Below are 115,343 nucleotides of genomic sequence, written 5' to 3'. Positions count from 1 at the left end.
CTTCGATCTTGATCTGCAACGACTCGAACTCATCCGGCGCATCATCCAGCTCACCCAGTTCTTTCTGGATCGCTTTCATCTGCTCGTTGAGGTAATACTCGCGCTGGCTTTTTTCCATCTGCTTTTTGACACGGCCACGGATGCGTTTTTCCACCTGCAGCAAATCAATTTCAGATTCCATCATCGCCATCAGGAACTCAAGGCGTTCCGTCACATCGACAATTTCCAGCACTTTTTGTTTATCTGCCAATTTCAATGGCATGTGTGCCGCAATGGTATCGGCCAAACGGGCCGCTTCATCAATACCATTGAGGGACGTCAGTACTTCTGGCGGGATCTTTTTGTTCAGCTTAATAAAGCCTTCAAATTGATTGATTGCCGTGCGTACCAGCACTTCCTGCTCACGCTCGTCCATTTCCTCGGTCACAAGGAACTCGGCTTCCGCGCTGAAGAAGTCGTCATCACGTAAATTGTCCACTTTTGCACGCTGCTGGCCTTCAACCAGCACTTTTACTGTGCCATCAGGCAGTTTCAGCAATTGCAGGATTGTGGCGACAGTACCGACATCGTACAAATCGTGGATAGAAGGTTCGTCGGTCGCGGCTTCTTTCTGCGCCACCAACAAAATTTGTTTGTTGTCATCCATCGCCGCTTCAAGGCAGCGAATTGACTTATCCCGGCCTACGAACAATGGAATAACCATGTGCGGGTAGACCACCACATCTCGCAGTGGTAGAACGGGGATCTCAAGGCGTTCCGAACGCTCCAGGTTCATATTATTCTCTCTTCCGTTCAATCTCTTTACTGAGTATATGGGGGCAAGCGCTAAAGATTCAACGGGATAACTGACAGAAAATAAAAAAGGAGGCATAAGCCTCCTTTTTTTTGCGCATTTTGAGTAAAAATTACTCAGCACCCGCCGCTTGGTTTTCTGTATTGGCATAAATCAGTAGTGGCTCAGACTCGCCTTTAATCACTGATTCATCAATCACAACCTTGCTAACACCTTCAGCAGAAGGCAGTTCATACATGGTATCAAGCAGTACCGCTTCCACGATAGAACGTAGACCACGGGCACCCGTTTTACGATCCATTGCTTTGCGAGCAATCGCCACAAGCGCATCGTCACGGAACTCAAGCTCGACATTTTCAAGCTCAAGCAATGCCGCATATTGCTTGGTCAATGCATTCTTCGGTTCGCGAAGGATCTGAACAAGGGCATCCTCGTCCAATTCATTCAGGATAGCTGTCACAGGCAAACGACCAATGAATTCAGGGATCAAGCCATACTTGACCAAGTCTTCCGGTTCTACCTGTTCGAACAAAGCACTTAACGTGCGAGATTCGTCTTTAGAACGCACATCTGCGCCAAAGCCAATCCCTGTTCCTGTCGCAACACGCTGATCCACGACTTTATCCAGACCGGCAAATGCACCGCCACAGATAAAGAGGATCTTCGATGTATCAACCTGCAAGAATTCTTGCTGTGGATGCTTACGGCCACCTTGTGGTGGTACCGATGCCACGGTCCCTTCAATCAGTTTCAGCAAGGCTTGCTGAACACCTTCACCTGACACGTCACGCGTGATAGATGGGTTATCTGATTTACGTGAGATCTTGTCGATTTCATCAATGTATACAATACCGCGCTCGGCTTTGGCGACATCGTAATCACATTTCTGCAATAGCTTCTGGATGATGTTTTCAACGTCTTCACCCACGTAACCCGCTTCTGTCAGCGTGGTTGCGTCAGCCATCGTGAAAGGAACATCAAGCATACGTGCTAGTGTTTCAGCCAGCAGTGTTTTACCACTACCTGTTGGGCCGATAAGCAGGATATTACTCTTGCCCAGTTCAACCCCTTCGCTGTTGGTGTCGCCGTTACGAAGGCGCTTGTAGTGGTTATATACCGCTACCGCTAGCACTTTCTTCGCATGGCTTTGACCAATGACGTATTCATCCAGGTTTTTACGAATTTGCTGTGGTGTCGGAAGGTCGCTACCATCACGCTTAGGCATTACTTCTTTGATTTCTTCACGAATGATGTCGTTGCACAGATCAACACATTCATCGCAAATATACACAGAAGGGCCAGCAATCAGCTTGCGAACTTCGTGCTGACTTTTACCGCAGAAAGAGCAGTACAGCAGTTTTCCACTACCACTCTCTTTTCGCTTATCTGTCATTCGCTAACCTCTTTTCGGGTTTTACCCCATCATTGCCTTGTTTTGAGTGTATAACAACTCAGGTTGTTTTGCTCCGTGCTTCGCCGGTTGCCAAGCACGGCCACAACAGTCTTAGCTATTACGCTGACTCAAAACCGCATCAACCAAACCGTATTCTACGGCCTGATCTGCAGACATAAAGTTATCACGATCAGTATCACGTTCAACCACTTCAAGTGGCTGACCGGTATGCTCGGCAAGTAGGCCGTTCAGACGTTGTTTGATCGTTAGGATTTCTTGTGCATGGATTTGAATATCCGATGCTTGGCCTTGGAAGCCGCCTAATGGCTGGTGAATCATCACGCGAGAGTTCGGTAGGCAGTAACGCTTACCTTTCGCGCCACCGGCAAGCAAGAAGGCACCCATTGAACAGGCTTGACCCATACATACGGTGCTCACGTTTGGCTTGATGTACTGCATGGTGTCATAAATTGACATACCCGCTGTAACAGAACCGCCCGGAGAGTTGATGTAAAGGAAGATGTCCTTGTCAGGGTTTTCTGATTCAAGGAACAATAGCTGCGCAACGACTAAGTTGGCCATATGATCTTCAACCTGACCGGTCAGAAAGATCACACGCTCTTTTAGTAGTCGGGAATAGATGTCGTAAGAACGTTCACCACGCGAAGTCTGCTCGACCACCATAGGAACCAGCGCATCTAAGATTGGCGACATGGCATTTCTTTCTTGGTAGCTCATAACGTTATTTCCCTAAAATAAATGGCCCGAATGAAATTACTCTCACACGGACCATTGTTAGCAGAAGATTTGAAGTAAAGTCAAATCTTTGCTGTATTTTCAGTCAATTAAGCAGCTGGCTGGTTCATTAGCTCGTTGAAGCTAACTTCTTTCTCAGTTACCTGAGCTTTTGCCAACAGTGCGTCAATCGCTTGCTCTTCAAGAGCAACGTTGCGCATGTTGTTCATCATCTGCTCGTTCTTCTCGTAGTAAGCAACAACTTCTGTTGGATCTTCGTATGCAGAAGCCATTTCAGCGATGATTGCTTTTACGCGCTCTTCGTCAGCTTTTAGCTCTTCAGACTTGATCACTTCACCAAGAAGTAGGCCAACAACTACGCGACGCTTAGCCTGCTCTTCGAACAGTTCACGTGGTAGTTCAGGTGCGTTTGCAGCATCACCGCCGAAGCGCTGAGTTGCTTGCTGACGTAGAACATTGATTTCTTGCTCGATAAGCGCAGCAGGAACAGCGATGTCGTTCTGCTCAACCAAGCCGTTTAGGACTTGATCTTTGATACGGCCTTTAACCGCTTGCTTAAGCTCACGTTCCATGTTCTTACGTACTTCAGCTTTTAGCGATTCAACAGAACCGTCTTCAATGCCGAACTTAGCAACGAACTCTTCAGTTAGCTCAGGTAGCTCTTGCGCTTCAACTTTGTGTAGTTTGATAGCGAAAGATGCTGCTTTACCTTTTAGGTTTTCAGCGTGGTATTCTTCAGGGAAAGTCACTTCTACAGTGAACTCTTCGCCTGCTTTCTTACCTACAACACCGTCTTCGAAACCAGGGATCATACGACCTTGGCCCATTGCTAGTGCGAAACCTTCAGCTTTACCGCCTTCGAACTCTTCGCCGTCGATAGAGCCAGTGAAGTCGATAGTTACACGGCTGTCTGCAACAGCAGCTGCATCTACTTCAGCCCACGTCGCTTGCTGCTTACGTAGTGTATCTAGCATGCCGTCAACGTCTGCGTCGTTAACTGCTACTGCTGGTTTCTCAACAGCAATTTTGTCTAGGTTAGCTAGCTCGATTTCAGGGAACACTTCAAAAGATGCTTTGAAAACAAGATCTTTACCTTCAGCGATTTCTACTGGAGTGAAAGTAGGTGCGCCTGCTGGGTTGATCTTTTCTTTTACGATTGCTTCGATGTAGTGACGCTGCATCACTTCACCAAGGATGTCTTGACGTACAGATGCGCCAAACATACGAGCAACCATTTTAATTGGTGCTTTACCTGGACGGAAACCATCGAAACGACGATTTTTAGCAATTTTCTTCAGTTCAGCGGCTACAGCGTTTTCGATGTTTGCAGCTGGTACTGTGATAGTCAGATGGCGTTCTAGACCTTCAGTGGTTTCAACGGTAACTTGCATTATATTTAACCTCAAAACTTACTCAGTGTTCTCTGAGTGATGTTGCCGATCAGCGATACTGACGGTGGCATCCTTTCGTGTTATGGCAGGCTACCACGCCTAAACCATAACGCCTTAATTCTGATAATTTCTGTCATTCTCGGCAATGTTGCCGGGCAGTCAGAAATTAAAACGCGGTATTATAACGGTCATCAGCCTTGCCGTCGAGACAGACTGGCCGCACCGCAATCAAACCTTTCACACAAGATAGGGGCAAAAATTCCATTTACAAGTGTAAAGATTAAAAAATTCGCGTCCTTTTACGATTTTTTGACCCTGAGCTTAATTATTCGCTGTATTTAACCGCCGATTGTTGCTTTTTACCTCACCCGACAAACACGTAAAATGATAAAAAAGGGAAAGAAAAAGCAGCGCGGAGGAGAGAGCGAAAAATGCCGTTAGGCAAATAGCAGATACAAAAAAGCCAGCGAAAACGCTGGCTTTTTTGTTGAATATGGCGCGCCCTGCAGGATTCGAACCTGCGACCACATACTTAGAAGGTACGTGCTCTATCCAACTGAGCTAAGGGCGCATAACGGTTAACGTTACGGTGTCGAATTATACGTCCCTAAACCCTGCCGTCAACGCCTTTTACACGATTTTCCGTGCATTTAGCGCTAAGCGTTCAAACATGCAACAATATGAAGAGGAAGAAAGCATAAGAACGAGTATTGAGGGGCGAGTATCGAGAAAAAGCAGGAACGAGGGACGAGAAAAAGCAAGTTTTGGATCCTGTGGTCCTGTGGTTCTTATATGGACTCCTAGAGAAAATCAACAAACAGCATGAAAGCAGGAATTGATACGCGCTTATATACGGGCTACTTTGAGGAGCGACCTCGTCCTACTATGTATTCGCACCAACAAGCTTATTCTATGGGGCGGTATAACTTACCATGAACCACAACGAGCTTTTGTTGGTCGGTCTGACCTGTTTCACATCGTAATTTGTTGATTACTCATATTCATAAAGCCAAACAAACAGGCTTATATTCTGAGTCATGTTTTAGTAGTGCGTACGCGGTACGCACTGTTTTGTTAGCTAACGCTATAGCTGCAATTTTCTTACCTCGACGCTCGATTAAGGATTTCAGCCAAGCTTCTTTTTGAGTTCGTGGTTGGATATGAACCACCTTACACACTACGGCAAGCGCACCTTGAAAAAGGATACTACGGAGTCGCTTGTCTGCATTACGTTTAGAGATCCGCCCTAAGCGCTCTTTCTCACCCGAACTATACTGCTTGGGGGTTAAACCGATACTGGCTGCTGCATCTTTGCCATTAACAAAATTTTCGCCTTTACCCAAGCGGATAGCTAATCCAAGCGCCCCAATTGGGCCGACGCCCTCTAACGCCATCAACTTTTGACAAGGAGCATGAGCTGCTACCAAAGCTTCCAATTGCACATTTAAACTATCTACATACTCAAGCTGCACTAATAATCTTTGCCAGGCCTGAAATAATGTCTCTCTGAAACTATGAGGTAAGCCGTTCTCGGCATCTTCTAAAATCAAAGGTAGGCTACGTTTTAACGCTGATAGACCTTGAGGAAAAATGATACCGAACTCACTGAGTAACCCCCTTAGTTGGTTACTTAATTCAACTTGTTGAGCAATCGCTAACTCACGCACTCGAGATATAGATTGTAGGCCTTGCTCCTCTTCAGATAACACCCTCACACTATGAATGTGTAATTGCGTAGCCGCTACGGCTATTGCAAGCGCATCATTTCGATCTGTTTTCTGCTTATGTTGGAATGGCTTAACAGCCCTAGCACTCATCATCTTTACTGAATGCCCGGCCGACTTTGCAAGTCTTGACCAATAATGCGCGCTGGCGCACGCTTCCATTGCGACCAGCGAAGGCTTTTCTTTCCATATCAATTCAATGAGCTTTTGTCTGGACAACTTTCGGTTGTATAGCACGTTGCCTAACGGGCCAACTTTGCAAACTTGAAAAACATTTTTTGCCAAATCGATGGCAAGCACATTATGGTTACTCATGTATGGGCTCCTCTTTGGCTAATTCTTGCTTGAATTAATACCGTACTCCCCTTGGTGGGAAGGAGTCCATACATCTGTGGTTCTGCAGACAGAATTCCTCCCCTACATGAAAAAAGCAAGCGCTCTCACACTTGCTTTCCATAGGACCTCAGTGCCAAGGGCCGCTCTTACTCGAATTTCGTCCCTTTACACTCGAACCCCGTCCCTGCCCTTCCATAGGACCGCTCTTCTCAAGCCGCTTTTACTCGTTACTCGGCGCGCAGCATCACTCGTCACTCGCCCCTGCTCTATTTCCATAGGACCGCTTTTCTTTCTGCTTTTACTCAAGACCCGTCCCTAGAAACTCGCCCCTGAGTTTTACAAACCACAATTAGCAAACGTTTGCATGTGGCGTTCATCACTTTTTTTTGCGACAATAGATTACAAATAATCAACATCCGTTCGTAAAGCCGCTGCAGACGGTGACGTTCACGTAACACACCTCGCCTATTACGTCTCCCAAAGCGTTATTGCTGAAGACGCGACAGATAGGGTTCCGTTCATTCATCATAGAAAGGAAGACCATGACTGCTCAAATAATTGATGGAAAACTTATCTCTCAAACGGTGCGCCAAGAAGTGACTGCACGGGTGAAAGCGCGGGTAGAGGCGGGACTTCGCGCCCCAGGGTTAGCCGTGGTGTTAGTCGGACATGATCCCGCATCGCAAATCTATGTCGGCAGTAAACGCAAAGCCTGTGAAGAAGTTGGCTTCCTCTCTAAGTCTTTTGATTTACCGGCAACCGCAACAGAAACCGAACTGCTCGCCTTGATTGATGAACTCAATCAGGATGCCACCATCGACGGTATCTTGGTACAGCTTCCCCTTCCAGCGGGTATTGATACCACCAAGGTACTGGAACGGATTGATCCAGAAAAAGACGTGGATGGTTTTCACCCTTACAATGTCGGCCGTCTGTGCCAGCGCATTCCAAAATTACGCTCCTGCACCCCCAAGGGTATCATGACATTGATGGAACGCTACAATGTACCTGTTCGTGGCAAGCATGCTGTGATCGTCGGCGCATCGAACATTGTCGGCCGTCCCATGACGATGGAACTCTTACTGGCTGGCGCGACCACCACGACGTGTCATCGCTTTACGCATGACTTAGAAAGTCATGTTCGACAAGCCGATATCGTGGTCGTTGCCGTGGGTAAACCGAACTTTATTCCTGGCGCGTGGATCAAACCGGGCGCCACCATTATTGATGTCGGTATTAATCGTCTTGATAGTGGCAAGTTAGTGGGCGATGTTGAATACGATGTGGCATGCCAAAAAGCCGCCTACATTACCCCTGTACCCGGTGGCGTAGGCCCGATGACCGTGGCATCACTGATCGAAAACACCCTACTCGCTTGCGAGCAGTATCACTCAGGTAGCTAGGTTCGAGGTTCGAGGTTCGAGGTTCGAGGTTCGAGGTTCGAGTAAGGTTGGATCAAAAAAGCGAAAGGGCTAGACCTCTCGCTTTTTTTATTTTTGCTTTTCCGCGTTATCGTTTATCCAGCACGAACACGCTTACTTTTTTAACGTCTCTTTCAAGAACGCCGTGAAAGCATCACCGAATTCAGGGTGACGCATGCCGTACTCGACAAACGCTTGCATGTAGCCCAGTTTACTGCCGCAGTCGTGACTTTTTCCCGACATGTGGAATGCATTCACTTGTTGCTCTTTCATCAGCATGTCGATGGCATCGGTCAGCTGAATCTCATCACCGGCCCCCATTGGGGTACGCGCCAATAAGGCCCAAATATCCGCAGGCAGAACATAACGTCCCACAATCGCCAAATTAGATGGGGCATCTTCACGAGCCGGCTTTTCAACCACTTTCGTCATCGCTGCTGAACCGCCAGGCAACAAGCTTTCGCCGCCGATATCCGCAACACCGTAGTTCGACACCTCAGCCATTGGCACGGGTTCAACCATCACTTGGCTGATCTGAGTCTCATTAAATGCCGCGACCATCGCAGCCATGTTCTCACGGCGTAAATCACTGGCAACATCGTCCAAAATTACATCCGGCAGCACAACGGCAAACGGTTCATCACCCACCAAAGGATGTGCACACAAAATCGCATGCCCCAAGCCTTTCGCTTGGCCTTGACGCACGTGCATGATCGTCACATCTTTCGGGCAGATCTTCTGCACTTCATCCAACAGCTGGCGCTTAACACGACGCTCCAGCGTGGCTTCCAATTCAAAAGAGGTATCAAAGTGATTCTCAATGGAGTTCTTTGATGAGTGTGTCACCAACACAATCTCTTTAATACCGGCTGCGACACATTCATTCACCACATATTGAATCAATGGCTTATCAACAATCGGCAACATTTCTTTAGGAATGGCTTTCGTCGCTGGCAGCATACGCGTGCCAAGACCGGCAACAGGGATCACTGCTTTGCGCACAGGAGATGTAATAGACATTATGCGTTCCATTTATAAATTATCAGGCTAACTATACCAAATTCAGCGAATTATACCCATGTTCCTTCGATACTGCACAGGTAGCAACATAATACAGAGACCGGCGATCCTCATCCCACTTACTTCATGAGGTCTTCATTTTGCACACTCACTTTCACCGGTTTGCCCAATAAGTTAATCAGCATAAAGGAGCGTTTCTCGCCATCTGGTTCTTGATAAATCGCCTCAATCCCTTTGAATTGCCCTTGCGTCAACTGCAAAGTTTCACCTGGCTGAGGTAAATCCGACAGCTTTGCTTGCTGCTCTTCGGAATCTTCATTCATCATTAACCCATAGATCAATTCAGGCCCTACCGTTTGTGGGCGCGCCCCTTGACGAATAAAGTCCGCGACACCGCGAGTTGAGCGGACAGTGGTATAGCTGATCGCTTCCGGATCAAAGTACACAAACATATAGCCAGGAAAAAGCGGTTCAAACACTTGTGTACGCTTGCCCCGCACAATTTTCTCAATCGTGACCTGCGGGTAGTAGCATTCAACACCTTGACGGTCCAGATTGATCACTGCGCGCTCTTGCTCACTGCGCTTACAATAGAGTAAATACCAATCTTTCATCACCGCCTCGCCTGTTTATCAATTATCTCACTGTAATTATACAGAAAAACAAATCAGATGTTGCCGTGCAAATCGACTAATTAATCACTAAATGATTGTTATTCATAATACCGGTAACACTTCCCCTGCACTTCCTTTCTGCTCGCAGAGATGTAACAAGTATGACAAATCGCCACCAGCAGATGATAGCACCACATAAATACACCAAATCAGTATTTACATTCAAAAAAAGGCGAATTTAAAATATTAGACCGAGGTATCAGTAAGTAAAACTGACATTTCACTTTTGCACGCTTATTGAACAATGGCTTATTGTTCAACGACTTGCATTGTTCCTTTTTTGTTTCGGAAATGTAGCGATTTGCAGTTTAATAATTTGTCCTTTATAAAAGAGCCCACACAAGCAAACACAATACCTATTAAATACAGAGAATAATTATGAGCAATCTAAAAAGTGGTACTTTATTAGGCCACCCGAAAGGTTTGTTCTTACTGTTTGGAACCGAACTGTGGGAACGCTTCTCTTACTATGCGATGCGCGCGATTCTTGTTTTATACCTCACGGATAAAACGATTAACGGCGGCCTTGGCTGGACAACGCAAGACGCATTGAACCTTTACGGCATCTACACTGGACTTGTTTATATTACCCCTCTTATTGGTGGTTGGATTGCTGATAACTTCTTAGGTCAACGCCGCTCGATCATCATTGGTGGTATTTTGATGGCGCTGGGTCAGTTCACCCTTGCATTACCACACAGCATGATTGACCCGCACGCCGTGACAGCCTTCTATGGTGGTCTGGCACTATTGATCATCGGTAACGGCCTCTTTAAACCAAACATTTCAACCATGGTGGGTGATTTGTATCACGAAGGTGATCACCGCCGTGACGGTGCCTTTACCATTTTCTATATGGGCATCAATCTGGGTTCACTATTGGCCGGTATCATTGCGGGTACAGCGTCTGCAGTATACGGTTGGAAAGCCGGTTTCCTGACTGCTGGTATTGGTATGCTGATCAGCCTGGTTACGCAGCTTATCTACGCTGAGCGCCTATTGGGTGATATCGGTAAAGTCCCTGCGGCGAAACGCGCAGCAGCGATGAACGCATCAGGTAAACAAGAGCCACTGACAAAAATTGAGCGCGATCGCCTGAAAGTGATCATGCTAATGGGTCTATTCGTGGTGATTTTCTGGGCGGGCTTTGAACAAGCGGGCGGCCTAATGAATATTTACTCACAACAGTACACTGACCGTATGCTAGGTAGCTTTGAAGTGCCTGCGGCATGGTTCCAGTCACTGAACCCGTTCTTTGTGATCACCATGGCACCGCTGATTGCTGCGCTTTGGGTGAAAATGGGGCCGAAAGAACCGAATTCACCGGTGAAATTTGCCATGGGTCTTTTCTTCCTTGCCGCAGGCTTCCTGTGCATGGTGGGTGCAACCTTGCAGCAAGGTGGTGATATCACCGTGAAAACCTCGATGATGTGGTTGGTCGGTGCATACTTCTTCCACACACTGGGTGAGCTTTGCTTGTCACCGATCGGTCTATCATTGGTAACGAAACTGGCACCACTACGCCTTGCGTCATTGATGATGGGTGCGTGGTTCGGCTTCAACGCTATCGCTAACTACGTTGCGGGCATCATTGGTGCGCACGTAGGTGAGTCTGGCCCAATGGCTATCTTCGGCGGCATCGCGATTGCAGCAACCCTGTCTGGTCTTATCCTGCTATTGTGTGCTAACAAACTGGTTAGCTGGATGCACGGCGCTGAAGGCAAAGTTGCGAAGAAAGAAGACATCAACGCGCAACCTGTTGAAGCGTAATGAGACATTCGGCATGAATGACAAAACGGAGAGCCTCGGCTCTCCGTTTTTGTATCTATATCAAGGTACGAGTGTCGAGTCTTAAGGGACGAGGAAAAGCGGGAAAAACAGGGGCTATTGACTAGGGACGGGGCACGCTGCGCTTCGAGAAGCGACTAAGAGCAAAAAGCAAAAAAGGGTCCTGTGGTCGAGTTTCAGATCCCTTTATGGATGCAAGCGCTTTCGCTCCTGCTTTTTCCATAGAGCCTCAGGGCCATAGGATCGCTCTTCTCAACCCGCTCTCACACCCGTTTAAACGTCAAACTGAAACTGGCGGCACCGATTTCGCACAGCGATAAACGGCCACCCGATGACGATAACGACAATTTCACGCTCTCATTACGGCTGGCATTGTCACCCAGCCACGCTTGGCTGTTAATGCGTTGAGTGCCATCGCTGGTTTGCAGCCGTGCTGGCAACCCCGCCGACGTAATGGTGACACTGCGATCGGTCGCATCAAACACCCCAAACACCGCGCGTAACGATGTCGCATAACCGGAATGACGCATCCCTTTCTCAATCACCCGAATTAAGCCCGATAAGCTGTGCTGCTCGGCCATTCGTGTGCGCAGGTAGTCATTGAAAAAAGCCCGGATAAGTAACGTGGTCGCGGTGCCATTGTCACCGCCGGAAGCGGAGTCCACCATATAAAACGCCAATCGGCCATTCATCTGCCACGTGTAATCCAGCAGCACAGGCGAGACATCCGCCGACTGCAGTACACAATAACTGAGTTGCCAATTCCCCAAGTGTGATTCGGTTGGCGGCATCAGCCCCATTAACAATTCACGCGCGGCCTCTGGATTGGCTTTTAATTCTTCAATGTGCCATTCCAGCTCTTCATCGATCACCGTCTCGTCATCCACACTGATCCACTGGCTGGAAAAGTCCCCCTGACTTGCCACACAATCTTGGCTTTTAAGCACCGATAACAGCGCCGATTTCAGTACCATGATGTTATCAAGGGGTTTGATCAAAAAATCTTTCACCCCATGACGCAGCGCATTAGCCACATCGCCCATATTACCGGTACCGGAAATCACGATGATAGGGATCATCGGGTACTGCACAGACACCTCTTCGACGAATTCCATCCCGGTGAGGATCGGCATAGCAAGATCACACAGCAACACATCCGGGATCCCATCCCGCAGCGCTTGTAACCCTTGCAGGCCGTCTTCCGCTTCACGCACATGGCAACCCTGGCTGTTTAAAAAGCCAGTTAACATGGTTCTGAATACGGGATCATCTTCAACAATCAAGATGTCTTTATTTTCAAGCAAACCGGACTCCCTTGCCCTTTTACCGCTCAGCATACGCACGCTGTGTATGCTGACGTTGATATTTCATGGTTGATGTATTGATGGTTGGATTACAGGCGTCTTGCCCGCAAATCGTTTACTAACGTATCAAAAGCATAGGCGGGAATCGCTGACACGTCAGGCAATATGCGACAGGAAAGCAGAATTAATTGAATTTTGTTAAGGTGCTCAAAAATTAATAATTTCAAACACTAAGGCAAGCGATGATAAAAGAAGGTGACGATATCTTGATTTATAGCAAAACTTTTCATGATAACGACATCTTTTGACACATTTTGTTATACAATTCTCAATTATAAGTTTTCAGCGATGTAGAGTTATGAAGCTTGACGATTTGAACTTGTTCCGCATGGTTGTGGAAAATGGAAGCTATACAGCAGCTTCCCGCAAAACCCAAGTGCCCGTGGCCACCCTCACTCGACGGATCCAAGCACTCGAAGAGTGTCTGAACATCCGCCTGTTGAACCGTCATGCCAGAAAGTTGTCACTGACAGAAGCCGGCCAAAAATTCTATGATGACTGTAGCCCGTTACTCCAACGTTTGGTCGATACCGCCGAACACATCAGTGAAGAGTGCAAAGGCGCGGCAGGGAAACTAAAAATTGCGGCACCGTCTAACCTGACGAAAGTCATGCTGCAACCCCTGTTGAATACCTTCATGCAACAGCATCCTGCGATTAACATCGAGCTATCGATGAGTAACGATCCTGAGTTACTGGATCCAACAGATTGGGATATCATTTTCCGTATTGGGCCACAGCGCGATTCCACGCTAATTGCACGAAAAATCAATGCGGTAAAAGATATTTTGGTCGTTAGCCCTGAGTATTTGAAACACAATCCAGAGCCAAAACACGCGCAAGATCTTCACCATCATCCGCTCCTCAAAGGCAAGCCGCTGTTACGTTGGCGCCTGACGGATGACAATGGTGAAACGATCACGGTCAGCGACCGTGGCCGCTTTGAAGCCAATGAACTCAATGTGGTACGCAAGGCATGCATGGCGGGATTAGGGGTCACCTTGATGCCCGATGTGATGCTCAAAGATTATATTCAGTCAGGCAAATTAGTGCGCATCATGGAAAACTGGTCGTCCAATGAACGTGATGTCTACTTGATGTATAACCACCGTGACTACCAGCCAGAAAAGTTACGTCTGTTCATCGAATTTGCGAGTGATTACTTCAAACTGTAATGACTCCGCGTTCGCGTTCTTTTCCATTCATCGTGCACATCCCGTGTGTTGCGCGATGGATGGTTAACGGCTTCCTGCAACACTTTCGCCGGTTTATTGATTTTAGCCGCGCCCTTTTTATTTTTACGATCCCCCCTCACACGCCACCCAAACGGCCACATTCACTCCCTTTAGACAACAGCCAACCGCACTTCCACTGAAAAACCGTGTCACACAGAGGGTTATGTCATCCAGCGCTTCGCACCTCACCTTGCGAACCCTATCAACCCCGACTACACGTTAATAGGAAGACCCTATTGAGGATAACCTATGATTTTGGGACATCTATTCGGGCTTTATGCCCATCCAAAACAAGAGTGGCGTACCATTGACAAGGAACACGAAGGCATACAAAGCAGTTTGAGCCACATTGTATTGATCGCTCTCTTTCCACCGGCCTTTGCTTTCCTCTCCAGTGTGTTAATTGGCTGGCGAATTGGTGTCGGTGAACCTATTTTTCTCACCGCGTCCAGCGCCTTTACCATGTCCATCGCGATGTACATCGCTTTGATCGGCGGCGTCTTTGCCTTGGCGTACCTCACCTATTGGATGAGTCATACCTTCGGCTCCAGTCCCACCTACACACAAGCGCTAGAACTCGCAGCATACACCGCCACTCCGTTATTTATGGCAAGCATGGCCGCACTTTACCCGCAAGTGTGGTTTTTAATGTTAGTGGGGTTAGTAGGCGTGGCCTACTCGGTCTACCTGCTGTACACCGGTGTGCCCATTTTGATGCACATACCGGAAGAGCGCGGCTTCATTTATGCCAGTTCTATCGTGACGGGGGGCTTGGTGTTACTTGTGGCGATCATTGCTGGCTCTGTGATTTTGTGGAACCTCGGTGTGGGGCCTGTCTTTATTCATTAGCCGCATTCGTTAGCCCCGTACACATAAGCCAACAACGTCTCTCATCAATACGAGATAATAAAAAAACGGGGAAATAAAAAAGCGAGAGCACAGGCTCTCGCTTTTTAATGACAACACATTACGCAAAGGGGGACATTGCGTAGCGGTTACATGCCTTCGTTATGCAGTTCAAGATTGGCAAGATCTTGTTGGATTTCACGCTGCGTTTTTGAGTCTTCACTGCGCAATGATTCCAGGTAGTCCAAATAATCTTGATCGATATCGGCCGTGACGTACGTGCCGCTGAATACCGAGGTTTCAAACTGCTGAATATCCGGGTTGCCTTCTGCAACGGCGGTAACCAAGTCTGGCAGGTCTTGGAAAATCAGACCGTCAGCACCGATCATATTGCAGATTTCATCCACTTCACGACCGTGTGCAATCAACTCATTGGCTGATGGCATATCAATGCCGTACACGTTCGGGAAGCGTACTTCCGGCGCTGCAGAGGCCAAATACACTTTGCGCGCACCGGCTTCACGTGCCATTTCAATAATCTGCTCTGAGGTGGTACCACGTACAATGGAGTCGTCCACCAGCAAAACACTCTTGTCTTTAAACTCAGAACGAATCGCATTCAGCTTACGGCGTACCGATTTACGGCGCATTTGCTGACCCGGCATGATAAAGGTACGGCCAACATAGCGGTTTTTCACAAACCCTTGGCGGTACGGTTTATCCAATGTACGGGCAATTTCTAATGCACTGTCGCACGAGGTTTCAGGGATCGGGATCACCACGTCGATATCCAAATCGCCCCACTCACGCTTGATTTTTTCACCCAGCTTTTGTCCCATGCACACACGTGCCGCGTAAACTGACACTTTATCGATAAACGAATCCGGACGGGCAAAGTAGACAAATTCAAACAAGCACGGGTTCAAGGCGGGATTATCGGCACACTGCTGGGTAAACAACTGGCCATCAAACGTCACGTAGATCGCTTCACCCGGCGCCACGTCGCGCATGAAATCAAAGCCAACCGCATCCAACGCAACAGACTCTGAAGCCACCATGTATTCGGTTTGCCCGTCCACTTCGCGCTTGCCTAAACACAGCGGACGGATCCCTTTCGGATCGCGGAAGGCAATCATACCGTGACCAATCACCATCGCCACCACTGCGTAGGCACCCGACACCATACGGTGTACTTCTGCTACCGCATGGAAGATTTCTTCCGGCATGATCGGATAGGTTTTGGCATGATCTAATTGATTGGCGAGGACATTAAGCAGGAGTTCAGAATCGGAGGTGGTATTAACATGACGGCGGGCTTTTTCAAACAATGTCTCTTTGATGGCTTCCGCATTGGTCAAGTTACCGTTGTGTGCCAATGAAATCCCATACGGTGAGTTCACATAGAACGGCTGGGCTTCTGAGGCACTGGAGCTGCCCGCAGTAGGGTAACGCACATGACCTATCCCCACATTTCCTTGCAGACGCTGCATGTGCTTCGCTTCAAACACATCCCGCACCAACCCATTGGCCTTACGCAGACGGAAACGATTGCTTTCTAAGGTAACAATACCCGCTGCATCTTGGCCGCGGTGCTGCAACACGGTCAATGCATCATAGATAGACTGGTTCACCGGGGTTGAACCCACGATTCCGACAATACCACACATGTCCTAAATCCTCGTCACGCTTTAATAGTCGCTAATTAAAAGTCAGCGAGTGTCAGACTAAGCCCGATCCTCGCTGTCAACGCTTTCCATGGCGCCAAACGCCGGTGGTATCACCGTGCCGTGCAGCGCCTTTACTACAACCGCTCGCTACTACAATGCGCGCGGTAAAAAGCTTGATGTGTCTTTTAGGTATGTGAAAAACCATTCAATCACAACGCCAAACTGTGGGATCAATTCTGATTTTTTCCACCAGTCAGACTGAGATAACCCAGTAAATGCGTCCATGAAGAACAGTAACGCAGCGACAATTAAGACACCACGCACGCCACCAAACACCACGCCCAGTACTCTGTCTGTGCCTGACAAACCGGTTTTTTGCACCAATTGGCCAATCACATAGTTCACCACTGCCCCGACAATCAATGTCGCAATAAACAGCGCGGCAATCGCACTGCCATTTCGCAGCATTTCATCCTGAATGTTCGCGAAGTGGGCTGCCAGTTGGGTATAAAAATTACTGGCGATAAAAAAGGCTGCAAACCAAATCACGAGAGACAAGGCTTCTTTCACAAATCCCCTGATCAAACTGACCAGTGCCGAGAAGCCAATTACGCCTAAAATTACGTAATCAATCCAGATCATCATTTATTGTATTCGTCTTGTTGGTGCGTATTCTAACAGAAAAAATGAGAACGCAAACGTTTACCTAAGGGTTTAGTGGATTAAATCTGACCAATCGGCCTTTTAATCCGGTGATTTTTTGTAATTCTTTCAGTTTTGCTGTGAGCGTGTCTTTGGATACATCCGGACCCACCACCACTCTTGCCAACTCTCCTTCTTTAGGCTGTTTAGGGAACACATGGGCCTGATACCCTTTCTCTCGCAGGCTCGCCACTAACTGATGGGCATTGTCCGCATTGCGAAATACCCCCAGTTGCACGACCCAGCCGCTGTCTTTATTACCGGCTTTCGGCGGTGCAACGGGCTGAGGGGCCACAGCAACCACCTGATCAGCCGCAGATTGGGTGTCGAATGAAGCACCATCATTCGGCACAAACGCACTCGCATCGGTGGCCTCGTGATCAATCACGACGGTCACTGGCTCTGGCGGTAAATCCACCTCAGCAAACTCCGGTGCAGGAATGCGTTCGTATTCCACCTCGTCGGCCGATTCTGACTCAAGCGGGATGCTGGCGAACTGCTCTTGATAATGTTGCTTTTGACCATCAAACAAATCGGGGAGAAAAATCACCCCAATGGCGACCAAAATAATGGTCCCGACCAAGCGACTCTGAAATTTACTCGCCACAATCACTCCTATAGGTTGTTTTTAATTGCTTTTTCACTAATTGCTTTCAATGTGACTGGTAATCTGTCCCACAGTGTAGAAGGAGCCAAATACAATTACCATATCCTCAGGCTCGGCCTGTGTCAGCGCTGTGTCATATGCGTCTGTTGGGGTGGCAAAACCGGCAATCTCGCCGCCTGTGTGGGGGCGAATATGCGCAATAATGTCTTCGGCCTGTGCCGCACGCGGGCCGGTCAACGACGCGGGGTACCACGCATCAACGATAGAATGCATTTCTGCAACCGTCGAGGCGATATCTTTATCGTGTAGCATGGCCACTACCGCATGAATACGCTGCTTCTGCTCACGCTGCTTGATTTGCGCCAATTGACGGGCAAAGTATTCAGCTGAATGGGGATTATGAGCGACGTCCATGATCACGAGCGGCGCGGTAGAAACCACTTGCATGCGTCCCGGTAACGCGGCTTTCGCCAACCCGTTCGCAATGTGTTCATCGGTGATATCCAAATCCGCCACGGCCAGCGCCATCAGCGCGGTGGCGGCATTCGGTAACGGCAAAGAAGGCAACGGCAGGTTTTCAAGCTTGAACGCCCCACTCACCCACTGCCAATGGTCACCGTCAACCTGATAGTCAAACTGGTAACCCACTTGATAAAATTCCGCACCGATGTCATCAGCATGGGCAGGCACGCTCGCTGGTGGCTGTGGCTGACCACAGATAGCCGGCTTGCCCGCACGGAAGATACCGGCTTTCTCATACCCAATCACATTGATGTCATCACCCAACCAATCGACATGGTCGACCGCCAGACTGGTGATCACCGACACGTCATGGTCGACAATGTTGGTCGCGTCTAACCGTCCGCCCAAACCGACCTCTAACACCACCACATCGACCTGATGGTGCTTGAACAACTGCAGTGCCGCTAACGTACCAAACTCAAACAAACTCAGGCTGATCGCACCACGCTGCTGCTCAATGGCATCAAACGCCATACTATGGTCACTGTCAGGCAGTTCTTGGCCATTGACGCGCACACGCTCGTTGTATCGAACCAGATGCGGAGAACTGTACACACCCACTTTGTAGCCTGCTTCCAGCAAAATCGCTTCCAGCATGGCACAAGTAGAGCCTTTACCGTTGGTACCCGCGACGGTAATGACACGGTCTGCCGGCTTAGTCAGCCCCGCCAGGGTGGCGACAGCCTGCACACGGTCAAGCCCTAAATCAATCGCGCTGGTGTGTAATTGTTCAAGATAGGAAAGCCACGAGGCCAAAGGGGAATGTGCTTGAGGTACTGTCAATCCGGACATGAGTTATCATTTTTTCAGTTATGCAATATAGCGTCTAATTTAACACTGAACGGCACGAACCCAAACCGCCTTGCACGAATAAAGCGGAACAAAACCCAAAAACGACAAACGGGACCGAAGTCCCGTTTGTATTTTGTTTACGACTGTGGCTGCACGTCAGCGCTTGTGGCCATGTTTAGCCGCTAGACGTGCTTAACAGGTTACGCGCTCGTATTAGTCTTCGGCTTTCGTGATATCGACCTTCGGCGTCTCAACGTTCGCCGCTGGCCCATCGACTGACACCACCATCGGCGATGTCGCATGGGTCATTTTCGCCACCAAGCCGCCGATGCGCTGACGCATTTCACGACGGTCAACAATCATATCGATAGCACCGTGCTCAAGCAAAAACTCACTGCGCTGGAAGCCTTCAGGCAACTTCTCTCGCACCGTTTGCTCAATCACGCGCTGACCGGCAAAACCGATCAAGGCTTTTGGCTCGCCAATGTTGATATCGCCTAGCATCGCCAAACTCGCCGATACACCGCCCATGGTTGGATCAGTCAGTACCGAGATAAATGGCAGACCTTTCGCCGATAAACGCTCAAGCGCGGCACTGGTTTTCGCCATTTGCATCAGCGACATCAGGGCTTCTTGCATGCGGGCACCGCCACTGGCAGAGAAACACACTAACGCACAGTTGTTTTCAATCGCCGCATCCACCGCGTGCACAAATTTGGCGCCGACAACCGAGCCCATTGAACCGCCCATGAAGGAGAACTCAAAGGCACACGCAACCAGTGGCTGCTCCAGCAATGTGCCTTGCAGTACCACCAATGCGTCTTTTTCACCGCTGGCTTTTTGCGCCGCAGACAGACGATCTTTGTACTTTTTGGAATCACGGAACTTCAGCTTATCTTGTGGCTCCAAGTCCGCCGCCAACTCAACCTGACCTTCGGCATCCAAGAATGTTTCCAAACGGCGACGCGCTTTCATGCGCATATGGTGGTCACATTTCGGGCAAACTTCCAGGTTACGTTCTAGATCGGCGTGATAAAGCACTTGTTCGCATGACGTACACTTGGTCCATACCCCTTCAGGGATTGACGCCTTGCGGGAGGAGACAATATTGCTTTTTGTAAGGATCTTTTCCAGCCAGCTCATGAATGACCTTTTCTGTTTTCACTCCCTGCTGCGCCGACTCGCAACGGCGATACTCGGGCTCTAGCAGCAGAGAATTACAAATTCATTAATTTTTCGAGATGGAATTAAAGCACAAACTTGCCAGTCTGTGGATAAAAAACTGGTACTATGAGTTGTTATAGACCCAATTTAAGGGGAATCCCATCCCCTTCTGCTTAAACCGACTCAAACAGCGGTTTCAACGTGAGTCAGTTCGCTTTTTCTGGCAGAAACGTAATCCGTCAATATTTAATCCGGCAAAAATAGCGGCCCCAATGGCGCACGCGGCAAGCCAAAGGTTGCAGGATAATCCACATCCACCAAGTATAGCCCTTCCGCCTTGGCTGTTGCGCCCGCTAAACTGCGGTTTTTTTGCGCGAGCAACCACTGAATCCATTCTGGCTTTTCTTCCCCACGCCCTACATTGATCAGACTACCGGTAATATTGCGCACCATGTGGTGAACAAACGCATTGGCTTTAATATCAATGATCACGAAGTTACCTTGGCGCGATACATTCACGTGCATCATGTTACGCCATGGGCTGAGCGACTGACAATGCGCCGCACGGAACGAGGTGAAATCCTGCTCGCCTAACAAGTACTGGGCAGCTTCATGCATCGCTTTTTCATCTAATTCACCGTGGTAATGGCTCACACCATTGCCAAGGATCGCCGGACGAAGTGCATGATTATAAATGATATAACGGTAACGGCGGGCGGTTGCACTGAAACGCGCATGGAAGTCCTCACTCACCTCACTCGCCCAACGCACGGCGATATCTTTCGGCAAATTCGCATTGGCGCCCATGGTCCACGCCACCATTTTACGGCTCATATTGGTGTCAAAATGCACCACCTGCCCCGTGCCATGCACGCCAGCGTCGGTACGCCCGGCACACTGGACTTCAACCGGATGAGCGGCAATTTTACTCAGCGCTTTTTCTAAACGTTCTTGCACGCTATCCGCGTGGCTTTGGCGCTGCCAACCGGAGTATTTGGTACCGTCGTACTCAATACCTAACGCTATTCGCATAATTCACTTCGTTTTTACTGGAGGCCAAAGGCCAAGGGTCAAAGGATGACGGATTATAGGGGATACAGGGGCGAGATTAAAGGGACGCGGAAAAGCGGAAGAGCAGAGCCCTATGATCCTGTGGTTCTAGGTTCTAGGTTCTAGGTTCTAGGTTCTAGGTTCTAGGTTCTAGGTTCTAGGTTCTAGGTTCTAGGTTGATATAACCCCAATAAAAAAGCAAGCGCTCTCACGCTTGCTCTTCCGCTCTTACTCGTACCTTTAAACTCGATACTCGCCCCTGCTCGACTTACACCTTCATCTTGCCCAGCAGTGCATTGGCTTCTTGCTGTAGGCTGGCATCGGCTTGCAACGCAATTTCTTCCAGCAGATCGCGGGCACCTTCGCTATCATTCATTTCTAAATAGGCTTTGGCCAAATCCAGCTTGCTGGCGAACTCCCCTTGACTGTCGACATCGTACGCATCAATACCGGCAAGCACATCCGGGAATTCATCCAACCCCACTTCCAGGTTCAGTGGCGCTTCATCCATGTCACCTGCGGGTACCTCATCCAACTCTTTCATCAAGGCTTCGATGCTGATGTAAGACGGTGCCGCGGCCGATGCCTGTTTATCATCGTTCAACAGAACCGATTCAGAGTTATTCCCCCATTGTTCATCGGCAAGTTCAGGATCAAATTCAGTGACATCTGCGGTTTGCATGTCCGGTTGCGTCGTCCAGTCTTCTCCTTCCAACACCGGCTCTGCGTTAGCAGTTGACCAAATGGCATCCTCTTCCGCCGTTAAGGGCGTTTCAGCATGTTCTGCCGTTGATTCGAATAATGCGTCTTGTTCTAACGCGTCCCGCTCAAGGGGATCGACAGCCGAGGTTGCTACAGCCGATTGAGGAGCCTCATGGGGATCATCCATTGCAACACTTGATGACGCAAGCACCTCCGGTTCACTCAGCAAGGCTGCCATGTCTAACCCAGCGGTTTCCATGCTGTCACGTTCTGCTTCCGTACTGTTTGCGAATACCGATGCTGATTCCGGTGCGGATACTGGCGCTTGAGCGGGCATCGCGAATTCTGCGGCGCTATCTGGTTCTGCCGCTAATTCAGGGGCAACCGTCTGCGCAAGACCTTGCTCCAATTCATATTGTTCTAATTCATGCTGCTCATCAAAAGACGCTTGCAGGGCGTCATCTTCCCCAAACTCCGGCAAGGTGTCGGCATCATAGGTTTCAAACGCCACCTGTGGTTGACCATGCAACGCAAACGGTGAAGTGACTGGCTCAGCGATGCCGTCAACACGAGGTGCAGCATCATCGGCGTGGTCTGCGATCGTGTCGATCGCCTCTTCTGGTTTGGCTTCGGCTTCGGCTTCGGCTTCGGCTTCGGCTTCGGCTTCGGCTTCGGCTTCGGCTTCGGCAAAGTCTAGTGCGCTATCATCCGAAACAGGGGCTATCGTTGATGGCAAATCGGCCGCTTCAGCGGCTTGCTGCAACTGACGAACGATGTTGTCAAAGACTGCTTGCTCTTCGTCCGCACTGACCGTCATCGCTGGCGCATCATCCAAGACGACATCCGCGGCATTCATCACCGCTTCTTCGTCGAACTCAGGGTAATCACTGAGATCCAACGGCGAATTGACATCCAAGCTTTCCAGCAACTGCTCCACGGTCATGCCGACAGACGGATCCATTGCGGCGGCATCTTCTTCGGTGAAAGAAGACGCCAGCATGGCTTCCAACTCTGCCTGCTCGTCATCCATGACAGGCTCCTGATGTTCGGACTCATCAGATGCTTGTGGCGTATCCGTCACTTGTAGCGCTTCAGTCGCAAGTGGCGCTTCATGTTCATCAAGCCGTTGTGCCGTTTCAGGCTCAACGTCAGCGACCGGGGGCATCTCCGCCATCTCAGTCACGTCCGAGCTGTCAGCACTGATCACCTCTTCAGGCACTTCGGCCGCTTCAACGCTCACGGCAGTATCATCAGGCTGCGGTGCAGGTTGTTCAATGACAGGCTCAGAGGCAGGCTCAGAGGCAGGCTCATTCGCTAAGGCGACATTCGATAAAACCTCATCCGCTAAGATCTCATCCAACACGATCTCATTTGTCGCGTCCTTCGCCACCTCATTGGCAACGTCATCGACAACAGGCTCAAATTCGGGATCATCCCGCTCCATCGACGGCCAATCCAACGCTGACACATCGTCGTCTTCATCCTCAATGTCAGCCACCAGCTCATCCAATAACGCCGTGCTGTTTTCGCTCAGAGCAATGTCGGACGACGGAAAATCATCGTCTTCGTCCAAATCCCCCAGCAATTCATCCAGCAACGCGGTACTGTCTTCTTCCAGCGTAATGTCTGACGTCAACATGTCGTCGTCTTCATCCATCAGCTCATCAAGCAGTGAGGTACTGTTTGCCGAGAACAAGTCATCAATGTCATCCTGTGACGAGAACGAGAACATGTCTGCGTCCGCCAAGGCTTGATCGATTGCCGCTTGTTGGGCGAGATCATCATTGGCTCGCGCCTCGGTCTCTGCTGCCGTTTCTGCCTGCGAATGGGTATTGCTCAGCTCATCATCGGCAACAAAGCTGTCAAACAGCGAGTCCAGATCATCTTGATTGATCAGCATCTCCTGATCCGGCGTGACCTCAGGCCGACGTTCCGATGGCGGTGGCGCATCCTGTTCATCATCCAGCGCGCCCAAGTCCATCACATCGCTATCAAACGACAGGTCAAAGCTGTCTTCATCGTCTTCCACTTGCAGCGATTTTTCCCACATCGCGGCTAACGCTTCATCGGAACTCAGATCGGCTTTTTGCTCAATCTCATCCAATGCGCGCTCCATGTCTTCCAGACCAATGGCTTGCTCATCCCCTTTCACGGAAATGCTGCTTGGCCCAAAGCCATTCTCCATCTCAAACAATTCGTCATCGATCGTGGCTTTATCGTCAGTGTCTTCGGCGAACAACGGATCATCGTCGCCAAACAGTTCATCCAAGTCGTCGTCCCCGCCTAAGGCCAGGTTCGGCACCACTTCGTCATCCACTGGCGGCGGCATCATCGCCGGATCATCAGCCTTCGGCCCTTCAAGGGCTTCCAGTGATTCTTCCTCTTCTTTCTTGCGACCCCACAAAAAGTACGCCAACGCACCGGCTAGCAAGCCACCGGGGATCAGTGCCATCGCGGCCAATGCCCACGGGTTATCAATCAAGCGATCAAACAAGGTCGCTTCCGGCGCGGTCGGTTTGGCTTCTTGCAGGACCCTTTGCTGTTCAATGAAATCTTTGATCTGCGCGCGCAGTTGCTCATCGTCGCTGATTTGGTTTTTCAACGCGGCCACTTCGTGCTGCATTTCAGCCAAACGCACACGCAGTAAATGGTTACTTTCCAGCAGTTTGGTCATCTGCTCGTCTGAAGCATCCAACTGATCTTGCAGCGCGTGCGGTTTTGCCGGGATCAACGCACGCACGCTTTCTGCTGGCGTAGGATCGGCTGTCGCGGCAGCCGTTACGGCGGATTTTACTGCAGGAGCAGGCTTGTCTACGTTAGCGGCCGACTTTGGTGCAGCTGGCTTCGGGGTAACAGGTGCTGTTATAGCGGCTGGCGTTGCCGCGACTTTCGGCGTAGGTGCAGGCACCGCTTTGGGCGCGGGTGGCGCTTTCTTGGCAATCGCACCACGCCCTTTATCGGCTTCCAGACGTTGCTTCACCGCGTTAACGTTTTCACGCTGGATCTGTGACAGTGTCGGGATCGTCAGAATGCTCCCCGGCACCAAACTATGAATATTGTTCTGCTCAAAGGCTTGTGGGTTCTGACGGAAAATCGCGCCAATCACCTGATAAATAGAGATCTGATCATTCGGGCGGTAGCGAGACGCTATCGACCACAAGGTTTCCTGATGGGTCGTTGGCCCATAACGGTTGGTACTGTTATACGACTGCGCAGACGAAGAGGCTGTATTAGGGGAAGGCGCAGGCAGTTCATCTGGCGTCGGCCCCATGATGCGTATGGTATTAGCGTGTGCCGGCAAGGCAAGGGCCGAGGAAATCAGTACCGGTAATAAAAGGCGTTTCATCATCTTGGAATGGTCAGACACTGCCTACAGTCCTCTTTGGCAGGAAAAAAGCGATCAATGCATCGCGCAAATTCGCGCACACCGTGTGCAGCGATTTTCTATCGCGCATCATACTAGAATAATAGATATCGGCCTATTGCCAATGATCTTGAGTGTGTATTGAGGAAGCGCGCATGGGCTGCCTCTTTACGGGCAGGCAGATAAACAAACAGGGAAAGCGCAGCTTTCCCTGTTTGTTTATCTATCATGCGTAAAAACGCTGATCTTATAGGTATTCAGCGATCAGTGTTTCGGCAATCTGCACGCTGTTCGTCGCGGCGCCTTTACGGACGTTATCCGCCACCACCCACATGTTAATCCCGCATGGGTGGCTGATGTCTTCACGAATACGCGCAACCATGACGTGATCTTTACCGGTCGCGTCACCCACTTGCGTTGGGTACTCACTGCCGTGGAACACTTCGATGCCTTCGGCATTTTCCAGCAGGCTGATCGCTTCTTCAATGTTCACCGGCTGACACGTTTCAACGTGTACCGCTTCCGCGTGGCCGTAGAATACAGGGACACGTACACACGTTGGGTTCACACGGATATTGTCGTCACCCAAAATTTTCTGGGTTTCCCACACCATTTTCATTTCTTCTTTGGTGTAGCCGTTATCCATGAATGCATCGATGTGTGGCAAACAGTTGAATGCAATTTGCTTGTCGTACACGCTGGTTTCAGCCGACAAGCCATTCAGCAATTTCACTGTTTGACCCGCTAATTCGTCGACGCCTTCTTTGCCTGAACCCGATACGGACTGGTATGTGCAGACGTTGATACGCTCAATGCCGTATGCATCATGGATAGGCTTTAAGGCCACCATCATTTGAATGGTCGAACAATTCGGGTTCGCGATGATGTTACGGTTACGGAAGTCAGCCAACGCGTGTGGATTCACTTCTGGCACGACAAGCGGTACATCGTGATCATAGCGGAAACGTGATGTGTTATCGATCACGATAACGCCCTGATCGGCCGCAATCGGCGCCCAACGATCAGAGGCTTCTGCACCGGCAGAGAAAATAGCAAGCTGTACCTGATCCCAGTCGAATTCTTCAACATTGGTCACACGCACACTTTTGCCTTTAAAGCGCACGACTTTGCCCGCACTGCGCTCAGACGCAAGCAAATAAAGATTGCGAACAGGAAAATTGCGACTCTCAAGCACTTCTACGATGGCTTCGCCAACGACGCCGGTTGCGCCAAGTACGGCAATATCAAATTCCTGGCTCATGGCCTTTCCTCTACTGTAAAACCTAATTTAGCCAGCGACTCTACCCCAAAATGGGCCTCGCCCGCTACCGTAATCGCACTATATTCACGTCGATCCCAGTAATTTTTCCGCATCCGATCGAACGCAGTGGCCATTTCCACGCTACCTTCTGCTGTTTGCCCCATTTCACGGCGGAATACACCGTCATCACGGCGCACATCGTAGACCAATTGGGTCAGGCTAAAGAGGGTCGCTTCATCCCACGACTGACTCAAGGTCACGTGCGGGATCGGCGCAATCGGCAACAAACTCGCGGCTTCCACCGTATTGTCGACCGCCAGAAACTCACAGAAACGGTTGTAGACCATGGTGGTGCCACGCGCTTTGCCTTCCAGGCCGTAACCGGCCACATGTGGTGTGGCAAATGCCAATAATGGCAACAGGGCTAAATCCACCTGCGGCTCTTGTTCAAACACATCCAGTACGGCGGTCAGGTGCGGTCTTGCACTGGCATCACTGGTTTGTTGCAGCTGACTCGCCTGCAGCGACGCGTTTAAGGCGACTTTCAAGGCTTGATTATCGACCACGGGACCACGGGCGGCGTTGATCAAAATGGCGCCTGACTGCATCTTGCCCAAGAAGGCAGTATCCACCAAATGGTGTGTCGGATAATCGCCATCCCGGGTGATCGGCGTGTGCAGGGTGATCACATCGCACTGCTGTTGGATATCCTCAATGGAATGAAAAGTACGTGTATCCCCTTGGGCTTGTTTGATCGGGTCATTCAGCAAATAGCGGATCCCTAGCGCATCCAGACATTGCGCCAAGTAACTGCCCACGTTACCTGCGCCAATGATGCCGACGGTTTTATCAAACAATGAAAAGCCTTGCTGCTGACCGAGTACCATCAGGCTGCTGAGCACATATTCGGCGACACCGACTTTGTTACAGCCCGGTGCGGCGGTAAAGGTGATGCCTTTTGCTGCCAGCAACGCCTCATCGACATGATCCTGCCCTGCCGTGGCGGTACCGACAAATTTCAGCGCATTGGCTTTGCTGAGCAGATCAGCGTTCACCTTGGTCACCGAGCGGATCATCAGGGCATCAATATCCACCAAATCGTCGGCGGTTAAAGTACGGCCGGGCTTGCTGATTACGTCGCCTAATTGGCTAAACAGCGCTTCGGCATACGGCATATTCTCGTCTATGAGGATTTTCATCACTGGGTCCTAAAGTCATTACGTGATTCACGTGAGTTTCGCGATGGAGAAATTGTAAGAGTAAAGGGACGCGTTGGCGAGTTCCGAGTAAAAGATGAAGAAGTAGAAAGAGCATTTAGGGACTAGGAACGAGGAAAAGCGGGGCGAGGAAGAGCATGAGGGACTAGGAGCAAGGAAAAGCAGGAACGAGTACCTAGGGACTGGTCACGCTTCGCTCCGAGTGAGATCAAAATCAAAAGCATCTGTGGTTCTGTCAGAAGAATTTCAGACCGTTCTATAAATGCAAACGCTTTTGTTCTTACTCGTCCCTTTAGACTCGAAACTCGCCCCTTCCTAAACCAAAAAAGCCCGGTAGCATCTCGCTACCGGGCGTGTTCCAGGCAATCAAACAGTCACCGCGATCACAGATCTATCCAGCAAAAGAAAATACTATGATAGCGATGCCTGTCGCGTCTGTTTTGGCGCTGACTGGCGCTCATCCCACTCATCCAGTCTCCGCAAAAAGGCCGTGAATGGTTGAACGCCGTCAGTGCCAACACCTGGAGAATGAATAAAGGGTCGAGATAGCGAGGGACTAGGGACGAGAAAATCTCGTCTGGTCACTGATTGATGCAGTGCTTTCGCTCTTACTCGTTACTCGTCCCTCGTACCTATAAACTCGCCCCTGCGCTTGCGCGCTTATCCTTCGTATTTCTTGATAACCAGTGTGGCGTTGGTGCCGCCGAAGCCGAAGCTGTTTGACATCACGGTCTTCAGTTCTACTTCGCGCGTTTCCGTCACGATGTCCAGACCTTCAGCTGCAGGGTCGAGGTTATCAATGTTGATACTTGGGGCGACAAAGCCGTTATCTAGCATCAGCGTTGAGTAAATCGCTTCGTGTACGCCCGCCGCGCCCAGTGCGTGACCGGTCATGGCTTTGGTCGCAGAAATGGCAGGGCTGTTTTCGCCGAACAATGCCTGAATCGCGCCTAGCTCTTTCACATCGCCGACTGGCGTTGATGTGCCGTGGGTGTTGATGTAATCGATCGGCGCATCCAAATCTTGCATCGCCATCTTCATACAACGTACCGCGCCTTCGCCTGATGGGGCGACCATGTCGTAGCCGTCAGACGTCGCGCCGTAACCGACGATTTCGCCGTAGATTTTTGCACCACGTGCAAGCGCGTGTTCTAGCTCTTCAACCACCAGCATGCCGCCACCGCCTGAGATCACAAAGCCGTCACGGTCTGCATCATAGGTGCGTGATGCTTTTGTTGGATCGTCGTTGTACTTGGTCGACAACGCGCCCATCGCATCAAACATCATGGTCAGTGACCAATCCAATTCTTCACCGCCACCGGCAAACACCACATCTTGTTTGCCCAACTGGATCAATTCCAGAGCGTGACCGATACAGTGTGCAGAGGTCGCACATGCTGAACTCATGGTGTAGTTCACACCACGGATTTTAAACGGGGTCGCCAAACATGCTGATACCGTCGATGACATGGTACGCGGTACCATGTAAGGACCCACACGCTTCACGCCTTTTTCACGCAAAATATCGACAGCCGCCACTTGGTTATAAGACGACGCGCCACCCGAACCCGCCACCAGGCCAGTACGGTCATTAGAGACTTGTTCTTCGGTCAGGCCCGCATCCGCGATAGCCTGCTCCATAGATAAATATGCAAATGCGGCGGCATCACCCATGAAACGCATTTTTTTACGATCAATATGCTCAGAGGGGGTCATTTTCAAATCACCCCAAACATTGCTACGCAGTTTCATTTCTGCGAACTGTTCAGAGTAAGAAATACCGGATTTACCCGTTTTCAATGACGCCAGCACTTCTTTAACGTTGTTACCAATGCTGGATACAATACCCATGCCTGTGATTACGGCTCGTTTCATGATGAATTCCTACTGTCATTTAACGGTGATGATAATAACGGGTTTGTCTGTCAAAAGTGGTCAGCTTTCCTTTTGATCGGGTACAATCGCCCTTAATTTCACTAAAATTGTGCATTATTACTACGCAGCGCACAGTGTCTGTCCGCCTGCATAGCCCAGTAATGCTGAAGATGTGACCCGTTAGGGTTGCCCCTGTTGATCTACCCACTTATGAGGTTGCTCCCTTGCCTGATTCCGACACACACCCTGATATGCCCTCTTCTGTCTCTCGCATTGCCCATGCGGTTTTAGACTGGAATGAGGCAGGTACACCCGTCTCAAACGATTTCGACGACGTGTATTTTTCAAATGCAAACGGCCTGGAAGAAACCCGCTACGTCTTTTTACACCAAAACCACCTACCCACCCGTTGGGAGACGTTTGATCGCCGCCGCTTTGTGATTGCCGAAACCGGCTTTGGCACCGGCCTGAACTTTCTCGCCGTGTGGCAATGGTTCAAGGCGTTCCGTGCCGCCAATCCGGATGCAACAACCAAAGAGCTGCATTTCATCAGCTTTGAGAAGTTTCCGGTCACCAAAGACGACTTGATCAAAGCGCATCAGTCATGGCCCGATCTGGCGGACGTGGCGGAACAGCTGCACGCCCACTACCCACCTGCCGTGGCGGATTGCCACCGCTTGGTGCTGGAAGATGGCATGATCACACTGGATTTATGGTTCGGTGATATTAAAGACTGCATGCCACAAGTATGGACCGATGCGCACGGCATTGTGGATGCGTGGTTCCTTGACGGCTTTGCCCCGAGCAAAAACCCAGAGATGTGGAGCCAGACCCTGTTTGATGGCATGGCGAAACTGGCCCGTACCGATTGTACCGTAGCCACCTTTACCGCCGCCGGTTTTGTCCGTCGCGGCCTGATTGACGCAGGCTTTAGCATGCAAAAAGTCAAAGGGTTTGGTACCAAGCGTGAAATGCTGGCTGGCCACATTGCCGATCGTCAGTACGGCAGCAATGTGAAACCGTGGTACACCCGCCGCGCGGCTTCTCACACTGAGTCAGTGGCGATTATTGGCGGGGGTGTCGGCTCGGCAACCACCGCACTGGCACTCGCACGCCGTGGTATTCACACGACGTTGTACTGTGCCGATGCCTTGCCTGCCGAAGGTGCATCAGGCAACCGTCAAGGTGCGGTGTACCCGCTACTGAATGGTGCCAACGATGCCTTGTCGCGTTTCTTTGCGCCTGCCTTTGTATTTGCCCGTCAGTTTGTCGACCAAGCCGCCGCCAACAATGAAAAAGCAGGCACTAGCTTTGATTATGACTGGTGTGGCGTCACGCAATTGGCATGGGATGAGAACGCGGCGAAGAAACTCGGCAATATGCTCGACGGCGGTTTCCCTGAGGCGTTGATCCGCAGCTTAGATGTGGCTGAAACCGCTGCCGTTACCGGCGTTGAAACGGGCTTTCACAGCGTGAACTACCCACTGGGTGGCTGGTTGTGCCCACAAGCGCTGACCCGAGCCTTACTCGAACAAGCCCAAGCGACCGGTTATTTAACCGTGCGTACTGAGTGCGAAATTGTACAGTTGGCACAAAGCACATCGCCAGATCTGTCTCTGTCTCAGGAGCCGCAATGGCAATTAACGGATCAGCACGGTCAGCAAACCACACATGGCACGGTTGTCGTGGCCAACGGTCACCGTTTTGCTGAGCTGACACAGACTCAAGCCATTCCCGCTTACTCGGTGCGTGGCCAAGTCAGCCACATTCCGACCAATGCGGCGTTAAATGAGCTTAACACCGTACTGTGTTACGACGGCTACCTGACCCCGGTAAACGCTGCAGGTGACAGCCATTGTATTGGTGCCAGCTACCGCCGTGGCAGTACAGATTTGACCTTCAGCAGTGAAGAGCATGCGGATAACCAGCAACGCCTGATCAACTGTCTACCTGAGAGTGAATGGCCCACCACGCTGGACTTTTCCGCCAATAACGCCCGTGTCGGCGTACGCTGTGCCAGCCGTGATCACCTACCGTTTGTCGGTGATGTGTGTGACTTCGATGCCCTGCTTGCGCAATACGCCGATTTAAAAGATAACCAAGACAGCGCCCAACCGGTACCGGTTTACCCTAACCTGTATGCGATGATTGCCTTGGGGTCTCGCGGCCTGAGTTCCGCCCCGTTATTGGGTGAAGTGTTAGCCTCGCAGATCTGCGGCGATCCGTTACCGTTGCCAAACAGTGTATTGGAAGCCTTGCATCCGGGACGGATGTGGGTGAGAAAGTTGGTGAAAGGGAAGAAGATCTAAAACGCGGAGCGTTGTTAGGGACGAGGAAAAGCAGGTACGAGTCTAAAGGGACTAGGGACGCGTAGGAGCGGTGAAAAGCAGGTACAAGTACCTAGGGACGGGTCATGCTTCGCGCCGAGTGAGAGCAAAAGGGTCCTGTGGTCCTGCTTTTTCCATAGGGCCCTAGGACCGCTCTAAAACCCGCTTTTGCTTTTCCGCTCTTACTAGGGACTAGCCCCTCGACACTCGCCCCTGCTCTTCCGCTCTTTTTCTCACACCCACTTTATGCCATGTGTCTGGATATGTTCGTGTAACTTATCATTTTTGATTTTGTGCATAAGCAAAAGATCCACCTTGAACGGGATCGTTGTTAGCTCTATTTGTGTCAAGAGATCGGCAATGTCCGTTAAGCTGAGTAATTCCCCGCTCACCACAAGATCGATATCAGAATGCGGTTTGTACGTCCCCAGCGCTCGCGACCCAAATAGCCATACGGACTCTACACGTGGGTGTTGCGTTAAAATCGCAACGAGTTGCTGCTGATGCCGTAACTTCAAGCCATTTTTTTGTGGACTATCCACTTGTTGAACATCACTCATCTTTTAGGCTTTTCTCAACCAAGTATTGTGTAATTGCGGTGATCACTGGTTCAAATTCACTGATAATTAACGCCTGTGCTTCCAACACATTTTCTTCATCATAGGTATGCGTCAACAAATTACGCTTACCTAATGCATCAAGCAAGACTTCACATTGTTCAGGGGATACATGTGTCGCCTCTAACGCCGTTCTGATCACACTGCGCGGAGACGCGGCATCGTACCCTTCAAACTCAAGTAAATCTTTTAATGTCTTCCAGGTTAATTCAAAAGAGAATTCGAAGGTTTGAATCAACCCTGCAAGTTCTAATTCATTGTAGGATTCTTGAGCACACGCTTTCGTTAATCGTGAATGTGCTTTTTGCAGGTTTTGTAGTCGTTGTTTCCAACGCAGCGGATTGAGTGACATCGGTATGCTCTGTAATAAAGAAGGTGAAGGAAGAATAACACATCATCATTTTTCTTCCGCTTCATCCCCTCTCTTTTTCTCAGCGCGAAGCATGATCTGATCCCTTCCCCTTTCCATAGGACCAAGGACCGATCTTGCTTTTCCGCTCTTACTAGGGACTCTCCCCTACTCCACCGCTGCGGTCACCGGTGGCGCGGGATCATCACCGCCGCCGCTATCCGACACGGCAACACCAATCACAACTGCGGCCACCCCGACAGCGAGTACCGTGGCCGTAATGCCACCCGCGGATGCCGCTAAGGCGCTATCAATGCCAGCGGCAGTGCCCGTCTGCTCCGTTGCTGCTTTTGCGGTTGTCGCCGTGCTATTAGCAGCAGAGGCATTGGTTGAGGTTGATGTGGTTTTTGTACTGCTTTGTGCGGTAGATGTTGCGCTTTGATTCGCTTGACGGGTAACTGGCTCTGACGCACAGGCAGACAGACTCATTCCCAGCAAGGCTAGTGCCATCACGGATTGTTTCATCATCACTCCCCAAAACATACGGCAATATCTTTATTGATATAAGTGTAAGTATAGAGAGGGCTGATATTTTCGAGGGAGAATGTCGGAGAAAAAGTACGGGAAAATGAAAGGCAAGCCCCCATAGCAGCGACGACGATAAATCGCCACTGCGTATGGGAAGGTTGCAGCGCTTAACCAAACACGTGAAGTAACGCAGCATTCACCGCGGCTTTATCAAAGCTTCGCGCGGCTAAGTCCTGCTGACGCGCATCAGGATCAAACCCAAAATCCTCAAGCCATTCATAGTCCACATCGCTTAACGCCGCTTTTTTCAGCAAGCGGTAAAGGCGGTTCCACTGGTCAATGCCGCCACAATCCTCTTCAGGACACACGCCACGTCCGGCACTGACACTCGGGATATCGACATCATTGGCCATCACTTTTTCCAGCGTAATGCTATGACACCAATCATCACCAAAATCATAACGGTACAGCAGTGAGTCACCGGCTTGCTTCAACAATGCGCCCAACGGTATATCGCCATCATCGTCCAAAAACCGCTGAGAAGCCGTTTCAAACAGATACGCATGCGCATCATCCCACCCCATGCTGATTTGCAATGCCACGTGGAAGACATACAAAGGGATCGTATTGCTCACTTTGATCCGGCGCCACACCGCAGGCTTCGCGTCTAGCAGCGCCACCTTCAAGACCAATCCTGTCTCTTCCTGGCCAGCATCCAATTCCATCACCATCACATCATGGTAATCCTCAATGCAGATTTCGGCTAAATCTTCAAACAACGGAAATCGCTTACGATTTAGCGCCGGATCGGTAAGCGCCTGCGCCAATTGCCAATAGGCCTCTGCCGTCTGTCTATCCGAGGAAACCGGGTTATCTGAACCGTACTGTTCAAGCAGTGCGAGAAACGCAAAACGCTCAATAAACGTCGCTTTATGCGCATAGTAATAGGTTTTCATCAGTGATTTCACCGTGACAGAGGCAGAAATAGACTCAAACGGCGGTCGCCAAGAAAACATCAGATCATTACCGATGAAACGGCTCATTTTCCGCGCATTCTCCACCGCCTTATCGCTAATATCGACTTGATAGTGCGCGATGTGATCCGCCAGTGAAAACGGTTGGGGGGTGGTCCACGCCGTCGGTAGCAGGGACAAAAAGTACAGCATATGCAAATCGATATTGTCTTCTTTTTGCTTGGCCAACAACCATGGCAATACCTCGGCCAACCAATCACTGTTGGTTGTGATCAAGGTCATCGGTGTATCCGGCACGTCCTGCATCGTGTCGACAATTGACGCAAAGAAATCGTCCTCACAGCCGAGATTCAACATGGTATCTCGCAGGCCACGCTCAAGATCCAATAAACCTGCAAAGACCCCGTTCTGGCCGTTATACCGAAAACGGATCATCACCGAGGCACACCCAATACCATCCACATGCGTCGCTTTCACCTGTTCAATGGTGGCCACCTCACCGGATGCAGCATGTTTCATGGCATACTTCTGCCAGCGTTTATAATGGCCCTGCAATTCAGGATGACGGGCAAAACGGCGTAATACATGCAACAACTGTCGCTGACTAAGGTGACACCATGATTTGTGCGTCATCCCATCCAGTGCCTCAGCGGCACACAGCGCAACGGGCTTTTCGTGGTAATAGGTCAGCAAAAGCAGCGCATCGACACTCCAGGTGAAGTGTGTGATCGCACTAAAGAGCAGTGACATGGGATCTCGCGGCATGAGGGCATAACCGGCTTCAAAAAAGTCGATAAATTCAATACCCGACTGGATCTCTTCTTGCTTAATGTCATCAAGCAGTTGACTGATCAATGCTTCTGGCGACAGCATCACGTTACCTTCGGTATGCGTATGCTCCGCTTGTTCAGCATAGATCGCATCCATATCCACCCCAGAGGTATCAAACTGCGCCTGCTTTAACATGGTCAGCACCTCGAAAGCGCGCTTCGGGTTCAATATCCCTTGGTTTGCCGCCTCGTTGACGATCATGGCGATGACCGCTTCAAGCTCCGCCTTCGTCCCGTCTGGCGCACGACTCACCGTCAGCGCCAACTCAGACGTTGCCACCTCCACCCAATCCAGACACGCAGGCATCACCGCATCAGCCAACTCATCCGGTAGCGACAAGACGGTGTAATACAGCATAAACACCGACTCTGGCTGTGCAAACCACGCCACCTGTTCAGTCGACAGTTTGCGTGGTTCAGGTTGGCGGGCGTAATCAACAAGGGCTTGCAGTAATCGTTCTGGTGATAGCACAGGGAAATTCCTTTTAAAAACAGAGGGGATATAGCCAACTTCCGAAGATAACGCTTAACATACCAACAAGGCCCTTGCGAGCCAAGTCGTGAGTATCGTTAGGGCGAAGTACGCTGTCTTCTTCACGACACATCAAGGACAACGCTCACAGGCAAAACACGATCACGGCGTTAAAAACCGACTGACAACATACTCACTGTCATAACATGGCAGCATAATATGCTACAGTTCCATTGGGGATGCTCCTTTGTAAGGCATCACACACCAACATTGTCTCCTGCTGGGTACAGCGCTATGCTTTAACCAGACTTGATAATTAGAGGCTGCTATGCCAGAAATAAACCAGAACGAACCGGAATGGTTTGCACGCTAGCCTTTGACTCATTACCCATGCAATTGACGCCACTTTTCTAGCTGAGATGGTCTTAGGCCGTATCGTGCCAATACACCCTCGTGAATTCGCCTGAGCTCTTCTAATGCAAGGGCGATAATGTTTTGTTTATCCGTTTCTTGTTCATCACTCATACACGATTCAATGATATCAAGAGGTTGAGATCCAGGCGTCAGTATGACTTGTTTAACTATCATCTTTATCTTCGCTCGATATTGCAAGCGTTGTTGATCGGGTTTCACTAACTCTTGTTTCACGGCTAAGTATTCTTTTGTCGAGCGCTCGTACGCCCATAAATACAGATCACGAAGAAGCTCTATTCTATTCATCTCATAGACACCAAGCACCGCTTTACTGTAGGCTTCTTCGGGTACATCTAAGAACGTAAGAGGACATACGTTGGTTTTAAGCAAAGGGATATTTGCAGCCAAACGAGAGGTACGTTTATTAATATCAGCAAAGGGTTGCAAATAAGGTAAATGCACCATGATAAAAAATGACTGCTCAAAGGGATCGATGATTTGATTCGCTTTATTCAGTATTGATTCCAGTTGGATAGAGAGCACCTCTTCGGATGACATTGGCTTATACACGCTGCCTCCTATCTCTACCACATGACTACGTACTCGCCCTTCATCAAACGGATTGGCTAATAAGTTTTCTGATAGCGCACTGTGCAAATTTAATATTGTGAAACGATTAAACGCAACGGAATCGACATTATCAATCAGTAATTCAATCGCAGATTTATGATTTAAAATCATTTGCGTCTCGATGATATCTTTTCCTTGTGCAAACTGACCATGCTCAATTAATTCTACTGTGTCTAATCGACTATAAGTATTGCCTTCAAGGTGGCTTGATGCCCAAGATAAATCGATTAATAAACGATTGTAGATATCTCTTCCATACGTACCCGCGGGTTGTGTTGCATAGATGGTTTTTCCCATGCGGTGTAGCTGGCGACGAATAGGCTCAGAAAGATAGTGAGTTTTATTGGGAATGTAGTCATCTAAAAAATCACGCGAATAACCAACAGGATCACGCTCAAAAGTAGGCTTACTTAGATAAGTAAGAATGTCATGGCTATCAGGAGAAAGTGGGATCGACTTAGGAAAACCATCATGCTCGCGATGGCTTGAAAGCGTGACCTCTGCTTTATTAATAAGTGCAATGTATTTACGTGAACGACCGTCGCCAATGGCTGCTATCTGTTTGTCTTCAATAAGTTTATTAAGCCAGCGCTGAAGCGTACGCCGAATTAAGTCGGGATGAGCCATAATAAGGTCTGAAACAGACACCGGGTGACATTGTTGTTCGATATAGCGTTGGATTTCAAACCTATTCATGACAGATACCCTTTTAACTGTGACACTTCTCTGAATAAAAGTGTCACAATTATGGCGTGTTTATCCTTTTGTGACAATAAAAGTGTCGCAGTAAGCGTTTTTTGCCTAGTACGCCCTCTTCGTAAACTCTCACCCCTCCCTGAAAGTACATTAACAATCAAATAATTAAGCCAACATCACCCAAGCCTATGAGATAGAAAACGGCCTTAACATGGTGATTTGAGACAGATCTGCGCGGCTGACGGTGAGACGAACACCCCATACTTACAGCGCCTTAAATTTTTCCACCATATCCTTATCAATCTCCTTGATGAGATTAGATGACAAGCCAAGCTGTTTGGCCTCATGACTAAACGAGCGTGTTATTTCAAATATTTCCTCAGCCATAACCATGATCGCTTTCTTTGAAGATAACCCCGACTGAGCCGCTAACTGGTCGAGTGCATTCTTTGGCGTTCGGCCATTACCACCAAATGCCGTCATATGCTCTTTGTAAGGGTTAGGGCTGTAAACAATGTCGTAGAAAGGCGACAGCGTCCAGTTATCTGTGTCACTGGCAAGGAAACTGAAGTTCTTACTGTGATCATCTTGGTTTACAGTTAGGTAATTAAATATGCAGCGCTTAATGAGCTTCTGAGACTCAGTGACACTGCACATGATGCGCGTAGCTTTAACTAAATCCACATAATCCAAAGAAGGCTCTCGAAACGGTGCATCTAACAACCCACACGCAGAAATCATATGGATTCGACCGCCTTGCTCGGTGCTATCAAATCGTTCCTGCTCTAGCCAAAATCGACCATTTCCCGCATCGATTAAAGCAAAGTTAGGCACCTCAATGCCGACATTACGGGCCATCTGCATGTAGCAATATTCGACTAATGATTCAGCGTGCTTCAAGTCAAACTTTTCAGATGTCAACTTTACGATAAGCTTTGTTCCTAGTGTGTCATCTAATGTTGAATATTGCCCATTCGATAACCGTGTAACGTTCATTTTGGGCCTAGCACCACCCGATCCCCCCGTCTTCATCAAGTGCTCAAGCAAAGCAGACTCGGTGCCTTCAAACTCTTCAATCGCAGCTCGGCCAAGGGTAATGATATCAATCGACGCCTTGGACTCATCAAGTAACTCTAATTCAGGCTCATAGCTCAACGCCCCCATACACCTGTCACCCAAGTAAGCCAGACGCTCTAGGGCAGTAATTTCCTTAGGGTTATGACCGTTCTGTCTAAATACACGATCCATGAGATAAAGGCCCCAACCATCGGGGAGACTGTCTCCAAAAACCCCATGAATGCCGTAATGCGGCCCTCTAGGTGCAACTTGCAGACTTGTATCAGCCTTTAAATTGAACGGTGCCAAAGAGGTTGAATGAGCGCCTAAATAAGCCTCATCAAATTGAAAGAAGCTTTGCTTACTATTTTCAACGAGCTTGCCAACAAGTACTTTTTCACCTGTGCTCAGCGTTCGTTTTACAGTTAGGGCTGATTTAAGCACGTCGAAGCACATCCTCTATTGAGGTAAATTCAGGCTCAGACGACGTTGTCAGCGCTTTCACTTTTTTCAAGTCACCGACGGTCTCATAAAGCATGAGAAACTGACGCAATGAGATGTTGCCAGATGACTCAAACTTTCGGATCGTTGCGTAAGGCACGCCAGAGAGATCGGCCATCTTATGAACACTGAGTTTATCTTTTTTACGCGCAGATTTAATAAACTCTTTGAGTTCCATCTGCAAATCATAAGCGGTATAGAGAGATAACATGCACGCCTCTTAAATTGCTACTATGGTATCGATTATAGCGCAAAAAGTAGATTTTTCGCTATTATTGTAGCAAATTTAAAAAACGAGATAATGCCCCCCTACGTTCAACACAACATTTAGCACGGCCTGATAGTACTCTCTATTAGTACATCCCCCACAAAACGCTGATAAACCATTTAACATCAAACCATTAAACCCATCACGCCCGCCCCCATGAGACATGAAATCGCCTTGAAAGGGTAATTTGAGACGGTTTATCTTGTCCGCATGATCGCGTCTGTCGATACCCTGGTGCAGCTCGACGTTGGGTGCGTAAAAACCAATGAAACACCCATAACGCACTCTCCGAGTCATCGCACAAAAATAAAAAGCGACTCTATCCCATCAAAACTAAAAACCTTACACATCAATACCCAAAAGACATATAAGAAAAAAAGTTCGCCTTTTCGCACCAAAAAACCGTTAATCCCTAGAGACAGCGCTCAAAAATAAAACAAAAACCCCGATCGGGTTTCATTTGTACAAAATCAGCCGTCACAATACCCGTGGTTACTTATTGTTCACCCTGTCAATGATTTATGCCGTTCAGAGACGTACAGCGCCAAGCCACACGGTGGCTTTCGTGCTTTCACCAACGGCACATTACTACCAATATCACGAGGTTATGTGGGAAAAAATAGCGCGATACAGACTTATCAGCGAGGCAAAAATGCCGGTGGCGTCGCGCCCGATGTGGATGCGACCCTCACCACCCTCGCCATTTTGTTTCGTCGGTATCGCCGAAAGCGGTCCCGCTCCCCGCACGTGCTTGACACCCATTCTGATGTCGAGTTACTGGTGATGCTCTATTTATGGCTGACCCAGCAACTCTCGACACTGACTACCCTGGAGGATATTCCTGATCTGAAAAAAATCGCCGGCAGTCAGCCATGCCAACTTCATTGCCTGCGAAGCATGCGTGATGGCGGGGTGTCATGGGTGGAATATGCCCTTGCCTACCCGACCAGCACGGGCACGGTGTATTTGTGGCAACCGATCCCCGTGCTGTTCAATGGCCTTTTCCAGCCGTTTATGGCCAACATCAGCTACGACACCCCGTGGCTTAGCCGCAAACAAAAGCAGGCCTTACTGCAAACCCTGCAAAAGAAATGGAAAACGCCTCAGGCATTTTCTGTTTGGCCACGGGTACGTAAAGATAAGCTGTTCCAGTATTTCACCACCATGATCCAGGTTGATCCGGTCTTGTCCACGACGGCCAAATCGGTCCTGCTCACCACGCGTCAATTGCATCACCACAGTGCGGCGGCCTATCAACGCGAGAACAGTGATCAACTTCGATTTAAAATTTTTCATGCCCATAATGCGTATCTGGAACGATTAGCCCGTGCGGCACGCGCGCATAAATGGCATCACTATTTTGACTGCACCATCAATGGCAAAGCCATCGCGCTCGTACAGGCTCCGGCAACGTTGCCCCCTTATTTAGCCGAGCAAGGTACGATCCCGCAGTTTTATATCGATACCCGCAACGGTAACCGGCAAAAGCAGATAGACAATCCGCTGTGGATTGGTAGCGCGCGCCACCTCCGAATCGAGGATGTCAGTGTGTTTTTCCATCGCCTTCAAGAGGCGAACAACAACAATGCCCCCGGCAAGCGATGCTCACTGGCAGCCCTCAAAACCGACTACAACTTGCGTACCTATCAATTGGCACTGCTTTGTATTGTTTTGACGGGAATACGGCCGACGCATGCGATTTCGCTGGAAAAGCGGCGCTGCTTTGGGGGCAATACCACCGTGCGCGACAAAGGGCGATTTCGCCCGCTGTGGCTGTGTGACTATCTGCAACAAAAAATCACCGACTATCAAACTGTGCAGCAGCGACTGCTTGCGCGCCTCCCCGTGCCGGTGGAGAGTCCGATGCTGTGGTATCTGATCGATGATAACCATCAGGTAGAGCACCTAACGGCCAAAACGCTCCGCCACTTTATGCGGGCATATTGGCCAGAAGATGCGGCAATGGCCGTCCCGTATCAACTGCGCCATTTTTTTGCGCAATGCGCTTTATCCAGCACACAACCTCAATTGGCGACGCATCACATTGACCGCTTAATGGGGCATTCTCAGTATGGCGAGCACTTGGGCAGTGATCACCTTTTTCCGACTTGTCTATCAAGGATCCGGACGCATCTGAATCAATTACCGATCTACCTCCATTTAAGATAGGGACACCATGACCGCCGCTGAGCAACCCATTAATGAAAAAAAGATCGTTGAGTATTTCGCTCATCAAGGGGGTACCTGTGCCCGTCCAGACGCGATCCTGTGGGTTTTGCAGCATTGGCCTGAACTGGAGAGCGGCGAGCGTACCGTGACACCGACGATGCTCAGTACACTCTATGCCCTGATTGCGAGTGTGCCAACCGGGAAACAGCGCCTCTACCGTCAGGCGCTCAATGATGTGCTGCTTTATTTAGCACAGACGTGCCAATGGTCGTTACCCGACAGTAAGACCGCGCTGCTTCACGATAATGACTTACTCTGGTTTGAACGTATCACGGAGCAGGCGCAATTTGCTGAGCAGTTGATGCAGCATTACGATCACGCGAAAGCCCATTTCTTACGCCACCGCCCAGCCCTTGAGCCCGCTTGGGTGGCGCTGGTGATTGCGCTGGAAGTCGGGCCGGTCTCACTCCACTATCTGGCGGCGATCCTCAATGATCCCCAGAGTATCGACACGGCGCAATTTGGCCTCACGATAAAAGTAACACACCTTGGCCAGCTGTCATCACAGCAAGAAACGCCCGCCTTTACCCGCTATGGCCTCAGCCCTTTTGCCTATCGGGTACTGTCCGCGTATTACCGCCTGCACGCGCCCGCTCTCTCTGTAAAAGGGTTAGTGAAGCAACTGAATCAATGGATCGCTACTCATTGTCACGAGCCCGCTTCCCGCTCAGTCTTGTCCCCCACCTCGCTGTCAGCACGCTCGGCGCCACAATGGCACCATGCCTTTCAGATATTGTGGCACTATCGTGACGATCTGCCCCCGACGCTGCTGAAAGACATGGCGAACCCTAGCCGGCATGTGGGGTTTGATAGCCATGCACCCAGCTCTGCCTATACCCGCCGCGCGCTTGCGCATCTTTACGATCAGGACTGGGATAAGGCGTGGTTTGAGGGATTAACCTCGTCAACCAAACGCTTTGACTGGCCCCATCTTGAACTGTTACGTCAGTATGCGCGGCAAGGGCGTCGCGGCTGTGACAGCGACACCTGTAACAGCTACGCCCCGCCACGCTGGGAAGCGAGTAACGTTCTGCCCGTGCTCTTTTATCACTACACCGACGATCTGATCCGCTATGGCGGGGTCAAAAAAGCGCTCTTGTCGGCGTCATCCATCCGCAAATACACCGGTATTTATGAAAAACTCACGGCGATGCCGCTGCGTTATGCCGATGCCATCGACCCCTCTGCGTTAATGGCGTGGGCGCATCGCGCGTATGACGCTTTAGAGAGCGACACCCATCGCTTGATGCTGCTTTATTTTTTCCGCTCGCTACGTCATCACCCGCTGACGGATCATTTTGACTTAAGTGCGTTTTCGCCGCCAACGCTGCCGATCCAGGTGGATGCGTTTCGGATCTCGGTGAGCGAACTGCATGATGTGATCCATGCCTTGCTCACACAACCGGGGGCCACCCCATTTCAATCGCTATTCTCGTGCCTAGGGGCCATGCTAGGGTATTTTGCGATGTTACGCAGAGGGGAGATTCTCCGTCTGCGGCTTAAAGATATTTATTGTCACCCGGATCACAAACAACGGTTTCGCCTCACTCTGACCTCCACCGCCGAAGGGGACACAAAAAACCGGCGGACACGCATTGTCTATACCGTGATCCCGGAAGAGCTGGCGCATTTACTGCGCATTTCCCTACACATTAAGGCGTCTTGCCCTGCCGATACCCCGTTGATCGGGTATGAGGGCGAGACGATGAGCTCACGTCAGCTGCATTATCTGTTGCCGGTCACACGCGCATTAAAAGCGCTTCTCGGTCCAGCCGTGCGTATGCATCACCTTCGCCACAGCGGCGCGCATTTACTGTATCTACAAGGCATGGCGTTACTGTATCCCGTACAGCCGACCGCCCTGAATGCCGATCCTCATACCCAGCGCCTCTTAACGTCAACGGTCTGTCAGCAGCGATTTGATTATTGGCTGGAAGGGCGTGATTTTACGCAGATGAATGACAACCTGATCTTTGATGTGATGGGCAAACAATTAGGGCATGCTCACTATGCCACCACGCGGCTCAGTTACTTACATGGGGTTGAATGGCTACGACCTATCATTCAGCCCGACTGCAAACCCTATAGCCACAGTCAATTACGCTATGTCTTGGGGCTGTCACCCACCTCCAACGATATCTCGCGCCAGCTCAGCCGGTTAAGTGCCGATTATGCCAATCGTCCACTCGCGCAGAAGAAAGGCTCCCCGGTCATGCTCTCAGAGCAGGTGCTAAGCCGCGCCGTGCTCAAACACCCGCAACCCGCACCCACGAACATGGCCGCTTATGACGAGATACAAACCGCATACGACGAGCTATGGCAGCAACAGTTTCTCAAACAACATCATTTTCTAGGCCAGCGCACGCTCGATATGCTAAAGAAAAGCCATCTTAACTTCAGTGAACTCAGTGCCCTGTGGCAGCACGCCGGCCGCCATGCGCATGCACCGTTAACGAAGCCACAGCAAACTGCGCTCAACACGTTGAAAGCATCAATGACCGCCCTTTGTCACACACCACAGGCCATCACGATCGAACTTGCGTGCAACCAAAAAAATGCCACAGCATTTACCACATTAATCAGACAACCCCAATGGCAATGGCTCGCTATCCACTTTGTGTTGATCTGTACCCGAAAGATCAATGCCAGCCGTCAGTTGGCCATTGCACAGCAAGGCTTTGCCCGTCGCGGCGAGGCCGTCACACAGAAAAAGATTGCGACCGGTCAATCTCGGCTCGCCATCACCTTATCGCCTAACATCGCGGCAGACGCTTCATTGATGCCGCTGCTACTGCGTTATCTCCAACTCGATAGCTTGCCTGAGCAGGTATACACACCATCCGAGGATTGCCTATGACCCATGAACTGATATTGACGGCTAAAGATCGCGCTAAAATGACCTCGCTGATCGACAGCATTCACCTGCAAAAAGTCGACCATGATATTAGCGTTTTTATTGACACCAAGGGCAAAAAACTCACGTTTGTCGGCGGCAAAGACGAGGCGCTTCAAAGCATCACCTTGTCGATTAATACCCAAGGCACACTCAAAAGTGGCCAATGGTCACTCAATGGATCGTATTTCAAAGACATGATGAATGATTGCAAGGCCGATCCCTCTCCCCTCATTATTGCGCTCGACTATAGCCAGTCTCCCGTTCACCCCCGCGCCAAAATTACCTTATCCAACGATACCTTACGAGCGTGCCAGACAGGGCCTGTACGTGAGGCGCATGTCGCCTACCTTGATGCCCAAAAGAAAAACATCACCAAGAGTGTGCTCGTTAGCACGCTGCAAAACATGATGAGAGAGGTCAAAAAACATGTCCCCTTTGACATGATCGACATTGATCATAACGCGCGTTTGGTACGCATTCAACGTAACCAACATATTCAAGAATTAGCATTGCCTGAATCCTCCGATATTTCCTTCTCAATGACGCTCACTTCAGAGGCGGCAGAGGGACTGATCGATATGTGCGCGCACACTGATAGCGATACGGTTAACATCACGCGACATAATGACAGGATCACCTTCTCGACGCCGACCCAAACGATCACGTATCCACTGGCCGGTCTCGCAGAGTTTTATCAACAAGCCGCTATCCAGTATGAGTGTGAAGCCACGCTGATTGTCACTATCTATGAGATGAAAGGAGAACTAAAAACCTACCACCAGCGATACCCAGAGATCAAACAAGCGAACACCAGCCACCTGCTCATTGAGCAAAATGCCATCATGGTCGCCAACATTGTTCCGCCGTTTGGGTTTCTCAAACACATTCACGTGATTGACATTGATATCAATATCAACCAACCACTGCTCTATCGCGTGGATCTGCGTGAAATCCTCAAAGTGAAAATTCCGTCGATCACGGAGGCCAAGCAGATGAAGCTACAAATATTGAAAACCCCCGATGGCAAACGCGTACTCGGTTTTTTCAATGAACGCCATTCTCGTAACCCCTATGCCACGGTCCCAATTGAACGGGATATGGCGTCGTTACCTGCCGTCATGAAGCTAAAAGCGGAATTCCAAGACAATGAAACGAGCGTCTCTCGCTTGGAGCCACAAGGCGATTTGTTCGGATTTGGGGATATCTAATCAGGCATGGCGTCGCCACACGCGCAGATGTGAGAGTGAGTGGTAGCAATGGGGCAACAACGTCTAAGTAACAACGTACTGAACAAAAAATACAGGGGAATAAATACTGGACAAATAAACAGGATGGCTTACAGTAGTGACATGCACAAAATATGAGCAGAACCTTCTATAGGGTTTTATCCATGATGTTGTGTATGAACATGATGTTGTATACGAAGAAAATAAGGCAGTTGAGACGAAGTGGCGGCAACCACTTCGCCTCGTACCGGCTGCGACTAGTTAAACCGAACCCAGCCGATGGCTCGATTTTAGCGAATTCCATCGGGTAGGGACAGATCTATTTGATGGAGGCCAAAATGGCTCAGATCCGCGTGCGCCCTAATGGGCGGATCCAGTTTGATTTGCACATATATGGGCAGCGTTTTCGTGAAGGCACGAAGACCATGGCCACCCCGAAGAACCTCGCCAATGCCAAATCACAACTGAAAAAAATGAATGCCGAGATTGATTTAGGCACTTTTCAATACCGTGATTATTTTCCGCACAGCAAGAAAGTCGCGCAGTTTGAAACACTCCAACGCGCCAAGCACCCAGATCGCCTATCTCCCTTTTTTGACCATTTCGCCAATGACTGGTTTGAGCGCCAACGCCCCAAGTGGAAAACCAGTTATCAACAAACCGTGCGCAACAATCTCGACCGGTATTTGATCCCGACCTTTGGTAACACGCTGGTGGCAGACATCACGCTATCGCACGTTGAACACGAGCGCCATGCGCTGATGGCGCTTGAGAAAACAGACGGCGAACGCAAACTGTCTAACCGACGCATTAACAATATTTTCTGGCCACTGGTGGCCATTCTTAGCCTCGCGGCCGAAGAGTGCCAATTTACTTACCCACTGCGTCGTTATAAAGCCCTGAAAGAAGAAAAGGCCGATTCTCACCCAATGACGGTCGCTGAGGTGCAGCAGTTTTTACACGCGGTGCCCGCGCAATGGCGTGATTACTTTATTTTACGGTTTTGGACCGGAATGCGTAGCTGTGAAGTGCATGGCTTGTATTGGGAGCATATTGATTTTGCCCATCGACTGATTCGTGTCCGGCAAAACTATGTCAATGGTGAGATTGGTGATGTGAAAACGCCGAAGTCACGGCGTGATTTGAAGATGTGTGGCACCCTCTATGAGGCATTGCAGCGCATTGCGGCCAACAGAGACAATAACAATAACCTCAACCACGACTCACCGTTTGTGTTTACCCTTGATAATGGTCGCCCCATTGATACCCACTATGTCAGCCGAAAACTGTGGTACCCGACATTAAAAAAAGCGGGGTTAAAACGACGCCGTCCTTATGAGACCCGCCACACTGCGGCAGTACTGCACATCGCTGCTCATGAGAACCCGCTCTATATTTCACACATGCTTGGTCATAGTGATACGCGCTTACTGTTCGAAGTCTATGCGCCGTATGTGGCCAATGCGTCTCGCCGTGATGGCAGTGCTTTTGATGCACTCATGAAACAAGAGGGATGTGCTTAGAAAGCCCGATGGTTTAACCGCTATTGATAATTTCAGCTCAGAAACAAAAAGTGCCGTACCCGAAGTTACAGCACTTTTCATTCAGCTACCGCTTAACCTGTTGACACTGACTATGACTTATTTATCCGTACCAGACTCAGAGACTTGCTCATCAAAACGTGGGGCTTTATTACTGCCCACTAACTTATGAATCAACGTGGTAATACGCCAGATATGGCTAATCACAAAGAAATACACGCCAAATACCGCCAAGAAGCTGATGAACATGACGGATTCACGCACGCCGTGCATATCCGCCCAAATACCGATGGCTGCCATGGCTGCTGCCATGGTACAAATCACCACCAATGACATCGCTGATGACAAGCCGATACGCTGACAAATGTGGTGCAAGTGTTCGCGATCCGGCTTAAACGGTGAGTGACCTTTACGGATACGGCGGATCATAATGGTTGCCATGTCCATTAACGGGATCGCAATCAACCACAATGCCGTCACCGGTTTGAACGCGTACACACCCGGCTCTTGCGTACCACGGATCAACATCCATACCGCCGCAAAGCCAATCAACACGCTGCCCGCATCACCCATGAAAACTTTAAAGCGTCGTCCTAATGGAATGCCTAAGTTCAACATGATGTACGGGACCATGGCGGTGACAATCAACAAGCAAACTGCGGCCAAGTATTCATTGCCGTTGGTGTAAAATACCCAGCCCATGGCACCAAAGGTCACGGATGCCAAACCACCCAGCAAGCCATCAATGCCATCGACCATGTTAAAGGCATTGATCGCCCCTATTACGCCCAATACGGTGACGATACCACTGGCGAGCGGTGACAAGGTGATGGTTTCACTGCCCATTAAGAAGCCAAGGTTATGCAGGCTGTGACCGCCAAGGTGGATCATGGCCAGTGAAATACCCGCTTGCACCAACAAACGGAACTTGAAGCTGATATCGTAGTAATCATCAATGGCGCCGATGACGACTAAAATAAAGGCACAGCCTAAGAACAGGAGTAAATTAGGCGTAACAGGTAAGAACAATAAAAAACCAATACACACCGTGGTGAAAATGGAGATCCCGCCCACTAAGGGGATGACCCCTTGGTGGAGTTTACGGGCATTGGGTTTATCGACCAGGCCAATACGTTTTGCCACTTTGCGGAACACAAAGAGACTACAAAACGATAAAAGAAAAACAAAAATAAACGCGGTAGTTGTCATAGTAATGTCTTATATGCTGAGGAATTGATTGCATCATTAAACGTAACGTTGAAATAAAAACCGACAGCAGGCTGATTTTAAATCATGAGGAATGTTAACTGACGAGCTTTAAACTTTTATCTGCGTCCATCACAGATTGTAAATAAAGTGAAAAATCCGAGCCGAGTGTTTCATGGCGCAAGCCATATTCCACAAAGGCTTTGAGATAACCCAACTTGTCACCACAATCGTGCGACTTGCCACTCATGTGAAACGCTTCAACGGTTTCGTCTGCCATTAACATATCAATGGCATCGGTCAATTGGATTTCATCGCCCGCCCCCGGTGGGGTAATCGCGAGTTTGTCCCAAATATTGGCAGACAGCACGTAACGCCCCACAACAGCAAGGTTAGAAGGAGCCTCTTCCACTGCCGGCTTTTCTACCATCCGTGTCATACCAGATGAGTCGCCCGGTGCAAGTTCTGCCCCACCACAATCGACCACGCCATATTTTGACACTTCGCTCATAGGCACGGGTTCAACCATGATTTGGCTTGCACCGGTGGATTCAAAGCGTTGCAGCATCGCCGCTAGGTTTTCAGTGCGCTGGTTGGCGGTGTATTCGTCCAAAATCACATCAGGCAATACAACGGCAAATGGCGCATCACCCACAAGTGGCTTGGCACACAATACTGCATGGCCTAACCCTTTGGCATGACCTTGGCGCACATGCATGATAGTGACATCTTTCGGGCAGATAGACTGTACTTCCTCAAGCAGCTGGCGTTTCACACGCTTTTCAAGCGTCGCTTCAAGCTCGTAAGAAGTATCGAAATGATTTTCAATCGCATTTTTAGACGAGTGGGTAACCAACACGATTTCTTTAATGCCCGCCGCCACACATTCATTAACGATATATTGAATAAGCGGTTTATCAACGATGGGTAGCATTTCTTTGGGAATTGCTTTCGTTGCTGGAAGCATGCGCGTGCCTAGGCCTGCAACAGGAATGACTGCTTTTGAAATTCTTTCCATATCGAAACTTAACCTTAAAAAATTAATAATATTTGTAGAGTGGGATTAGGGGCATTTATAATTGGTTAACAAAAATGGCATTCAACTAAATGATATATTCAATTAAGCATTTTCGGACTATAATGTAGTCTAAACATTAAATACTTGTGATCACGACCGCGTTTAAATTAACTTCATCTAAATATGTGCACAAGAACATATCAATGTATATAATTTAAACTATCCAACATTAAACCTGAATGCCGCATGAAAAAAAAATAAACATTCAAACAAAATACTGGAACGTGATTTGTCTAGAAAACACTTGTTAATGGAGATATAAATAATAGATAGTAAAAGATGTGGTCATATATGGCGTTTCATTATTCATTAAACTAGCTGTTATTGTTAATATCTGTATAAACTTACCCAGTGACTTTATTGAGATTAAAAATCGAACAGTAACGATTAAAGTAACAGTTATTACATTCTATTCACTTTTTAGTTAAGCTTGTTGTATAACAGGTAAAACAACAAATATAGTAATATACATCAAACTATGACAATTAAAGGTTATGTCCACAAAAAACACAACACAGAGCATTACAGATGATTAAAAATTTGAGGTAAATATAATGTTCACTTCAACAATAGCTGTTTTTAATAAAAGTAGAGACGTACAACCCCATCGACTACCAAAAATCGACTGTTTATCAACACATCTCCAGTCACAATTAATGAACTAATATCAAGATCCCCCCACAAAAAAAAAGAATCAAGACAAAGACAGCTGTTAAATTTACGACATAACACAATTAAATAAAGACATAGTAAATAGAAATCTAATTATGTTTAATCACTCTAGCAGGATTTCCCGCAACAACAACATTATTCTCTATATTTTTAGTCACAACAGAACCGGAACCAATGACAACATTATCCCCAATTATAATGCCAGGAAGTATAATGGAGTTTACGCCTATAAAACAGTTTTTACCAATTTTTGTGTTGCACATAATTTGTCTAGAAGAATCATGCGTAAGTATTATAACTCCTGATGTTATGTAAGTACCCTTATCGATATACACTCCTTGGGGGTTTACTTTATCAAGCTTACAACTCAATGAGAGTATGGCTGTTTCATGTATATTCATCCCCCAAATTTTCACGAGAAAAAATCGTCTAAGAGATGTTACAAACCTTTGAACAGAAAGAAATTGAGTTAAGTTCACAATTACCCATCCCAAATTGTTAATTTCATGAATCAATGAAATAAATTCAATTGACGTATTATTATTTATCTGTAGTGTGTTTTATAATCGTAGTTTTACCCCCACACGATATCAAACAATTCTGTTAATAATAAGCCACCTTTCATGTTCAAATGACTTCCATCTTCATAAATTGCCTCACCATCTAGCTCAGATACATAACCGCTTCCATTGTCAAAAATTGGTAATGGGTCCAAAATAACAACATTACATTGATTCTCAAGAGTTCTTAAAATTGAATCATTAAAATTGTTACGCTCGTTATAAGCATTGTAACTCATAACAACTGGACTAATTTCACCTCTGAATAACTCTTGGGACAAGTATTTATTCGATACATCAAAATTAAACTCAGGCACTGGTTTAAGAATATATAATTTACGACCTTCAGATAAAGTGCAAAAATTTTCAATTACATGTTTCTTATAATTTTCCAAATACGCTTCTGAAAAAACATTGTAACTATTAAAGTACACAAAAGGAATATTCTGTTCTCCCTTTTCATTAAAACCGAAAGGATAAAGATTAAGCCGACTTAAAATAATGACTGGAGTGTTTTTGAAATCACCATGAATTAATTTTTCGTACAAATAGCGATTATATTCACTACATCCAGAAAAAATTGAATCTGCACGATGCTTGGCGCCTACCACAGGTAAACAACCACTAGCACGAGCATTAATGATAAGACCGTCAGTATCAACATTTCTTAGTGACTTTAATGCAGAAGAAGCGACCGAACCTGCATGGCTATCTCCGAGTATAATAGCCCTTACATTTTCATTATAAGAATCTAATTTGTCACAACCAGATCCATAAGGAATATTATCTCTTGAATATAATCGACACTCATCTAGGCGTAGCTTTATTAAATCTTGTTCTAGCTCTTTATAGTATTTAGCATTAATATTGTAATTACTTGCTGACTGTATATTATCCCGACCTTCAAAACCCGAATTAACAAACATCAAAGAACCGAACAATCCGACTAAAATGAGAAGAATCATGGGAGGTGAAATTATTACACGCCGCAATGTTACGTGATTTGACAGCTTATTTTTTTCTATGAAAACAAAACTTATGAATCCAAAAAAAACAGAAAGTGGCAAACCGAAAAACATCCAATCAAGTTCATCAAAATAACGACCGAAAACTAATATAGGCCAATGCCATAAATAGATTGAATATGACCATAGCCCTAGATGTTGAATTATACGGTTATTAGTAAATATTGATGATTGCTGATTGCTGATTATAACAAGATAAGCACCTAATGTAGGGAAAACAGCCAAATATCCGGGCCATGGAGTATCACTTGATATATAGAAATAAGAAAAAATTATAAGTGAAAGTCCAAGCAGGTTACATTTCCTTGCATTAGTATCACTGAGTGTTATAGGATATAAATATGCCACAGCTCCAAATAACATTTCCCAAGCTCTTGTTGGGAGCGCATAATATGAAAAATTCGGAAATTGATATGTGGCAATTACACTAAAAATAAAACATACAATTGTTAACAATAAGACAAATTTCTTTAAAACACTTATGCTCACAAAACGTTTAAAACATAACAAAATAATAGGATAAATTATATAGAACTGCCATTCGACCGAAAGAGACCATGTATGAAGTAACCACTTTTGAGCCGAAGATGTATCAAAATATCCAGCTTCACGCCAGTAAATAATATTTGAAAAAAATGCAATACTACTAGTTACGTGCTTGCCTAAAATTTTAAGATCGATTGGAGTAAGATACAACCAACCAAATAAAAGTACAAACAAACATAAAAAACCGAGTGGTGGAATTATACGATTAGCACGAGAAACATAAAAACGAAATAAATCAAACTTTCCAGACTCCAACCCACCGAATATTATTTTTGTCATCAGGAAACCTGATATCACAAAAAAAACGTCGACCCCAGAAAAACCACCAGGCACAAATTGTGGATTAAAGTGAAAGAAGACAACACCAATAAGCGCCAGAGCTCTTAATCCATTAATATCATATCTAAAATTCATTCTTCAATTACCAAATCATACAAACAATTCGTAATACTGCTTCCTTATTATGCTCCAAGTATATCTGCGTTTAGCAATATTGAGCATGTCAGGACCGCATTCCTTACCAACATTCATCGTTATCAATTGAGATAGCTCATCAGAATCACTGAAATAAACCGCTCTACTTTCAGTTGTTGCTTTATTGTATGAACAATCGAAACAATAAATTGGCTTTGAGAAATGCATCATTTCAACAAGAGATGGATTTGTACCTCCTGCTGAATGACCATGAATATATAGTGAACATGAAGAGCGTAATTTATATAGAGTACTAATGTCATAAACGGGATCTATTAATTCAATATTAGAAAAACTAGAATATTTATCACGTACATTTTTCCCATAATCACTATTGTTCCAATTTCCAATAAATTTAATTTTTTTATCCATGCAACTAAAAGCATCTAAAATCATTTCTATATTATTTTCAGGCTCAATCCTACATAATGCAAGAGCAAATTCATCACTAGGTAAAGATACATCAACACAATTGGTAGCGTGATCCCCACCATAAGCAATAACTCTACTTCTAACATTATACTCAGATAATACATAATCATAGATAGCCGAATTATCAGAAATTACTATATCAGAGTACTTAACCGCTAATTTTTCAGAAAATTTAAGGAACTTCTTTACCCATAGTGACCACTTATCTCTCTTCCACTCTAAACCATCAATATTAGTTATAATTTTAGATGATGAAAAAGCTTTGAATAATGGTAAAAAGACACAGCCAGAAACACCAAGAATTAAAACATTATCTGGCTTGGTAATCAGACAGTGTAACATGCCTAAAATATCATAAAATACACTTTGAATACCGTTAGCTTTCATTGGTATATAGATTAACTTTGCGCCTTTATAAGACAACATTTTGTCATTATAGTTTTTTGAAGAACAGTACACCGAAATTGAACCTGAATAATCATCAAGTAAGTTATCAACCAGAGACTCAAAACCACCATAAGATGCAGGAACACCGACTGTCCCGATAATTGATACTGATTTATTATCAGATTTCATTTAATTCCACCATTAAACGAGTATAAAATTTCGTGAAAGATTGTTTATATTTAATTGACGAAAAGTGCCTTGATGTAACATGTGCACTTTTAGAATATGATTGCCATAAAGTATATGAACCGCCAAGCATATTTATGAATTTAGAAATATCTTCAATATTTCTTGAATCTAATAAAATCCCATTAGATAAATTAACAAACTCAGTTGGTCCACCAACAGGTGGTGCTACAACTGGACTTCCAAAAGCCATCCCCTCAATAAGAGATAATCCGAAGGTCTCGATCCAACAATCTGGCAATGATAAATTTAACACCAAGAAACTTTCGGAAAATAATTGTTCAAGATTAGATGGTCTAGATACAAGGAATAAGTTAGATGGTATATCCCTATTTAATAAAAATGCATTAATATCGGTAACATCACAATTTAATGCACCTATAAATTCAAAATCAGGATTCAGTTCAGATAATTGAACTAACTGCTCAATACCTTTATATTGTTTTAAAGAACCTGCAAATAAAATTTTTCTTCCATAAAACTTTTCAGTTGCATTGAAAACAGGTTCAAGTGGAAAATCATCTCTTAATCCATTATGAATTACTGCTTTCTCTGGCTTTAAAAACCATTCTTCTTCTTCTAAATATTTAGAAACATAAATCACATGGGTAGCGAAGTTTTCTATAAAAAAACGTAAAAAACTTTTCAATAAGTCCGGCTTAATTAAAGTTTCATGAATATAGCAAACAATTTTTGCTCTCATAACCCAAGATACAAATACCGCTGCAAAAGGTAACATTGTGTTAATTATAACAACAGGCTTTCGTTTTTTAATATGACTGGTTGACAAATAAAAAAACAATTTAAAAAACAGAGCTAATTGTGCCACTAAGAAATAAAACAATTGTATATTTCGATTTTTACTTCTAGCATAGAACACATTGACTCGTTGACAATCAACATCATCAAGAAACCCAGAATGTTTGCTCGTGAATAAAAAACTTCTCTTAGGGTCATTTACACGACATCCTATTGCATCTTTTAAAACCCTTGGACTCCCACTAAAATCGTTGAATATATGTATATAATACAAGTCAATATTATCAGCCATAGATAAACACCCAAACATAAGTCGAACAAATAAATTTACTCTTTATTTGTTAAAAAGAATTTATTTGTAGATAAAAATAATAATGAAAACCAAACTAGTGGAGTATTTATACCTGACATTACGACAAGGATAAACCAAAGGGCTAAAGATATCGGCTCTTTATATAAAACCATTTGTTTAAATGTAATAGCTAAAAAAACAAGTGTTAAAGGCCATCCATATTCTAATGCAAAAGATAAAGATCCACCTCCAGTGAAGTTATCCGTAACACCAGGAAACGCTGTAGACATAAATTGCTTTGTGAAATCAACACCATTACCAATAATTCCACCAATACTAAATATATCTATTTTTTGCGCAGATAATATAAACGGCACGACTCTTACTGATGCACTATGGTCAGCAGAAATCATATTGTCTATGCTTCCACTAAATACTGCCGTGGAGAAAGCAAAAAAACGTTCAAAGGCAACAATCGGTGCATCAGTAAAAATTATTGCGCTTACGACTGTGCCTAATAACAATATCCAACCATCTCGAAAATTAATAAATCTCAGAATAAGTAAGAAAACCATTAAAAAAGCAGTACCACTCCCCATTGTCAATACTGACCAAAAAAATGCAATAGATACAATTTTCTCGTTTCTTATAAAACCCCAAAGTGTAGTCTTTTTATTTGAAATACACTCCTTTACTATAATATAGCTATACATAAGCACACCTAATATACGTGCGCTATGTGAGGGTTCAGCAGATAACGCATTAAGTTTCCAAGGCATTTCAGTTGTATAATTATTAGCATTCAATACTGGAAGCCCTAATAACACACAGATTTGTTGTACTAATAACATACAAAAATATGCTATCAATATCATTCTAATCAATCCTAAGTATTTCCAGGCAGACAGTGTTCCACACTTTAAAAATTTTAAGTATGATATATATGATATAACATATAATGTTGTAAAAATCAGCGTCGTAATTCTTACTGATTCATGATTTGAGATGTATGGAAAAAGCCAGAGAAATATAATAAATATATATAAATAGATTTCAATTTTAAGATGAAACCTAAATTTTATTATAAATGTAGATATTGTAATAAGTACTCCAATTAAAAAATAACTCATTCCAGTTTCTTTGTTTAGGAACACTGAAGGATATATACAAAAAGCAATTAATGTCAAATAAACGAATGCATTCGCTCTATTAAAAGTCATTTTTTTCATTTGTTTCTTCAAGAGCTTTTTTGATTGCATTTAAATAACCATGCTCAAACTTAATATCAGGTTCTAAATACCCGCCTTCAGCCCATTCATTCCATGCAAAAAGGAAAATCTTATCAGTTTCATATTCATTTCTTGCTTTAACTATAAGCTTAGAAAGGTAATCACCAAATTTTTGAGGAGTTGCACCTACATAACAAGAGCCTCTTTTACCTTTGCGGGGAGTGTTATCCCAATCAACGAATGCACAAGGAAGATCTCCCTTCTTCATTGGTTTTAATGAAAGAATTTTCTCCCATGCTTCATCATATGATTTTATAGTTACTTCTTCTTGTTTTCGAAACATCTTAAGATGCAAACCAAGATATTTCTGCAGAACGGCGGTAATTTTAGGTACCCAGATGTTCATTAATTGACTAGATTTACTTGCACCAAGCATCTCAACATATTGTGGCTGAAATTGAATACCATAGTCGAATAGTGATTTATCCATAGTAGCATCTAAATGGCTATTTACATGCTGGTGTATAAATTTCAAGCCATCAAATCCATTCTCTATTGCTAATTTATTCCATAGATCAAGCATAGCTTTCAATTTTCTAATATGATGAGGCACATATATGGTCAAAAGAGGCTTATTATCCTCCACGATATAACGAGGGTCTTTGAAAAATTTCAGTAAATACTCAAAATGATCTACCCAATCTTTTTCATCATTAAAATCATGCCCAATCAATATCTTATTATCAGCAGAAACCCACCCATTATTCCAGTTTTCATTTGCCCAAGACACACAATACTTGATATCGATATCAGGATTCTCTAATAACATTTCCATTGGTTTTTCTAGGAGTTTATGCCCATTAAACCAATAATGATAAAAACAGAATCCATATATACCATTTTCTTTAGCAATCTTGCACTGCCATCTTAAAACTTCGACATCAGATAAATCATAGTAATTATTGTTTAACGGTACTCGTGGCTGATAATGTGAATCAAATAACTTTGTTGCCTTTTTCAGGTTAGTCCACTCAGTGAACCCCTCACCCCACCATTCATCATTTTCTGGAATTTGGTGAAATTGAGGTAAATATAGAGGAATTATTTTCATTTTTGCCTAATTAATTTAAATTATTTATTAATGTTTTTTTATTACAGTTGCAGGGACACCTACAGCTACTGAGTTTTTTGGGATATCTTTTGTAACAACTGAATTAGAGCCAATTATTGATCCTTCACCAATCCTAACTCCGGGTAAAATAGTAACTTTGTCGCCTATCCAAACCCGTTCCTCAATAATCACCTTCCCAGTAGAAACAACCTCTCTTTTCAATGGAGGTAAAAACTTGTCAGTACCATCTGAGTACCCATGGCTATTGTCAGTTATTGTGACATATTTACCTAATAATACGTTATCATTCAGTTGGATATAGTTACAAGCAGTGATATGCGCTCCTTCACCAATAGAAACGTTATTACCGATATCAATTAATGGCCCATCATTATTATTACCGCCACCCCAAGTAGTAAGTGATGAATTTCTACTGATTTCCGAAAAATTTCCAATAGAAATATTACGAGGATTATGAATAATAATATCAGAGGAAATAAAACCACCTTCCCCTATATTGAAAAAACAACTTCTATTTCTTATAACGAACGCAAAACCTAAGAATCGATGCACCCAATATCTATATCTATGAGATAATGAAATGAAATTCAACACCAGAAATAATATTGTTATCAACTTTAAAGCAAACTTCTTCATTTCTCAACCTGATAACTTATTACACTTTCATAAATTGAATATAATTTATTATGCTGAGATTCTAATCTATACTTTTTCACAGCTTCATCATGGGCTCTACTCGCCATAATAGATAATTCTTCATCAGTCATCTCTGATACTTCAATAAAGGATTCTGTAAGCTCTTTATTGTTTTTAAATAAAAGGCCGAAATCTTTCCCAGAATTATTAGTCAATATCTCTGATGTCCCACCTGAATTACGTCCAACCACAACGCAACCATTAAACATAGCTTCAGCAGTAATCAATCCAAAACCTTCACATTTAGATGCGACAACAAGTGCTTTTGCTTTACGCATCAATTCATTTATATCATCACGAAATCCTAAGAATTTAATTTGATTATGAAAAGGGCTTCTTTCAACTTTGTGTTTCAGATATTGCAGATAAGATGCCAGACCACTACCAGCAATCAAAAGTTCATAATTCGAATAACCTAGCTCACGAAACTTGATAAAACTATCTATGACCTCTTCGATCCCTTTAGTTGCTTCTAATCTTCCTACAAAAAGAAAATACGGCATTTTATCATTAGAAATTGAAATATTCTCTGGCTCTAAAACCCCATCATATATCACTACTGAGTTTAACGATGCTGAAAAGTGATTTGAAATTTTATTGGTAATACAAATAACTCTATCAGTTTTATTGATTAATCTTTTAAATAAGTATTTGTTAGGGAAGAAATTCATATCAAAATCTAAATCCTGATACTCCCTTAAATGCCATACATGTTTTATCTTAAGAATTTTTGATGCCCAATACCCAAGAACAGTTGGCCCTATATTAGTATGAATGATATCAGGCTTATAATACAGGCATATTTTTATTAACTTAATTAAAGCAATAACATTTACTATCCTAAATGCAAATATCTTAGGTAGGAATAAAATTTTGTCCTTTAATGTTTTTGCTCGTGGATATATTGACAACTTATGTCCTAGTGATTTAAATGGAACCCCTCTTTCAGATAACCAATTAGCAAGAGGACCATCTTCACTTCCAACAACAAAAGGCTGGTCACCTTTTTTTATAATAAAATCAACAATATCGATCAAACATTTATTAGCACCATATGGGGCGGCACTTTCGACTATATATAAGATTTTCATTGTAAAAACTCAGTTATAGAGAACCGACTGTTCTATAAATAAACGAGAATCATCTATAAGAGACTTGAGAATAATTCTTGAATTAGAGTAATCAACATTATTGATTTCTGAGCTACTTGATTCAACTAGACGTTCATTTAGGTCTAAGATTTCAAGCAAACTAGCTACTCTTGCAACATGATGCTCCATACCACAAGCATAAAAGTTCTTTTCAAACAAAATTGAAAAAACAACTCCATGAAAAGATGTAGATACAATATATTCGGCATCATAAATTAATTTTAAGAAATCAAGAGGACCAGCCGACTGAATTAATCCATCATTGAAGTGCCCTGAAAAAGTTTCGAAACCATTGATCTCAATTAATTTTAGTCCTTTTTCTTTACAAATTTTATTAGCTAATTTTCTTGATTCATCTGAGTTAATTAGACTATAAAAAAGCAGATAGGGCTCTTCACATACTCTCGGTATATCATTTATCATCTCTTCCCAATGATTTTTAGGAACTAAAAAAGTAGGGTCTAGTACCTGTTGAACATTTAGAGAATGAATATTAGAAATAGCTTCCATCAAAGGCTTTTCGCGCACACCTAGATAGTCAAATTTATTCAGCAGGTTAAAAACATCTTTATCTTCTAATGTTTCATTATTAACCTGTCCCATACTTGCTGCATAAGCGATAAGTTTTGCATCTTCAGGTGTATTCTTTCCTAGATAAGTAAGATCTGGTCTTGGATAATTTGTCATATCATAGACTCTCCAGATCTGATCACTGCCGTACACATAAATATCAAAATCTTTTGGAAGATCTTTTGAGTCTACTATTAGTTTACTTTCTTTATTAATGAAATGATTATTGATAAAATCTTTGAACTTACGATGTCTTTCTAATCTAATAGGAGCAAGCAGCAATCTTTTAATAGACGACTTTAAAAGTTTAATCCTCTGAATAAATGAAAGATTTTCATTTAAAAATCTTTTGTCCAAAAGGTCATAGTCTACACCATGGTACTCAGGCCAATAATCAATTAACTCAGTATCTCCATGTGCTGAATAATTAAACTTCATTGCATAAGCTTGCAATACTGCCCCATAATTATGGGCTCGGTGGAATGTTAAGATTCCAATTTTCATTTACTTTTCCTTTTAATGCTTAAGGAGTTTTTTTAGAGCGCTTTTTACTTTACGCTTTGCTTTTAGTTTAGGGTTCTGTTCTATATTTAACATCATCTCTAAAGCATTACTTTCATCTGTGCTATCTGTGAAAACTTCAAAAACTATAGGTTTATTACTAATTGTATTTGAGATGAATTTTTGATATTCATTTGCAAATTCTTGCTTGTTAGTTGCAGAGATATACTCAAAACCTAAACTTTCAGAATATCCTTTAACTAAAGTCTCTGATTTGTTACCAAAATGACCTGCGGCTGCAATATATTTATCGGCATCCTCACCAAAGTATGATGCATGATGATTATATTGCCTGAATTCAGTTCCCTTACCATTATTGATAATAAGAATTCGAATATTGTTACCTAAATGTCTCGTACCTATAGAGTTCATATCGTAGAAGAATGACAGATCACCTAAAACCATATAGTACAATCTATCAGGATTGGCTAACGATGCTCCTATAAGAGATGATAAACTGCCATCAATACCAAATCCGCCAACATTACAATCTGACCTTACCGAATCTGGCAACTCGAAAAAGTTCCAAGATCTTAAACTATTAAGAATTCCAAAGTGTATGACTGAATTAACAGGAATTAATTTGGATAATTTTGACGCAACCCAAATATTAGAGAACGGCACGTCTGGTAACTTGTCATTTAATGATTTAAGATGAGATGAACAAGCAGAGAAATATTCGATTTTAGTCGCTGACTTTTCTTTTGAATATTCCATAAAGAAGTCAACCTCACTCATTTTAAATACATTAGATAATTTACCAAATGTATCTCTCATTTCTCCATCCAAGTTAACTCTCCAAACTTCGGTGTTTGAAGAAATGGCTAAATTAAAGTAATCGCCCGTAATTTCACCAATATGTATCAACACATCAGGCCTAGACAAAGAAAAATCATGCACCTCCTGCCCAGAAGCTAAAGAATACAAAAGTCTAAATTTCCCTCGATAGCCACTTGTATGATCACAGAATACAACAGCATTATTAGATTCACAAAAGCAATCAAGTATTTCCGTTTCACTCTTAGTCCATCGTTTATGAGCACCAATGAAAACTGCTACTTTACCTTTCAAAGGTGGAAACGAAGTATGACGCTCAATTGTTTTAATATGTCTAACTACTGGTAGCCCATTTACATCAAATGGAGTGATGAAATTTGTAGGAAGATTTATATGAACAGGACCACCACCGTTTAAATATAATGCTGAAAGAGCCTTATTAATCTTTATTTCACAATCCCAAAAATCATCAGAGTCTTTAACTACTGGAAGGGAAACACTTATTGTTGCTACGTCATTTGGTATAACACTACGATCAATAAACTGTGCCGATAAATGCCCATTTCGAGAAATTGGTTGAGATGACGTAATAGCTATTATAGGAAGCTTCCTATAGAAAGCTTCCGTTAATCCTGGCATATAATTTCTTGATGCGGTAGCACCAGTACAACTTATAACAACAGGCTCTCCAGTTTCAGCTGATAGACCACATGCCATGTAGGCTGCAGACCTTTCATCAACAGCTGAGTAAACTGTAAAATATGAGTCATTCTGTATACTTCCTATAAAAGCTGTATTTGTATTTCCTGGCGATGCAATAATATATTTCACACCATAAGCTTTGAGTAAGGCTATTAATATCTGAGTGTTTTTTTCTCTTGTGTACATCATAACTTCTATTCTCGAAGTAATTTATAGACTTTTTGATTATCTATATTTAAACTATTTAAGACTAAACCCACCGTCACATACAACTGTATGACCAACAATAAAATTCGATGCATCTGACATGAGAAAGCCAGCCAACTCTGCAATCTCTTCCGGCAGTGCATATCTGTTTACTGGATTCTCATTTATAAATGCATTACTTTGATCAACTAAAGATGAATCTTGCATTTCTGTGGCTATAATACCAGGCGCAATACCGTTTACTATGATTCCCTTGGGAGCAAGTTTTAGTGCTAGGCCTTGAGTCATTCCAACTATATCCCACTTTGATAATCTATATGGGTAAGTTGCCCCGACAAAACCTCCCTGAGACGAAATATTTATTATCTTTCGATATTTTGATTCAGATCCAGACTTTAACCAACGCTTGGCAACTTCTTGACTTAGGAAAAATACGGCTTTTGAATTTACAGCATAAATCTTGTCCCATTGTTTAGGCTTAACGTTAGGAAAATCAGTACCATCAATGATTCCTGCGTTGTTTACTAATATATCAAAATCACCACCTAACAACTGATATAGCTCAGAAAGGTTGTTGGCTATATTATCAACATCAGAAATATCCCATACTTTTGTTATTAACTTAGAACTATTTATCTTAACAGAAGCATCGCTCAATTTTTTTCTGTCTCGACCTACAATTACAACTGTTGCTCCTTGATTTATGGCTTTTTTTGCTATACTTAGTCCAATTCCAGAACCTCCGCCAGTAATTAGGACTCTTTTACCTATCAAAGACGTATTATCGTTGGTTTGTGAGACATAGATTTTAGATGCTCCACCATTTTTAATTACTTGTTTAATTGCTCTCAATATCTGAGGAATTCTTTTGAGCAGAGCGTAAATCTTGAACATCGTAGTTTTCATTATTATTACCTACAAAAATTTGCTCTACGAGCTATTTCATTATTTACTCTCAATCTCATATCCCTTGAAAGTCCAAATATATACATTAAAAGAGTGGTAAATAACATAATCATTAAAGTCTTTACAAACACCAACATAAAACCACTTTCCACATTTCCTTTTACATAAAAAGAAAAAAGAGAAGACAATAATACAACTGCGGATAATGGATAAAGCACCTTTTTAATAAAATGTATTCCACTTAACCCTACAAGTTTCTCTACAAGACGGAGCCGTATGTAAAACATTATAATATTTGCGACTATTGCGACTATAAATACTGACGTTGCACCATAGCCAAAAGAAAGTACAAGCCAAGAAGTAAAGAAAATCAAAATCTGAATAACACCCAACTTTAATTCATATTCTTTCATTTTCCCTGGAGCTCTAGCTGCAGTTGCTATTGACAGGCTTAATGACATAACAAGAACTTCAACTAAACTAAGCCTGCTAAAAAGAACAACACCTTCTGGTGGTGTCACCAGCCATAATTTTAGTATTTCTTCCATAAAAACTATTAGCGGTAGAGCAAAAATCCATATCAAAAAGAATGATAATTTTGATCCCTGGTATATCACCTGGTGCATCATTTTATAATCTTGAGCAGCATAACTTTTGATAATAGTCGGATACAACCCAGTGTTAAAACTATTTGCAAAAACCATTGCCTGTGTAGATACAGTCATTGCAATTCCACGCGCAGCAACAACTACTGGGTTAAACATCTGATTTAATAATAAGGTGACGGCTTGAGTTCTTATTACACTTGTAAAAGCACCAAAGAATGTCCAACCAATAAAACCTATTAACTCAAAAAAGAGATCTTTATCAAAAACATTAACAATCTTTCTTATTTCTTTGTATTTCATGAAGCTATAAACCATATAAATGGCCATGTTTACGACTGAAACAATCAATGTTAAACAGCCATATGCTTCTAACTTATCCCATGTTGAATTAATTAATAAGTACACTGAAATCAATTTAAATAAAGCCTCACAAATTGATATATAAGCATATGCTCTCATATCTTCGTGAGCGATTATTATCGATATAAATGGTGATGTTAATAAGCTAAATATGAAAGATATAACTGAGTAATGATATAGTTTAATAGCAACATTATATCTATCATCAGGTATATTCAAATGTTCCATGACAAACCAAAGCCCGATACTTTCTAAGAGTAAAGCTATCGCCAATGCCATTAATAAATATACAATGAGATTTAAGAATAATATCTTTGAAATACTATCATTGTCGCCTTTACCAATCGCATAAGCAAAAAAACGTTGAGTTGCAGAGCCTAATGCACCAGGTATAAAAATACACAGTGATACAATTCCTGTTATAACAGTATATATTCCATAATCAGCCACACCAAGTATTTTTAGTACTTCTCTTATTACCACTAGGCTTACAATCGTCACTACAATTTGTCTTAAATATAATGCAATTGTGTTTTTTAATACTTGCTTTGCCGACACGATCCCTCTCACTATTAGTTATGTCGTATAAATGTTCGCTAAGAACACTTAAATCTTTGTTTACAAGATCGAGCCTAGTTTCCGGCCAGTCCCTGGTTTTTCTGCTTATTGTATAAATCACCATCATGGTTATGAAGTATTACCGTCAATAGCGATTACTTCACCTTCGACCAACTCTCGGCTCTCTACCGCCCATTCAATGAAACTCTTTTATTATAGATAGGATTTATTATCCCATGACTTTCGTAATCATAGGAGCCGATAGAATGCCATTTTAAAAGTTGCCAAACCGATTTAAATTATCAGTCGACTTTCACCAAAATGGTGAATGACTTTCAAGCATCCTGACAAACCCTCCCCACATAAATAGTTAATAAGATAAAATCCATCACCTTCTTTTAGATTTTGCCTTTTTACCGATAATCTAAAATTAATTTCAATAAATAAATAACTGCTATTTATTTATTGTTTGACCTCTATATAATCTATGCAGGTATTAAGATACACTGAGAGTTATCTAGAACTCGACCATGAAAGAATTGAACGTTTTTTGAAACCGAACGATATATCCGTATATTCCATGAAGATATTGAAGAAAACCCTCTTTAATTCAAGGGTTTTCCCAGCATACTGATACTTATTTGGCCATGATTAGCGGCTCTTCTTGGTTATAATTAGAGCATGACTTATGAAGCTGTTCTTTAGTGCTTATCAGGTAAATGATAATAGACTCGCATCAACTAATCTAACCGCTAATTCATCCTTCTTTGATAATATAACGTCTTTATCTATAGGCCATTGAATACCTATTTTAGGGTCATCCCATCGAATCGACATCTCAGATTCAGGAGCGTAAAAATTAGTACATTTATAAACAAATTCCGCTTCATCACTGGTCACATAAAATCCATGAGCAAAACCTTCTGGAATCCATAACTGACGTTTGTTCTCAGCTGAAAGATACTCGCCAACCCATTGACCAAACGTTGGCGAATCTTTTCGGATATCAACCGCAACATCAAAAACTTCGCCATAAACCACACGAACTAATTTTCCTTGCATATTTTCTGTTTGGTAATGGAGTCCTCGTAAAATGCCTCTCTTTGATTTTGAATGGTTATCTTGTACAAATTGAGTTGATTTACCTGTTACCAGTTTTTCAAATTGCTTTTGGTTCCAGGTTTCCATAAAGAAACCACGCTCATCACCAAACACACTGGGTTCGATAATTTTCACATCCGGAATACGAGTATCTATAACTTTCATTTATTTATCCTGCATACGCTTGAATATTGTTCAATGCTACTTTCCAATCACTGGCTTCAATTGAGAAGGCTTGAGTGATTTTATCAGTACTTAATCGAGAGTTACTTGGTCGCTTTGCTGGTGTTGGATATTGCTCAGTTGTGATGCTGGTTAAGCTAGGCTTTTTAGTTATGACCCCTTGCTCGATTGCTGCATCAAAAATATCTTCGGCAAACTCATACCAATTCACATGAGGCAAACCTGAATAATGATATACACCATATTCAACGGCATCATCTTGAGTTATGCGCATCGCAATTTTAATCAGCGCATCAGCAATATCACCAGCATAGGTTGGCCCGCCGAATTGATCCCCTACAATGCTTAGTGCATCTCGAGTAGCACCTAATCGCAGCATGGTTTTAACAAAATTATTGCCATTCTCACCAAACACCCAAGCGGTACGAAGGATGATGTGTTTATCGCATGCTTCTGCGACTGCAATTTCACCCGCTAATTTGCTTTCACCGTAGACACCTTGTGGGTTTGTCGCATCACTTTCTGCATATTCACCCACTTTATTGCCTTCAAATACATAATCAGTAGAAATGTGCAGTATTGCAGCCCCCATACCTTGTGCAGCTTGCGCAAGATATTTAGGTCCATCACGATTAATCGCATACGAAAGTTCGACTTCCTCTTCAGCCTTATCAACTGCAGTATGTGCTGCTGCATTGATGATTAAGTCAGGTCTGAACGCTTGAACAATCTCTATAACAGCAAGTTCATCCGTGATATCAAGTTCATCGCGGTCGATGGCGAGTAATTCAACTTTACCACTCAGGCGTTCAACTAAACTGCAACCCACTTGGCCTTTTGATCCTGTCACTAATACTCGCATCTGTTTGATCCCTTTAGTGACTCAGACGCAACTCGGAGTAAATAGTGTCCATAATCATTTTTTTTCATGGGTTCTGCTAAGCGAACTAAATCTTCAACGCTTAACCAGCCATTGCGAAATGCAATTTCTTCCAAGCAAGAAACTTTCAATCCTTGTACATTTTGAATAGTTTCAACAAAAGATGATGCTTCATGGAGGCTTTCGTGCGTCCCTGTATCTAACCATGCGAAACCGCGACCAAGAAGTTCGACATTCAACGAATCGTCATTGAGATACATTTCATTGAGCGTCGTAATTTCAAGTTCACCACGATGAGAAGGTTTAACTTGCTTTGCCAATTTAACAACACGGTTGTCGTAAAAATAAAGGCCAGTCACGGCATAATTTGATTTTGGAGTTTCAGGCTTCTCTTCAATCGATACAGCTTTCATATCACTATCAAATTCAACCACACCAAAACGCTCAGGGTCTTTGACTTGATAACCAAAGACAGTTGCACCATGTTTTCTATCTGCTGCTTGTTTCAATGCAGCTGAAAAGTGCTGTCCGTAGAAAATATTATCGCCAAGCACTAGACACACATTATCATCACCAATGAACTCTTCACCAATAATAAAGGCTTGTGCTAAGCCATCTGGACTTGGTTGAATGGCATACTCAAGGTTGATACCAAAATCTGAGCCATCACCCAATAAGCGCTTAAAGCCTGCGTTATCTTCTGGGGTTGTGATGATTAAAATGTCTTTAATGCCGGCCAACATTAACGTTGAAATAGGGTAAAACACCATTGGCTTATCGTAGATAGGCAGCAGTTGTTTTGATACACCACGCGTTAATGGGTACAGACGTGTACCTGAACCACCCGCTAGAACAATCCCTTTCATTATTTCACTTCCTTAGTTACTACAGACACACCTAGGCGCTCACCTGCATAAGAGCCATCTAATACACGTGACCACCATTGCTTATTATCTAAATACCACTCAACGGTTTTACGAATGCCTGACTCAAATGTCTCTTCAGGTTTCCAGCCCAACTCACGCTCAATTTTTGATGCGTCAATCGCATAGCGAACATCATGCCCAGGGCGATCTGTCACATAACTGATCAGCTCTTGATATTCTGCGACACCAGCAGGCTTGTTTGGCACTAACTCTTCAAGCAATGTACAAATGGTTTTCACGACGTCAATGTTTGCTTTTTCATTGTGGCCGCCAATGTTGTAGGTTTCACCTACTTCACCTTCAGTGACGACTTTATATAAAGCACGTGCATGGTCTTCAACAAACAACCAGTCACGAATTTGCATCCCATTACCATACACAGGTAATGGCTTACCGTCTAAAGCATTCAAAATCATTAACGGGATCAATTTTTCAGGAAAATGATATGGTCCATAGTTGTTTGAGCAGTTGGTCACAATCGTTGGTAAGCCGTAAGTGCGTAGCCAAGCACGTACTAAATGATCACTTGATGCTTTTGATGCTGAGTATGGGCTTGATGGCTCATAGGATGTTGTTTCAGTAAACAAGTCATCCGTACCTTCTAGATCACCATACACTTCATCAGTTGAGATGTGATGGAAGCGAAAAGCTGTTTTTGCCACTCCATCTAATGTATTCCAGTACGCACGGGTTGCTTCAAGTAAGGTATACGTACCGATGATGTTGGTCTCAATGAATGCTGCTGGTCCATCGATAGAACGGTCAACATGAGACTCTGCCGCTAAGTGCATCACTGCATCTGGCTGGTATAGTGCAAACAGGCGATCTAACTCACTGCGATTGCAAATATCAACTTGTTCAAAATGATAACGCTCATTGGAATCCACTTCAGCAAGCGATTCCAAGTTACCGGCATAGGTCAATTTATCGACATTAATGACCGTATCAGATGTATTCTTAATGATGTGACGAATGACGGCTGAGCCAATAAAACCAGCACCGCCCGTGACGAGGATTTTCATAGATTTCTCTTCGTTAATGCTAAAATACACTCACGAGCGTGAGCCTTGAATCTTCAATTTGAATATTTATTTTTAATGTTTAGTCTGAGAATGAGCGAACATTTCGCCTTATCCCACCTCAGTCATTCAGATACTACTGAGACAATTTTCTTTCATTTTGAGACAGCTCCTTGCAGGCCAGTCCTTGTCAATACTGGGTTTTGCTTACTTTCCAGTAAGGGTCCCAATAGGTCGCGAAAACGTCCTATTATCAAAACAAAGTACAGCTACAATAAAGGCGCTGAATTCAGCGCCTTTATTCATTACACTATTAATCAGTCTACTTATTTATTCGACTCATAACTGTAATTGTAGTAACCATAGTTACCACCGTAATACGTACTTGCTTTACGCACGACAGCATTCAGAATAAAGCCTTTAATCTCGATGCCGTTTTGTTCAAAACGCTGCTTGGTAATTTCAATTTCTTTCACCGCATTTTGACCAAAACGACCGACTAATAACGATGTACCCGCATGGGCCCCAACAATGGCGGCATCCGTTACCGCAAGAATCGGCGGGGTATCGACAATCACCATGTCGTAGTTTTCTGCCGCCCAATCCATTAACGCTTTAAAACGCGGGTGCATGAGCAATTCAGACGGGTTCGGCGGTACTTCACCGCGACCGATAAAGTCTAACCCTTCTACGCCCGGCTGTTTAATCAAACTTTCAATGCTGGTCTGGCCCGCTAGGTAAGTTGAAAGACCCGGGGTTGATGTCACGGCCATTTGTTTTTCCATTCGGCCTTTTCGCATATCGGCATCAATCACCAATACACGAGAACCGGACTTGGCAATTACCGCTGCCATGTTGGCAGAAACAAATGATTTACCAATACCTGGGCTTGGGCCAGAGATCATCAAAATGTTATTTTTGGCTTCCATCATCGCAAAGTGCAGGCTGGTACGCAGGCTGCGCAATGCTTCAATAGAAAGGTCGGCAGGGTTAGACACCGCTAACAAGGTGTCTTGCACGGTCAGGTTTTTTTTCTTGCCCTGTTTTTTCTCTAGCTCAATCTGCCAATCTGACATTGGGATGCTGGCATATACCGGCAAGCCAATCGCTTCAATCTCATCTGGATTTTCAACCCCACGATGGAACGCCGCTTTCAGCAATGCAATAGCCACGGCCAACATACCACCAAGCAACGTGGCTAATACCACAATCAATGGCTTTTTCGGTTTAACCGCGCGTGTATAAGACTGTGCTTCATCCAGAATTCGAACATTGCCCACCGTACTGGCTTTGACAATGCTCAGCTCTTGCACTTTGTTGAGCAACTGGACGTAAATTTGCTGGTTAACCTCTACATCACGGGTTAAGCGCAACACTTCACGTTGGGTTTTTGGCAACTGCTGTACTTGCTTGTTAAAACGGTCTCGCTCGCTCAATAGCGTTTTGCGTTTATCTAATAGCGCAATATAAGCTGGGTGCGATTTGGTAAAGCGCTGGGAAATTTCACTCTCTTTAAACGTTAGTTCATTAAGTTGTGACTCAATCGTGACCATGACATCGAGCGTAGACTTTGCTTCTAGCCCCAAATCAATAGATTCATTTTCCTGACGGAAGGCATTAAGCAAATCCTCCGCCACTGTCAGCTGCACTTTAATATCAGGCAAATGGCTGCGTAAAAAGTCCAAGCTATTTTGTGCTTCGGCAGAGTTACGCTCAACGTTTTGCAGGAAATAATCTTGGCTGATGCTGTCCAGAATCGCCTCAATCTCTGCGCGGTTTTCACCGGTAAAGCTAAGCTGCAAAATGCCGGTTTGTTTGCCGCGCTCACTCACTGATAAATTGGCTTGTAACCACTGAATCGCATCCAATTGTGAACGTTTAGTAACCGTAAAGCTGTCACCGGTTTTGGCGTGCATTTGCGTCACGAACAGTTCGAACTCGTCTTGCTTCGCGAGTTCACCCACTTTGCCAGACAGCACTTTGCGCTCGGTAGCATCCAGTAGCTCAAAGGTACCCTGTTCACCATCAATAACCTGTAGTGTATAGACAGGTACATCAACCCACTCAGGAATATCAAAACGGCTAACATCCACGTTCGGGGTTTCACCTTGAATACGTGCCAGGCCTTTCCCAATAACGGGTAAATAGTTCGGCGACACCACGGTGGTCAAGTTCAACTTGTTGACCGTATCGCCCAAAATCATACGCGATTTGATGATCTCGATTTCCGTCGTCGCAGAAGATTCCCCCGCAAACATCTCGCCCATGTCACCCAAGGCAGGCATGCCAGAGCTTTTTTCTTCCACTTGGATCAACGCATCGGCTTTATATACCGGCGTCGCTAGCAATGCATAAGCAATACCGACCACCGCGAAAATAAAGGTAATACCAATAATGCTCCAGCGGCTATCAATTAAGATGCCAAACAGCTTACCCAGATCGATTTCATCTGCGTCCTGCCGAGGTTGTGTGTTTTGTGAAGGGGTCATATTATTTCGACTTCATTAAGGGACGAGGGACGAGGGTTAAGGGACGAGTAAGAGCCGTCCGCACTACCATCACACCTTCATCATTTATATTTAATTTAAAAGATACAGTCTCGAGGGACTAGGGTTAAGAGACGAGTAAGAGCCGTCCGCACTACCATCACACCTTCATCATTATATGTTTAATTTAAAAGATACAGTCTCGAGGGACTAGTATTGAAGGACGAGTAAAAGCTACTTGGTATTTATCATCGGTGCACGATTAATAGGAATTTCAATTGATATTCCTATTCGAGCTCCTTTCGAATTACATATTCAGCGGTGTCATCAGAAATCTGGTTACGAGACAAATAATTAATATATCCAGCAATCATTCTACTGATATCTGCAACTTCTTGTTCTAATCTGGATGCTTGTTGTTGTGAGAGATAACCGAAATCACCAGAGAGCAGTAACTGAGTAGAAAGTTCAGCACACGAGCCTTTGGCGTAATAAAGAAAACGAATATTATCTTTGTTACTTCCTCGCTCTGAACCCTCAGCGATATTTGATGGAACCGAAACAGCAGAACGACAGATTTGATCTTTAAAACCGAAATCGCGGCAGGCTGTCATTCCAACATACACTTGAGTAGCCACTTGATAACTACGTTTCCAAATGTCTAACTCTTTATATCTCAAATGACATCTCCTTTCCTGCTCTCGCCTAAGATCTTTTTTAAACGCTCTTCCTCGTCCCGCTACTACTCGAACCTCGTCCCTCTAAACGCTTCAGCGTTTTACCAATTCCTTACGCGAAGTACGCCTTCGGTGAGTTCGTTAAAGCCGCTGATGGTTGGTAGCAGCTGTGCGACTACGCGGTTCCAGCGAACAATTGGGGCGGCGGTGACATACACGATGTCATACGGTTGCAGTTCAAACTCGGTACCGATAACCAAGGCAGAGGCATCTTGAATATTCAACTGATACACGTTAGCCATCGGGATGAATTTTTCTTGTACCGGCTTACCGTCTTCATCCATTTGTGGCGAACTGATGGTTGCCGATGTTTGAGTCGACATCTCTTGGTTCATGTTGCTACGGATCACGAATACACCCGTGGCATCGGCGGCCAATTGGTTAATGCCACCCACGCTGCTCAGCGCTTCGGTCAAGCTCATACCGGCACGGTCAATTTTCAGCAGTTTAGGGTCGTTCACTTCGCCCATCACAAACACTTTTTGTGCATCGTTACGGGGTACGTGAACGATATCGCCAGGGCGCAGTAGGCGGTTTTGGGTTAAATCACCGCGTTGCATTAGCGCATACAAGGAAATGTTTTCTTCTTTGCCGTTACGAGTCAAAGTTACGTTGCGCCAGTCGGCGTCTTCTGCCAAACCGCCCGCTTTGTTGATTGCATCCAACAGCGTTAATGGCACGTTGGTGATAGCTTGCTGACCGGGATTTTTAATCTCGCCAGTAATATACGTTTTCTGTGAGCGGAACGAAGCCACGTTCACGTCTACCTGCGGGCTTTCAATGTATGCCGCCAAACGGCGAGCGATATCCGCACGCACTTGGGTGACGGTTTTACCTTCTACATGCACTAAGCCAATATAGGGGTAGAAAATACTGCCGTCGGCATGTACCCAGTTGCCCGCTTCTGTTGAGCTGCGGTAAGAGCCCGCCGGAATGGTCAGTTCGGGGTGGTCCCAAATAGTGATATTAAGAATGTCGCCAGGGCCAATGCGGTATTGATAACGCACAATTTCAGCATCTAATGCGCTGTTGGTACGTGAAAACACTTTCGGCGGCTTAAACTGATTCACGCGCCCTGCAGTGAGCGGGTAAATATTCACCTTATCGGCAATATTGGTTTGTTGTTCGCTTCCCGCCTGTTGGCCTTGCGCATCATCGGAAATCACGGTTTGGTTGTCGGTACTCAGGTGCGAACCTGGCACTGTACACCCTGCGAGCATGGCCGTCGCCATCGCGCTAATCAGAAGCTTCTTTGTGAAATGCATAATTTTAATATCTTGAGATAAGAGATGGTTCAACCCTCGAGATCGATCATCAAGGATTGGGAATAATGTGGTCCTGTGGTCCTGTGGTCCTGTGGGGAAGATTTAAGAACGAACGAAACATATAAGCGTTACGTTTCAACATGTGTTTTTATTTACCGCGCCGAATGACAGGCAAGACCAACGGCCTTGGCGATAACACCAAAGCTAATTCTTTTTGTTTATATTATTTTGAATTGCACGTCTCGACGAATGAGGATATGTAAGGCTGTGACTCGCCTACCTCATTGTTTACTATGCATTGTTGAAAACAGCGTTAAATGCGGGTCTATCGGCGTAGTTCGTGTTCTATCCATAGGGCCTTAGGGCCGCTCTGCCGTAACCGCGTTATTCAGCACTACCGATACGTATATTACATGCTTGTACTGCCGTTCTTCTCGTCCCTAAAGACTCGTCCCTCGTGCCTGCTCTACCGGCCGCTCTTCCTCGTCCCTGCTTTACCGATTTTTGACACGCTACCGCCCTTGGGTTGTGGTTCCCAATAACCATAAAATAGGTAAGCGATGGCGGGCGTTTTGCGTTGAATATCACAGGATACACTGTAATACACGGCATACTAAGCGTCAGGTTGTGCAGTATCGCGAACACGCTGTAGCACACGGCTTGAAACTGGCCCTAAATTTCGACCGTGATTTTACACACATTTGGGGCTGATAGGAATATGAGTTTCAACGCTTATCGCCATCTTTTTTGTTGAATGCCATTAACTGGCTGTAAATCCAATAAATATGTATAGCTGATGAAAATAGCACAATGTGAACAGCGTCGCGTTTGGTTGTTTTACCACCAAAAAGAACCTTCCTTATACCGCCAATATTAGCCAAAGACATAAGTGACAATAGTGACACATCTTAAGGCTTTCCTATTAAGCAACTGAAAAGACTCTAAAGTTCTTTTATGACAAGATCATTGATGCATTGCAGATTTGCCCATATCACCATATCATTGCATAGAAGGCGGGTTCCGCTTTTGCTCTTTTTGGCTTTTAGCCTTTTGTGAAAAATTGTTTATAGACGCTATACAACAATAAGGGAATTAGAATGAAAAAAACAACAATTGCATTGCTAGCAGCAATGTCTATGGCAGGTTCTGCATTTGCCGCAACTGAAACGACTGCAGGTGCTGCGGGTTCTGCTTCAAGCACAACAGCAACAGCCGCGACCACCACAGCTACAACGACAGCGGGTACAGCAGCGGGCACAGCAGGTGCAACAGCTGCAGCGGCTGGCGGTATCACAGCAACAACCGTTGCTGTTGGCGCGGCAGTTGCCGTTGGCGCAATCGCGGTTGCTGATTCAAGCAACAACGACAACAACACCACAACGTCTGTGTCTGCACAGGGCTAATTGACGTACCGTCAATAACACCGACACAACAGACACACAATAACCGTACCTGAGTGGCACTCGTGCTGCTGTGCGGTTATTTTTGTTGCGTTCACGGTTTATTCTGCGCTGGGTGCTTGCACACGGCGTTCTTTTGTTTGATTTTCTGTACTACAGGGAGTGAGTAGCTAGGATGCCCACTGCACAGCCTGCCGCCTTATCGGCATTACGATCTCGGCTTTACCGATTGATGTTGGGGAGCTGCTTACTCTCCGCCCCTTTACTGCTTTCTGGCTGCAGCCAAAAATTCAATGATGTGAACGACACCATGCAGCTCGCCCTGTTTGGCAATGCCGATGCCACATTAAGCGTTGACGATGTCAATAACCTGCCGTATGCCAGCCTTTATGCCAGTATAGACGATGGCCCCCAAGCCTTCATGGTATTAGCCTTGGCAGAAACCGCCCCCATTTATGCCCATTCAGCGGAAAATGCAGTGTCGAATACCACACCGCCGATACTGAAATGGTTATCGTCCGATAAAGGCATGCTACAAACCCAATCTGGCCGGGTGGTGAAAACGGTTAACTTACCGCAAGGCAACGTGGTGGCGCTGCACAGCACAGAAACCGACCCTCTGCAGTTGGGTTTACAGCGTGCCGGTACCCCGCGTTCGTGGCAACGTCAGATTGACTGGCAACCGGGTTATCACACGGGCTATCAAGCCCTCTCTCACTTTACTCAGCATGATAATCAGGTGATCTTGGTCAATCAACAACCTATCGACACCTTGTATTTCACCGAAGAGGTGTCTGTTGCGGCGCTAGATGCCACGTACACCAATGCATTTTGGCTGCACCCATCAACGGGCCGCGTGATCAAATCACGGCAGAAATTGGCACCGAACCTGCCCTATGTCGACATAACGGTACTCAAGCCATTTTTTGCTACGGGGCAAGCACAATGACACCGACTCTCTCTACGCTCGCACTCGCTTCTCTCGCTATCATGGGAACATGGTTTTCGCCACTGCTTCATGCTCAGCCTCAATCGCAAGCACAGGCACAAGCACAGACACAAACTGAGGTATCGCAAGCGGGTGTAAAAACGCACATAACGGTCAATGCGACGTACTCGCTGAATCAAGGCGACGCCGCACAAACAACGACACCACAAGCACTCACCCTGTCTTACCCTGCGCCGGTTCGACTCGAACAAGTGCTTGCGGATACGTTGCAGCATTTACCCCAGTTACCGGTACCTGCCATCGATAACGGCACAGCCATCAGCGGTCAGGCGATCTATTGGCCGGCAGCCAGCGTATTTACGGCCTTTCCGCCCCCCCAGAAAATGGCGATCCACGCGGCGCTCTCTGAACTGATTCAACAAAGTGACGACGCAGACGCCCGTGTTTTTGATGCACTGCAGCAACAACTGGCCCAGTTACCCATCGGTGAGCGTGTATTCACACCGCTGGATTATGATGCGGTGCGGATCACCCCGGCACTCAATCCGCTTATCACCCAGTCGATTACGCTGGTATTGCCGCCCAAACCCACGCATGTCTTGGTGGTGGGTGCCGTCAAACAGCCCGGTTTTTTCCCGTGGCAACCTCGTCAAGATGTCGACAGCTATGTTAGCCAAGCGGATGTCGCCACACACGGCATGTCACAGGCAGATAACAGCGAAGCTATCGTGATCCAACCGGATGGCACGGTAGAAACTCATACCTTTGCTTACTGGAACCACCAGCACCAAGACATTGCCCCAGGCGCGACGGTGTATCTGCCTTTTGCGGATTTACCCCGAGATGCCGCCTCACTCAATGATGAGATCGTTAACTTATTAAGGAATCGGGCCCTGTAATGCACCCTGTACTTAAAACCTCGTTGTCGGCCCTCACGGTGGCCATGCTGCCTGTTCTGCATGCCCATGCTGATACGTTTGATTACCCGGAATTTTCCCCGTCACAATCTGATTTTGGTGGCGTGGGCTTAATGCAAATGCCGTCTGGCCGTGTGGCAAAAGAAGGCGAACTCAGTGTCGGCGGTACCTTCAATGATGAATACCACCATTACACCGTGTCACTCCAACTGCTGCCATGGTTAGAAACCACTATTCGCTATACCTTGGTGCAAGATCTCCTGTATAGCGGGGATGAAAGTTTCAGTGGCGATACCAAATACACCGATAAAGGCATCGATTTTAAAGTCCGTCTATTAGAAGAAAGCTACTGGCTACCCGAAACGTCCATCGGGGTGCGAGATTTCGGTGGCACCGGCCTGTTTGACGGGGAATTCATTGCTGCCAGTAAACATGTCGGCCCATTTGATTTCACCTTGGGTATCGGCTGGGGCTATATCGGTAACAGCGGCAACTTAACCGGGGATAAATCGCAAGGCGTCGATTGTGCTCGTAATACCGATTACAAGGGCAAAGGCGGCAGTATCGATTTTGATCGCTGGTTCACCGGTTGTAGCGCGGTATTCGGCGGGGTGGAATACCAAAGCCCATGGGCGCCGTTGCGCTTAAAAATGGAATACGACGGTAACGACTACACCAGTGATTATCCCACGACCCGTGGCGGCGTGGACATGTCACAAGACAGTAAATTCAACTACGGCGCATTGTACCGCTTAGGCCAATGGGGGGATGTGCGTTTAAGCTATGAACGCGGCACCACCTGGACGCTGGGCTTTACGTTGAATACCAACTTCAATGACATGAAGGCGATGTGGCAAGATGATCCCGTGCCTGCGTATGATGCACCCGCAGCACAATCGGCACGTGCAGCCAGTGAGTTAACACCTGCGCAATGGGAACAATTGGCTCAAGACTTGCACCAAATCGCAGGCTATAAAGATCCGGCTATCTATGCGGATGACACCACCGTGACGGTCGTCGCGTCGCAAAGCAAATACCGTGATCGCGATGAAGCACAACTACGCGCAGGCACACTGCTGGCCAATCAAGGCCCGGCTGCTGACACGTACCGCATTATTGAAACAGCAAACCGTCAGCCTGTAACAGAAACCCACATTGATCGCGATGCATTTGCCAATGTGGCCGATCACCGCGGTTTCAATACGTCAATGGATGATGCGACCACGGCGGTCGAGCCACAAGCACCGGCAGGCACCCTGTATGCCAAATCCAATAAGGATTGGGATGTGAGTGTGTCGCCAACCTTGCAGCAATCGTTCGGTGGCTCGGAAGATTTCTATCTGTTCAATATCGGGATTTCCGCTGGAGCGAACTACTGGTTTAGCGATAATATCGAGTTAGGCGGATCGCTCTATCTGAATATCTACGATAATTACGACAAGTTCCTGTACGAAGTGCCGCCTGATGGCACCGATTTAAAACGTGTCCGTACCTTGGTGCGTCAGTACATCAATGACAACCCTATCCGCATGAACAACTTACAGTTAACCTGGATGGATAAACTGAGCGATAACTGGTATGCCCAAGCGTACGGCGGTTATCTGGAAATGATGTTCGGCGGCGTGGGCAGCGAAGTGCTGTACCGTCCACAAGGCAGTAACTGGGCATTTGGCATCGATGCAAACTACGTCGTACAGCGTGATCCGGATTCACAATTTGGTTTCTTTACCGAAGAAGTGCAATTTGATTCAGACGGTACTAAATATCGCGTACAAACCGGTGCACTGACGGGTCATGCAACCGCCTACTACCAGCCGGATTGGTCATGGCTACCCAATACATTGCTCAAAGTCAGCGCTGGTCGCTACCTGACCGAAGACATTGGTATGACGGTGGATTTCTCGAAGCAGTTTGACAGCGGTGTGATTGCCGGTGCTTTTGTGGCGAAAACGAATTTGTCTGCAGAGGAATTTGGCGAGGGCAGCTTTAACAAAGGCTTCTACATTTCGATCCCGTTTGATGTCATGACGGTGAAACCAAGTACCAATCGTGCAACGATTTCTTGGCTGCCGCTGTCTCGTGACGGTGGACAAATGCTGAACCGCAAGTACCAACTATACAGCGTGACCGATGCACGCTCACCGTGGTACGGACGTAAAGCCATGAACTAAGTATCATTACCTGTCTAGATCATAGATAGCATTGATACAAACAAAAACGCCGTGATGCTGAATTGCATCACGGCGTTTTTATTTATTCATACTTGGGTCAACGACATTCACGCTTAATCTGTACCAAACGTAATCTTCGCTAACCTTAATCTGCACCAAACAGGTCACGGGTGTAGACTTTATCTGCCACGTCTTCCAGCTCTTCCGCCATGCGGTTAGACACAATCACATCTGATATCTGCTTGAAGGCCTCAAGATCGGTGATCACTTCCGATTGGAAGAAGTCTGCTTCTTTTAACACCGGCTCATACACCACCACCGTGATCCCTTTGGCTTTGATCCGCTTCATGATCCCTTGAATGGACGAGGCGCGGAAATTATCGGACCCCGCTTTCATGATCAAGCGGTACACACCGACCACTTTGGGCTTTTTCGCAATAATCGAATCTGCAATAAAGTCTTTACGGGTACGGTTGGCATCCACAATCGCCCCAATGATGTTATTGGGTACTTTGTGGTAATTGGCGAGTAATTGCTTGGTGTCTTTCGGTAAACAGTAGCCCCCGTAACCAAAAGACGGGTTGTTGTAATGATTACCGATACGCGGGTCTAGCCCAACACCTTCAATGATCTGGCGGCTGTCTAAGCCATTCGCTTCTGCGTACGAGTCCAACTCATTGAAGTACGCCACACGCATCGCGAGATAGGTATTGGAGAACAACTTCACCGCTTCCGCTTCTGTCGAGTGCGTAAACAACACGGGCACATCTTGTTTTTCTGCGCCTTGTAGCAACAAATTCGCGAAGATTTCAGCACGTTCAGACTTTTCACCGACAATAATGCGAGACGGGTGAAGGTTATCAAACAGGGCGCGACCTTCACGTAAAAATTCCGGCGAGAACAAAATGTTGTCACAGCCAAATTCGTCTTTAATACGCTGGGTGTATCCCACCGGTACCGTAGATTTAATCACCATGACGGCATGCGGGTTGATCGTCAGCACATCACGGATCACCGCCTCAACGGAAGCGGTATTGAAGTAATTGGTGATCGGATCATAGTCGGTCGGCGTGGCAATAATGACAAAATCTGCCCCTTGATACGCCACTTGCTTATCCGTGGTCGCGGTCAGGTTTAGGGGTTTTGTCGCCAAATAGGCCGAGATCTCTTTGTCTTCAATCGGCGAAAGACGGCGCTGAATGAGATCCACTCTCTCTTGCACAATATCTACGGCATAAACGTCATTATGCTGTGCGAGCAGAACCGCATTAGAAAGCCCGACATACCCTGTGCCTGCAACCGTAATTTTCATCACTTACCCTCAAAATCAATCGTATCCTTAGATAATAACAAAATACCATGACAGCGTGTTGCTATAACAAACAAAATCAATGGTATTGCTAATATTAACGATAGATATGACGGTAAAAAAGGCCAAAACCTATATGGCAAAAAGAGACAATAAAGCCCTTAAACAGCAGAAAATGACGGTGTCATTTTATCCCCTTGATGCGCAGCTAATCGGATCTCACTGCCGGGTTTCACCGCCTGTAAGCGTGACGCTAAACACTCCTGAGCTCGTGTTTCACCATGTACCAAATGAATAGCCGTTGGCCCCTCTTCAATATTGTTAACAAACTCACACAGTTCTGCTTGATCAGCATGTGCAGAATAACCTGATAGTTCATGGATTTGCGCCGCGACTTGTACCGATACCTGCTGAATCTCCACGCTCGTTTCACCAGATAATAAACGCTGCCCCAATGTGCCTGGCGCCTGATAACCGACCATTACCACATCCGTTCTTGCATCGGGCAATAAAGCTTTCAAGTAGTTCAAGATCCGCCCTCCCGTACACATGCCGCTTGCCGCCACGACAATGGCGGGTTCACCGGTTGACTGCAAGCGCCGAACCAAATCTTCATGCTCTTGGTGTGATTCCACCGTCACACATTGGGAAAAGGACAATGGGTGACGCCCCAGTGTGACTTTTTGCTTCGCTTCTTTGGCCCATAACCGCTGAAAATGGGTGTATTGTTGAGTAATTTGGGATGCCAGCGGAGAATCTAAAATCACCGGAATATTCTGCCATTTAAGGGTGTTCGCGCTTCCTTGTTCTCCTTCGGCCAAAATACTGCTTTCCGCCATCATCGATTCGATATCAAACAGCAACTCTTGAGTGCGCCCAACACTGAACGCAGGGATCAAAATCACTCCACCGTTTTGTAAGGAACGGCTGATGATCTGCATTAACTTCACGTTTCTGTCCGTATCACGGTCATGTAATCGATCACCATAGGTACTTTCTAGCACTAGGGTATCGACTTTTTGCGGCGAGCATGGGTCAACCAATAACGGGGTATTACTCGGCCCAAGATCACCAGAGAACACCACCATGTGGCCATCTGGCAGTTCCAATTCAATGTACGCCGACCCTAATATATGCCCGGCCTGACGAAAATACGTTTTGATTCGATCCCCTGAGGGCAACGTGATCGGGGCTAAGCAATCAAACGGCACCGGGCGCAATAACGAATTGACTAACGCGATAAATTGATGACGTTGAGCATGGTTCAAATTGAGCTGGATTTTTAATCCATCATCCAACATCAAGGGCAACAACGCTGCCGTCGCTTCAGTGGCATAGATCGGCCCCCGAAAACCGGCGGCCAATAGCCAAGGAATACGGCCAACATGATCAATATGGCAATGCGTCAATAATAATGCTTGGATGTGTTGAATCGAGAACTCAATATTCAATGGCTTATGTGCTTCTGCACCTTGAAAGAGGCCACAATCAACCAAAATGCCATATTCTTTCCAACGAAGTTCATGACACGACCCGGTCACACCTTCATAGGCACCATGATGAAAAATCTGCACGTAAGAATCCTCAGATAATGAATGAGGGCATGATGGCAAAATCCCCTTCCCGTCTAAAGAAGATTGCTGGTTTGCACGACCCACTTCACGAAAATAGTGACAATCGCCATACGCACAGACATGCAGATAGAACACATTTAACACATCAAACTTTTATGGTGAATGTCACCATTTTATCTATAGTTAAAGAGCTTAAAAAGCAGACAAAAACAGGCACTACCTGTCAATATCATCGACGATACACCACAAAAACGGATCGGTATTCCCTATAAAAGCGACTCAATTCAGCCGCTTTAATCGAACTAAAGCACACATTGCGACGGGAGAAGCATGAGCATCCATTTCTTTTTGCCACTCTTGTTCTCTTTTTGTTTTTTATTTCCGCTGTATTTTATCGCTATAAAAGTGCAATTGGTCGACCATCCGTCCTCTCGAAAACGTCATCAGGGCATCATCCCGCTGATTGGCGGCCTAGGGATCTTCTCAGCTATGGTTGTCGCCTATCTTGTTCTGAACGGCATGAACGACACAACCTTGTTAGCCTTGCCCAACGCCTACTTACTGGGAGCGGGATGCTTTGTCTGCATCGGCAGCTTAGATGATAAGTACACACTGAATGTAAAAGTCCGTCTTATCATGCAAATCTTAATCACCCTGTGGCTAATCGCAGGTGATCACTTACGGATCGTGACGCTGGGTCATTTAACCTCAGATATCCCCATCATACTGCCTGATACCGTGAGCCTCGCCATCACCATACTGGCCATATGCGGTGCGCTGAATGCGTTTAATATGATTGATGGTATTGACGGATTATTAGGCACCATAACGACAATCACATTGTGCGCCATCGGTGTGCTGTTTTTCATCCAGCAGCAACCTGACGGATACGCGTTTTGTTTACTCGTTATCGGGGCATTGTTGCCTTTTCTCATCGTCAATATTGGTTGGCCGACCGGACAACGCTGGAAAGTATTTATGGGGGACGCAGGCGCATTACTGATGGGGTTTACGATTGTGTGGTTACTGATTGCAGGGAGCCAAGGCAGCACGCTATCTGAACCTATTTTTCGCCCAGTGACGGCACTGTGGCTGATTGCGCTACCGCTGATGGATATGGCAGCCTTGATCCTTCGTCGCCTGCAGCAAAAACGTTCGCCTTTTCAAGCCGATCGCCAACATCTTCACCACCTTTGCCTGCGTCAAGGTTGGTCTCAACGAAAAACGGTGGGCGTATTAGGCAGCCTCTCAGCAGGTTGTGCTTTGATTGGCGTGTTCGGCGAACAGATGCAGCTCAGCGAACCACGGCTATTTGGTGGGTTTATCGGGCTATTTACGGTGTATTGGGGGGTGACGACCCGTATGAGCCGTACTCAACAACAATCGACAATGCATGAGAAAAACGTACCCAGCGCAACCATTGTGCCCTTCCCTAGTGGCTATCATTCCCTTTCTGAACAGAATCCAGCCAACAAACAAAGCAAAATAGTCGCGACAAAAAAATAGCAGTAGGAGCCCCTACTGCTATGTTCTATAAATAAGAGCGACGAGTGCTAAGAAAACGAAGACTTAAAGCTTTTTCGCCCACGCCTGTGCGGACTCATCGATAAGCTGGTAGGCAAAATCAAACGCTTCTCGGCTTTGGCGGTAAGGATCCGGAATGTCTTTTTGTCCAATCCACTGACCAAATAGCATGGTCTTGCCGCGCGCTTCCGGTGCAATCCCCGTCACGGCTTCGATGTGGCCTTTCTCCATCACCAAAATCAAATCATAGTCACGGCAAAGATCACTGGTTAGCTGTTGGGCAACGTGCCCTTCCAAGCTGATGCCGTGTTCTTGTGCCACCATGGCGGCCGTTTTATCTGCGGCTTTCCCAACCAACGCCCCCACCCCTGCTGATGCAATATGCTTCTGAGGTAAATGGTGCTTAAGCAAGTATTCACCTGATGGAGAGCGACAAATGTTCCCGACACAAACAACCAAAATTTTGTTAAACATACGCGGCAATACCTTCATCCACTGACGGAGTTATCATGGGTTTATCTCGCCATAATATCATTATGACTGTCGGACTGGATCCTCTTTTTATCAAAAGGCAACGGCCACATGCGCCACATGCTGCATAATAAATCAGAACAATAACGGTTTAAATATGTGACATTTTGACAAAAAACAATGGAAGATTTCTAATATTAAATTAAACTATATTATTATTGAATAAAGTAATAATGCAGTCAGTTAAACGACATCATAGTCAATTAAACGACAGCGCAGTCAATTAAACGACGCGGCAAAATAAATAATTAAAAATAAATGCGCCATAAATATGACGCACCAAGAGGGCAGCAACATGTTTAGAGCCTATGCTCATTTTTCCGTCAACCACCCTTATCTTCACGCATTTAATCTGTTGTTAGTTATAACAATTGTTATCACCAGTGGCTACCAACTGCTTGCGAATGAAGCACTCATCTTCTCATTGGGTTTTGTCATTGTGCTATTTCCTAGCATTATTTTTGCTAAATCTTCTGACTACCGACGTAAATATATCAGCCAGAACAATTAAACCCCAGATATACTATACGTTGAGCAATATAATCGGATAAAAATAAAGCGTCATTCGACGCTTTATTTACACTGTTTTATTAACATCGCCCATCTAAAGTGGCGATGACAATTAACCTGCCACGCACTGTTGTTGTAGTTGCATCCACATACCTTTCACTAATTGCTGATCACCTGGGGTCAGCTCAGATTGCGCAGCCGTCAGGCTTTCATCCACTTTTAAATTCATTGCTGCTATAGAGATACCTTCGACCGTCTCACAGTGTGCGGCCGACAAAGAGATATGCCCTCGCAAATACCCCCCGGCAAACAACTCATCATCAGAAGCGGTTTCAACCATCTCATCGATAAGGGAAAGTAACGTTTCTTCGTACTGTTGAATCATGCTGACCTGCTTATGTTCTGTGCTGTATTACAAATGAATATGGGATAAAATTACGGTGTTAAGCGCTTTCAAGCGGGATGAGTGGCTGAAACTGCACTGGCATAAGTGGCGCGATCTGATACGCCTCTCGCAGTGCTTCAGACAAAATCTGGCAACGTGCAGGCATCCCTTGTTCTAAATACACCATGACCTGCTCGTGTACGCGACGCGTAAAGCTCACCCGATCAGGCTCATGATTACCATTCAAATTATCACAACTGACTTGAAAGCGAAAACCACAACTCGCGGCGAGGATCCACTCCACCGCTTGCGGTTTGATTTCGACTTTCTCAAACGCCGCTTGTACCTGTTCACAGCGGCCATCCGGCTCATACCAGTACCCGTAATCTTCCAGCAAACGCCGGGCGGGGCCCGCAATGCACCAATGGGCGATTTCATGCAACGCAGAAGCGAAATACCCTCGCGCAAAAATCACTCGATGATGAGGGTGTGTACTATCGGCAGGGAGGTAAAGGGGTTCATCCCCACCCAACACCAGTTCGGTATTGTATTCAGTGAGAAAACAGCGATTAAAAATCGCAATCAGATCATCATTACTGTGTGGCATTATGAATTACTTTTCTTGATACGATCACCCGCTCCACGGCCAATCGCAGTTTGTAAAATATAGGCAAAATACGCTTTGAGGGTAAACGTGTCGATCATCTCGCGCTCAAGGTTAGCCAATATTGCCGGCGTTGACATATCCACACCGTTAATTTGGCCCAAGCCCGTGATACCAGGCAATTCACCCAGCACACCTTGTGCAGCGCGTTCTGTCAGCAAATCCGTTTGGTTAAACAAACACGGACGTGGCCCAACCAAACTCATCTCCCCTTTCAGCACATTGATGAGTTGAGGGAGTTCGTCTAGTTTGGTTTTACGTAGAAAGGCACCCAGTCGCGTCACCGCGTTAGCATCCACCAAATGCGTCGCCACGGATACCGTATCGACAGGCATGGTGCGAAATTTAACTAAAATAAACGGTTGTTGGTTTCGCCCCACGCGCTCTTGGCAAAAAATTGGATGACCGGTATCCAGTTTACCAATCACGTAAATGATCAGAAAAAGCGGTGCAAGGCAAAGCAACCCACAAAAGGCAAAGAAAAAATCTAAAAAGCGCGTCAAAGGTGTATGCATAAAGGTCACTTGCTGCTGTGATGAGATTGATTAATCATGCGCTGAAGCGCATCCGCGAGATTATAAGGCGGATGCCAATCAAGGCAAGTCTTCGTCGCGTCTATATCAAGCTGAAGATCACCACACAAACGCTCACCAATGCCCGGTTTACCCAGCCAACGGGTTAGTGCCATCAACCATGTTTGGGGGATGGGTAATAATCTTGGCGTTTTCCCCATCGCATAGGCCATTTGACGTAATAATTCTGATGTGGAGACATCGTCATCATCAGACACTAAGAAAGTCTGATTCGCCGCATTAGGGTGAGACACACAGGTGAGGATCAAATCTACAAGGTTATCGATATACACAAAGCTGCGCTTATTGTTGATTACCCCCAAGGGTAACGGCAATCCTTTACGGACACAGTGAAGTAAAGAGGCAAAGTTGGCTTTCACCCCAGGACCATACACCAATGGCGGACGAATGATCACCACATCCATCCCCGTCTCTTGTGCTAACGCTAATAGTCCTTTTTCCGCTTCATACTTACTCAAACCATAAGGATCGGTAGGCGCTTGTTCAACTCGCGCAGTAAAAGGGGTATCAGGCGTTGTCGCCTCACCATTGACTTTAATGCTACTAAGAAAAATAAAACGCTTCACGCCAGCTGCTGCAGCCTGCCGCGCAAAGTGCAAGGTGCCATCCGTATTCACATCACGATAAGCTGTTAACGGGTCATTATCCTTATCATTCATCACGTGCACACGGGCCGCACAATGGACAATGACATCCACTTGCTGCAGATGAGCTGACCAATCGGTCTGTGGCGTAATCTCTGCCGCCTGATAACCGTATGGGTTAGCCTTATCTCTGGCTAACGGAAGTACCGAGAGACCGGCCTGCTGACAAGCGATGACAGCATGATGCCCAATAAATCCCGTTGCGCCTGTAATTAAAATTTTGCTCAAAACACACTCAAATAATAAAAGTAATTGTCAATATAAGTTAGAAAAGCAGTATCAACCGCGAGGATATGATAACCTACGCTGTACACAAAATATAAACCAACAGCCTTTCAGCAGAACTTTTCATGATACGCATTCTTAAATCTTTGTTTTCTGCCAAACGTTACAATAAACGCATTATAACAATTAGCTACGACATTTTTGCTGTTGCTTTCTCGTTGTACGCCGCTCACGCCCTGCGTCTAGGCTCTTGGCACATAGCGATTGGCCCGGAAGAAGTCGCTAGTATGTTCTTGACTATCGTGGTCACGCTGCTCGTTTTTGCAAAACTGGGCATGTACCGCGCCATCTTGCGCTACCTAATGTTACCGGCTATCGGTCATATTTTTATCGCGGTGATCACCTCTGCGGTGGTGCTGGCTCTGTCCAGCTATTACTTCAAGTCTTTTGTGCCACGCAGCGTGCCTATGATTTATGTGGGTATTGCTATCTTGACGCTAGGCGCGCCCCGCGTACTGATCAAATCGGTTTACTACTACTATTACCGCCGTAAAAAGCCTAATGTGTTTATCTATGGCGCAGGTGCAACCGGCCGTGAGTTGGCTTATGCTTTGATCCACGGACAAGAGTATCATCCTGTCGTTATCTTAGATGATAACGAAAGCAAGGTTGGCCAGATAATTTTTGGCTTACGCGTCCATCACAGCAGTGAGTTCAGCAGACTACAGAGCTTATATAAACCCGTTAAGCTGTTGATTGCCATTAATAACATTAAGACAGGCAATCGACTTCGATTACTCAATAAAGTCTCTGAGTGGCCGATTACAGTCCAGTCTGTACCCTCCGTGGAAGACATCGCAGTCGGTCGTGCATCCATCACTGAAGTGCGCGATCTGGATATCGTCGATCTCCTCGGTCGTGCCCCCGTGGAACCCAACAAGCAGCTTCTGGCCAAAAACATTACAGGAAAAGCCATTTTAGTATCAGGGGCTGGCGGGTCTATCGGTTCAGAAATGTGCCGTCAAATCATCAAGCAAGCACCGAAGGTTTTGGTACTATTTGAGCTGAATGAATGTAACTTATACCAAATTGATCGTGAACTTCACACGATGATCAATCACCTCAAACTCGACTGCCAACTCGTATCAGCCTTAGGATCGGTACAGAATAAAAACCGCATCAAAAAATTGATGGAGCAGTACGACATTGAAACGGTCTATCACGCTGCCGCCTATAAACACGTGCCGATTGTTGAAGACAACGTGGTCGAAGGCATACGTAATAATGTGTTTGGTACCTTGATGATTGCAGAAGCGGCAATTGAAACTGGCGTCAAAGACTTTACCTTGATCTCCACCGACAAAGCCGTACGTCCGACCAACGTCATGGGTGCGAGCAAACGCATGGCGGAACTGATCTTGCAAGCTTTAGCCGAAAAGCAGGCTAACACCACCTTTACCATGGTTCGATTTGGTAATGTGCTCGGTTCATCCGGTTCTGTTGTGCCTTTGTTCCGAGAGCAAATCCGCAAAGGTGGGCCGCTAACGGTTACTCATCCCGAAATTACGCGCTTTTTCATGCTGATCCCGGAAGCTGCGCAGTTAGTGATACAAGCGGGTGCAATGGGAAACAACGGACAAGTGTTTGTACTTGATATGGGCGAGCCCGTGAAAATTTTAGACCTCGCTAAGCGAATGATCCAACTCATGGGTGTCACTGAAAAGAGCTGTGAATTTGTTGATGGAGATATCGAAATTACTTTCTCTGGACTGCGACCAGGCGAAAAGCTCTATGAAGAATTGCTGATTGGTGAAAATGTCGAAGGTACCTCACACCCTAAAATCATGACAGCGTTAGAAGACAAGCTCTCATGGGAAGAGATGGAAATCATTCTTGCTGAACTCGATGCCTGTTGCCATGAGTATGATTTTGAATGTATTAAGCGAATTTTGCTTGAAGCACCAACTGGGTATCAAAAGCAATAACTAAAATAATTTCCCACATATCATAACGTATTGATTAGGAACAAAATGAAAGTCTTACATGTATATAGAACTTGTTTTCCAGAAACGAAAGGCGGGCTTGAACAAGCGATACGATTTATATGCAAAGGGTGTCAACCCTATGGGGTTGAAAGTATAATTCTGACTCTAGGTGAAGAAAATAAAGAGTACGAGTTCGAAAATACAAAAATCGTCGTGGTGAAAAAAGATCTTGAGGTTTCTTCTAACGGTTTTTCATTTAAGCTATTCAATAAATTCAGAGAGCTCAGCAAAGATAGCGATATTATTCACTATCAATATCCTTGGCCAACAGGTGATTTGCTTAGTTTTGTCGCCCCCAAAAAACCATCTTTGGTAAGTTACCAATCCGACATTGTCAAGCAAAAGTGGCTAAAAAAACTATATTGGCCTGTGGAGCAGCGCTTTCTTTCGAAAGTAGATAGAATTATTGCAAGTTCACCACAATATGCAGATAGTAGCGAAAATCTAACAAAACACAAAGATAAAGTAGAGACAATTCCTTTAGCAATTGATGAAACAGCTTATCCAAAATTGAATAAAGATAAAGTTGAAAGTTGGAAGGAAAGTGTTGGTGAGGGTTTTTACTTATTTATAGGTGTATTACGATATTATAAAGGACTTGACTATCTACTAGAATCTGCGAAGTTAAACCAGTTACCTGTAGTTATTGCTGGTGATGGCCCTGAACGTGAAAAGTTAGAGTTATATATCCAAAAGAATAATTTAGACAATGTAAAAATGGTTGGCTTTATTGATGAAGATGACAAAGTAGCGCTTCATCACCTGTCTAAAGCATTCGTTTTCCCCTCCCATTTGCGCTCGGAAGCATTTGGCATATCACTACTTGAAGCACAAATGTATCAAAAGCCAATTATTAGCTGTGACATAGGGACAGGCTCATCCTTTGTCAATAAAAATAATGAGTCAGGACTTACGGTACCCGGTGCTGATGCTAAGGCTTTCTCTGAAGCGATGCTGAAGATAGATAAAGATCCCGAACTTGCAGAAAAATTGAGTATCGGTGCTAGAAATAGATTTAACACCTACTTTACATTAGATAACTACGGTAAATCATATTTCGAATTGTATACAGATTTAATAAAGAAAAACCGCCAATAGGCGGTTTTATTTATTTGCAATTGAAATAATATCATCTAAACAACATGACCATGTATATTTCTTAGACTGTTCAATTGCTCGATTAGCCAGAAATTTTCGATAGCGTAAATCAGATATAACCTTTTCAAGACCATCTGCAATGCTGAGGACAGATTCTGGATCAACTAAACAAGCTGCATCCCCCGCAACTTCAGCCGTAGCCCCCCTGTTGGAAGTAATAACAGCAGTCCCTGAAGCCATAGCTTCAATAACAGGAAGACCAAAGCCCTCATAAAGAGATGGATAGGCAAAGACAAACGAGCTGGCATACAAATGTCTTAACTCTTGATCTGATAAATAGCCTGTCAATATAACCTTTTTATCTTTTAACAGTTCAGAAATAGAAGACATCAACTCTGTATTCTTCCATCCTGAATCACCAACCAACACTAAAGGATACTGTGCCTTTATCTCATCTGGTAAGAGTTTATAAGCTTCTACCAAACGTGTTAAATTCTTCCTTGGTTCCAAAGTTGATACACTGAGAATGAATCTTTTCTGAGTTAGCTCGAATCTATCTAATGTAGGTTGTACATCTAACAGACTATATTTCTTGAATGTTTTATCTACCCCTAAATAAACGGTTGAGACTCTACTTTCATCAACATCAAAAGATGTAAGCATTTGCTCTCGAATGAAATTTGAATCAGTTATAAGGTGTTCTGACTTTATAACAGCTTCTGCAACCATCTTAGATAAAAATGAAACCCGCTCTTTAGGATGAAATTCAGGATAAGAGATATAAGAAAGGTCATGAATTGTCGTAATAGTCTTACCGGAGTAATCAAGAGGAACAAAGCTTGGCTCAAAATAAACAAATCCATCATTGGCAAGTTGTTTTAAGATACTTTTTGACTTCAAGTTAACCAAAAAATACTTTAATGAGTAAACGCCAGGTATACATCTGAGTAATTCAATGACATTTCTTTTTGATTTAAGTGTTGGCTCTTCGACATTAGCAAGACTCTTAATCAAAACATTAATATCACCATTTTTTAAAATTCTACCATTTTGTATACCGACAATCTCAACGTTACGTTTCAAACATTGCTCAACGATATTTTTTGTATAGTATCCAATGCCAGTAAGAGGCATTCTCAAGGTATTTAAATTAATTAATAACTTAATAGGCATTGTACATATCAAATAGTGTTTTATCTAAAGATACTTCTGGTTTTTGACCGGCCATTTTTAGCAACTTTGTATTATCGCCACCTAGAACCTTGATTTCATTAGGTCGAACAAAGTCTGGGTTAACTTTTACCTCAATTTCATAACCGGCAATACGTTGCATTTTTAAAATAATATCAGAAAGTGAATATACATCTCCAGAGCAGAGATTAAATGTTTCATTCATAATATCAGATTCGATAAGATCAACGTAGCTTTTTGCAATATCACGCACATCACTAAAATCACGACTTACATCAGTATTGCCTAATTCGATTGTCTTCTTTCCTTCCTTAAAGTGTTTAACTATCTTAGGAATAAGAAAATGATCCGCTTGACCAACACCGGTATAATTAAATGGTCGTGTAATAATTAGTGGCAATTTAGTAAACCAAAGTTTGGCCATATGCTCCATTGCCAATTTACTCATGGCATAATGGTTTACTGGAGATGGTAATTGTTCTTCACTGATTTTTTCTACACCAACCGGGTTTCCATAAATATTTGCACTACTTGCAACCACAACTTTTTTGACTTTAATATTTAATTCATGTAGCGCTTCAAGAATGTTTGTAGAACCAAAAACATTCACGTCATAAAATGCTTTTTGGTCTGAATGACCAACAAAAGATAAAGCAGCCAAATGGATTATAGCATCAGGCTTAACAGAGTTTAAGCAATCAGTAACTGCCTGCTTATTTGTTAAATCACAACTTACTTGACTCTCAGATGGGTTTGAATAAACGAGACCAATAGCTTGATGACCACGTCTCTCCAATTCTTTAGCCACATACTTACCGGTGAACCCGTCAATACCCGTAACTAATACTTTCATCATATTCCTACCTAGAAAAAAGGCACCTCTAATGAGATGCCATTTAAATGAGTATCTAAAAATTAAAATGAGAAACCTTGTTCGTTACGACGAAGATCAGCTTCAACCATCATCTGACAAAGTTCTTCAAGCGTTGTTTTTGGCTCCCAACCCAACTCTTTTTGGGCTTTTTCAGGGTTACCAATTAGCAATTCTACTTCAGCAGGACGATAGAATTTCGGATTAACCTTAACAACGACTTTACCTGACGCTTGATCAGTGGCAGTTTCGTTTTCTTCACTTCCATTCCACTCAAGCTCAATACCAGCAGCTTTGAATGCCATTGTGACGAAATCGCGTACAGTCTCAGTGCGATTAGTCGCAAGAACGTACGTATCTGGCTTGTCCGCCTGAAGCATACGCCACATCCCTTCAACGTAATCTTTTGCAAAGCCCCAATCACGTTTTGCATCCATGTTACCAAGCTCTAGACAATCTAATTTACCTAGCTTAATTTTTGCAACCGAATCGGTGATTTTACGTGTTACAAATTCTTGTCCACGAAGTGGCGATTCGTGGTTAAACAAAATACCGCTGGTCGCAAAGATATCATAAGACTCGCGGTAATTAATCACCATCCAGTGGGCATATAACTTTGCAACGCCGTATGGACTACGAGGGTAGAAAGGCGTTGACTCACGCTGAGGGATTTCTTGTACCTTACCGAACATCTCTGATGTTGAAGCTTGGTAGAAACGAATCTTAGGGTTAACGATGCGAATAGCTTCCAGCAAGTTTACAGGACCAATACCTGTGATTTCCGCAGTTGTTAGAGGTTGATCAAATGAAACGCCTACAAAACTCTGAGCTGCAAGGTTGTAAACTTCAGTCGCACCTGTTTCTTGCAGCAAACGAATGCTTGAAGAAAGATCAGTCAGATCGTACTCAACAAGTTCAAGGTTTGGGTGATTTTGGATACCCAATTCTTCGATACGCCAAAAGTTTACAGAACTTGTACGGCGGTAAGTACCGTAAACTTTATAGCCTTTTTCAAGAAGAAGTTCAGCAAGATATGCAGCATCTTGACCTGTAATGCCAGTAATTAATGCAGTTTTCATCAGTACCCTACAATATTTTTATATAATATTTCTGAATTCATCGCCATGTTTTTAGACGATAATTCTTTGACTCTTTCTAAGCTTCCGACTGATAATGAAGCTAGTAGTTCTCTATCAGCGAACAGTAATCGCATTTTACCACAAAGAGAATCTGCATTTCCATCATCAAACAGTAATCCAGATTTCTTATCAATGACTACTTCAGGGATGGCCCCTGCATCAGATGCAATAACTGTCTTGCCATGTACAAAAGCTTCCAGTGGGACCAAGCCAAATGACTCATAGCGAGAAGGGAAGACAACCAAATCAGTAAAACTATATAATTTATCTCTTTCAAATGATGTTACTTCACCTAATAGCACTATATTAGGTAGGATAAATCCATAATCATGATTATTTATATACTCTTCAACACCAAAGTGATCCTTACCTGCGATAACGAATGTTATATTATCATTAGGGTTAGATTCTAGATATTTCACTATTGAATCAATAAATACATCGATACCTTTACGCTTTTCCAGTCGACCTAAGAATAGAACTTTAAAGCTTTCAGTCCGTTTTTCTAAAACAGGCCAATTGCTTATATCGTTGTATCCTTGTGAAACCTCATAACTCGGCCAATATGCAATCCCTGCAGGAACTTTTTCGATATTGCTCAGCCCATCAATATTATATTTATCAATAAATGTATTGTATATTGATTCACTAATCGGTATAACCAAGTCAGAGTTCATAATTAAATCTTTTTCAAAAGACATAATCTGAATAACTTCCTGCTTATCAATATCCCATTGATTAGCTTCAGAAGCAACTGCAAATGGTGTTACAAGACGAGACACAACTTTAATATCATTCTTTTGTTTTAATTTAGATATCGCATACGCTTCAAAGTCCCAAATACATGAATCAACAACATCGACTTTAGAGTAAAAATCAATCTCGCTTATCTTATTAGCAACAATCATTGACCAGTTTAAATTCTTATCAATAATCGCGGATCCACTTTCAAACTCGTAAGATTTAACTTCTGGAATCAAATACACTGTTAAATTTCCTTTAACAATTGCATCTGCTCTTTCTTGTGACTTAGCAATTACTGACACCTTATGGCCCATTATAAGCAACTCACTCACGAGATTGTAATATAATGTACCTACCCCACCAGAAGCCGTAAAAGGAGGAAATTCAGAACTAACGACTACAACATGTAATTTTTTGAAATCCACCATTTTACAGTGGTATTTCTTGAAATCAGTAATAACATCTGCATTTAATATATATTTTGGTTCTTGTTCAAAATGTTGAATACCATCATCAAAACCATTCCAAACACTGGCAATGAGTTCATTAGCCTCTATATCACTAAGTACTGATTCGTTTTTCCCTTGCAATATATAATTTTCACGTAAAATTTTGACTTTTTCTTTTACGTCTTGAATGATCTGACTTTTGCTATGTTTATTATAGCGGAGAGCAAAATATATAGTGTTCTTTACAATAGAGTAATAATTATATTTATACTTATTTATACGATTTTCACTTTGAGCAAACTCATGCCGTAGATATAGATCTGATTTATGCGAAATTTTATATTTATTCGAAATCAATCTAAAGCAAACATCTGTTTCATCCAAAAAGTAATCATATTCTTCATCAAACCCACCTACAGCTCGCAAGTAATCAGCCCGGAAAGAAGAGTTAGTCCCAAGTAACGAACGATTATAATCGAGGCTTTTAATAATAGTGTCATCAGGATTGATAATGCCATCACCATAATAATCAACGGCAATATCAATTGCTTGAAAATCTAGTGTGCCAGAGTAATATGTTGGCCCACCTAATCCTGCAGTTAAATTATGTCTAGTATTATAACCTTCCAGTAAATTACCAACCCAATCATAAAAAGGTAGTGCATCATCATCAATAAAAGCGATAATATCGCCTGATGACAGATTGATACCAATATTTCTTGAAATCGATAAATTTCTTTCTGGATTATTGGCCGATTTAATCTTATGGGCCCATCGCTCTATCACATCAGATGTATTGTCTGTTGATGGACCATTGACAACGATTACTTCAAAATTAGTATTATATTGGCTATCTAAGTAATCTAACGCTCTATCTAAGTAATTTGCTCGATTATAAGTACAAATTACAATACTGACTGTTTTAAAACGGTCTTTGCTACCTATAACATTATTTAAAAACGAAAATGCATATTTATCCCACTCTTCAAGTGAAAATCTTTTCATATTTTCATTCTGAAATACTAATAAATCTTCTCTAAAATTATTATCGTTAATTATCTTATTAAGCAGAATGATAAAATCATTTTCTTCTACAAACAAGCCAGGGGTTTGTCCAAGAGTTTCAGGAACTGCGGCTTCATTATATGCTATTACCGGCACTTGATAATTTGAAGCTTCCAATAAAGGCACACAAAAACCTTCATGCTCACTTCTAGAAACTAAGGCTACGGCACTATAAAGTAATTCATCTAGTTTATCCTGACCAATTTTTCCAGTTAAGATAACTCGACTCTCTAATTTTAATTCTGTGATTCTACTTTTTAACTGTTTATAATAATTAGAGGTTATATCATAACCACCAACAAAATATAGTTTGCCTGAAAAATCAGATGCGTTAAAAAGTTCAACAAGCTCAATCTGACATTTATTCTGACAAATTCTACCAATAGAAATCAAATGATCTTCATTTTTTTTCTCAACATCGGTTACTTTGCAAGCATCATCTATAATTATAGGTAGCTTATACGTTTTAGATTCATCAAACCCAAGTTTAATTATTTCATCTAGATTATATTGACTATCACCAGTCACATAATCAAAATGACTAATTATATCTTTTAGTTGGTTCCGCCCTTCATAACAAAGATCATAAAGATCACTACCCTCTTCAAAAAAATAGTGTGGCGTGATATTATGATAATGTAAAACTTTAATTGCCTTAGAATTTAATACTATATCCGAACAAAACTCAGAATATCCACTATAGTGGTAAATTATTATATCTTCTTCTGAAGCATTTAAGTGATCTATCGATATATAATTTTTAACGCTATGATCAGGGTGTAAGTGTTTAGAACAGATGTATGAGTCTAAAGCAAAAACGTTTTTTAATCGTTTCTCGATATTAAATACATGTTCAGAGCAAGCATCATAAATATCCAATGCTTCAATAACCTGATATACCTTACCTTCAAAATGGCTGAACATTATTTACACCTCTGAAGCTTTAAATAAATTTTTCTTGATAGATCTACAATTATTTTGTTATTTTTAAACAATGCTAAAAAAACTTGCTTGGGTAAAGCCGTCACTTCTATCTTTCTTGCTGGATGAAGTTGACACACCAAAATAAATAGTAATGGCTTATTATAAAATTTTTCTAATAAACTTTCTGCGCTGACATTGGAGTGCGTTTTGAAGAAAATGTATTTGCCCACATCAAAAGATTCATGCCTAAGTATATTAATCAGATCTCTTACATCAAAGCGATATGAATCTTTTATCTGGCGAGAGTAGTCACTAAACATATTGCTATACTTCGCATCTTCTTTTATAGATTCCAAATACTTTTTATTGAACTCGTATATTTTATTTTTTACTTCATGCAGTAATTCATCATTATTTTTCACAGTGAACCTCTAACTCTCTACACAAGCCATTTATACGATTTTCCTGAACAATATTTATATTTCGAAAACCACAGTTTTCTAGAAGCTCACAAATTGATTCGGCAGAAAACATCGTATAGTGAAAATCACCCGTGTAGTCTTGTGCCCCAAAAGTCACTAATTTAAAGTCATCAAAAGTCATTTCACCATTATGATAGGCATACGACATCGAATGCGCATCTGGGACAATAATCTTTAAAACTCCATTTTCTTTCAAAAGATGATGCCAATGTGGAATAATTTCGCACTTTAATTGTAACTCTGTAAAATGTTCAACTAAATGTGCACAATATATTTCATCTATTGTTGAATTATCAAACGGTAGTTTTGTGACATCAGCGACCAAATCAACGCCAGCAAGATCCCGAGCATCAACATTAGTATATTCACTTAACGATATATGACCACAACCTAAATTTAGCTTAATTACATTATTGTTAAATTTTTCTTTGTTGATGTATTTTACTTCAATCTTATCAGCTTTCTCATCTGTAAAGTTCCCACTGTTCTTTCTTATTTCAAATAAAACCTCATCGCGAATAATCTCCATTCTATTTCTAATTTCTTGAGATTTTTGTAAATTATCATCTTGAAGACTACCAATACGATGATTTTTATCACTGATTTCATCTAATTTAGTATTTATTTCTTTAAAAACACAACCTAGAGTATTTTTAATCTCTGATATATCACTCATTGCATTTCTGATGATATTTTTTATTTTAATAATCATTTTTTTCACATCTCGTTTCTAAATAGTTTGTGCCAACAAAAATAATATTATCAGGATTCACTACGCAAAATGATGCCAGACCATCTAACCAATGATAACACTCTTCATAATGATCTTTGTCTTTATGTAAAGCAGCAGAAACCGTATATTCACCAACACCAATATTTGCGTCAAATAGAAAGCTAACCTCTGTTTTATCACCTTCATCAAGGTTAATTGAACCTGATAGTGTATTTGTGCCAAAAATAACATTGCCTAGCCGATCACGTATATGAAATCCTAAAGTCAAATTTTCAAACTTTGTTGTTTTTTCAATTAAAAAATTGAATTTAACTCTCTCACCAACCTTGACTGTGTCAACTACAACACCAACGCGGTTTACTATTTCTAGATTTTTTATAACAGCTTTTCTATTCCCAGATTCAGTTACGCCATCATCTTGTATAATTTCACTTCCTTCAGACGTCTTCGATTGTTTAGCTGTATATATGTTCATAACATCTGTTGGAACTCCATCAGCAACTATTTCACCTTTTTCCAATAAGATAGCACGATCACAAACGTTTGCAATTGCAGCTTGATCATGGGAGACCAGTAATAACGTCGTTCCTTGTTCCTTGAAATATTTAATCCTTGAGAAGGATTTTGCTTGAAAATATGCATCCCCAACAGACAGTGCCTCATCAATGATCAGTACATCAGGTCGCACGGCGGTTGCCACACTGAATGCTAACCTCACCTGCATACCACTTGAATACACACGAACAGGCTTATCAATATAGTCACCAATCTCTGCAAAGTCTTCTATTTCCTGCATTAATGCACTAATTTCATCGACTCTAAGGCCCAACAACTGCCCAGACATATATACATTCTGCCTGCCCGTAAAGTCAGGATGGAAACCCATCCCAAGTTCAAGTAATGCTGCAACCTTTCCGTTAATATATACAGAACCATGACTTGGAGCAATTGTACCTGTAATTAATTTAAGAAGAGTACTTTTACCAGCTCCATTGATTCCGATAATTCCAACAGCTTCTCCTGGCGATATTTCAAAAGAGATGCCTTTCAACACTTTGATTACATCATGTCTTTTCTTTCGTATAGGTGAAAACCATTCAGCTAATCTTGAATATTTTGTAAAATAAGATTTATACAGCTTACTAACATTTTTTACTTTAATTGTTCCCATATTATAGCTCATCCACAATATCAGCTTGATTCGCTTTATATAAACGAACACCAAAATAGATTAAAACAATAGAACCGATAAAAACGGGTAAGATTGAATACCAATTAGGTGATACTCCATAGACAAATATATTATGGTATGCTGCTATAATTCTTGTCATCGGGTTAAGCCCTAATAGATCCTGTGCCCATACTGGCAAAGAATTCATAACATAAACAATCGGTGTAAACCAGAACCAGAACTGAAGACTAATCGTCACAAATTGACCAACATCTCTAAAGAACACGTTCATAACACCAAAAATCATTCCAAGCCCCGTAGCAAACATAACTTGAACGATCAATACAGGCACCATACTAAAAAATATCAGGCCTGGAAAATTGTCACTGACAATAAGAAAAATCACAAAAAGTAAAAAAATTATTCCAAAATTAATCAATGCTGTTGTAACTGAGATTATAGGTAAGCATATTTTTGGAAAGTTTATTTTCTTTAATATATTAGCATTATTCAAAAAAACATTTTGTAGACTATTCAATATTTCCGAAAATAATCCCCACGTTAATACACCTGCACACAAATATATACTATATGAAAAACTACCTATTGAATCGGGTAGCCTTACTTTCATAACCTCAGAAAAAACTAATGTATAAACTAGAATCATAGACAACGGTTGAAGTATCAACCATGCCACACCTAGCATGCTTGTTTGGTATCTACTTTGAAAGTCTCGTTTGATACTCCCATACATAAAGCCTTTAAATCTAATGATCGCTTGAATCAGCTCTTTCATTGTTATCTTCTTAGTAAACTCAAAATTTCTTGCGTTTTTTCATACATTAGCGATACGTCTTGTTTTGACTCAACATTCAGTCTCACAACAGGTTCAGTATTTGAAGTTCTCAAATTAAAACGCCAATCAGAAAACTCAAGGCTAATACCATCGGTATAATCAATGTTAACCGCTTCATCTTTATACCTCGCAAAAACCGCATCAATAGACTGTTTTGGATCCTTCAACTTGCTGTTTATTTCACCTGATGACGGATACGCAGCAATACGAGACTCAACCATTTCTGACAAACGAAACCCTGAACGCGACATAAGTTCAGTCACAAGCAACCAAGGGATCATACCGCTGTCACAATATGCGAAATCACGGAAGTAATGGTGCGCACTCATTTCACCACCATAAACCGCATCTTCCTTACGCATACGCTCCTTTATGAAGGCATGGCCTGTTTTAGACATGATTGGTGTGCCGCCAGCTTGGTTAACCAAGTCAATGGTATTCCAAGAAAGGCGAGGGTCATGAATAATTTTTGCCCCTTTATCTTTGGCTAGGAAAGCTTCAGCAAGCAGGCCAACAATATAGTATCCCTCAATGAAATTGCCATTTTCATCGAACAAGAAACAGCGGTCAAAGTCACCATCAAAAGCAATCCCCATATCAGCGTTATGCTCGCGCACTGCATTTGCAGTATCCTCGCGACACTCAGGCAACAAAGGGTTCGGAATACCGTGCGGGAAGTTACCGTCTGGATTATTGTGCACTTTGATCAATTCAAGAGGAATATTCATCTCGCTGAATTTAGCTTCCAGTGCGTCGATCACGTGACCTGCAGCTCCATTACCTGAATTCACAACCAATTTCATCGGTTTAAAATTCTCAGGCTCAATATAGCCCAATAAATGTTCAATATATGATTCTAAAATTGAAATCTGCTCGTAAGTGCCACGATTTTCAGCTTTAGGCCCAAACTTGTTTCGTTCAGCCGCTGCTTTAATATCATGAAGGCCGGTATCACCGCTAATTGGCCTAGCTCCCTCACGAACAAGTTTCATACCATTGTAATCCATTGGATTATGGCTGGCTGTTACTTCAATACCACCATCAACACCAAGGTGGAATGTTGCAAAGTACACTTCCTCAGTACCAGTTAAACCAATATCCTTTACATTTACACCAGCATCACGCAAACCATCCGACAGTGACAGCTTAAGCGATTCGCTTGTTAAACGAACATCAGCGCCCAAAACAACCGTTTTTTCAGACGATGAACCATCTAGGTACTCACCATAGGCACGTCCGATTCGGTAAGCAATTTCTTCGTTTAGTTCCTCGCCAAGTTTTCCACGAATATCATAGGCTTTAAAGCATGTTAAATTTTTCATCATTTATCTCAATTAAATCGAACAATATCATCTTCTTTAAGGTATGAACCAGACTGCACCTCAATCAATTCTAATGGCATTTTCCCTGGGTTTTCTATTTTATGTGAAACGCCCACTGGAATATAAATTGATTGATTTTCAGTAATAAGCATGGTTTCTTCCCCCTTGGTCACTTTCGCCGTGCCGGATACTACAATCCAGTGCTCGGCACGGTGATAATGAAGTTGTGTTGTTTGCTCTTCACCAGGCTTGACCGTGATTCGATTTACTTTGTATCTTTCACCGTGATCGATAGCATCAGACTTGCCCCAAGGTCTGTATACTTCTCTGTGCTCTCTATACTCGGCCCTGTTTTCTAATTTCAGATGCTCAACAATCTTTTTTACTTCCTGAACTTTTGATTTATCAGCAACCAAAACTGCATCTTTTGTTTCAACAACAACAATATCCTGCAAGCCAACAGCTGCTACCAGTTTATTTGGCGCATGGATAAAACAGCCACGAGTATCTTCAAGAATTGTATCGCCATGGTATACGTTTTGATTTTCGTCTTTTTCTGAAACTTCCCATAGTGCTGACCAGGAGCCGACATCACTCCAACCAGCATCCATTGGTACAACAACAGCTTTATCTGTTTTTTCCATCACAGCATAGTCAACGGAATCATCAGGACACTTCAAGAATTCAGCCTTATCGATACGAATAAAATCTGAGTCCGTCGTAGTGCTTTGGGATGCTTTTTCACATGCTTCATAAATCGTGGGAGACAATGACTTAAGCTCATTTAGGAACACGCTTGCTTTAAACATAAAGCAACCGCTGTTCCAGTAGTATTCACTAGTCGCTAAATACTCTTCGGCCGTTTCTAGGTTTGGTTTTTCAACAAAACTATTTACCTTATAACCACTTTCACCGACTTCATTTCCACGGTGAATATAACCATAACCAGTTTCTGGTGCTGTTGGTACAATGCCGAATGTAACTAAATCCCCTCTTTCAGCAAATGCCAAAGCTTTAGTAACAGAGTCTTGGAACGCTGGTTTGTTCAACACCACATGGTCTGCAGCAAGAACAAGGAGAATAGGGTCTTCACCATGCTCAATCGCCTGAAAAGCAGCGAGGGCAATAGCTGGAGCTGTGTTTCGCCCTACAGGCTCTAGAATAATACGAGACTTTTCACCATAACTTCTGACCTGCTCAGCAACAATGAAGCGATGTTCTTCATTCGATATCAGAATTGATTCAAATGCATTCATCCCTTCGATTCTATCTAACGTTGCTTGCAGCATTGTATGCGTATTTTTATTATCTAGAGCAAGAAACTGTTTTGGAAACATTGAGCGAGACAACGGCCATAGTCTTGAGCCTGAGCCTCCAGCCATAATTACAGGGATAAACATTTATTTTCCTTAAAAAAGTTACGCTACCGCCCTTGGATATCGCCACCAAAGAGCGGGTTAGTCAATTTAAATCACAATCAACAATCACTCAAAAAACACTTAAGACATTAATTTAAAGAAACAAAAAAATGATTTCAGCGGTTAACACGAGCGAAGAGCGATTAATTATTCGTATATTACCACATTTAAGGGTTGTTTATACTGAGGTGAATTCCGACTGATGATTAAGTAACCATCCTATTTTTTGATGCTAAAACCCTACTACCCATCAATCTCATCCATGAAATCATCCAGATACGCTTCGTTTTCTGGCTCTTGCGTATCCACTTCGCCGCCGGTGGCTTTGAAGTTCTTGTTTTGGATGTACGCATCGCGGGTGAAGATGTACGGATCTGGCGAGTCACGTAAAATCGCTTCTTGCTGAACCAGTGCGGCGCGGCTTTCCATTCCGTCCAGTGCCCACTTGCCTAAGCTCTGCCAGAAACTCAGTAAATTCAATGGGAAGTACAAGTCATCGACGAGGTCACCGGCGCCTTCACGCAAGGTGATCGGGCCGTACATTGGCACCATGAAGTAAGGGCCGTTGGCAACACCGTAGTAGCCCATCGCATCACCGAAGGCGCGATCGCCCGGGTTCTTAATATCGGCCAGTGACGCAATATCAATGAGGCCAGCCAAACCAAAGGTGGAGTTAATCCAAAAGCGGTTAAAGTGGGTAATGGCTTGCTCACCTTCTAACATAAACAAACTGTTCACCATGCTGGCGGGCTCGTCCAAGTTGGCAATAAAGTTGCGAATACCGGTACGAAACGGCGATGGCACGTAGTTGACGTACGCCAACGACACCGGACGGGCGATATACGGGTCAAGGTAATCGTAGTTGATGTCCCACATCACGCGGTTGATCGGTTCAAACGGATCGTACACACCCGGCACGCCGTAGTCACCCTCACCAGCATCGATCTCTTCCAGTACGGCGGCTAAATCATCATCTTCTTCGGCAGCAAGCGCAACATTGTCTTCGCTAAGCGGTTCTTCACTCACGGCTGCGACACTGTTCAGGCCAATATCGTTATGATCAGCATTCGTTTCAACCGCAACGTCCGTTGCCGTATTCGGGGGTGTGTCAGCACACGCAGTGAGAGTCAGCGCAACAAACAGCGCCAAAAGATGATGTCGTTTCAAAGTCATATCCGTTAAATAATCAAAACATGCCGTGACCGTTCAACACAGATTGATGCGTTAAACAATCAATGACATGTTTCGTCATGAATGTGTTAATACAAAATCCGTCCCTGTCTGTGATCTCGGTGTGATCTCGCCATATGCCCAAATAAAAAAGGCTGGATACAAGTATAGTATCCAGCCTTTCACTTTCATTCCAGCTTATCGCAATTAATATTGCTGGTTTATCAAGATGTTTGTGGAACCACCCAGCGGAATGACGTCACTTTCGCCATACCAGTCACCGGTTTTGGTCATCACGTTGCCATCGCTGTCGATGCGGGCTTTGATGATCATGTCGGGCAATGAGGTCATTGGACGTTCTGGGATCATGCTGTCGCTGTCATCCAGCGTGATGTCCAACGGGAATGCGGACAACGGCAAGCGACGAGCCGCCACTGGCATTGGTGCGCCATCGGCCGAATGCACAGAGATGATCACCATCCCTTGTGCCGGTAACGTCACTGACGGATCCAACGCGACCTTGACCGAAACAGACGTCGCGGTATTGTTGCTCTTGTCGATCTGCGCCTGTGCACGGGCGATACTGCGATCCAGCATGCTGGCACGCGGGTCGTCTTCACCGATCATCTGCTTCATCATGTTCCAATACGCGACTGCTTGCGCGTAATCGTTCTTTTCAAACGCATCGAACGCTAACAGTGACATGGCACGAATATTGGTGTGATCGGTACGCAGCACGGTACGCAGCAACAGACGCGCGCGGTCGGCTTGCGCCGGATCGCCAATCATCATCAAAGTCTGGGCATAGCTCAACTGCACTTCCGGGTTATTCGGATCCATGCGGTAGGCTTTGTCCATCGCTTCTTGTGACGTGCTGGCATCACGGTTCGCCATGCCGATGCGTCCCAATAGCAACCAACCGGTAGCATCGTTCGGATTTTCATGCAAACGGGTACGCAGTGCCAGTGTTAAGTCATCCATTTCTTGATCGCTGAGCGGCGTTTCGCCGTCATCCGCCATCAAGCGCTTAGACAACTCAGGCAAACGCTGCACCGTGTCTTGCCACGCCTGCACTTTATCCAAGCTGCCGACTTTCATGTACATGCCGTACGTCACGCCAATCAGTACAATCAGACCGGGGATCAGCATCGCAGTGCTTACTGCGGTCTTTTTCTCGTGGGTGGCTTCCGGTACGTCATCAAGTAGCGATTGCTGCAACTCGACCACCAGTTCGTCTTGGTTTTCAACCAAGCCTTCTTGGCTTTCTTCGTTAAGCTCGTCCATACGATCGTTAAAGAAGGCTTTGTTCAGCTCATCACGGCTGGCGACTTGATCTTGCTCTTTACCGCGATACATCGGCAACACAAAAATCGCCATTGCGATCACCACCAGTAACGTGGTGACTAACCAAAATACTGTCATTATTCCACCTTGCCGTTACGGGCTTTCTCTTGTTCCATTTCAGCCAGCAGTGCTTGCAAACGGGCTTGCTCATCACTGGCCAGTGCGTCGGTATCGGTCACGCTTTCATTGCGCTTGCGAGAACGCATCACCAAGACAGTAAAGCCAATCACGATGAACAGCAGCGGGCCGAACCATAAAATCAGCGTTGACGCCATGATCGGCGGATCGTAGGTCACGAAGTTACCGTAACGGGCGATCATGTAATCCACCACGTCTTGCTGGCTCTTGCCGTCTTGCAGCAGTTCGTAGGTTTTCTGGCGCATGTCTTGCGCCAGTGTCGCGTTAGAATCAGCAATGTTGTTGTTCTGGCACTTCGGGCAGCGCAATGTCGCCGTCAATTCCTGAAACGCTTTTTCCTGCTCAACACTGTCAAACTCATACACATCAATCGAGGCCATCGCAGCCGGTGCCGTTAATACAGACACGGTACCGAGCGCAGCCACAGCACCCATCATCATCACGAGCGCCATCACCGGGGCCATCACAGCACGGCGAGTTAAGCTAAGTGAAAACACAGACGTAAACTGACGCATCATCCTTTGGCCTCCTCAAGCAACTGGTCATACATCGGCTTTAGCGTGTCGTTCCAGTTACGGTCGTTCACATCGCCAACGTGGCGGTAACGAATAATGCCGTTGGCATCGATCAGGAAGGTTTCCGGTGCGCCATACACGCCCAAATCCATGCCTAACATGCCGTTGCCGTCAAACAAACTGTGAATGTACGGGTTACCCAACTCGTTCAACCAGCGTACCGCTTTCAATCGCTCGTCTTTGTAGTTCAGGCCAATGATTTTCACGCCTTCACTTGCCAGTTGGTTCAAGTACGTATGCTCAGCCAAACAGGTCGGGCACCAAGTGGCCCACACGTTCAGCAGTAACGGCTCGCCCATGAAGATATCCTGATCGTACAGCTTGCCTGCTTCCACCAAGTCTTCCAACTTGAACTGTGGGACCGGTTTGCCGACCAAGACCGATTCCAGCTTAGTGGGATCATCACCGTCAGCATTGCGAGTCAGCTGGATCATGAACATCACCACCAACCCCATGAACAGGACTAATGGAATAAACAGGAGCTTTTTATTCATTCCTTGGTTCTCTTTACGCATTAGCTGACTTTCGCCTCTTGCTTGGCCGCAGCCGGTTCATCTTTATGGGCTTTTTTACGGAAGCGATAACGCTTGTCGCTCAGTGCGAACGCGCCGCCCAATGCCATCAAGGTGGCGCCGAACCAAATCCAGTTCACAAACGGTTTGTAGTAAATACGCACGGCCCATGCATTGGTGCCATCGAGTTTTTCACCCATTGCCACGTACAAATCGCGCGTTACGCCACTGTCGATGGCCGCTTCGGTCATCATAGAACCCGCTACCGAGTAGTAACGCTTCTCGGCGTGCAAGGTCGTGATGCGGTCGCCGTCACGGGTAATGTTGAAGTCGGCAATGTAACCGTCGTAGTTCGGACCGTCTGCATCGCGCAGGCCAGCAAAATGGAAATCGTAACCTTGTACTTGTACGCTTTCGCCCGGTGCCAAACGGACATCACGTTCGATGTCGTAGTTTGAAACCAAGGTAATGCCGATCAAGCTCACGGCCATACCGATGTGACCCAGCATCATCGCCCAGTGACTACGGCCGAGTTTACCCAAGCCCGTCACGAAGCGGTGACGGTGAGTGGCACGTTCGTACAATTCAAAACCGTGCATCACGATAATCCAAATTGCCATGGTCATGCCCAATACCGCCATCGGCTCTAGCACATCGGTAAAGAACCACACTGACAAGAAGGCCAGCGGTAACGTTATGAGAGCAGAAATGGTCATCTGCTTGCTGACACTCGACAGCGAATCACGCTTCCAGCGCACCAGTGGACCGATACCCAAAATGAAGGCAAACGGGATCATCAACCAGGTGAACAAGGTATTGAAGAACGGCACACCGATAGACACTGAGCCCAGGCCGATTTGCTTGTGCACCAATGGCAACAAGGTACCGATCAAGACCACCAGCAGGCCAGCCACTAGCAATAGGTTATTCGCCAGCAACAAGTTTTCACGTGAGAACAGGCTGTAATGACCGCGCGAGCGGATCTGACCACCACGTAGGGCGTACAGCAGCAACGAACCGCCGATCACCACCACAAGGAAGCCCAAAATGAACATGCCGCGCGCCGGATCAGAGGCAAACGCGTGCACCGAAACCAGCACGCCAGAACGCACCAAGAAGGTGCCTAATAGGCTTAATGAGAACGCTGAAATCGCCAGTAAAACGGTCCACGCTTTAAAGCTGCCGCGTTTTTCGGTCACGGCCAGTGAGTGCATCAATGCGGTACCCGCAAGCCAAGGCATGAATGACGCGTTTTCGACCGGATCCCAGAACCACCAGCCGCCCCAGCCCAATTCGTAGTATGCCCACCATGAACCTAGCGCGATGCCCAGTGTCAGGAATGACCATGCCGCAATCGTCCAAGGACGCGACCAGCGTGCCCATGCAGTATCCAAACGGCCTGTCATCAGTGAGGCAATCGCAAACGCGAACGCGACCGAAAAGCCCACGTAACCCATGTACAGCAATGGCGGGTGAATGATCAGACCCGGATCTTGCAGCAGTGGATTCAGATCGCGCCCGTCAACCGGGAAGAATGGCAACGTACGCACAAACGGGTTAGAGGTCGCGATAATGAACAGCAAGAAGCCGATCGCGATCATGCCCATCACAGACAATACGCGCGCGAGGGATTCCAATGGCATGCCACGGCTGAACACCGCCACGGCCACCGCCCATGCTGCTTGGATCAACACCCACAGCAACAAGGAACCTTCATGGCCGCCCCAAACTGCCGACAAGCGGTAGTACCATGGCAACATGGAGTTCGAGTTACTGGCCACATACGCCACGGTGAAATCGTTAGCGTAAAACGACCAGCTCAGAATAATAAACGACACGAGAATCATGCCGAAGACCCCGTAGGTCAACGGACGTGCCATGCGCATCAGGGCTTGGTTGCCGACTGAGGCGCCATAAAGCGGGTAGACGCTGAGGAGGATCGATAACCCCAGCGCGACAATGAGGCTAAAATTGCCTATTTCTGCAATCATGGTTGAGTACTACCTTGCAATTGGTCATCACTGTACTGAAGCGGCGCATGGGTTTTCTGCATCGCTTCTGCCACTTCAGGTGGCATGTACTCTTCGTCGTGCTTCGCCAGCACTTCGTGCGCTTCAATGGTATTGGCATTCACCAAGACACCCTGCGCGACAATGCCCTGCCCTTCACGGAACAAGTCCGGCAAAATACCGTCGTAGGTAATGGTCACCGACGGGCCCACATCGGCCACATCAAACGACACTTGCAGCGAGTTAGGATCACGCTTCACTGTGCCCTCTACCACCATGCCACCAATACGTAAACGCTGACCCACCTGGGGTTTGGTGCCGTCCGGCTTGCCTTGTACCAGTTCGGTCGGGGTGTAGAATAAATCCATGTTCTGGTTCAACGCATAAAGCAGTAAGCCCACCGTGGCGCCGAGGCCAACCACTAACGCCAATACCAGAGTCAGGCGCTTTTTACGTCTCGGGTTCATAGGGTGTTCTCCAATTTTTCAGCATCTTTAATACGTTGCTCACGCGCAATTTTGTTTTTGATCTCCACCGCCAAACGACGCTTGGTGTTCAGGCTGGCGATCATTACCCACAACAAGGCCCCAAACGAGATCCCGTAGGCGGCCCATACATAGGCGCCGTAACCGCCCATGGCTAAAAAGTCACTAAAAGAGTCAAAATGCATAGCAGCCTCACTTCATCATCATGTCACGCACCCACGGGCGATGACTTTCACGGGCAATGATTTCATTGCGCAGACGCACCAAAGTCAGCGCGCCAAAGAAACAGGCAAAGCCGACAATGTTCAGTAACAACGGCCACAGCATGTCAGCGTCAATCGACGGTTTATCAAATTTGGTGATCGTCGCGCCTTGGTGCAGGGTATTCCACCACTCGACCGAGAAGTGAATGATCGGCAGGTTGATCACCCCGACAATCGCCAGAATGCCCGCGGCTTTACCGGCGGTTTTTTGATCGTCAAACGCGCTGTACAGCGCAATCACGCCCAAGTAGAGGAAAAGCAGAATCAATTCAGAGGTTAAACGGGCATCCCATACCCACCACGCGCCCCACATCGGCTTACCCCAAATTGCACCAGTTAGCAGCGCAATCACAGTAAATACCGCACCGATCGGCGCCATGGCCAACGCCGCCATGTCAGACAGACGGATCTGCCACACTAAGCCAATAAAGGCGGCAATCGCCATCGACATGTACGCACCCATCGACCAAATGGCCGCAGGCACATGCAAATAGATGATCCTGAAACTGTCACCTTGTTGATAATCGGTTGGGGCGAACATCAGGCCCCAAACGGTGCCGGTGATGATCGTAACCAACGCAATGATCGAAAACCAAGGTAGCAAGGTACCGCACAGGCGGTAGCAATTTTCAGCTTTCGCGTAGGGATGTAACCACTTCCACATATTTTTGCTCTACTCGTGTAATAGGAATACTTACGTTGACTGGCAGCCATTGGCTCAATGGGAAACCCCATTCCTGTGGCCGTCAACGTGCTGTCTTCTGGTTGACCTTCCTTGTTTAGCTCAAAATTGTCTCATGAGATCCGTTCTCGTGAGACAAATAACGGGTTAGTTAATTGTAATCATTTATTGCACACTTATGCGTAACGATGCTGCGACGGCAAACGGTGACAAGGTGGCCGACCCGACCAGCATGGCCCCCATCAACGCCAGTTGACCGTTGTACGGCATACCCAAACTGGCGGCATTGATCGCGGAGGTGGCAAATATAAGCACAGGGATATACAGCGGCAATATGAGCAGGCTCAATAAAACCCCACCTTTACGTAATCCCACCGTTAACGCGACCCCGATCGCGCCTAGAAAACTTAACGTCGGTGTCCCGATGAGCAGCGTCAGGACCACCGCTTTCCACGTTGCCCAATCCAGCGACAATAAAATCGCCAACAGCGGGCTGATCAATAACAGCGGCACACCGGTCAACAGCCAATGTGCGACCATTTTGGCAAACGCCAAGGTCGCAAGCGGTGTGGGCATCAATAACATTTGCTCTAACGAGCCGTCGACAAAGTCATCGCGGAACAAGCGCTCCATCGACAACAACGCCGCGAGTAACGCCGCCACCCACACAATACCGGGCGCAATACGCGCAAGCAGGTTGGGCTCAGGGCCAATCCCGAGCGGAAACAGAGTGATGACGATAATAAAAAACCACAACGGGTTAAACACATCGGCTTGACGTCGAAAAGCGATCAACAGCTCACGACGGATAACATGCATGATGGCATTCATGGTCGGTTAGCGCCCCAACTTGATTTTTCGTAGGTGGTGACTGTCGGTAAACAGGTCTTGGTGGGTGGTTAAAATGACCATGCCCCCCCGCTGTACATGGGACAAAAACAGCTGTTCCAACACTTTCACCCCTTGCTTATCAATCGCTGTGAGCGGTTCATCCAAAATCCACAACATGTGGTTACTCAACCACAACCGTGCCAATGCCACGCGGCGCTGTTGACCCGCAGACAGTTGGCCTGCTGGCACATCTTCACGCCCCGCCAGTCCCACTTGCGCCAAGGCTTGCCACAATCCTTGCTCACCACCGACTGGCGGGGTGCCGCGTAACGGACTGGTTGGGTTTTCTTGGTGCATCGCCTGAAAAAACGCTAAGTTTTCATAGGCCGTCAGCTCGCGTTTCACGCCAGTTTGGTGACCGAGAAACAGCAGGTCTTGATGGTAATCTTCACGCGCGGCTTCAATGTCTTCATTGTGCCAATACACCTTGCCGTTATCTGCGTATCCCAGTCCGGCCAAAATCCGGAGCAAGGTGGTTTTACCAGCCCCATTGTGACCTTCAATCTGCACCAACTCACCGGCCGTCACCGAGAATTGGAGATTTTCAAACAGGACCCGCTCATCACGAGTACAACTTAACGCTTCAACAGACAACATAAACAGGATGTATCCTAAGTGACACAATTAGCCGGGAATAGTAACACATTGACCTGACTATTTGTTAGTAACGCGATGATCTCACTCCACCGCTTCCTACCCGCGCCATCAGCGTTCATGCCCGTCATTACGCCAAGGTGCACACTCTGGCATCGCACAGATGCATTTTCTGCATCACGCCCGTTGTGAACGAACACCTTTATTGACCTGAGAATGAAAAAAAAGTGCGATGAAAACGAGAGGCAAAAGACAAAAACGCCAAAATGCGCACACTCTCTTTTCATTGCGATAACAAATCCGTCAATATTGTCATAGCATAGCGCGTATTAACGCTGTCAGCGTCACGAAATGGTGTCCATAATCAATATCTTATTCGTGGGAATGCGCGGGCATGATGTCATATTCATTTACATTTATTGCTACTCAGACACATCTTGCAGGCAAAAAAATAACCCCTCACAAGGAGGGGCTATGACATGGAGAGAAGATAGAGGCTGTCAGTGCTTTCGCGCCGATTACTGGTTACCGGCGACGATGCGTGTGCATTTGCTGTAGCCGCAACAGCAATTCTGCTTCGGCTTTCGGCAAATCACACTCTTGCATCAGCTCGTTCACGTCAGCACCCAGTTCAACCATCTTGCTGGCGCGGCTGTACAGGCGGCCATCGGGATCTTGCATCGCCAGTTCCCCTTGGCGATCGGCCAAGGCTTCCAGCTGGTGCGCCATCTCGGACAACGTTTGTCCCATGCCCAAGGTACCCGCACGTAACTCACTGAGCTGTTTCGTAAGACTTTCCTGTTGCTGCCGGGCGTTCTTCAACACCACTTCTGTGGCGGCAAACTTATTTTCCAGCATTTGGCGCGCCGTACGCTCACGGCGTACCATGCCATAGGCGATGCCCACCGCCAACACAGACACCGCCATCGGTGCCCATTGCAACAACATTGTCATCATCATTCGCTCTGCCTTATTGCAAGATAGTCAGCACGACCCGATCACAGGTACGCCATGTCGTCCCATTCATCATCAGACAACAGCTTGTTCAAATCCACCAAGATCAATAGCTGACCATCGCGGTTGCTGACGCCCTGAATGAATTTCGCGCTTTCTTCGGTGCCCACACTTGGTGTGCTGTCAATTTCAGAGCCGCGAAGATACACCACTTCCGCCACGCTATCGACCAAAATACCGATCACTTGTTTTTCCGCTTCGATGATCACGATACGGGTATTGTCAGAGATCTCACCTTGCATCAAGCCAAAACGGGAGCGGGTATCAATCACCGTCACCACGTTGCCACGCAGGTTAATAATGCCGATCACGTAATCGGGGGCACCCGGTACCGGGGCGATTTCAGAGTAGCGCAATACTTCACGTACCTGCATCACGTTAATGCCGTAAGTTTCTTCACCTAATTGGAAAGTCACCCACTGCAGGACTTGATCGTTATTGTCTTCTTTTTGTATTTCAGCGACACTCACCTGAGACATGCTGTTTCCTCTTTGACCTATTTTGCAGCGATAAAAATTTTGTTACTGCAGCGTTCCTGCGCGCTCACCATCCATCGTGATCGTGAACTGGCCTTCATGCCTGTTGTAACGTGGTTTGCACATCTAATCCGGCATCGAGCATCGCAATCAGCTCTGGCACGTGGATCAATGCACACATTTTTTCTTTCACCATGCCCGCCAGCCATGGCCGCTTACCGGCCTTTTCGCGCCAACGCACACTGTGTTCTTCTAAGGTTTCCGTCCCTTGCAAGCCATCACAGGCTAAGCCCCAGCGACTTTCGCCCAGCATCACCAAGTAACGGTACGCTTCGCGATGGGCATCATCTGCCAGTCGCTCTGGCATCACCCACCGTGCGGTGTCCACCACATCCAACGTATGATCACGGTTGGTCATGAGTCCCAAATACCACGGCGGACGCCCCACCAAGAGATTCATGTCGCCCAATTGATGGATCCCGCCTAACGCCGTCAATGGCACCGCAAAGGTCACGCCATTCACGTCAAAGAACAACGCCTGAAACGCATTCCCCAAGGCATCTTGTTGTTGCCAACCATCCGGCGGTAAATCGGCCGATGCTTGTGCCGCCAATGCCGTTTCTATAGTTTCGACAACAGAGGGGGGCGTTTCGACAACGAGGGGGATCGCGTCAACGTCTGGAGACAACGAAACTGTTGGCGCAAACACGTCAGGCTCCGCTGGCATGGCCAAGTCGTGTACCGTAAGATCCGGCAACGCCATGTCCTGCTCCGCCACCGCGGCGGACACGGTGTTGATTTCGATGCTCGAGACCTGTGCCATCGGCGCTTCTGGTGCGATGTCAACCGGGCTTTCTTGCGTGGCCTCGTGCGCCATCACCAACGCCCAGTCATCGACCAAATCCTCAGGCTCAGCCCCTACCGTCATCACGGGTTCCGCCTCCGTTTCAATGACCGGTTCGGGTTCTGCCAATACACTGACCTGGCTCAGCAAACGCTGTAAATCATCACGTTCGACAGGCATATCCAGCCAGCTGGCACGGCTTGCAAGTGTCGGAGCACTCTCGGCCAATGGCTGCGCGGAAAACGGTGACGAATGAGACAACGGCGAATGAGACAGTGCCGACTGTGACTGAGGCAACTGCGGCAAAGACGCGTCGTTAAAGATAGAGGCAACGGGTTCAGCGGCAAATGCATGCGCTTCGGCCTCTGACGACAGAGAAGAAAAATCAAAGGGCGCACACGCGGGTGACACAGGGTCTTGCATGTAAACATCCTGCGCGACCGCCTCTTCGACAGGCGCAGCCACGTCAACCGGCTCTACAGACCCAGCTGGTGCAAATACTGTTTGATCGTCTGATCCGTCTTGCCTGGGATCCTCATCATGCAGAGCCAACGCACATGGCGTCTGGCCCTCCTGCTCATCGGCAGGCGCAAGATAGGCCTCCTGCATATTGTCTTCGGACACATTCGCAGGTACATCATGCGCATCACAAGCCGGTGCAATCTCCTCGACGGTGTCGTCGAGCAAATCAAAAAAGTAATCGTCGAGCGCTTGCTCACTCGACAGGCGAGAGTTATCGCTCATCAACTTGCAAACGCTCCAAATAATTCAATAACGTTTTATACGCAAACACACCGCGGCAACTGCGTGAAAACAGTGACGGCGGCATACGCTTGATACTGGCATCGCGGAACTTGGTATCAATTGGCACCGCCGACGCCCAGACTTGCTCAGGGAAACGCAGTTTGAGTTCTTGCAACGTCTGTAACGACGCACGGGTACGCTTGTCATACATGGTCGGCACAATGGTGACGTTAAACCCAGCAGGCTTGGACTTTTCCATGATTTGCAGCGTGCGCATCATGCGTTCCAACCCTTTCATCGCCAGAAACTCCGTTTGTACCGGGATCAAAATGCGATCGCTGGCCGCCAGCGCATTGACCATCATCACGCCCAAAATCGGCGGACAATCAATCAACACATAGTCGTAATCATCCCGTAAACTGTGCAGGGCTTTTTTCAAAATCAACCCCATACCGCTGCGGTTACCCATGACGCGATCCAGTGTCGCCAACGACATGTGTGCCGGAATGATATCGATATGCGCAAACGCCGTGGGTAAAATCAACGGACGCACTGTGTCACGGGTAATGCTGGTCAGCTGAAACAAATCAAACAAGCTGGCCGGTAACGCGTCGGCATCGAAATCCAGATACGTAGACAGTGAGGCATGCGGATCGGTATCGACCAACAACACCCGTTTATTGCGCTCACTCAACAACCCTGCCAAGGTGACAGTGGTGGTGGTTTTCCCCACGCCGCCTTTTTGGTTGGCGATACTCCAAACGATCACGCGCGAATCCTCACCCTAATCCAAGCTCAATCATGATCCGCTCAGCAATACGCTCAAGCGGCAGATCTTCACTCGACAGGCCGGCTTTCGCCACCGCTTGTGGCATACCGTATACCACACAGCTGTCTTCATCTTGTGCCCAAATGGTGGCACCGGCACTTTTCAGCATGCGTGAACCGTCACGGCCATCGGCCCCCATGCCAGTCAACACCATCGACAATACATTGCTCTGGTAGACTTTTGCCGCCGAGCCAAACGTGACATCCACGCACGGTTTGTAGTTCATGCGCTCGCCGCCGTCGATAATACGTAAACGTGCAGCACCCGGACGGCCATCAACCATCATCTGCATACCGCCAGGCGCTAAGTACGCCATGCCCGGTTTCAGCATGTCGCCATCTTCGGCTTCTTTTACACCAATGCGACACAGGTTATTCAAGCGCGCCGCAAACGCAGCGGTAAACGTGGCGGGCATGTGCTGTACTAACACAATCGGCAACGGGAAATTCGCCGGCAACTGCGTCAGAATTTTTTGCAGCGCCACGGGGCCACCGGTTGAGGTACCGATCGCCATCAGTTGGTATTTTTTGCCCGAGGCTTTAAACCGTCCCGCGGTCATCGGGGTTGGACGCACCGGTTGACGAGGCGTCATTGCCGCCATCGCGCTTCCCGCTGAAGCACTTGTCGCTGTGCTTGTCGAAGCACTCGCCGACGTACTGCTTAATGGACGACTTAAAGAACGCGTTGATTCACGCAATGCACTCGCCGCCGGACGTGAAGCCGACAAACTGGATGACGCGCCTGATGACAATGATGACGTCAAAGGTGATGCTGCACTGCGCAACGGACGACGCATAAAAATACGCTTACGGGCAATTTCCGCCACGCGCTGTTGTAACAAGGACGTGGCTTCATCACGGTTGCGGGCAATGTCTTCAAATTTCTTCGGCAGGAAGTCCAGCGCACCGGCATCCAACGCAT

93 protein-coding genes, 1 tRNA gene and 1 pseudogene (2 of these 95 running past the window's edge) are annotated in these 115,343 nt (G+C 45.5%); 16 read left to right on the top strand and 79 right to left on the bottom strand.

All coding sequences use genetic code 11. The features are described 5' to 3' along the window. The 6 genes from lon to ACSF8W_RS04470 all read right to left on the bottom strand — a co-directional run. Nucleotides 1-775: the 5' portion of an endopeptidase La gene (gene lon / locus ACSF8W_RS04495; RefSeq protein WP_500845420.1), read on the bottom strand. It extends 1,598 nt beyond the left edge of the window; 775 of the gene's 2,373 nt are visible here — the first part of the coding sequence; it begins with the start codon at nucleotides 773-775; its stop codon lies beyond the left edge, outside the window. A 130-nt stretch (nucleotides 776-905) separates the two neighbouring features. Beyond that, entirely contained in the window at nucleotides 906-2,186 is a 1,281-nt protein-coding gene (gene clpX, locus ACSF8W_RS04490) for an ATP-dependent protease ATP-binding subunit ClpX (RefSeq protein WP_500845418.1), read from the bottom strand. Nucleotides 2,187-2,297: 111 nt separating this feature from the next. After that, nucleotides 2,298-2,924 (bottom strand): ATP-dependent Clp endopeptidase proteolytic subunit ClpP, encoded by a 627-nt coding sequence (gene clpP / locus ACSF8W_RS04485; protein ID WP_500845416.1) that lies wholly within the window; start codon nucleotides 2,922-2,924, stop codon nucleotides 2,298-2,300. A 107-nt stretch (nucleotides 2,925-3,031) separates the two neighbouring features. Beyond that, complete coding sequence (gene tig, locus ACSF8W_RS04480) at nucleotides 3,032-4,333, bottom strand: trigger factor (protein WP_500845414.1); 1,302 nt, start codon at nucleotides 4,331-4,333, stop codon at nucleotides 3,032-3,034. Between the two features lie 494 nt (nucleotides 4,334-4,827). Then, nucleotides 4,828-4,904, bottom strand: a tRNA-Arg gene (locus ACSF8W_RS04475). A 430-nt stretch (nucleotides 4,905-5,334) separates the two neighbouring features. Beyond that, the gene (locus ACSF8W_RS04470; protein ID WP_500845256.1) at nucleotides 5,335-6,372 is read right to left on the bottom strand and encodes an IS110 family RNA-guided transposase; all 1,038 of its coding nucleotides are present in this window, start codon (nucleotides 6,370-6,372) and stop codon (nucleotides 5,335-5,337) included. 563 nt (nucleotides 6,373-6,935) lie between these two features. Here ACSF8W_RS04470 and folD point away from each other — a divergent pair. Then, nucleotides 6,936-7,796: a bifunctional methylenetetrahydrofolate dehydrogenase/methenyltetrahydrofolate cyclohydrolase FolD gene (gene folD / locus ACSF8W_RS04465; protein WP_500845412.1), complete on the top strand. Its 861-nt coding sequence runs from the start codon at nucleotides 6,936-6,938 to the stop codon at nucleotides 7,794-7,796. A gap of 132 nt (nucleotides 7,797-7,928) precedes the next feature. Here the strand turns inward: folD and galU (ACSF8W_RS04460) are convergent, their stop codons facing one another. After that, on the bottom strand, nucleotides 7,929-8,834 hold the full coding sequence (gene galU / locus ACSF8W_RS04460) for a UTP--glucose-1-phosphate uridylyltransferase GalU (protein ID WP_500845410.1): 906 nt from the start codon (nucleotides 8,832-8,834) through the stop codon (nucleotides 7,929-7,931). A gap of 119 nt (nucleotides 8,835-8,953) precedes the next feature. Continuing rightward, the gene (rfaH, locus tag ACSF8W_RS04455) at nucleotides 8,954-9,448 is read right to left on the bottom strand and encodes a transcription/translation regulatory transformer protein RfaH (RefSeq protein WP_428479671.1); all 495 of its coding nucleotides are present in this window, start codon (nucleotides 9,446-9,448) and stop codon (nucleotides 8,954-8,956) included. A 438-nt stretch (nucleotides 9,449-9,886) separates the two neighbouring features. Between rfaH and ACSF8W_RS04450 the strand changes: the two genes are divergently transcribed. Beyond that, nucleotides 9,887-11,278, top strand: a complete 1,392-nt coding sequence (locus ACSF8W_RS04450) for a peptide MFS transporter (RefSeq protein WP_500845408.1) — start codon at nucleotides 9,887-9,889, stop codon at nucleotides 11,276-11,278. A gap of 281 nt (nucleotides 11,279-11,559) precedes the next feature. Here ACSF8W_RS04450 and ACSF8W_RS04445 read toward each other — a convergent pair whose 3' ends face one another. Continuing rightward, complete coding sequence (locus ACSF8W_RS04445; protein WP_500845406.1) at nucleotides 11,560-12,600, bottom strand: response regulator; 1,041 nt, start codon at nucleotides 12,598-12,600, stop codon at nucleotides 11,560-11,562. Between the two features lie 358 nt (nucleotides 12,601-12,958). On the opposite strand from ACSF8W_RS04445, the gene ACSF8W_RS04440 reads away from it, so the two are divergent. Both ACSF8W_RS04440 and ACSF8W_RS04435 read left to right on the top strand, forming a co-directional pair. After that, entirely contained in the window at nucleotides 12,959-13,834 is an 876-nt protein-coding gene (locus ACSF8W_RS04440; protein WP_500845405.1) for a LysR family transcriptional regulator, read from the top strand. Nucleotides 13,835-14,143: 309 nt separating this feature from the next. Beyond that, nucleotides 14,144-14,743: a Yip1 family protein gene (locus ACSF8W_RS04435; RefSeq protein WP_500845403.1), complete on the top strand. Its 600-nt coding sequence runs from the start codon at nucleotides 14,144-14,146 to the stop codon at nucleotides 14,741-14,743. Nucleotides 14,744-14,889: 146 nt separating this feature from the next. On the opposite strand, the gene purF is transcribed toward ACSF8W_RS04435, so the two are convergent. From purF to fabB, 10 genes are all read right to left on the bottom strand, one after another. Then, nucleotides 14,890-16,407: an amidophosphoribosyltransferase gene (gene purF, locus ACSF8W_RS04430; RefSeq protein WP_500845401.1), complete on the bottom strand. Its 1,518-nt coding sequence runs from the start codon at nucleotides 16,405-16,407 to the stop codon at nucleotides 14,890-14,892. A gap of 150 nt (nucleotides 16,408-16,557) precedes the next feature. Continuing rightward, nucleotides 16,558-17,049 (bottom strand): colicin V production protein, encoded by a 492-nt coding sequence (gene cvpA / locus ACSF8W_RS04425; RefSeq protein ID WP_500845915.1) that lies wholly within the window; start codon nucleotides 17,047-17,049, stop codon nucleotides 16,558-16,560. A gap of 64 nt (nucleotides 17,050-17,113) precedes the next feature. Then, the gene (locus tag ACSF8W_RS04420) at nucleotides 17,114-17,716 is read right to left on the bottom strand and encodes an SPOR domain-containing protein (protein WP_500845399.1); all 603 of its coding nucleotides are present in this window, start codon (nucleotides 17,714-17,716) and stop codon (nucleotides 17,114-17,116) included. Between the two features lie 36 nt (nucleotides 17,717-17,752). Continuing rightward, nucleotides 17,753-19,030, bottom strand: a complete 1,278-nt coding sequence (gene folC, locus ACSF8W_RS04415) for a bifunctional tetrahydrofolate synthase/dihydrofolate synthase (RefSeq protein ID WP_500845397.1) — start codon at nucleotides 19,028-19,030, stop codon at nucleotides 17,753-17,755. Nucleotides 19,031-19,243: 213 nt separating this feature from the next. Further along, on the bottom strand, nucleotides 19,244-20,173 hold the full coding sequence (gene accD / locus ACSF8W_RS04410) for an acetyl-CoA carboxylase, carboxyltransferase subunit beta (RefSeq protein ID WP_500845395.1): 930 nt from the start codon (nucleotides 20,171-20,173) through the stop codon (nucleotides 19,244-19,246). A 267-nt stretch (nucleotides 20,174-20,440) separates the two neighbouring features. Next, nucleotides 20,441-21,226, bottom strand: a complete 786-nt coding sequence (gene truA / locus ACSF8W_RS04405) for a tRNA pseudouridine(38-40) synthase TruA (RefSeq protein ID WP_500845393.1) — start codon at nucleotides 21,224-21,226, stop codon at nucleotides 20,441-20,443. 286 nt (nucleotides 21,227-21,512) lie between these two features. Further along, nucleotides 21,513-25,313: a FimV/HubP family polar landmark protein gene (locus ACSF8W_RS04400; RefSeq protein ID WP_500845391.1), complete on the bottom strand. Its 3,801-nt coding sequence runs from the start codon at nucleotides 25,311-25,313 to the stop codon at nucleotides 21,513-21,515. A gap of 244 nt (nucleotides 25,314-25,557) precedes the next feature. Continuing rightward, nucleotides 25,558-26,571, bottom strand: a complete 1,014-nt coding sequence (locus tag ACSF8W_RS04395) for an aspartate-semialdehyde dehydrogenase (protein WP_500845390.1) — start codon at nucleotides 26,569-26,571, stop codon at nucleotides 25,558-25,560. After that, nucleotides 26,568-27,770: a 4-phosphoerythronate dehydrogenase gene (locus ACSF8W_RS04390; protein ID WP_500845388.1), complete on the bottom strand. Its 1,203-nt coding sequence runs from the start codon at nucleotides 27,768-27,770 to the stop codon at nucleotides 26,568-26,570. The genes ACSF8W_RS04395 and ACSF8W_RS04390 overlap by 4 nt, the downstream gene beginning before the upstream one ends. Nucleotides 27,771-28,448: 678 nt before the next feature. Next, entirely contained in the window at nucleotides 28,449-29,663 is a 1,215-nt protein-coding gene (gene fabB / locus ACSF8W_RS04385; RefSeq protein ID WP_500845386.1) for a beta-ketoacyl-ACP synthase I, read from the bottom strand. A 251-nt stretch (nucleotides 29,664-29,914) separates the two neighbouring features. Here fabB and mnmC point away from each other — a divergent pair, with 251 nt between their 5' ends. Continuing rightward, nucleotides 29,915-31,972: a bifunctional tRNA (5-methylaminomethyl-2-thiouridine)(34)-methyltransferase MnmC2/FAD-dependent 5-carboxymethylaminomethyl-2-thiouridine(34) oxidoreductase MnmC1 gene (gene mnmC / locus ACSF8W_RS04380; protein ID WP_500845913.1), complete on the top strand. Its 2,058-nt coding sequence runs from the start codon at nucleotides 29,915-29,917 to the stop codon at nucleotides 31,970-31,972. Nucleotides 31,973-32,223: 251 nt separating this feature from the next. Here mnmC and ACSF8W_RS04375 read toward each other — a convergent pair whose 3' ends face one another. The 7 genes from ACSF8W_RS04375 to ACSF8W_RS04345 form a co-directional block, all read right to left on the bottom strand. Beyond that, nucleotides 32,224-32,550 carry a nucleotidyltransferase domain-containing protein gene (locus ACSF8W_RS04375; protein ID WP_500845384.1) on the bottom strand — a complete coding sequence of 109 codons (327 nt, stop codon included), beginning with the start codon at nucleotides 32,548-32,550 and terminating at the stop codon, nucleotides 32,224-32,226. Then, entirely contained in the window at nucleotides 32,543-32,959 is a 417-nt protein-coding gene (locus ACSF8W_RS04370) for an HI0074 family nucleotidyltransferase substrate-binding subunit (RefSeq protein WP_500845382.1), read from the bottom strand. The genes ACSF8W_RS04375 and ACSF8W_RS04370 overlap by 8 nt, the downstream gene beginning before the upstream one ends. A gap of 165 nt (nucleotides 32,960-33,124) precedes the next feature. Beyond that, nucleotides 33,125-33,481 (bottom strand): hypothetical protein, encoded by a 357-nt coding sequence (locus ACSF8W_RS04365; protein ID WP_428479876.1) that lies wholly within the window; start codon nucleotides 33,479-33,481, stop codon nucleotides 33,125-33,127. A 170-nt stretch (nucleotides 33,482-33,651) separates the two neighbouring features. After that, nucleotides 33,652-35,760: a plasmid pRiA4b ORF-3 family protein gene (locus ACSF8W_RS04360; protein ID WP_500845380.1), complete on the bottom strand. Its 2,109-nt coding sequence runs from the start codon at nucleotides 35,758-35,760 to the stop codon at nucleotides 33,652-33,654. Between the two features lie 384 nt (nucleotides 35,761-36,144). Continuing rightward, entirely contained in the window at nucleotides 36,145-37,500 is a 1,356-nt protein-coding gene (locus ACSF8W_RS04355) for a Fic family protein (RefSeq protein ID WP_500845379.1), read from the bottom strand. A gap of 264 nt (nucleotides 37,501-37,764) precedes the next feature. Continuing rightward, entirely contained in the window at nucleotides 37,765-39,000 is a 1,236-nt protein-coding gene (locus ACSF8W_RS04350; protein WP_500845377.1) for a type II toxin-antitoxin system HipA family toxin, read from the bottom strand. Further along, nucleotides 38,993-39,268 carry a helix-turn-helix domain-containing protein gene (locus ACSF8W_RS04345; RefSeq protein WP_428479881.1) on the bottom strand — a complete coding sequence of 92 codons (276 nt, stop codon included), beginning with the start codon at nucleotides 39,266-39,268 and terminating at the stop codon, nucleotides 38,993-38,995. The genes ACSF8W_RS04350 and ACSF8W_RS04345 overlap by 8 nt, the downstream gene beginning before the upstream one ends. 666 nt (nucleotides 39,269-39,934) lie before the next feature. Here ACSF8W_RS04345 and ACSF8W_RS04340 point away from each other — a divergent pair. The 4 genes from ACSF8W_RS04340 (at nucleotide 39,935) to ACSF8W_RS04325 (ending at nucleotide 47,199) form a co-directional block, all read left to right on the top strand. Next, a complete protein-coding gene (locus ACSF8W_RS04340) occupies nucleotides 39,935-41,494 on the top strand; it encodes a site-specific integrase (protein ID WP_500845375.1) in 1,560 nt (519 codons plus the stop codon). 7 nt (nucleotides 41,495-41,501) lie between these two features. Then, the gene (locus ACSF8W_RS04335) at nucleotides 41,502-44,411 is read left to right on the top strand and encodes a site-specific integrase (protein ID WP_500845373.1); all 2,910 of its coding nucleotides are present in this window, start codon (nucleotides 41,502-41,504) and stop codon (nucleotides 44,409-44,411) included. Continuing rightward, on the top strand, nucleotides 44,408-45,658 hold the full coding sequence (locus ACSF8W_RS04330) for a hypothetical protein (protein WP_500845371.1): 1,251 nt from the start codon (nucleotides 44,408-44,410) through the stop codon (nucleotides 45,656-45,658). Before ACSF8W_RS04335 ends, ACSF8W_RS04330 begins: the two co-directional genes overlap by 4 nt. A gap of 356 nt (nucleotides 45,659-46,014) precedes the next feature. After that, a complete protein-coding gene (locus ACSF8W_RS04325; protein ID WP_500845369.1) occupies nucleotides 46,015-47,199 on the top strand; it encodes a tyrosine-type recombinase/integrase in 1,185 nt (394 codons plus the stop codon). Nucleotides 47,200-47,316: 117 nt separating this feature from the next. Here the strand turns inward: ACSF8W_RS04325 and wecA (ACSF8W_RS04320) are convergent, their stop codons facing one another. From wecA (ACSF8W_RS04320) to ACSF8W_RS04220, 21 genes are all read right to left on the bottom strand, one after another. Further along, nucleotides 47,317-48,426 (bottom strand): UDP-N-acetylglucosamine--undecaprenyl-phosphate N-acetylglucosaminephosphotransferase, encoded by a 1,110-nt coding sequence (gene wecA, locus ACSF8W_RS04320; protein WP_500845367.1) that lies wholly within the window; start codon nucleotides 48,424-48,426, stop codon nucleotides 47,317-47,319. Nucleotides 48,427-48,520: 94 nt separating this feature from the next. Next, on the bottom strand, nucleotides 48,521-49,441 hold the full coding sequence (gene galU, locus ACSF8W_RS04315; protein ID WP_500845365.1) for a UTP--glucose-1-phosphate uridylyltransferase GalU: 921 nt from the start codon (nucleotides 49,439-49,441) through the stop codon (nucleotides 48,521-48,523). 821 nt (nucleotides 49,442-50,262) lie between these two features. Next, a complete protein-coding gene (locus tag ACSF8W_RS04310) occupies nucleotides 50,263-50,652 on the bottom strand; it encodes an acyltransferase (RefSeq protein ID WP_500845363.1) in 390 nt (129 codons plus the stop codon). Nucleotides 50,653-50,747: 95 nt separating this feature from the next. Continuing rightward, on the bottom strand, nucleotides 50,748-52,718 hold the full coding sequence (locus ACSF8W_RS04305) for an acyltransferase family protein (RefSeq protein ID WP_500845361.1): 1,971 nt from the start codon (nucleotides 52,716-52,718) through the stop codon (nucleotides 50,748-50,750). Nucleotides 52,719-52,733: 15 nt separating this feature from the next. After that, on the bottom strand, nucleotides 52,734-53,786 hold the full coding sequence (locus tag ACSF8W_RS04300; RefSeq protein ID WP_500845359.1) for a DUF1972 domain-containing protein: 1,053 nt from the start codon (nucleotides 53,784-53,786) through the stop codon (nucleotides 52,734-52,736). Next, nucleotides 53,776-54,894, bottom strand: coding sequence for a glycosyltransferase family 4 protein (locus ACSF8W_RS04295; RefSeq protein ID WP_500845357.1), 1,119 nt, complete (start codon nucleotides 54,892-54,894; stop codon nucleotides 53,776-53,778). Before ACSF8W_RS04295 ends, ACSF8W_RS04300 begins: the two co-directional genes overlap by 11 nt. A 35-nt stretch (nucleotides 54,895-54,929) precedes the next feature. After that, nucleotides 54,930-55,769, bottom strand: a complete 840-nt coding sequence (locus ACSF8W_RS04290) for a hypothetical protein (RefSeq protein WP_500845355.1) — start codon at nucleotides 55,767-55,769, stop codon at nucleotides 54,930-54,932. A gap of 334 nt (nucleotides 55,770-56,103) precedes the next feature. After that, nucleotides 56,104-57,234 carry a glycoside hydrolase family 99-like domain-containing protein gene (locus tag ACSF8W_RS04285; RefSeq protein ID WP_500845353.1) on the bottom strand — a complete coding sequence of 377 codons (1,131 nt, stop codon included), beginning with the start codon at nucleotides 57,232-57,234 and terminating at the stop codon, nucleotides 56,104-56,106. 27 nt (nucleotides 57,235-57,261) lie between these two features. Further along, the gene (locus tag ACSF8W_RS04280; RefSeq protein ID WP_500845351.1) at nucleotides 57,262-57,891 is read right to left on the bottom strand and encodes an acyltransferase; all 630 of its coding nucleotides are present in this window, start codon (nucleotides 57,889-57,891) and stop codon (nucleotides 57,262-57,264) included. Beyond that, nucleotides 57,888-59,042: a glycosyltransferase gene (locus ACSF8W_RS04275; RefSeq protein ID WP_500845349.1), complete on the bottom strand. Its 1,155-nt coding sequence runs from the start codon at nucleotides 59,040-59,042 to the stop codon at nucleotides 57,888-57,890. Before ACSF8W_RS04275 ends, ACSF8W_RS04280 begins: the two co-directional genes overlap by 4 nt. Nucleotides 59,043-59,051: 9 nt before the next feature. Next, complete coding sequence (locus ACSF8W_RS04270; RefSeq protein ID WP_500845348.1) at nucleotides 59,052-60,176, bottom strand: polysaccharide pyruvyl transferase family protein; 1,125 nt, start codon at nucleotides 60,174-60,176, stop codon at nucleotides 59,052-59,054. A 12-nt stretch (nucleotides 60,177-60,188) separates the two neighbouring features. Next, nucleotides 60,189-61,901, bottom strand: coding sequence for a thiamine pyrophosphate-binding protein (locus ACSF8W_RS04265; RefSeq protein WP_500845347.1), 1,713 nt, complete (start codon nucleotides 61,899-61,901; stop codon nucleotides 60,189-60,191). 51 nt (nucleotides 61,902-61,952) lie between these two features. Further along, nucleotides 61,953-62,825: an SDR family NAD(P)-dependent oxidoreductase gene (locus ACSF8W_RS04260; RefSeq protein WP_500845345.1), complete on the bottom strand. Its 873-nt coding sequence runs from the start codon at nucleotides 62,823-62,825 to the stop codon at nucleotides 61,953-61,955. 5 nt (nucleotides 62,826-62,830) lie between these two features. Then, nucleotides 62,831-64,351 carry an MATE family efflux transporter gene (locus tag ACSF8W_RS04255; protein WP_500845343.1) on the bottom strand — a complete coding sequence of 507 codons (1,521 nt, stop codon included), beginning with the start codon at nucleotides 64,349-64,351 and terminating at the stop codon, nucleotides 62,831-62,833. Nucleotides 64,352-65,062: 711 nt separating this feature from the next. Then, complete coding sequence (gene rfbC, locus ACSF8W_RS04250) at nucleotides 65,063-65,617, bottom strand: dTDP-4-dehydrorhamnose 3,5-epimerase (RefSeq protein ID WP_500845341.1); 555 nt, start codon at nucleotides 65,615-65,617, stop codon at nucleotides 65,063-65,065. A gap of 4 nt (nucleotides 65,618-65,621) precedes the next feature. After that, nucleotides 65,622-66,497 carry a dTDP-4-dehydrorhamnose reductase gene (rfbD, locus tag ACSF8W_RS04245; RefSeq protein WP_500845339.1) on the bottom strand — a complete coding sequence of 292 codons (876 nt, stop codon included), beginning with the start codon at nucleotides 66,495-66,497 and terminating at the stop codon, nucleotides 65,622-65,624. Next, nucleotides 66,485-67,381 (bottom strand): glucose-1-phosphate thymidylyltransferase RfbA, encoded by an 897-nt coding sequence (gene rfbA, locus ACSF8W_RS04240; protein WP_500845337.1) that lies wholly within the window; start codon nucleotides 67,379-67,381, stop codon nucleotides 66,485-66,487. Before rfbA ends, rfbD begins: the two co-directional genes overlap by 13 nt. Next, complete coding sequence (gene rffG, locus ACSF8W_RS04235) at nucleotides 67,381-68,463, bottom strand: dTDP-glucose 4,6-dehydratase (protein ID WP_500845336.1); 1,083 nt, start codon at nucleotides 68,461-68,463, stop codon at nucleotides 67,381-67,383. Before rffG ends, rfbA begins: the two co-directional genes overlap by 1 nt. A gap of 323 nt (nucleotides 68,464-68,786) precedes the next feature. Beyond that, nucleotides 68,787-70,949 (bottom strand): polysaccharide biosynthesis tyrosine autokinase, encoded by a 2,163-nt coding sequence (locus ACSF8W_RS04230; protein WP_500845334.1) that lies wholly within the window; start codon nucleotides 70,947-70,949, stop codon nucleotides 68,787-68,789. A 284-nt stretch (nucleotides 70,950-71,233) separates the two neighbouring features. Beyond that, a complete protein-coding gene (locus ACSF8W_RS04225) occupies nucleotides 71,234-71,626 on the bottom strand; it encodes a four helix bundle protein (RefSeq protein WP_500845332.1) in 393 nt (130 codons plus the stop codon). Between the two features lie 98 nt (nucleotides 71,627-71,724). Beyond that, nucleotides 71,725-72,903, bottom strand: coding sequence for a polysaccharide export protein (locus ACSF8W_RS04220; RefSeq protein ID WP_500845911.1), 1,179 nt, complete (start codon nucleotides 72,901-72,903; stop codon nucleotides 71,725-71,727). A 1,142-nt stretch (nucleotides 72,904-74,045) separates the two neighbouring features. Between ACSF8W_RS04220 and ACSF8W_RS04215 the strand changes: the two genes are divergently transcribed. The 4 genes from ACSF8W_RS04215 (at nucleotide 74,046) to ACSF8W_RS04200 (ending at nucleotide 78,385) form a co-directional block, all read left to right on the top strand. Further along, nucleotides 74,046-74,351 carry a hypothetical protein gene (locus ACSF8W_RS04215; RefSeq protein WP_500845330.1) on the top strand — a complete coding sequence of 102 codons (306 nt, stop codon included), beginning with the start codon at nucleotides 74,046-74,048 and terminating at the stop codon, nucleotides 74,349-74,351. A 172-nt stretch (nucleotides 74,352-74,523) separates the two neighbouring features. Further along, nucleotides 74,524-75,297 carry a YjbF family lipoprotein gene (locus ACSF8W_RS04210; protein WP_500845328.1) on the top strand — a complete coding sequence of 258 codons (774 nt, stop codon included), beginning with the start codon at nucleotides 74,524-74,526 and terminating at the stop codon, nucleotides 75,295-75,297. Beyond that, nucleotides 75,294-76,196, top strand: coding sequence for a capsule biosynthesis GfcC family protein (locus ACSF8W_RS04205; protein WP_500845326.1), 903 nt, complete (start codon nucleotides 75,294-75,296; stop codon nucleotides 76,194-76,196). The genes ACSF8W_RS04210 and ACSF8W_RS04205 overlap by 4 nt, the downstream gene beginning before the upstream one ends. Then, nucleotides 76,196-78,385: a YjbH domain-containing protein gene (locus tag ACSF8W_RS04200; protein WP_500845324.1), complete on the top strand. Its 2,190-nt coding sequence runs from the start codon at nucleotides 76,196-76,198 to the stop codon at nucleotides 78,383-78,385. Before ACSF8W_RS04205 ends, ACSF8W_RS04200 begins: the two co-directional genes overlap by 1 nt. Nucleotides 78,386-78,530: 145 nt before the next feature. Here ACSF8W_RS04200 and ACSF8W_RS04195 read toward each other — a convergent pair whose 3' ends face one another. Next, nucleotides 78,531-79,697: a nucleotide sugar dehydrogenase gene (locus ACSF8W_RS04195; RefSeq protein ID WP_500845322.1), complete on the bottom strand. Its 1,167-nt coding sequence runs from the start codon at nucleotides 79,695-79,697 to the stop codon at nucleotides 78,531-78,533. Between the two features lie 158 nt (nucleotides 79,698-79,855). Next, complete coding sequence (locus ACSF8W_RS04190) at nucleotides 79,856-81,268, bottom strand: MBL fold metallo-hydrolase RNA specificity domain-containing protein (protein WP_500845320.1); 1,413 nt, start codon at nucleotides 81,266-81,268, stop codon at nucleotides 79,856-79,858. A gap of 330 nt (nucleotides 81,269-81,598) precedes the next feature. Between ACSF8W_RS04190 and wecA (ACSF8W_RS04185) the strand changes: the two genes are divergently transcribed. Further along, nucleotides 81,599-82,774, top strand: a complete 1,176-nt coding sequence (wecA, locus tag ACSF8W_RS04185; RefSeq protein ID WP_500845318.1) for a UDP-N-acetylglucosamine--undecaprenyl-phosphate N-acetylglucosaminephosphotransferase — start codon at nucleotides 81,599-81,601, stop codon at nucleotides 82,772-82,774. A 63-nt stretch (nucleotides 82,775-82,837) separates the two neighbouring features. Here the strand turns inward: wecA (ACSF8W_RS04185) and ACSF8W_RS04180 are convergent, their stop codons facing one another. From ACSF8W_RS04180 to ACSF8W_RS04160, 5 genes are all read right to left on the bottom strand, one after another. Continuing rightward, complete coding sequence (locus tag ACSF8W_RS04180; RefSeq protein WP_428480082.1) at nucleotides 82,838-83,266, bottom strand: arsenate reductase/protein-tyrosine-phosphatase family protein; 429 nt, start codon at nucleotides 83,264-83,266, stop codon at nucleotides 82,838-82,840. A 679-nt stretch (nucleotides 83,267-83,945) separates the two neighbouring features. Further along, complete coding sequence (locus ACSF8W_RS04175; protein ID WP_500845315.1) at nucleotides 83,946-84,218, bottom strand: YfcL family protein; 273 nt, start codon at nucleotides 84,216-84,218, stop codon at nucleotides 83,946-83,948. A 58-nt stretch (nucleotides 84,219-84,276) separates the two neighbouring features. Beyond that, nucleotides 84,277-84,825 carry an elongation factor P hydroxylase gene (locus ACSF8W_RS04170; protein WP_500845313.1) on the bottom strand — a complete coding sequence of 183 codons (549 nt, stop codon included), beginning with the start codon at nucleotides 84,823-84,825 and terminating at the stop codon, nucleotides 84,277-84,279. Next, nucleotides 84,825-85,397 (bottom strand): sugar transferase, encoded by a 573-nt coding sequence (locus ACSF8W_RS04165; RefSeq protein WP_500845311.1) that lies wholly within the window; start codon nucleotides 85,395-85,397, stop codon nucleotides 84,825-84,827. The genes ACSF8W_RS04170 and ACSF8W_RS04165 overlap by 1 nt, the downstream gene beginning before the upstream one ends. A gap of 5 nt (nucleotides 85,398-85,402) precedes the next feature. Next, the gene (locus ACSF8W_RS04160; RefSeq protein WP_500845309.1) at nucleotides 85,403-86,347 is read right to left on the bottom strand and encodes a UDP-glucose 4-epimerase family protein; all 945 of its coding nucleotides are present in this window, start codon (nucleotides 86,345-86,347) and stop codon (nucleotides 85,403-85,405) included. A gap of 122 nt (nucleotides 86,348-86,469) precedes the next feature. Here ACSF8W_RS04160 and ACSF8W_RS04155 point away from each other — a divergent pair, with 122 nt between their 5' ends. Together ACSF8W_RS04155 and ACSF8W_RS04150 are read left to right on the top strand one after the other, a co-directional pair. Continuing rightward, entirely contained in the window at nucleotides 86,470-88,329 is a 1,860-nt protein-coding gene (locus ACSF8W_RS04155; RefSeq protein ID WP_500845307.1) for a polysaccharide biosynthesis protein, read from the top strand. A gap of 45 nt (nucleotides 88,330-88,374) precedes the next feature. Continuing rightward, the gene (locus ACSF8W_RS04150) at nucleotides 88,375-89,487 is read left to right on the top strand and encodes a glycosyltransferase (protein ID WP_500845305.1); all 1,113 of its coding nucleotides are present in this window, start codon (nucleotides 88,375-88,377) and stop codon (nucleotides 89,485-89,487) included. Nucleotides 89,488-89,493: 6 nt separating this feature from the next. Here ACSF8W_RS04150 and ACSF8W_RS04145 read toward each other — a convergent pair whose 3' ends face one another. The 25 genes and pseudogenes from ACSF8W_RS04145 to ACSF8W_RS04025 all read right to left on the bottom strand — a co-directional run. After that, entirely contained in the window at nucleotides 89,494-90,660 is a 1,167-nt protein-coding gene (locus ACSF8W_RS04145) for a glycosyltransferase family 4 protein (RefSeq protein ID WP_500845303.1), read from the bottom strand. Further along, a complete protein-coding gene (locus ACSF8W_RS04140) occupies nucleotides 90,650-91,534 on the bottom strand; it encodes a GDP-mannose 4,6-dehydratase (protein ID WP_500845301.1) in 885 nt (294 codons plus the stop codon). The genes ACSF8W_RS04145 and ACSF8W_RS04140 overlap by 11 nt, the downstream gene beginning before the upstream one ends. Nucleotides 91,535-91,593: 59 nt before the next feature. Then, on the bottom strand, nucleotides 91,594-92,628 hold the full coding sequence (gene gmd / locus ACSF8W_RS04135; RefSeq protein WP_500845299.1) for a GDP-mannose 4,6-dehydratase: 1,035 nt from the start codon (nucleotides 92,626-92,628) through the stop codon (nucleotides 91,594-91,596). Then, entirely contained in the window at nucleotides 92,628-95,870 is a 3,243-nt protein-coding gene (locus ACSF8W_RS04130; RefSeq protein ID WP_500845297.1) for a glycosyltransferase, read from the bottom strand. Before ACSF8W_RS04130 ends, gmd begins: the two co-directional genes overlap by 1 nt. Further along, a complete protein-coding gene (locus tag ACSF8W_RS04125; protein ID WP_500845295.1) occupies nucleotides 95,870-96,292 on the bottom strand; it encodes a hypothetical protein in 423 nt (140 codons plus the stop codon). The genes ACSF8W_RS04130 and ACSF8W_RS04125 overlap by 1 nt, the downstream gene beginning before the upstream one ends. Next, nucleotides 96,282-97,064: a class I SAM-dependent methyltransferase gene (locus tag ACSF8W_RS04120; RefSeq protein ID WP_500845909.1), complete on the bottom strand. Its 783-nt coding sequence runs from the start codon at nucleotides 97,062-97,064 to the stop codon at nucleotides 96,282-96,284. The genes ACSF8W_RS04125 and ACSF8W_RS04120 overlap by 11 nt, the downstream gene beginning before the upstream one ends. Continuing rightward, a complete protein-coding gene (locus ACSF8W_RS04115) occupies nucleotides 97,054-98,256 on the bottom strand; it encodes an ABC transporter ATP-binding protein (RefSeq protein ID WP_500845294.1) in 1,203 nt (400 codons plus the stop codon). Before ACSF8W_RS04115 ends, ACSF8W_RS04120 begins: the two co-directional genes overlap by 11 nt. Nucleotide 98,257: 1 nt before the next feature. Next, a complete protein-coding gene (locus ACSF8W_RS04110) occupies nucleotides 98,258-99,052 on the bottom strand; it encodes an ABC transporter permease (RefSeq protein WP_500845292.1) in 795 nt (264 codons plus the stop codon). Between the two features lie 2 nt (nucleotides 99,053-99,054). Then, complete coding sequence (cpsG, locus tag ACSF8W_RS04105) at nucleotides 99,055-100,434, bottom strand: phosphomannomutase CpsG (protein ID WP_500845907.1); 1,380 nt, start codon at nucleotides 100,432-100,434, stop codon at nucleotides 99,055-99,057. Between the two features lie 8 nt (nucleotides 100,435-100,442). Continuing rightward, nucleotides 100,443-101,834 carry a mannose-1-phosphate guanylyltransferase/mannose-6-phosphate isomerase gene (locus ACSF8W_RS04100; RefSeq protein WP_500845290.1) on the bottom strand — a complete coding sequence of 464 codons (1,392 nt, stop codon included), beginning with the start codon at nucleotides 101,832-101,834 and terminating at the stop codon, nucleotides 100,443-100,445. A gap of 261 nt (nucleotides 101,835-102,095) precedes the next feature. Beyond that, the gene (locus ACSF8W_RS04095; RefSeq protein WP_500845288.1) at nucleotides 102,096-103,019 is read right to left on the bottom strand and encodes an MlaA family lipoprotein; all 924 of its coding nucleotides are present in this window, start codon (nucleotides 103,017-103,019) and stop codon (nucleotides 102,096-102,098) included. A gap of 210 nt (nucleotides 103,020-103,229) precedes the next feature. Then, nucleotides 103,230-104,444 (bottom strand): c-type cytochrome biogenesis protein CcmI, encoded by a 1,215-nt coding sequence (gene ccmI, locus ACSF8W_RS04090; RefSeq protein WP_500845287.1) that lies wholly within the window; start codon nucleotides 104,442-104,444, stop codon nucleotides 103,230-103,232. Then, entirely contained in the window at nucleotides 104,444-104,938 is a 495-nt protein-coding gene (locus ACSF8W_RS04085; protein ID WP_500845905.1) for a cytochrome c-type biogenesis protein, read from the bottom strand. Before ACSF8W_RS04085 ends, ccmI begins: the two co-directional genes overlap by 1 nt. A gap of 80 nt (nucleotides 104,939-105,018) precedes the next feature. After that, nucleotides 105,019-105,573, bottom strand: a complete 555-nt coding sequence (locus ACSF8W_RS04080) for a DsbE family thiol:disulfide interchange protein (protein WP_500845285.1) — start codon at nucleotides 105,571-105,573, stop codon at nucleotides 105,019-105,021. Nucleotides 105,574-105,593: 20 nt separating this feature from the next. Further along, nucleotides 105,594-107,582, bottom strand: a complete 1,989-nt coding sequence (locus tag ACSF8W_RS04075) for a heme lyase CcmF/NrfE family subunit (RefSeq protein WP_500845283.1) — start codon at nucleotides 107,580-107,582, stop codon at nucleotides 105,594-105,596. Beyond that, on the bottom strand, nucleotides 107,579-108,067 hold the full coding sequence (ccmE, locus tag ACSF8W_RS04070; RefSeq protein WP_500845281.1) for a cytochrome c maturation protein CcmE: 489 nt from the start codon (nucleotides 108,065-108,067) through the stop codon (nucleotides 107,579-107,581). The genes ACSF8W_RS04075 and ccmE overlap by 4 nt, the downstream gene beginning before the upstream one ends. Beyond that, entirely contained in the window at nucleotides 108,064-108,270 is a 207-nt protein-coding gene (gene ccmD, locus ACSF8W_RS04065) for a heme exporter protein CcmD (RefSeq protein WP_500845279.1), read from the bottom strand. Before ccmD ends, ccmE begins: the two co-directional genes overlap by 4 nt. 7 nt (nucleotides 108,271-108,277) lie before the next feature. Beyond that, nucleotides 108,278-109,012 carry a heme ABC transporter permease gene (locus ACSF8W_RS04060; RefSeq protein WP_500845278.1) on the bottom strand — a complete coding sequence of 245 codons (735 nt, stop codon included), beginning with the start codon at nucleotides 109,010-109,012 and terminating at the stop codon, nucleotides 108,278-108,280. A 183-nt stretch (nucleotides 109,013-109,195) separates the two neighbouring features. After that, complete coding sequence (gene ccmB / locus ACSF8W_RS04055; RefSeq protein ID WP_500845276.1) at nucleotides 109,196-109,861, bottom strand: heme exporter protein CcmB; 666 nt, start codon at nucleotides 109,859-109,861, stop codon at nucleotides 109,196-109,198. Between the two features lie 6 nt (nucleotides 109,862-109,867). Then, nucleotides 109,868-110,518 (bottom strand): cytochrome c biogenesis heme-transporting ATPase CcmA, encoded by a 651-nt coding sequence (gene ccmA / locus ACSF8W_RS04050; RefSeq protein WP_500845274.1) that lies wholly within the window; start codon nucleotides 110,516-110,518, stop codon nucleotides 109,868-109,870. Between the two features lie 522 nt (nucleotides 110,519-111,040). Continuing rightward, nucleotides 111,041-111,472, bottom strand: coding sequence for a DUF2802 domain-containing protein (locus ACSF8W_RS04045; protein ID WP_500845903.1), 432 nt, complete (start codon nucleotides 111,470-111,472; stop codon nucleotides 111,041-111,043). A gap of 41 nt (nucleotides 111,473-111,513) precedes the next feature. Continuing rightward, complete coding sequence (locus tag ACSF8W_RS04040; RefSeq protein ID WP_428479546.1) at nucleotides 111,514-112,008, bottom strand: chemotaxis protein CheW; 495 nt, start codon at nucleotides 112,006-112,008, stop codon at nucleotides 111,514-111,516. Nucleotides 112,009-112,102: 94 nt separating this feature from the next. Next, nucleotides 112,103-112,552: pseudogene (locus ACSF8W_RS04035) on the bottom strand (chemotaxis protein CheW); the annotation flags it as partial. A gap of 1,030 nt (nucleotides 112,553-113,582) precedes the next feature. After that, nucleotides 113,583-114,362 (bottom strand): ParA family protein, encoded by a 780-nt coding sequence (locus ACSF8W_RS04030; protein WP_500845272.1) that lies wholly within the window; start codon nucleotides 114,360-114,362, stop codon nucleotides 113,583-113,585. Nucleotides 114,363-114,372: 10 nt separating this feature from the next. Continuing rightward, nucleotides 114,373-115,343, bottom strand: the 3' portion of a protein-coding gene (locus ACSF8W_RS04025) for a protein-glutamate methylesterase/protein-glutamine glutaminase (protein ID WP_500845270.1). Its footprint extends 280 nt past the window's final position; only the last 971 of its 1,251 coding nucleotides appear in the window; the start codon falls outside the window, past its right edge; its stop codon occupies nucleotides 114,373-114,375.

This window comes from Photobacterium sp. 270122K (assembly GCF_059941365.1).
Note: the sequence above shows the minus strand (reverse complement) of the source record. Positions and strands in the feature narration are given on the sequence as shown.

Coding starts and splice junctions, on each gene's coding strand:
- clpX (WP_500845418.1), bottom strand. CDS start 2,186: ATGACAGATAAGCGAAAAGAGAGTGGTAGTGGAAAACTGCTGTACTGC.
- clpP (WP_500845416.1), bottom strand. CDS start 2,924: ATGAGCTACCAAGAAAGAAATGCCATGTCGCCAATCTTAGATGCGCTG.
- tig (WP_500845414.1), bottom strand. CDS start 4,333: ATGCAAGTTACCGTTGAAACCACTGAAGGTCTAGAACGCCATCTGACT.
- ACSF8W_RS04470 (WP_500845256.1), bottom strand. CDS start 6,372: ATGAGTAACCATAATGTGCTTGCCATCGATTTGGCAAAAAATGTTTTT.
- folD (WP_500845412.1), top strand. CDS start 6,936: ATGACTGCTCAAATAATTGATGGAAAACTTATCTCTCAAACGGTGCGC.
- galU (WP_500845410.1), bottom strand. CDS start 8,834: ATGTCTATTACATCTCCTGTGCGCAAAGCAGTGATCCCTGTTGCCGGT.
- rfaH (WP_428479671.1), bottom strand. CDS start 9,448: ATGAAAGATTGGTATTTACTCTATTGTAAGCGCAGTGAGCAAGAGCGC.
- ACSF8W_RS04450 (WP_500845408.1), top strand. CDS start 9,887: ATGAGCAATCTAAAAAGTGGTACTTTATTAGGCCACCCGAAAGGTTTG.
- ACSF8W_RS04440 (WP_500845405.1), top strand. CDS start 12,959: ATGAAGCTTGACGATTTGAACTTGTTCCGCATGGTTGTGGAAAATGGA.
- ACSF8W_RS04435 (WP_500845403.1), top strand. CDS start 14,144: ATGATTTTGGGACATCTATTCGGGCTTTATGCCCATCCAAAACAAGAG.
- purF (WP_500845401.1), bottom strand. CDS start 16,407: ATGTGTGGTATTGTCGGAATCGTGGGTTCAACCCCGGTGAACCAGTCT.
- cvpA (WP_500845915.1), bottom strand. CDS start 17,049: ATGATCTGGATTGATTACGTAATTTTAGGCGTAATTGGCTTCTCGGCA.
- folC (WP_500845397.1), bottom strand. CDS start 19,030: ATGTCCGGATTGACAGTACCTCAAGCACATTCCCCTTTGGCCTCGTGG.
- accD (WP_500845395.1), bottom strand. CDS start 20,173: ATGAGCTGGCTGGAAAAGATCCTTACAAAAAGCAATATTGTCTCCTCC.
- truA (WP_500845393.1), bottom strand. CDS start 21,226: ATGCGAATAGCGTTAGGTATTGAGTACGACGGTACCAAATACTCCGGT.
- ACSF8W_RS04395 (WP_500845390.1), bottom strand. CDS start 26,571: ATGAGCCAGGAATTTGATATTGCCGTACTTGGCGCAACCGGCGTCGTT.
- ACSF8W_RS04390 (WP_500845388.1), bottom strand. CDS start 27,770: ATGAAAATCCTCATAGACGAGAATATGCCGTATGCCGAAGCGCTGTTT.
- fabB (WP_500845386.1), bottom strand. CDS start 29,663: ATGAAACGAGCCGTAATCACAGGCATGGGTATTGTATCCAGCATTGGT.
- mnmC (WP_500845913.1), top strand. CDS start 29,915: ATGCCCTCTTCTGTCTCTCGCATTGCCCATGCGGTTTTAGACTGGAAT.
- ACSF8W_RS04375 (WP_500845384.1), bottom strand. CDS start 32,550: ATGAGTGATGTTCAACAAGTGGATAGTCCACAAAAAAATGGCTTGAAG.
- ACSF8W_RS04370 (WP_500845382.1), bottom strand. CDS start 32,959: ATGTCACTCAATCCGCTGCGTTGGAAACAACGACTACAAAACCTGCAA.
- ACSF8W_RS04365 (WP_428479876.1), bottom strand. CDS start 33,481: ATGAAACAATCCGTGATGGCACTAGCCTTGCTGGGAATGAGTCTGTCT.
- ACSF8W_RS04355 (WP_500845379.1), bottom strand. CDS start 37,500: ATGAATAGGTTTGAAATCCAACGCTATATCGAACAACAATGTCACCCG.
- ACSF8W_RS04345 (WP_428479881.1), bottom strand. CDS start 39,268: ATGTTATCTCTCTATACCGCTTATGATTTGCAGATGGAACTCAAAGAG.
- ACSF8W_RS04335 (WP_500845373.1), top strand. CDS start 41,502: ATGACCGCCGCTGAGCAACCCATTAATGAAAAAAAGATCGTTGAGTAT.
- ACSF8W_RS04330 (WP_500845371.1), top strand. CDS start 44,408: ATGACCCATGAACTGATATTGACGGCTAAAGATCGCGCTAAAATGACC.
- ACSF8W_RS04325 (WP_500845369.1), top strand. CDS start 46,015: ATGGCTCAGATCCGCGTGCGCCCTAATGGGCGGATCCAGTTTGATTTG.
- wecA (WP_500845367.1), bottom strand. CDS start 48,426: ATGACAACTACCGCGTTTATTTTTGTTTTTCTTTTATCGTTTTGTAGT.
- galU (WP_500845365.1), bottom strand. CDS start 49,441: ATGGAAAGAATTTCAAAAGCAGTCATTCCTGTTGCAGGCCTAGGCACG.
- ACSF8W_RS04305 (WP_500845361.1), bottom strand. CDS start 52,718: ATGAATTTTAGATATGATATTAATGGATTAAGAGCTCTGGCGCTTATT.
- ACSF8W_RS04300 (WP_500845359.1), bottom strand. CDS start 53,786: ATGAAATCTGATAATAAATCAGTATCAATTATCGGGACAGTCGGTGTT.
- ACSF8W_RS04295 (WP_500845357.1), bottom strand. CDS start 54,894: ATGGCTGATAATATTGACTTGTATTATATACATATATTCAACGATTTT.
- ACSF8W_RS04290 (WP_500845355.1), bottom strand. CDS start 55,769: ATGATATTGATAGCATATTTTTGTATGTTATTAGTACAACAAATCTGT.
- ACSF8W_RS04285 (WP_500845353.1), bottom strand. CDS start 57,234: ATGAAAATAATTCCTCTATATTTACCTCAATTTCACCAAATTCCAGAA.
- ACSF8W_RS04280 (WP_500845351.1), bottom strand. CDS start 57,891: ATGAAGAAGTTTGCTTTAAAGTTGATAACAATATTATTTCTGGTGTTG.
- ACSF8W_RS04275 (WP_500845349.1), bottom strand. CDS start 59,042: ATGAAAATCTTATATATAGTCGAAAGTGCCGCCCCATATGGTGCTAAT.
- ACSF8W_RS04270 (WP_500845348.1), bottom strand. CDS start 60,176: ATGAAAATTGGAATCTTAACATTCCACCGAGCCCATAATTATGGGGCA.
- ACSF8W_RS04265 (WP_500845347.1), bottom strand. CDS start 61,901: ATGATGTACACAAGAGAAAAAAACACTCAGATATTAATAGCCTTACTC.
- ACSF8W_RS04260 (WP_500845345.1), bottom strand. CDS start 62,825: ATGAAAACTACGATGTTCAAGATTTACGCTCTGCTCAAAAGAATTCCT.
- rfbC (WP_500845341.1), bottom strand. CDS start 65,617: ATGAAAGTTATAGATACTCGTATTCCGGATGTGAAAATTATCGAACCC.
- rfbD (WP_500845339.1), bottom strand. CDS start 66,497: ATGCGAGTATTAGTGACAGGATCAAAAGGCCAAGTGGGTTGCAGTTTA.
- rfbA (WP_500845337.1), bottom strand. CDS start 67,381: ATGAAAGGGATTGTTCTAGCGGGTGGTTCAGGTACACGTCTGTACCCA.
- rffG (WP_500845336.1), bottom strand. CDS start 68,463: ATGAAAATCCTCGTCACGGGCGGTGCTGGTTTTATTGGCTCAGCCGTC.
- ACSF8W_RS04230 (WP_500845334.1), bottom strand. CDS start 70,949: ATGACCCCTTCACAAAACACACAACCTCGGCAGGACGCAGATGAAATC.
- ACSF8W_RS04220 (WP_500845911.1), bottom strand. CDS start 72,903: ATGCTCGCAGGGTGTACAGTGCCAGGTTCGCACCTGAGTACCGACAAC.
- ACSF8W_RS04215 (WP_500845330.1), top strand. CDS start 74,046: ATGAAAAAAACAACAATTGCATTGCTAGCAGCAATGTCTATGGCAGGT.
- ACSF8W_RS04210 (WP_500845328.1), top strand. CDS start 74,524: ATGCCCACTGCACAGCCTGCCGCCTTATCGGCATTACGATCTCGGCTT.
- ACSF8W_RS04205 (WP_500845326.1), top strand. CDS start 75,294: ATGACACCGACTCTCTCTACGCTCGCACTCGCTTCTCTCGCTATCATG.
- ACSF8W_RS04200 (WP_500845324.1), top strand. CDS start 76,196: ATGCACCCTGTACTTAAAACCTCGTTGTCGGCCCTCACGGTGGCCATG.
- ACSF8W_RS04195 (WP_500845322.1), bottom strand. CDS start 79,697: ATGAAAATTACGGTTGCAGGCACAGGGTATGTCGGGCTTTCTAATGCG.
- wecA (WP_500845318.1), top strand. CDS start 81,599: ATGAGCATCCATTTCTTTTTGCCACTCTTGTTCTCTTTTTGTTTTTTA.
- ACSF8W_RS04180 (WP_428480082.1), bottom strand. CDS start 83,266: ATGTTTAACAAAATTTTGGTTGTTTGTGTCGGGAACATTTGTCGCTCT.
- ACSF8W_RS04175 (WP_500845315.1), bottom strand. CDS start 84,218: ATGATTCAACAGTACGAAGAAACGTTACTTTCCCTTATCGATGAGATG.
- ACSF8W_RS04170 (WP_500845313.1), bottom strand. CDS start 84,825: ATGCCACACAGTAATGATGATCTGATTGCGATTTTTAATCGCTGTTTT.
- ACSF8W_RS04165 (WP_500845311.1), bottom strand. CDS start 85,397: ATGCATACACCTTTGACGCGCTTTTTAGATTTTTTCTTTGCCTTTTGT.
- ACSF8W_RS04155 (WP_500845307.1), top strand. CDS start 86,470: ATGATACGCATTCTTAAATCTTTGTTTTCTGCCAAACGTTACAATAAA.
- ACSF8W_RS04150 (WP_500845305.1), top strand. CDS start 88,375: ATGAAAGTCTTACATGTATATAGAACTTGTTTTCCAGAAACGAAAGGC.
- ACSF8W_RS04145 (WP_500845303.1), bottom strand. CDS start 90,660: ATGCCTATTAAGTTATTAATTAATTTAAATACCTTGAGAATGCCTCTT.
- ACSF8W_RS04140 (WP_500845301.1), bottom strand. CDS start 91,534: ATGATGAAAGTATTAGTTACGGGTATTGACGGGTTCACCGGTAAGTAT.
- gmd (WP_500845299.1), bottom strand. CDS start 92,628: ATGAAAACTGCATTAATTACTGGCATTACAGGTCAAGATGCTGCATAT.
- ACSF8W_RS04130 (WP_500845297.1), bottom strand. CDS start 95,870: ATGTTCAGCCATTTTGAAGGTAAGGTATATCAGGTTATTGAAGCATTG.
- ACSF8W_RS04120 (WP_500845909.1), bottom strand. CDS start 97,064: ATGATTATTAAAATAAAAAATATCATCAGAAATGCAATGAGTGATATA.
- ACSF8W_RS04115 (WP_500845294.1), bottom strand. CDS start 98,256: ATGGGAACAATTAAAGTAAAAAATGTTAGTAAGCTGTATAAATCTTAT.
- ACSF8W_RS04110 (WP_500845292.1), bottom strand. CDS start 99,052: ATGAAAGAGCTGATTCAAGCGATCATTAGATTTAAAGGCTTTATGTAT.
- cpsG (WP_500845907.1), bottom strand. CDS start 100,434: ATGAAAAATTTAACATGCTTTAAAGCCTATGATATTCGTGGAAAACTT.
- ACSF8W_RS04100 (WP_500845290.1), bottom strand. CDS start 101,834: ATGTTTATCCCTGTAATTATGGCTGGAGGCTCAGGCTCAAGACTATGG.
- ccmI (WP_500845287.1), bottom strand. CDS start 104,444: ATGACAGTATTTTGGTTAGTCACCACGTTACTGGTGGTGATCGCAATG.
- ACSF8W_RS04085 (WP_500845905.1), bottom strand. CDS start 104,938: ATGGGTGCTGTGGCTGCGCTCGGTACCGTGTCTGTATTAACGGCACCG.
- ACSF8W_RS04080 (WP_500845285.1), bottom strand. CDS start 105,573: ATGAATAAAAAGCTCCTGTTTATTCCATTAGTCCTGTTCATGGGGTTG.
- ACSF8W_RS04075 (WP_500845283.1), bottom strand. CDS start 107,582: ATGATTGCAGAAATAGGCAATTTTAGCCTCATTGTCGCGCTGGGGTTA.
- ccmE (WP_500845281.1), bottom strand. CDS start 108,067: ATGAACCCGAGACGTAAAAAGCGCCTGACTCTGGTATTGGCGTTAGTG.
- ccmD (WP_500845279.1), bottom strand. CDS start 108,270: ATGCATTTTGACTCTTTTAGTGACTTTTTAGCCATGGGCGGTTACGGC.
- ACSF8W_RS04060 (WP_500845278.1), bottom strand. CDS start 109,012: ATGTGGAAGTGGTTACATCCCTACGCGAAAGCTGAAAATTGCTACCGC.
- ccmB (WP_500845276.1), bottom strand. CDS start 109,861: ATGAATGCCATCATGCATGTTATCCGTCGTGAGCTGTTGATCGCTTTT.
- ccmA (WP_500845274.1), bottom strand. CDS start 110,518: ATGTTGTCTGTTGAAGCGTTAAGTTGTACTCGTGATGAGCGGGTCCTG.
- ACSF8W_RS04045 (WP_500845903.1), bottom strand. CDS start 111,472: ATGATGACAATGTTGTTGCAATGGGCACCGATGGCGGTGTCTGTGTTG.
- ACSF8W_RS04040 (WP_428479546.1), bottom strand. CDS start 112,008: ATGTCTCAGGTGAGTGTCGCTGAAATACAAAAAGAAGACAATAACGAT.